The sequence below is a fragment of the Ornithinibacillus contaminans genome (genome assembly GCF_001038425.2).
Lineage (GTDB): Bacteria > Bacillota > Bacilli > Bacillales > Amphibacillaceae > Ornithinibacillus > Ornithinibacillus contaminans.
Genome location: NZ_LDPV02000050.1, coordinates 1 through 115,343 on the forward strand (window position 1 = coordinate 1; position 115,343 = coordinate 115,343).

Annotated in this window: 101 protein-coding genes, 2 pseudogenes and 1 riboswitch; of the genes and pseudogenes, 25 read left to right on the plus strand and 78 right to left on the minus strand. The window is 40.4% G+C overall.

Annotated features, from left to right (window positions below):
- The first annotated feature begins 372 nt into the window (after positions 1 to 372).
- Complete coding sequence (locus JF53_RS13240) at positions 373 to 1,731, plus strand: MATE family efflux transporter (protein WP_047982074.1); 1,359 nt, start codon at positions 373 to 375, stop codon at positions 1,729 to 1,731.
- A gap of 82 nt (positions 1,732 to 1,813) precedes the next feature.
- Positions 1,814 to 2,059 (plus strand): DUF1450 domain-containing protein, encoded by a 246-nt coding sequence (locus JF53_RS13245; RefSeq protein ID WP_047982075.1) that lies wholly within the window; start codon positions 1,814 to 1,816, stop codon positions 2,057 to 2,059.
- 79 nt (positions 2,060 to 2,138) lie between these two features.
- Here the strand turns inward: JF53_RS13245 and JF53_RS13250 are convergent, their stop codons facing one another.
- The 7 genes from JF53_RS13250 to JF53_RS13280 all read right to left on the minus strand — a co-directional run bounded on the left by JF53_RS13250 (position 2,139) and on the right by JF53_RS13280 (position 9,617).
- Positions 2,139 to 3,311 (minus strand): iron-containing alcohol dehydrogenase, encoded by a 1,173-nt coding sequence (locus JF53_RS13250; RefSeq protein ID WP_047982076.1) that lies wholly within the window; start codon positions 3,309 to 3,311, stop codon positions 2,139 to 2,141.
- A 14-nt stretch (positions 3,312 to 3,325) separates the two neighbouring features.
- On the minus strand, positions 3,326 to 3,706 hold the full coding sequence (locus JF53_RS13255; RefSeq protein ID WP_047982077.1) for a RidA family protein: 381 nt from the start codon (positions 3,704 to 3,706) through the stop codon (positions 3,326 to 3,328).
- A 71-nt stretch (positions 3,707 to 3,777) separates the two neighbouring features.
- Positions 3,778 to 4,386, minus strand: coding sequence for a lysozyme family protein (locus tag JF53_RS13260; protein ID WP_047982078.1), 609 nt, complete (start codon positions 4,384 to 4,386; stop codon positions 3,778 to 3,780).
- Between the two features lie 217 nt (positions 4,387 to 4,603).
- The gene (locus JF53_RS13265; RefSeq protein WP_047982079.1) at positions 4,604 to 5,938 is read right to left on the minus strand and encodes an MATE family efflux transporter; all 1,335 of its coding nucleotides are present in this window, start codon (positions 5,936 to 5,938) and stop codon (positions 4,604 to 4,606) included.
- A 93-nt stretch (positions 5,939 to 6,031) separates the two neighbouring features.
- Positions 6,032 to 8,041: a TRAP transporter permease gene (locus JF53_RS13270; protein WP_047982080.1), complete on the minus strand. Its 2,010-nt coding sequence runs from the start codon at positions 8,039 to 8,041 to the stop codon at positions 6,032 to 6,034.
- Positions 8,034 to 8,564, minus strand: coding sequence for a DUF1850 domain-containing protein (locus tag JF53_RS13275; protein WP_053071974.1), 531 nt, complete (start codon positions 8,562 to 8,564; stop codon positions 8,034 to 8,036). Before JF53_RS13275 ends, JF53_RS13270 begins: the two co-directional genes overlap by 8 nt.
- A 99-nt stretch (positions 8,565 to 8,663) precedes the next feature.
- Positions 8,664 to 9,617: a TAXI family TRAP transporter solute-binding subunit gene (locus tag JF53_RS13280; RefSeq protein WP_047982082.1), complete on the minus strand. Its 954-nt coding sequence runs from the start codon at positions 9,615 to 9,617 to the stop codon at positions 8,664 to 8,666.
- A gap of 583 nt (positions 9,618 to 10,200) precedes the next feature.
- Here JF53_RS13280 and JF53_RS13285 point away from each other — a divergent pair.
- Positions 10,201 to 11,493 (plus strand): hypothetical protein, encoded by a 1,293-nt coding sequence (locus tag JF53_RS13285; RefSeq protein WP_047982083.1) that lies wholly within the window; start codon positions 10,201 to 10,203, stop codon positions 11,491 to 11,493.
- A gap of 168 nt (positions 11,494 to 11,661) precedes the next feature.
- Here JF53_RS13285 and JF53_RS13290 read toward each other — a convergent pair whose 3' ends face one another.
- From JF53_RS13290 to JF53_RS13320, 7 genes are all read right to left on the minus strand, one after another.
- Positions 11,662 to 14,850: a DEAD/DEAH box helicase gene (locus JF53_RS13290; protein WP_047982084.1), complete on the minus strand. Its 3,189-nt coding sequence runs from the start codon at positions 14,848 to 14,850 to the stop codon at positions 11,662 to 11,664.
- A 250-nt stretch (positions 14,851 to 15,100) separates the two neighbouring features.
- Entirely contained in the window at positions 15,101 to 16,303 is a 1,203-nt protein-coding gene (locus JF53_RS13295) for an MFS transporter (protein ID WP_047982085.1), read from the minus strand.
- Positions 16,304 to 16,919: 616 nt separating this feature from the next.
- On the minus strand, positions 16,920 to 18,320 hold the full coding sequence (locus JF53_RS13300; protein ID WP_047982086.1) for a GntP family permease: 1,401 nt from the start codon (positions 18,318 to 18,320) through the stop codon (positions 16,920 to 16,922).
- A 116-nt stretch (positions 18,321 to 18,436) separates the two neighbouring features.
- Complete coding sequence (gene pdxA, locus JF53_RS13305; protein ID WP_047982087.1) at positions 18,437 to 19,453, minus strand: 4-hydroxythreonine-4-phosphate dehydrogenase PdxA; 1,017 nt, start codon at positions 19,451 to 19,453, stop codon at positions 18,437 to 18,439.
- Positions 19,450 to 20,748 carry a four-carbon acid sugar kinase family protein gene (locus tag JF53_RS13310; protein ID WP_047982088.1) on the minus strand — a complete coding sequence of 433 codons (1,299 nt, stop codon included), beginning with the start codon at positions 20,746 to 20,748 and terminating at the stop codon, positions 19,450 to 19,452. The genes pdxA and JF53_RS13310 overlap by 4 nt, the downstream gene beginning before the upstream one ends.
- A 17-nt stretch (positions 20,749 to 20,765) precedes the next feature.
- Entirely contained in the window at positions 20,766 to 21,515 is a 750-nt protein-coding gene (locus tag JF53_RS13315) for a DeoR/GlpR family DNA-binding transcription regulator (RefSeq protein WP_047982089.1), read from the minus strand.
- 259 nt (positions 21,516 to 21,774) lie between these two features.
- A complete protein-coding gene (locus JF53_RS13320; protein WP_047982090.1) occupies positions 21,775 to 22,383 on the minus strand; it encodes a superoxide dismutase family protein in 609 nt (202 codons plus the stop codon).
- A 103-nt stretch (positions 22,384 to 22,486) separates the two neighbouring features.
- On the opposite strand from JF53_RS13320, the gene JF53_RS13325 reads away from it, so the two are divergent.
- Entirely contained in the window at positions 22,487 to 22,861 is a 375-nt protein-coding gene (locus tag JF53_RS13325) for a PH domain-containing protein (protein WP_047982091.1), read from the plus strand.
- 61 nt (positions 22,862 to 22,922) lie between these two features.
- Here JF53_RS13325 and JF53_RS13330 read toward each other — a convergent pair whose 3' ends face one another.
- On the minus strand, positions 22,923 to 23,429 hold the full coding sequence (locus tag JF53_RS13330; RefSeq protein WP_047982092.1) for a DoxX family protein: 507 nt from the start codon (positions 23,427 to 23,429) through the stop codon (positions 22,923 to 22,925).
- Between the two features lie 400 nt (positions 23,430 to 23,829).
- Here JF53_RS13330 and JF53_RS13335 point away from each other — a divergent pair, with 400 nt between their 5' ends.
- Both JF53_RS13335 and JF53_RS13340 read left to right on the plus strand, forming a co-directional pair.
- Positions 23,830 to 24,762 carry an ABC transporter ATP-binding protein gene (locus JF53_RS13335; RefSeq protein WP_047982093.1) on the plus strand — a complete coding sequence of 311 codons (933 nt, stop codon included), beginning with the start codon at positions 23,830 to 23,832 and terminating at the stop codon, positions 24,760 to 24,762.
- Positions 24,755 to 25,981, plus strand: a complete 1,227-nt coding sequence (locus JF53_RS13340) for an ABC transporter permease (protein ID WP_047982094.1) — start codon at positions 24,755 to 24,757, stop codon at positions 25,979 to 25,981. The genes JF53_RS13335 and JF53_RS13340 overlap by 8 nt, the downstream gene beginning before the upstream one ends.
- 22 nt (positions 25,982 to 26,003) lie before the next feature.
- Here the strand turns inward: JF53_RS13340 and JF53_RS13345 are convergent, their stop codons facing one another.
- The gene (locus tag JF53_RS13345) at positions 26,004 to 26,561 is read right to left on the minus strand and encodes a DUF402 domain-containing protein (RefSeq protein ID WP_047982103.1); all 558 of its coding nucleotides are present in this window, start codon (positions 26,559 to 26,561) and stop codon (positions 26,004 to 26,006) included.
- 174 nt (positions 26,562 to 26,735) lie between these two features.
- Between JF53_RS13345 and JF53_RS13350 the strand changes: the two genes are divergently transcribed.
- Together JF53_RS13350 and JF53_RS13355 are read left to right on the plus strand one after the other, a co-directional pair.
- Entirely contained in the window at positions 26,736 to 27,575 is an 840-nt protein-coding gene (locus JF53_RS13350; protein ID WP_053071976.1) for an N-acetylmuramoyl-L-alanine amidase, read from the plus strand.
- Positions 27,576 to 28,131: 556 nt separating this feature from the next.
- A complete protein-coding gene (locus tag JF53_RS13355; RefSeq protein ID WP_236686954.1) occupies positions 28,132 to 29,007 on the plus strand; it encodes a TerC family protein in 876 nt (291 codons plus the stop codon).
- A gap of 56 nt (positions 29,008 to 29,063) precedes the next feature.
- Here JF53_RS13355 and JF53_RS13360 read toward each other — a convergent pair whose 3' ends face one another.
- The 3 genes from JF53_RS13360 to JF53_RS13370 are packed head-to-tail and all read right to left on the minus strand — an operon-like array spanning position 29,064 to position 32,747.
- Positions 29,064 to 30,107, minus strand: coding sequence for a ribonucleotide-diphosphate reductase subunit beta (locus JF53_RS13360; RefSeq protein ID WP_047982095.1), 1,044 nt, complete (start codon positions 30,105 to 30,107; stop codon positions 29,064 to 29,066).
- Positions 30,088 to 30,522 (minus strand): flavodoxin, encoded by a 435-nt coding sequence (locus JF53_RS13365; protein WP_236686955.1) that lies wholly within the window; start codon positions 30,520 to 30,522, stop codon positions 30,088 to 30,090. The genes JF53_RS13360 and JF53_RS13365 overlap by 20 nt, the downstream gene beginning before the upstream one ends.
- Positions 30,519 to 32,747: a ribonucleoside-diphosphate reductase subunit alpha gene (locus JF53_RS13370; RefSeq protein ID WP_047982097.1), complete on the minus strand. Its 2,229-nt coding sequence runs from the start codon at positions 32,745 to 32,747 to the stop codon at positions 30,519 to 30,521. The genes JF53_RS13365 and JF53_RS13370 overlap by 4 nt, the downstream gene beginning before the upstream one ends.
- A 131-nt stretch (positions 32,748 to 32,878) precedes the next feature.
- A riboswitch (cobalamin riboswitch) is annotated at positions 32,879 to 33,063 on the minus strand.
- 155 nt (positions 33,064 to 33,218) lie between these two features.
- On the opposite strand from JF53_RS13370, the gene JF53_RS13375 reads away from it, so the two are divergent.
- Positions 33,219 to 33,941 (plus strand): NAD-dependent deacylase, encoded by a 723-nt coding sequence (locus tag JF53_RS13375; protein WP_269083306.1) that lies wholly within the window; start codon positions 33,219 to 33,221, stop codon positions 33,939 to 33,941.
- A gap of 285 nt (positions 33,942 to 34,226) precedes the next feature.
- Here JF53_RS13375 and JF53_RS13385 read toward each other — a convergent pair whose 3' ends face one another.
- The 16 genes and pseudogenes from JF53_RS13385 to paaA all read right to left on the minus strand — a co-directional run bounded on the left by JF53_RS13385 (position 34,227) and on the right by paaA (position 48,670).
- Positions 34,227 to 35,021: an ABC transporter ATP-binding protein gene (locus JF53_RS13385; RefSeq protein ID WP_047982099.1), complete on the minus strand. Its 795-nt coding sequence runs from the start codon at positions 35,019 to 35,021 to the stop codon at positions 34,227 to 34,229.
- A gap of 1 nt (position 35,022) precedes the next feature.
- Positions 35,023 to 36,003, minus strand: coding sequence for an ABC transporter permease (locus tag JF53_RS13390; RefSeq protein WP_053071977.1), 981 nt, complete (start codon positions 36,001 to 36,003; stop codon positions 35,023 to 35,025).
- A gap of 172 nt (positions 36,004 to 36,175) precedes the next feature.
- A pseudogene (locus tag JF53_RS13395) lies at positions 36,176 to 37,128 on the minus strand (ABC transporter substrate-binding protein).
- 189 nt (positions 37,129 to 37,317) lie between these two features.
- Positions 37,318 to 38,337: an alpha-ketoacid dehydrogenase subunit beta gene (locus JF53_RS13400; protein WP_047982100.1), complete on the minus strand. Its 1,020-nt coding sequence runs from the start codon at positions 38,335 to 38,337 to the stop codon at positions 37,318 to 37,320.
- 1 nt (position 38,338) lies between these two features.
- Positions 38,339 to 39,394 carry a pyruvate dehydrogenase (acetyl-transferring) E1 component subunit alpha gene (gene pdhA / locus JF53_RS13405; RefSeq protein ID WP_047982101.1) on the minus strand — a complete coding sequence of 352 codons (1,056 nt, stop codon included), beginning with the start codon at positions 39,392 to 39,394 and terminating at the stop codon, positions 38,339 to 38,341.
- A 34-nt stretch (positions 39,395 to 39,428) separates the two neighbouring features.
- Positions 39,429 to 40,379, minus strand: a complete 951-nt coding sequence (locus tag JF53_RS13410; RefSeq protein ID WP_053351205.1) for an NAD(P)H-dependent flavin oxidoreductase — start codon at positions 40,377 to 40,379, stop codon at positions 39,429 to 39,431.
- Between the two features lie 42 nt (positions 40,380 to 40,421).
- Positions 40,422 to 41,630: an acetyl-CoA C-acyltransferase gene (locus JF53_RS13415; protein ID WP_047980419.1), complete on the minus strand. Its 1,209-nt coding sequence runs from the start codon at positions 41,628 to 41,630 to the stop codon at positions 40,422 to 40,424.
- A gap of 5 nt (positions 41,631 to 41,635) precedes the next feature.
- A complete protein-coding gene (locus tag JF53_RS13420) occupies positions 41,636 to 42,499 on the minus strand; it encodes a 3-hydroxyacyl-CoA dehydrogenase (RefSeq protein ID WP_047980383.1) in 864 nt (287 codons plus the stop codon).
- A gap of 27 nt (positions 42,500 to 42,526) precedes the next feature.
- A complete protein-coding gene (locus tag JF53_RS13425; protein WP_047980382.1) occupies positions 42,527 to 44,047 on the minus strand; it encodes an aldehyde dehydrogenase family protein in 1,521 nt (506 codons plus the stop codon).
- 11 nt (positions 44,048 to 44,058) lie between these two features.
- On the minus strand, positions 44,059 to 44,835 hold the full coding sequence (locus tag JF53_RS13430; RefSeq protein ID WP_047980381.1) for an enoyl-CoA hydratase/isomerase family protein: 777 nt from the start codon (positions 44,833 to 44,835) through the stop codon (positions 44,059 to 44,061).
- Positions 44,836 to 44,839: 4 nt separating this feature from the next.
- Positions 44,840 to 45,610 carry an enoyl-CoA hydratase/isomerase family protein gene (locus JF53_RS13435; RefSeq protein ID WP_047980380.1) on the minus strand — a complete coding sequence of 257 codons (771 nt, stop codon included), beginning with the start codon at positions 45,608 to 45,610 and terminating at the stop codon, positions 44,840 to 44,842.
- Positions 45,603 to 45,908: an EthD family reductase gene (locus JF53_RS13440; RefSeq protein ID WP_047980379.1), complete on the minus strand. Its 306-nt coding sequence runs from the start codon at positions 45,906 to 45,908 to the stop codon at positions 45,603 to 45,605. The genes JF53_RS13435 and JF53_RS13440 overlap by 8 nt, the downstream gene beginning before the upstream one ends.
- 15 nt (positions 45,909 to 45,923) lie before the next feature.
- Positions 45,924 to 46,430: a 1,2-phenylacetyl-CoA epoxidase subunit PaaD gene (paaD, locus tag JF53_RS13445; RefSeq protein WP_047980378.1), complete on the minus strand. Its 507-nt coding sequence runs from the start codon at positions 46,428 to 46,430 to the stop codon at positions 45,924 to 45,926.
- A 56-nt stretch (positions 46,431 to 46,486) separates the two neighbouring features.
- Positions 46,487 to 47,308 carry a 1,2-phenylacetyl-CoA epoxidase subunit PaaC gene (paaC, locus tag JF53_RS13450; RefSeq protein WP_047980418.1) on the minus strand — a complete coding sequence of 274 codons (822 nt, stop codon included), beginning with the start codon at positions 47,306 to 47,308 and terminating at the stop codon, positions 46,487 to 46,489.
- Complete coding sequence (gene paaB, locus JF53_RS13455) at positions 47,305 to 47,658, minus strand: 1,2-phenylacetyl-CoA epoxidase subunit PaaB (protein ID WP_047980377.1); 354 nt, start codon at positions 47,656 to 47,658, stop codon at positions 47,305 to 47,307. The genes paaC and paaB overlap by 4 nt, the downstream gene beginning before the upstream one ends.
- 22 nt (positions 47,659 to 47,680) lie before the next feature.
- Positions 47,681 to 48,670: a 1,2-phenylacetyl-CoA epoxidase subunit PaaA gene (gene paaA, locus JF53_RS13460; protein WP_047980376.1), complete on the minus strand. Its 990-nt coding sequence runs from the start codon at positions 48,668 to 48,670 to the stop codon at positions 47,681 to 47,683.
- Between the two features lie 538 nt (positions 48,671 to 49,208).
- Between paaA and paaX the strand changes: the two genes are divergently transcribed.
- On the plus strand, positions 49,209 to 50,060 hold the full coding sequence (paaX, locus tag JF53_RS13465; RefSeq protein WP_047980375.1) for a phenylacetic acid degradation operon negative regulatory protein PaaX: 852 nt from the start codon (positions 49,209 to 49,211) through the stop codon (positions 50,058 to 50,060).
- 7 nt (positions 50,061 to 50,067) lie between these two features.
- On the opposite strand, the gene JF53_RS13470 is transcribed toward paaX, so the two are convergent.
- The 5 genes from JF53_RS13470 to JF53_RS13490 all read right to left on the minus strand — a co-directional run bounded on the left by JF53_RS13470 (position 50,068) and on the right by JF53_RS13490 (position 54,659).
- Positions 50,068 to 50,487: a PaaI family thioesterase gene (locus JF53_RS13470; protein WP_047980374.1), complete on the minus strand. Its 420-nt coding sequence runs from the start codon at positions 50,485 to 50,487 to the stop codon at positions 50,068 to 50,070.
- A gap of 499 nt (positions 50,488 to 50,986) precedes the next feature.
- Positions 50,987 to 51,181 (minus strand): hypothetical protein, encoded by a 195-nt coding sequence (locus JF53_RS13475; RefSeq protein ID WP_047980373.1) that lies wholly within the window; start codon positions 51,179 to 51,181, stop codon positions 50,987 to 50,989.
- A gap of 12 nt (positions 51,182 to 51,193) precedes the next feature.
- Complete coding sequence (gene cuyB, locus JF53_RS13480; RefSeq protein WP_083443635.1) at positions 51,194 to 51,925, minus strand: cysteate racemase; 732 nt, start codon at positions 51,923 to 51,925, stop codon at positions 51,194 to 51,196.
- A gap of 45 nt (positions 51,926 to 51,970) precedes the next feature.
- Positions 51,971 to 53,464: a Mur ligase family protein gene (locus JF53_RS13485; RefSeq protein ID WP_047980372.1), complete on the minus strand. Its 1,494-nt coding sequence runs from the start codon at positions 53,462 to 53,464 to the stop codon at positions 51,971 to 51,973.
- Between the two features lie 4 nt (positions 53,465 to 53,468).
- Entirely contained in the window at positions 53,469 to 54,659 is a 1,191-nt protein-coding gene (locus tag JF53_RS13490; protein WP_047980371.1) for a carboxylate--amine ligase, read from the minus strand.
- 423 nt (positions 54,660 to 55,082) lie between these two features.
- Between JF53_RS13490 and JF53_RS13495 the strand changes: the two genes are divergently transcribed.
- The gene (locus JF53_RS13495) at positions 55,083 to 56,342 is read left to right on the plus strand and encodes a GGDEF domain-containing protein (RefSeq protein WP_047980370.1); all 1,260 of its coding nucleotides are present in this window, start codon (positions 55,083 to 55,085) and stop codon (positions 56,340 to 56,342) included.
- Positions 56,343 to 56,384: 42 nt separating this feature from the next.
- Here JF53_RS13495 and asnB read toward each other — a convergent pair whose 3' ends face one another.
- From asnB to gltB, 4 genes are all read right to left on the minus strand, one after another.
- Positions 56,385 to 58,238: an asparagine synthase (glutamine-hydrolyzing) gene (gene asnB / locus JF53_RS13500; RefSeq protein ID WP_047980369.1), complete on the minus strand. Its 1,854-nt coding sequence runs from the start codon at positions 58,236 to 58,238 to the stop codon at positions 56,385 to 56,387.
- 97 nt (positions 58,239 to 58,335) lie between these two features.
- A complete protein-coding gene (gene rlmN / locus JF53_RS13505; protein ID WP_047980368.1) occupies positions 58,336 to 59,403 on the minus strand; it encodes a 23S rRNA (adenine(2503)-C(2))-methyltransferase RlmN in 1,068 nt (355 codons plus the stop codon).
- Between the two features lie 428 nt (positions 59,404 to 59,831).
- Positions 59,832 to 61,316: a glutamate synthase subunit beta gene (locus tag JF53_RS13510; RefSeq protein ID WP_047980367.1), complete on the minus strand. Its 1,485-nt coding sequence runs from the start codon at positions 61,314 to 61,316 to the stop codon at positions 59,832 to 59,834.
- 24 nt (positions 61,317 to 61,340) lie between these two features.
- Entirely contained in the window at positions 61,341 to 65,981 is a 4,641-nt protein-coding gene (gltB, locus tag JF53_RS13515) for a glutamate synthase large subunit (protein ID WP_083443636.1), read from the minus strand.
- A gap of 322 nt (positions 65,982 to 66,303) precedes the next feature.
- Here gltB and JF53_RS13520 point away from each other — a divergent pair, with 322 nt between their 5' ends.
- On the plus strand, positions 66,304 to 67,320 hold the full coding sequence (locus tag JF53_RS13520; protein WP_047980366.1) for an LLM class flavin-dependent oxidoreductase: 1,017 nt from the start codon (positions 66,304 to 66,306) through the stop codon (positions 67,318 to 67,320).
- Between the two features lie 54 nt (positions 67,321 to 67,374).
- On the opposite strand, the gene JF53_RS13525 is transcribed toward JF53_RS13520, so the two are convergent.
- The 7 genes and pseudogenes from JF53_RS13525 to JF53_RS13555 all read right to left on the minus strand — a co-directional run bounded on the left by JF53_RS13525 (position 67,375) and on the right by JF53_RS13555 (position 73,971).
- Entirely contained in the window at positions 67,375 to 68,007 is a 633-nt protein-coding gene (locus tag JF53_RS13525) for a pentapeptide repeat-containing protein (RefSeq protein ID WP_053071857.1), read from the minus strand.
- Positions 68,008 to 68,250: 243 nt separating this feature from the next.
- Positions 68,251 to 69,036, minus strand: coding sequence for an ion transporter (locus JF53_RS13530; RefSeq protein ID WP_157052526.1), 786 nt, complete (start codon positions 69,034 to 69,036; stop codon positions 68,251 to 68,253).
- 222 nt (positions 69,037 to 69,258) lie between these two features.
- Positions 69,259 to 69,928: pseudogene (locus JF53_RS13535) on the minus strand (AraC family transcriptional regulator).
- Between the two features lie 313 nt (positions 69,929 to 70,241).
- Positions 70,242 to 70,847, minus strand: coding sequence for an NAD(P)H:quinone oxidoreductase (gene wrbA / locus JF53_RS13540; RefSeq protein ID WP_047980364.1), 606 nt, complete (start codon positions 70,845 to 70,847; stop codon positions 70,242 to 70,244).
- Between the two features lie 164 nt (positions 70,848 to 71,011).
- Positions 71,012 to 71,614 carry a response regulator transcription factor gene (locus JF53_RS13545; protein WP_047980363.1) on the minus strand — a complete coding sequence of 201 codons (603 nt, stop codon included), beginning with the start codon at positions 71,612 to 71,614 and terminating at the stop codon, positions 71,012 to 71,014.
- The gene (locus tag JF53_RS13550) at positions 71,611 to 72,744 is read right to left on the minus strand and encodes a sensor histidine kinase (RefSeq protein ID WP_047980362.1); all 1,134 of its coding nucleotides are present in this window, start codon (positions 72,742 to 72,744) and stop codon (positions 71,611 to 71,613) included. Before JF53_RS13550 ends, JF53_RS13545 begins: the two co-directional genes overlap by 4 nt.
- Before the next feature lie 177 nt (positions 72,745 to 72,921).
- Positions 72,922 to 73,971, minus strand: a complete 1,050-nt coding sequence (locus tag JF53_RS13555; protein ID WP_047980361.1) for a fatty acid desaturase — start codon at positions 73,969 to 73,971, stop codon at positions 72,922 to 72,924.
- Between the two features lie 190 nt (positions 73,972 to 74,161).
- Between JF53_RS13555 and JF53_RS13560 the strand changes: the two genes are divergently transcribed.
- Positions 74,162 to 74,779 carry an NUDIX hydrolase gene (locus tag JF53_RS13560; RefSeq protein WP_047980360.1) on the plus strand — a complete coding sequence of 206 codons (618 nt, stop codon included), beginning with the start codon at positions 74,162 to 74,164 and terminating at the stop codon, positions 74,777 to 74,779.
- A gap of 33 nt (positions 74,780 to 74,812) precedes the next feature.
- Here JF53_RS13560 and JF53_RS13565 read toward each other — a convergent pair whose 3' ends face one another.
- The 3 genes from JF53_RS13565 to JF53_RS13575 form a co-directional block, all read right to left on the minus strand.
- Entirely contained in the window at positions 74,813 to 76,030 is a 1,218-nt protein-coding gene (locus tag JF53_RS13565) for an MFS transporter (protein WP_047980359.1), read from the minus strand.
- A 227-nt stretch (positions 76,031 to 76,257) separates the two neighbouring features.
- Positions 76,258 to 76,713 carry an SRPBCC family protein gene (locus tag JF53_RS13570; RefSeq protein WP_047980358.1) on the minus strand — a complete coding sequence of 152 codons (456 nt, stop codon included), beginning with the start codon at positions 76,711 to 76,713 and terminating at the stop codon, positions 76,258 to 76,260.
- A 293-nt stretch (positions 76,714 to 77,006) separates the two neighbouring features.
- Positions 77,007 to 78,938 (minus strand): ATP-dependent DNA helicase, encoded by a 1,932-nt coding sequence (locus JF53_RS13575; protein ID WP_047980357.1) that lies wholly within the window; start codon positions 78,936 to 78,938, stop codon positions 77,007 to 77,009.
- Between the two features lie 167 nt (positions 78,939 to 79,105).
- On the opposite strand from JF53_RS13575, the gene JF53_RS13580 reads away from it, so the two are divergent.
- Positions 79,106 to 80,578, plus strand: a complete 1,473-nt coding sequence (locus JF53_RS13580) for a potassium/proton antiporter (protein WP_047980356.1) — start codon at positions 79,106 to 79,108, stop codon at positions 80,576 to 80,578.
- Between the two features lie 58 nt (positions 80,579 to 80,636).
- On the opposite strand, the gene JF53_RS13585 is transcribed toward JF53_RS13580, so the two are convergent.
- The 3 genes from JF53_RS13585 to JF53_RS13595 form a co-directional block, all read right to left on the minus strand.
- Positions 80,637 to 81,326, minus strand: a complete 690-nt coding sequence (locus JF53_RS13585; protein WP_047980355.1) for an LrgB family protein — start codon at positions 81,324 to 81,326, stop codon at positions 80,637 to 80,639.
- Positions 81,319 to 81,690: a CidA/LrgA family protein gene (locus JF53_RS13590; RefSeq protein WP_236686956.1), complete on the minus strand. Its 372-nt coding sequence runs from the start codon at positions 81,688 to 81,690 to the stop codon at positions 81,319 to 81,321. The genes JF53_RS13585 and JF53_RS13590 overlap by 8 nt, the downstream gene beginning before the upstream one ends.
- A 127-nt stretch (positions 81,691 to 81,817) precedes the next feature.
- Complete coding sequence (locus JF53_RS13595; RefSeq protein WP_047980354.1) at positions 81,818 to 82,117, minus strand: DUF3219 family protein; 300 nt, start codon at positions 82,115 to 82,117, stop codon at positions 81,818 to 81,820.
- Positions 82,118 to 82,271: 154 nt separating this feature from the next.
- Between JF53_RS13595 and htpX the strand changes: the two genes are divergently transcribed.
- Together htpX and JF53_RS13605 are read left to right on the plus strand one after the other, a co-directional pair.
- Positions 82,272 to 83,144 (plus strand): protease HtpX, encoded by an 873-nt coding sequence (gene htpX, locus JF53_RS13600; protein ID WP_047980353.1) that lies wholly within the window; start codon positions 82,272 to 82,274, stop codon positions 83,142 to 83,144.
- Positions 83,145 to 83,351: 207 nt separating this feature from the next.
- Positions 83,352 to 84,011, plus strand: a complete 660-nt coding sequence (locus JF53_RS13605; protein ID WP_047980352.1) for an SIMPL domain-containing protein — start codon at positions 83,352 to 83,354, stop codon at positions 84,009 to 84,011.
- A gap of 92 nt (positions 84,012 to 84,103) precedes the next feature.
- On the opposite strand, the gene JF53_RS13610 is transcribed toward JF53_RS13605, so the two are convergent.
- The gene (locus JF53_RS13610) at positions 84,104 to 84,880 is read right to left on the minus strand and encodes a hypothetical protein (protein ID WP_047980351.1); all 777 of its coding nucleotides are present in this window, start codon (positions 84,878 to 84,880) and stop codon (positions 84,104 to 84,106) included.
- Positions 84,881 to 85,113: 233 nt separating this feature from the next.
- Here JF53_RS13610 and JF53_RS13615 point away from each other — a divergent pair, with 233 nt between their 5' ends.
- Positions 85,114 to 86,175, plus strand: coding sequence for an NAD(P)/FAD-dependent oxidoreductase (locus tag JF53_RS13615; protein WP_047980350.1), 1,062 nt, complete (start codon positions 85,114 to 85,116; stop codon positions 86,173 to 86,175).
- Positions 86,176 to 86,213: 38 nt separating this feature from the next.
- Here the strand turns inward: JF53_RS13615 and JF53_RS13620 are convergent, their stop codons facing one another.
- The 7 genes from JF53_RS13620 to JF53_RS13650 all read right to left on the minus strand — a co-directional run bounded on the left by JF53_RS13620 (position 86,214) and on the right by JF53_RS13650 (position 95,347).
- The gene (locus JF53_RS13620) at positions 86,214 to 87,308 is read right to left on the minus strand and encodes a hypothetical protein (RefSeq protein ID WP_157052527.1); all 1,095 of its coding nucleotides are present in this window, start codon (positions 87,306 to 87,308) and stop codon (positions 86,214 to 86,216) included.
- A gap of 16 nt (positions 87,309 to 87,324) precedes the next feature.
- Positions 87,325 to 88,605 (minus strand): glycosyltransferase family 2 protein, encoded by a 1,281-nt coding sequence (locus JF53_RS13625; protein ID WP_047980348.1) that lies wholly within the window; start codon positions 88,603 to 88,605, stop codon positions 87,325 to 87,327.
- On the minus strand, positions 88,598 to 90,337 hold the full coding sequence (locus JF53_RS13630; protein WP_047980347.1) for a polysaccharide deacetylase family protein: 1,740 nt from the start codon (positions 90,335 to 90,337) through the stop codon (positions 88,598 to 88,600). Before JF53_RS13630 ends, JF53_RS13625 begins: the two co-directional genes overlap by 8 nt.
- A 52-nt stretch (positions 90,338 to 90,389) precedes the next feature.
- On the minus strand, positions 90,390 to 92,105 hold the full coding sequence (locus tag JF53_RS13635; protein WP_047980346.1) for a polysaccharide deacetylase family protein: 1,716 nt from the start codon (positions 92,103 to 92,105) through the stop codon (positions 90,390 to 90,392).
- A 170-nt stretch (positions 92,106 to 92,275) separates the two neighbouring features.
- Positions 92,276 to 93,025, minus strand: coding sequence for a hypothetical protein (locus tag JF53_RS13640; protein WP_047980345.1), 750 nt, complete (start codon positions 93,023 to 93,025; stop codon positions 92,276 to 92,278).
- Between the two features lie 256 nt (positions 93,026 to 93,281).
- Positions 93,282 to 93,662: a hypothetical protein gene (locus tag JF53_RS13645; protein ID WP_047980344.1), complete on the minus strand. Its 381-nt coding sequence runs from the start codon at positions 93,660 to 93,662 to the stop codon at positions 93,282 to 93,284.
- 29 nt (positions 93,663 to 93,691) lie between these two features.
- Positions 93,692 to 95,347: an FAD-binding dehydrogenase gene (locus JF53_RS13650; protein WP_047980343.1), complete on the minus strand. Its 1,656-nt coding sequence runs from the start codon at positions 95,345 to 95,347 to the stop codon at positions 93,692 to 93,694.
- 224 nt (positions 95,348 to 95,571) lie between these two features.
- Here JF53_RS13650 and JF53_RS13655 point away from each other — a divergent pair, with 224 nt between their 5' ends.
- Together JF53_RS13655 and JF53_RS13660 are read left to right on the plus strand one after the other, a co-directional pair.
- A complete protein-coding gene (locus JF53_RS13655; RefSeq protein ID WP_053071856.1) occupies positions 95,572 to 96,165 on the plus strand; it encodes a sigma-70 family RNA polymerase sigma factor in 594 nt (197 codons plus the stop codon).
- A complete protein-coding gene (locus JF53_RS13660; protein WP_047980342.1) occupies positions 96,158 to 96,868 on the plus strand; it encodes a hypothetical protein in 711 nt (236 codons plus the stop codon). Before JF53_RS13655 ends, JF53_RS13660 begins: the two co-directional genes overlap by 8 nt.
- A gap of 38 nt (positions 96,869 to 96,906) precedes the next feature.
- Here the strand turns inward: JF53_RS13660 and JF53_RS13665 are convergent, their stop codons facing one another.
- Both JF53_RS13665 and JF53_RS13670 read right to left on the minus strand, forming a co-directional pair.
- Positions 96,907 to 97,110, minus strand: a complete 204-nt coding sequence (locus JF53_RS13665) for a CDGSH iron-sulfur domain-containing protein (protein WP_047980341.1) — start codon at positions 97,108 to 97,110, stop codon at positions 96,907 to 96,909.
- Between the two features lie 110 nt (positions 97,111 to 97,220).
- On the minus strand, positions 97,221 to 98,147 hold the full coding sequence (locus JF53_RS13670) for a fumarylacetoacetate hydrolase family protein (protein ID WP_047980340.1): 927 nt from the start codon (positions 98,145 to 98,147) through the stop codon (positions 97,221 to 97,223).
- Positions 98,148 to 98,313: 166 nt separating this feature from the next.
- On the opposite strand from JF53_RS13670, the gene JF53_RS13675 reads away from it, so the two are divergent.
- Both JF53_RS13675 and JF53_RS13680 read left to right on the plus strand, forming a co-directional pair.
- Complete coding sequence (locus JF53_RS13675; RefSeq protein WP_047980339.1) at positions 98,314 to 99,156, plus strand: class I SAM-dependent methyltransferase; 843 nt, start codon at positions 98,314 to 98,316, stop codon at positions 99,154 to 99,156.
- A 117-nt stretch (positions 99,157 to 99,273) separates the two neighbouring features.
- Positions 99,274 to 99,744, plus strand: a complete 471-nt coding sequence (locus JF53_RS13680) for a hypothetical protein (RefSeq protein ID WP_047980338.1) — start codon at positions 99,274 to 99,276, stop codon at positions 99,742 to 99,744.
- A 148-nt stretch (positions 99,745 to 99,892) separates the two neighbouring features.
- On the opposite strand, the gene JF53_RS13685 is transcribed toward JF53_RS13680, so the two are convergent.
- Positions 99,893 to 100,495: a GNAT family N-acetyltransferase gene (locus JF53_RS13685; RefSeq protein WP_047980337.1), complete on the minus strand. Its 603-nt coding sequence runs from the start codon at positions 100,493 to 100,495 to the stop codon at positions 99,893 to 99,895.
- A gap of 113 nt (positions 100,496 to 100,608) precedes the next feature.
- On the minus strand, positions 100,609 to 101,175 hold the full coding sequence (locus JF53_RS13690; protein ID WP_047980336.1) for a DJ-1/PfpI family protein: 567 nt from the start codon (positions 101,173 to 101,175) through the stop codon (positions 100,609 to 100,611).
- Between the two features lie 443 nt (positions 101,176 to 101,618).
- On the opposite strand from JF53_RS13690, the gene JF53_RS13695 reads away from it, so the two are divergent.
- Positions 101,619 to 102,449 carry an N-acetylmuramoyl-L-alanine amidase gene (locus JF53_RS13695; RefSeq protein WP_047980335.1) on the plus strand — a complete coding sequence of 277 codons (831 nt, stop codon included), beginning with the start codon at positions 101,619 to 101,621 and terminating at the stop codon, positions 102,447 to 102,449.
- A 119-nt stretch (positions 102,450 to 102,568) separates the two neighbouring features.
- Here the strand turns inward: JF53_RS13695 and JF53_RS13700 are convergent, their stop codons facing one another.
- Positions 102,569 to 103,105, minus strand: coding sequence for a D-glycero-alpha-D-manno-heptose-1,7-bisphosphate 7-phosphatase (locus tag JF53_RS13700; RefSeq protein ID WP_047980334.1), 537 nt, complete (start codon positions 103,103 to 103,105; stop codon positions 102,569 to 102,571).
- Between the two features lie 143 nt (positions 103,106 to 103,248).
- Between JF53_RS13700 and JF53_RS13705 the strand changes: the two genes are divergently transcribed.
- Positions 103,249 to 103,902, plus strand: coding sequence for a YdeI/OmpD-associated family protein (locus tag JF53_RS13705; protein ID WP_047980333.1), 654 nt, complete (start codon positions 103,249 to 103,251; stop codon positions 103,900 to 103,902).
- Between the two features lie 58 nt (positions 103,903 to 103,960).
- Here JF53_RS13705 and JF53_RS13710 read toward each other — a convergent pair whose 3' ends face one another.
- On the minus strand, positions 103,961 to 104,533 hold the full coding sequence (locus tag JF53_RS13710; protein ID WP_157052528.1) for a hypothetical protein: 573 nt from the start codon (positions 104,531 to 104,533) through the stop codon (positions 103,961 to 103,963).
- A 191-nt stretch (positions 104,534 to 104,724) separates the two neighbouring features.
- On the opposite strand from JF53_RS13710, the gene JF53_RS13715 reads away from it, so the two are divergent.
- The gene (locus JF53_RS13715) at positions 104,725 to 104,961 is read left to right on the plus strand and encodes a heavy-metal-associated domain-containing protein (RefSeq protein ID WP_047980331.1); all 237 of its coding nucleotides are present in this window, start codon (positions 104,725 to 104,727) and stop codon (positions 104,959 to 104,961) included.
- 112 nt (positions 104,962 to 105,073) lie between these two features.
- Entirely contained in the window at positions 105,074 to 106,057 is a 984-nt protein-coding gene (gene guaC / locus JF53_RS13720; protein ID WP_047980330.1) for a GMP reductase, read from the plus strand.
- 200 nt (positions 106,058 to 106,257) lie between these two features.
- On the opposite strand, the gene spxA is transcribed toward guaC, so the two are convergent.
- The 7 genes from spxA to JF53_RS13755 form a co-directional block, all read right to left on the minus strand.
- Positions 106,258 to 106,653, minus strand: a complete 396-nt coding sequence (gene spxA / locus JF53_RS13725; protein ID WP_047980329.1) for a transcriptional regulator SpxA — start codon at positions 106,651 to 106,653, stop codon at positions 106,258 to 106,260.
- Positions 106,654 to 106,985: 332 nt separating this feature from the next.
- On the minus strand, positions 106,986 to 108,077 hold the full coding sequence (locus tag JF53_RS13730; protein ID WP_047980328.1) for a metallophosphoesterase: 1,092 nt from the start codon (positions 108,075 to 108,077) through the stop codon (positions 106,986 to 106,988).
- A 139-nt stretch (positions 108,078 to 108,216) separates the two neighbouring features.
- Positions 108,217 to 110,709: an EAL domain-containing protein gene (locus JF53_RS13735; protein WP_047980327.1), complete on the minus strand. Its 2,493-nt coding sequence runs from the start codon at positions 110,707 to 110,709 to the stop codon at positions 108,217 to 108,219.
- 143 nt (positions 110,710 to 110,852) lie between these two features.
- Positions 110,853 to 111,464, minus strand: coding sequence for a response regulator (locus JF53_RS13740; protein ID WP_047980326.1), 612 nt, complete (start codon positions 111,462 to 111,464; stop codon positions 110,853 to 110,855).
- A gap of 176 nt (positions 111,465 to 111,640) precedes the next feature.
- Positions 111,641 to 112,543 carry a nickel transporter permease gene (gene nikC / locus JF53_RS13745; protein WP_201777910.1) on the minus strand — a complete coding sequence of 301 codons (903 nt, stop codon included), beginning with the start codon at positions 112,541 to 112,543 and terminating at the stop codon, positions 111,641 to 111,643.
- Positions 112,544 to 112,595: 52 nt separating this feature from the next.
- Entirely contained in the window at positions 112,596 to 113,600 is a 1,005-nt protein-coding gene (locus JF53_RS13750; RefSeq protein ID WP_047980325.1) for an ABC transporter permease, read from the minus strand.
- A gap of 86 nt (positions 113,601 to 113,686) precedes the next feature.
- Positions 113,687 to 115,258 carry an ABC transporter substrate-binding protein gene (locus JF53_RS13755; RefSeq protein WP_047980411.1) on the minus strand — a complete coding sequence of 524 codons (1,572 nt, stop codon included), beginning with the start codon at positions 115,256 to 115,258 and terminating at the stop codon, positions 113,687 to 113,689.
- Positions 115,259 to 115,343 lie beyond the last annotated feature (85 nt).

Sequence of the window (115,343 nt, forward strand, 5' to 3'; positions counted from 1 at the left end):
CAGCACAGGGGTGACATCTGCTCGAAACTACCTCGCAGTGTCTACCTTGCCGCGGGGGCTGCTGAGCCTCCTCGCGCTGAAAAGCAGTGCGCCTGTGTCTGCTAGTATCGCTTCGGAGTATGCTTCCTCAGCGCAAGGGAACGAAGAAGGTTATTCAAGTAGCACCCTCACTGCGGGGTCTCACCTAAGCCCTTCCTCCCGCAGGAGTCTACGTATATTCCCTACGCTGAATCAGTGCATTGTTCGTCCTTGTATCTTCTCATTTTACTTATGTCCCAGCCTGTTTTTATGAACACGAAAAATTACTCTTTTTATTTCCAATGATTCATTGTAAACTATTGCTATTGTGGATAAAGAAGGAAGGTTACACCTTTGGGAAAAACGTCGACGAAGAATTTAACATTATTTGCGATTACATGGCCAATTTTCATTGAAATACTACTGCATATGCTGATGGGTAATGCAGATACATTAATGCTTAGTCAATACTCGGATAATGCCGTTGCCGCTGTTGGCGTCTCTAATCAAATTTTATCCGTTGTCATTGTAATGTTTGGTTTTGTTGCACAAGGTGCCGCGGTATTAATTGCACAGAATATCGGTGCCAATAAACCAAAAACGGCAGGAAAAATAGCAATCAACTCATTAAGCTTAAACTTGTTATTTTCTATTCTATTAAGCTTGGTCCTATTTTTGTGGGCAAAACCTATCTTAACGATGATGGATTTGCCGAATGAATTAATGGATGAAGGGCTTGCCTATATGCAAATCGTTGGTGGTCTTATTTTTGTTCAAGCGCTCATTATGACCACTGGCGCAATTTTAAGAAGTTATGGGCATACAAAAGATACGATGGTTGTTACGATTGGGATGAATATCCTGAATGTCGTCGGAAACTATTTTGCTATCTTTGGGCCTTTTGGATTCCCAGTACTTGGTGTAGAGGGAGTTGCTTACTCTACTGCTATAAGTAGGTTTATCGGATTTATCGCCCTTGTCATTCTATTAATCAAACGGACGGATGGCGAGCTAGACTTCAAAAACTTCTTCCGTTATGAGAAAATGCATGTTAAAAGCTTGTTGAAAATCGGGGTTCCATCTGCTGGCGAGCAGTTGTCCTATAATGCAAGCCAAATGGTAATCACGTACTTTGTCGCACAGCTCGGAACAATCGCGATTACGACTAAGGTTTATACGCAAAATATTATGATGTTTATTTTCTTATTTTCCGTGGCAATCGGTCAAGGAACACAAATATTAATCGGACACATGATCGGGGCAGGAAAAATAGAGGATGCTTATGAACGTGCTCTAAAAAGCTTACGAATCTCCATCTTTATCTCGCTTGCCACGGCAGGTATCGTCTATCTTGTTGCTGGATCATTCTTGGGGATATTCACAGATAATGCATCCATTATTGAAGCTGGAACAACATTATTACTTCTAACCATCATTCTAGAACCGGGCAGAGCCTTTAACTTAGTTATGATCAGTTCACTAAGAGCAGCTGGTGATGTGAAGTTCCCTGTTTATATTGGTATTGTGGTGATGTGGGGTATCAGTGTAACGTTTGCTTGGTTCTTCGGCATATTCCTTGGGCTTGGGCTAATTGGAATATGGATTGGGTTCATTGCAGATGAATGGTTGCGTGGTGTCTTAATGCTTAGAAGGTGGAAACAGCGTAATTGGGTTCATATGAGCTTCGTGGATAAAACGGAAGCGACTGAATAGGCATGAATATTGAAATACACATTCGGTAATGCTATCATTCAGGTGGTTCCACATTATTTCACCTGAAAGAACGTGATACAGTATGGGTATTGTCGTAGTTGAACTATGTGATGGTAATGCTATCACTAGATTAAATATAGAAGAAATTATTGAAAGTGAGTTTCCTGAGGTTGCTGTTCTAACCAGTGACTGTTTATCGTTTTGCGGGCTATGTCGCGTAAAACCGTATGCACTGGTGAATAACAGACGTATCTTTGGTCAAACGCCCGAAGAATGCTTGGAAAAAATTAGAGCTGCTATCAAAGAAGAACTAGCCATTTATCAATAAGGCTAGTTCTTTTTTGACTTTTTTTGTTTTAAATCGACAGAATTTATTTCCAGGGAAATAAATTGTCGGATGGTGCCATTTATAGGCTGGCTTTAAAGATTTCGATAGAATCCTGCTCCGTTAATGTCTTAAAGGTTCCATATTCAGGACGTGCTACCACTGTTTTTTCTGCCATTAGTTCAACAGATTCTGCATCAATTTGATAGTCTGCCAATCTAGACGGTGCACCTATGCTATTCCAAAAAGCACGTAACCCCTCAATTCCTTCTAAGGCAACTTCCCGATCGGTTTTCCCTTCTGTGCTTACTCGGAATACACGCTGTGCTAACTGTTTGAATCGACCAACATTTTCATCTTCCAGCACGTGCTTCATCCAATTCGGGAATAGAATCGCTAAACCACCACCATGTGGGATATCATGAACAGCACTAACGGCATGCTCTAAATTATGCGTCGCCCAGTCGCCACGGAATCCCATATTTAGCATGTTATTTAATGCTAATGTACCGGAGAGCATAATTGTTTCTCGTAACTCGTAATTTTCAAGGTCTTCTAACAGTTTAGGAGCTGTTTCCATCACGGTAAGTAAAATGGATTCACAGAAGCGATCCTGAACAGGTGTATTGGTTGCTTGGTGGAAATAATGTTCTAACACATGTGACATCATATCCACAATTCCGTAGATAGTTTGATCTTTTGGAACTGATGCTGTGTGTGTTGGGTCAAGAATAGAGAATTTCGGGTATGTATAAGGCGCTAGCCCCCAGCCATGCTTCTCATTCGTTTCCCAATTGGTAATAACCGACCCACTATTCATTTCAGAACCTGTTGCTGAAAGCGTGAGAACTGTACCAAATGGCAAGGCATCGTTCGCTTCTGCTTTCTTGGTCACAATATCCCACATATCGATATCCGTTTTGGCACCGACCGCAATCGCTTTTGTACAATCAATTGTACTTCCGCCACCAACCGCAAGTAGGAAATCAATACCTTCACGCTTACATATCTCCACACCTTTACGTACGGTAGAAATGCGTGGATTCGGTTCGACTCCAGCAAGTTCAAAAACTACTGCATCGATTTCTGCTAATTTTGCCATTACATTATCATAAATGCCATTGCGTTTAATGCTGCCACCACCATACACAACAAGCACGTTTTTACCATACTGCTTCACTTGATTTGGGAGCTCCGCTAATTGCCCTTTCCCAAAAATTAATTTCGTCGGATTATAATAAGTGAAATTATCCAATTTATACTTCCTCCTTACGCTTTTTTGTAAACAACTGCATCGATTTCAACCAAAACATCTTTCGGTAATCTACTTACTTCAACTGTCGCACGTGCAGGGTATGGCTTCTGTAAGTAGCTGCCATAAATTTCATTTACCTTTGCAAAGTCATTCATTGAGGCTAAATATATTGTAAATTTGGATACCTGTGAAAAGCTTACTCCAGCTTCTGTTAAAATGTGGTTTAGGTTTTGCATAACCTGTTTGGTTTGTGCTTCAATGCCAGAAGCAATTTCACCATCTTGTGGATTAATTCCGATTTGACCAGATACAAAAAGAAAATCTCCCGCCTCAATCGCCTGTGAATATGGGCCAATCGCAGCAGGTGCTTTGTCCGTATAAATTTCCTTTACCATCAATGAACCTCCTTCGTTACTGTTGTTTAAATAATAGCTTTTTTAACTGGATATATCCAGTGATGGGCTCTTTACTGTTCAGTTGCATCAGGAACATATTGCATCACTGCCTGAACATAGTAAATATCGCCATAACAAGCATTATACTGCTTTGCTTCTTTTCGCAAACACGAATAAATGGATTGATCAGGAGCGTTTTGATACATTTCTCTTGAAAATTCAATTGCTATATCCTGTGAATATTGTTCCTTTTGATTCTGCACATACTGAATAAATCCTTTTCCAAAGTTATAGGATTGAATCGCAAGTTCGATGTCATACCCAGCGGTCTCCAATGTTTCTGAAAAATAATATACACCTTGTTTAATGGATAGCTCCGGATCTTTTATACAACCAATTTTCCCGCAATAGCTTTCAGATGCTTGCATCGGGTCTGATCCTCTACCTCCTGATTCCTGCATCATAATCGCTAGTAATACATCCACATAGCTTGCCACATGATATTGCTGGGCATACTTTTCTATCAGCGGTTTATAGTTTTGAACCGCTTCACTAATAATGGGTTGCTCTGGCTGTTCTAGTTGTTCATTTGCAAAATATGAGATGCCAACCAATACTACTATTAGAGCAACTACTAAGGTAGTTGTTTGTTTTATTGCTTTTTTCGTTTTCTTGTTCATTCCCCATCAACTCATTTATCTCGTATTCGTTATCCACATACTAACATATTCGCATGTCAATATTTCGTATTGTTTCTTTTTTTATACTACAAAATATTGAGGTTATCCTCATTTTATCCACAGGTTGTGGATAAAAAAACAATCTCTAAACTATTGTCGGTGTATAGTACCCTTTGGAAATAGCGCAGTATTCATCTGTTTACTTATGAGCCAACTTTTACTTAAACAACACCCTATTCCGCCATTTACCGAATCTAAAGTATAAGAAGGCGATGACACTACTGATGATAAAGCTAGCACCCATTCCGATGGCGATACCAGTATCTCCAAAAACTTTAGCCGCTAAATAGGATAGCGGATACCGGAGCACCCAAAACGATATGATGTTGAGTGCTAACACTTGATACATAGCACCAGATGCGCGAACAACGCCATTTAAAATGAAGTTTATCCCTAAAAATGGGTAACAAAGTGCTATGATTCGCAAGTACTTTGCACCAAATTGGACAGCTTCTTCTTCCTGTATAAATAAACGTACCGCATACTCTGCAAAGATTACAGTTAACAACCCAATCCCAGCCATGATAACGAAATTATAGAGTACGCCGTATTTGGCAATTTTATTAACTCGGTCCCAGTTCTTCACCCCGATATTTTGACCAGCCATGCTGGCAACTGACGTACCTAATGCATGAGCAGGTAGCATAATGATACTATCTAATCTACCAGCTGCGCCAAATCCACCAACTACTGGTGCGCCAAAGGTCGTTACGACACTCATGATAGCAGCCGAGCCCGCGGAAATCACAGACATTTGTAAACCAGATGGTATACCTAAATTCAGGATTAGTTTAATATCCTGTAACTTCGGCAGCCTTGGGATCGAAAACGGTGCGAGCTTCTTCCGCAATACATGAATAATTCCATATAAAAAGGCAACCCCTTGCGAAATTATGGTCGCAAATGCAGCACCTTCCACTCCCATATCAAAATACGCAATAAACAATGGATCCATCAACACATTTAATAGAACAGCAACCGTGACAAAACGAAGAGGAGTTTTACTATCTCCTAAAGCCCTTAGCACGGTACTAATAAAGTTGTACCCAAATAAAAATAACATTCCAAGAAAATTAATTTGCAAATAAGCTGTTGCACTTTCCATAATGATCGCCGGTGTCCCAAGTAATGACAACAAGGACTCTGCAAATATAAAACCAATACTTCCTAACGCGAGTGCCATTACAGTTAACAGGACGACAAAGGCATTCAAGTATCGTTTCATGCCCTCTTGGTTTTTCTGTCCCTTTTGCTGAGATAGAATTGTTAATGCTGCATTATTCATTCCAATAATAAAAGAAAGCACGGTAAAAATAATGGTTCCAGAAATTGCTACGGCACCTAACACATCAGCACCCAATAAATTTCCTACCCATAGGCTATCCACTAATTGATACGACGTCTGCAGTAAATTAGCTAGCATAATTGGCCCTGAAAAGGCACGTAATTGTTTGAAAATATTACCTTGGGTAAAATCATGTTGCTTTTTCATAAAAAACTACCCTTCTTTTTTTCATTACCATCATTCTATCATGACATTACAAAAAGATGGATTCCTCACGATTTGAGAAACCCATCCATTTTCTTATTTAGATTCTGTTTGTAGCTGCTCCTGTGATCCGCTGTCACCTTTAAAAATAAATTGGTAAAGTAGCATCACAGCAAATAATACAAGACCAACGATATCCGAATAGCCTTCTGGGTACATCAGGAGTAGTCCTGTCACGATAGAGATAACTCGTTCCACCCAATTAAGGTTCTTATACCAATAACCAATTAACCCTGCACCGATGGCAATCATCCCGGTTAGAGCGGTAATCAATATCCAAATAACACCTAACCAAGTTGTATCAATCATCAGCATTTCTGGATTTAGGATAAACATATACGGAATAATAAACGCAGCAATCGCAAGCCTTGATGCATTAAATCCAGTTTTTATCGGATCGCCACCAGAAATTCCAGATGCCGCAAATGCAGCAAGCGCAACTGGCGGTGTAATATCTGCCACAATACCAAAGTAGAACACAAACATATGTGCCGCTAACACTGGAATTGCCACCTCAGGATGTTCATTCATCGCTAAGATTGCGGGAAGTGCAATCGTAGATGTGATGATATAGTTCGCCGTCGTTGGGGAACCCATTCCTAAAATAATCGATGTAACCATCGTAAAGAATAATGTTAACAACAGTTGCACGTCTACATTTGATGTAAGCATGCCAGCGATATCAACAAGACCATTTCCTAATTTCAACCCTAGACCAGTCTTCGTTACGACCCCAACAATCATCCCCGCACACGCCGTAGCTGCGGCAACGCCTAAGGCAGTACGCGCACCAGATGTTAAGGCATCAACAAATTTTCTCGGTGTAATTCTCGTTTCTTTCAAGAACAGGCTGACAATAATTGCGGAAAGAATTCCTAACAGCGCTGTTCGTTCAATACTGTATCCCATAAATAATAGGACAATGATAACAAATACTGGTAGTAATAGATGTATTTTTTTCAATACAGATTTTTTGGATGGAATTTCACTTTCGGGAAGACCTGTTAATCCTGTCTTTTTCGCTTCTAAATGCGTCATAATCCATATTCCCGCAAAATATAGTATGGCCGGAATGATGGCTGCTTTTGCAATCTCCCAATATGGTACCCCAGCAAACTCAATCATTAGAAACGCTGCTGCACCCATGATTGGTGGCATGATTTGTCCACCAGTAGAGGCAGCTGCTTCAACCGCACCAGCAAATTCCTTCCGGTAACCTAATCGCTTCATGAGTGGAATCGTGTACGAACCGGTTGTTACGGTATTGGCTACCGAACTACCAGAAATCGTTCCATTTAATGCACTAGAGAAGATGGCCACTTTAGCCGGCCCACCTGTTCTTCTCCCAGCAATCGCAATCGCTAAATCGTTAAAATATGTTCCAACACCTGTTTTCACTAAAAAGGCACCAAATAATAAAAACAAGAAAATAAATGTAGAGGATACCTTAAGTGGTGTCCCAAGAATACCATCGGTTGTAAAGAACATCGAATTGATTAATTGATTAAGACTTAAGCCCCGATGTGCTAGCATGCCTGGCATATACTGACCTAGTAGTGCATAAAGCAAGGCTAGACCAGCAATTATTGTAATTGGAAGACCAACCGCCCGCCTAGTCGCTTCTAGCACTAGAAGGATAGCGAGTCCACCAATGATCATTTGAACCCCAGTAATCCCACCAATTTCTTGTACAATCACATCATAAAAAACGGGCCAATACAAACAGACCACTATCGATATCAATGCCAGTATATAGTCATACCAAGCAACCTTTCGCTTATCTCCTTTTTTCCTAGCAGGGAATAATAGAAAAATTAAGGCAAGGGCAAAGCCTAGATGTATTGTCCGTTGTATATAAGCTGTATACGCACCGAAATAACCGGTATATAACTGAAACAACGAGAAAGCAAGCAACAAAACAAAAACTATAATGGCAGCTGTCCCCTTTAAACTACGGGTATTCGACTCTGTATCGTATTTTTGCATCAATGCTTCTTGCTCTTCTGGTGTTAATTCTATTTTTCCATTTATGTTATGTTCACTCATGGATTTTCACTCCTCTCAACAAATCCCATAATGATAATTGGTCAATCTTAATTGTATATATGGCACCTGGTTCAAAATAATCTCGAAACCATACCATATGTTCTTGTTGGGCTCCCCAAACCAGGCGATGCTTTGGAACCGTCTTTCCGTTTCGCAACACAATCGAAGGAAATATTCGATTCATATCTTTTATATGGTACTTGCCGTCCTCATAAACAAATGTTTCACCAGCCCCAGCATTTGCTGGCATACCAATTCCATAATGCTCATAGATTATTTCGGCCTGGCGAATCGAATGATCTGGTAAAACTTCGTACATTTCAACAACATCTGTTAGGTGAATGGAATGTGTAAATATAATTTGAAAGTTGTCCCCCTCTTCCACTGGAAGATAGGCAGCAATTTGATTGGTATTTTCTTTATAAAATACTAAGGCAGTTCGTAGAGGAACTAATAAAATGATTGATAGGACGACTAGTAGGAGAATACTAATGATGAATCGCTTGTTCGATAGGAAACGCATTATCTTCACACACCTGATAATTTGAAAGAAATGGACAGACCGGCTATAAAGCCTACAATAGGCTCAGCCGGCCTCACCTTTTCGCTCACATCTGTGAACTTATTCGGATAATAATCCTTCTTCTTCAAAATATTTTTTCGCACCTGGGTGAAGATCAATTCCAATACCATCAAGTGCCGTTTCTTTTGTAACCATTTTTCCTTTTTCGTGTGTAATCTTGCTAGCATTCTCATACAGTGCTTTCGTTAGGTCGTATACGTCCTCTTCAGAAAGGTCTGCAGATACAGCTAACATCGCAATTACTGCCACGGTTGTTACTTCTTCATCGATACCTGTGTATGTGCCAGCAGGAATGACGTCCGCTGCATAGTATGGATGTTCTGCAATTAATGCATCAATTTTGTCTTGTGCAATTGGTACAATTGCAATATCAGTTGTTGCACCTAATCCTTCTACACTACCTGTTGGTGCTCCAGCTGTAATGAAAGCCGCATCAATATTACCATCTTGAATTCCACCTGTAGACTCTTCAAAGTCAAGGTCTTGTGCCTCAATATCTGCATCTATATCTAGGCCATGCGCAGCTAAGATTTGGCTAGCATTTACATAGGTTCCAGATCCTGGTGCTCCGACAGAAACCTTTTTACCTGCTAGGTCTTCAACAGAGGTAATACCTGAATCTGCGGATGTTACGATTTGAATCGTTTCTGGATATAAGGATCCAATCGCCAATACATTATCAACTGGATTACCTTCAAATGAATTGGTTCCTTCCACTGCATTAGCCATAACGTCCGTCTGTGTGAATGCAATATCAGCATCACCTGAAGCAAGATCTGCAATATTATCCGCGGAAGCGTTTGAAGCTGCAGAAGTAACTTGCAAATCTGTTTCATCTGATATGATGTCAGCAATTTGTCCACCTAATGGATAGTATGTACCACCAGTACCACCAGTTAGTAAGGATAACTGCTTACTACCACCACACGCCGCAAGCGCTAAAGCTAACACTAAAAGCGTTGCAAACGAAAGGATATACTGTTTCCTTTTCATAATAAAATCTCCCCCTTATTTTTTTCCTAGGTACTATTTTACTTGCATTTGCCCATTATTGTCAAACTATTGCTAAAACTATAGCCTAAAAATTATGAAAAAACCTTACAATAAAGCGATTTCATTTGCGCAAATTAATAATTTTAATTTTATTACAAATTATCGAAATAATATGATATTATAGTAGCAACCATAATTTCACAAGGGAGCTGATGATTGGTGCTACAGCCTTCATTTGACGGTAGATATTCAAAGAAATCCTGTTATATCCACTTTCTCAGGTAAATAGCCTTTGCTTTTCATCAAAATGAAAACGCTATCAATTTTAATCATGCTAGCCATTAGACTGTCTAGGTTAATCACGTCTACATTAAACGATAGCATCTTGACAATAGTATGAAAATTCCATAGACTAAGATAAATCAAGCAATATGTCGTTAAATAGTTCGCTAAATAAGAATACGTAATTGCGCCATTAATTGACAGAATTTTCTTTATCTACTTTAAAATTCATGGAAACTTAGTCGTTAGCTTGTTTCATAAACAATTTTAGCCAGCATTCACTTTGGGGAGGGAAGATAAGTTGAACATAAAGGTTGCCGTTTTCGGGAGAAAAGAACTTGTTGATCGATTTTCAAATTACATAAAAAAGCATTCCGAGGTGGAAGCAATTCCATTTATATACAAGAAAGCGATGGAAGCACCACACTTAGTGGAAAAAGCTTTCATGTGTGATGTTTATTTATTCCTAGAGGCACTACCTTATTTATATGCCCAGCATAAAATCACAAAAAAGCGATTACCAACTATCCAGGTTGCTTTTGATGAATATATGATTTTGACATCGTTCTACCATTTAAAGAATGTCCATCAAGAAGCATTGAGACGATTATCCATTGATGTCGTTGATTCTAGACATGTATCGGAAGTTCTCTCGGAATTAAATTTAAGTGATGAAACTATTTATACCGTAACTTATCAACAAGAAACTACCATTGACATCGATCAAATTGTTACTTATCATCAGAAGCTTTGGGATGCGGGTAAGATAGATTATGTGCTCACATCATTACATGAGGTTAAAGAAAGTCTTCAAGCAAAGGGAATTCCAACATACCAGATGGTTGTCCCAAAAATCAATATCGAAAAAGCAATTGAAGAATGTAAATCCATTGCTACATTAAACACTAGTAAAAGTGCGCAAATTGTAGCCGGGTATGTACGCATTAAAAATCGGGAGACTATTGCAGAACAAAAAGGTGCGGAACAACTTCATGAGCTACAGCTTCGCCTGTATCAAATTTTACTAAAGTTTGGTCATAAAACTTATGCTTCTGTTCTCACCAATAATGATAACCAATATGTTATTTTTGGTACACGTGGTGTGTTAGATCATATCACTAATCATTATCGCGATTTCCCGTTACTGAAGGAAATGGAAAGCGTTCTTCATACACCGATTGAAATTGGCTTTGGCTTAGGTTTAACTGCCAGACAGGCGGAAGATCATGCGAAGCTAGCACTAGACGCCTGCTCACGAGATGATATTAGTAGCTGTTACATTGTTAATGACCGACAAGAAACAATTGGGCCGCTCGGTGTTCGAAAGCATTTTGATACATCACAGCTTTATCAAGCGCTCATTCATAAGGCCAAATTAAACAATGAGTTGTCGTATAACTTTATTGACTTTGTACAGCTGCGGAATAATGAACCATTTTCTTCGAACGATATTGCTAATTACTACCGTGTAACAAAACGAAGTGCTGAGCGTACGGTTAACAAATTACTTTCTGGAAATGTAATTAAAGTAGTTGGGAAAGAAAAACCCTATGTAAAAGGTCGTCCACGAAAATTATTTCAGATTAATGTTTGAATAATAAGAGCCTGGGACATAAGTACTTTTGACAAGATATAATCCGAACTTGTGCGTAATACCCGCTTCGGGAATTAGTGCATGGTTCGTCACTTTATCTTTTCATTTTACTTATGTCCCAGGCTCATCTTTATTAATAAACTATTAAAACCCAACACTAAAACATCTCTAAATACTCAACAAGGCCCGAACATCATCTTCACTTAGGCTCGATAGCATCGTTTCGCCTGGTTGAACGACTTTATCGATTAGTTCGCGTTTCTTTTGCTGTAATTCATATATTTTTTCTTCAATGGTCCCTTCCGTTATGAGGCGGATAACTTGCACAACATTTTTCTGACCGAATCGATGGGCACGCCCAGTTGCTTGATCTTCTACAGCCGGATTCCACCATAAGTCATATAAAATTACCGTGTCTGCTCCGGTTAAGTTCAGACCAGTTCCACCTGCTTTTAGGGATATTAAGAAGATATCCTTCTCCCCCTGATTGAATCGTTCACTCATGGTAACCCGCTCTTGTGATGGTGTTTGACCACTTAAATAGAAGAAGTCAATTCCTTTTTCCTGTAGCTTTTCCATGATGATCTCATGCATACTCGTAAACTGGGAGAAGATCAACATTCGCTTCCCGTTAGCAATCGCATTATCCACCGTTTCCATTAACAGATCCAGCTTGCCCGATTTCCCTTGATAGTTCTCAATAAACAAAGAAGGATGACAACAAATTTGTCTTAGTCGGGTTAAACCAGCGAGTATTTTCATGCGATTCTGTTGAAAGCCGCTTTCTTTAATAGATTGCGCTGCTTCTTGTTGAACCTGCCGTAAATAGCCAACATATAATTCCTTTTGCTGGTCGGTTAGTTCCGAGACACTTACAGACTCAATTTTATCTGGAAGCTCTTTTAATACATCCTTTTTTAAGCGACGTAAAATAAATGGCTTTGATATCGATGCAATTTTCTCATGAGATAACTGCTTAAAGGTCTTTTGATTGGGCATTAGACCCGGTAATACTACTTGGAATATAGCCCACAGTTCTTCAATGGAATTTTCGATTGGCGTACCACTAAGGGCAAATCGTCTACCAGCCTTTACCTCACGAATTGCTTTCGAAGTTTTCGTTGCGTAATTCTTAATATACTGAGCCTCATCTAAAATCATCGTTTGGAAGGTCAACTCCCGATAAAGCGCAATATCCTGTCGTAATGTCGCATACGATGTAATCCAAACATCTGCATCGGTTAAGGTAGTGATTCTCTCCTGTCTTTCTTGCGGAGTTCCCGTCATAATAGCTACCTGTAAATCCGGTGTGAATTTTTCGAATTCATTTTTCCAATTATAGACTACTGAAGACGGCGCAACAATTAAATGCGGATGTACCCCAGACTCAGAGGCGATATAGGCAATACTTTGCAGTGTCTTCCCAAGCCCCATATCATCCGCCAAAATTCCACCTAAGTGATAATGACTTAGTGCTTTAAACCATTGGTAACCTGTCAGCTGATACGATCGAAGTGATGCTTTTAAGATACCTGGTAGCTCATACTGCTGTTCTTCCGGTTCTTTTAACTGATGAAGTAGCTTACGAAAAGCTGGATCGTAATTTTTCTTCGTATCAATCAGCTCATCGATTTGCGTTCCCCGATAAACAGGCATTTGAATTTTCCCGTCCTGTACATCGCTCTTTTTAATGTCCATGTTTTGGAAAAAATCATGGATGGATGTGAATTCTTCTCCTTCTAGCGAGAGTATTTCCCCGCTTTGCAAACGATAATACCGCTTCTTCTCGATAACAGCATCTAATATCTTCGTGATTTCTTGATCATTTAAGCCCTCAATATCAAATCCAATTTCTAATAAATTCGTGGAGGACTCCATGCTAACCGTTGTTCTAGGAACAGGCTCATTTTCGATTATAAAGCTGCGTACTTCCGCTGTTAGGAACAATTCAACATATTCATCGAGAACTGGTAGCACATTATATAAAAAGTCATATAGCTCCTCTTCGTCAGCATCGATAAATAACTCCCGACCATTGTAATGAAAATTAGCATGCTCAATGAGCTGCATGATTTGCTTTTCTTTCTCCACGTCGCGAATAATGATAACGTCATGATCTTCTCTTCCACTAAAAGGATCAATCACATGATCCCCATAATGGTATTCCAGCTTCCCAATAACCCAGTCCATTTTTGACTCCAAATAGAGTTTAGCCCGAAGTGGGACTTGGATTATTTCCGATGATACCGTTTCTGAAATTTCTACTTCTCCTACCTTTTTCAACGAAGGTAGTACCTCCGATAAAAACGAATCTGCCTGTTTTTTCGATATGGGAAGCTGTTGATCGATACTTCCAAACTGTGATACAAGTTCTATGATTGGAAGCTGTTCCTTCTTCGGAAAGTAAAAGGTCCCCTCATAAAATAACAGTTCATAGTTTTTGAAATAGACGCTGTCCTCTACTTCGTGCATGGTTAACAGCAAATCATCCCGTTCATTTTTGTTTAGCGCAAAATGGTACGGCAGGATTCCTTTTTCGATAGAAGGATTCGTATAGATATTTGTATTGCGAAACTGTCTTGAATTCCCTTCCACCGTAACGTCACGTTCGATCAATTTATCCAAAAGGGCTTCGGTAACTAGTGGTGGAATCATGATAGATCGCTTGTCATTCACGTTGCCGCGATAATGATAAACATGGTAGCCATCGTAAATTTTTTCATTCCGAGCAATCGACCCTAAGATGTCAAATATCTCTTTATCCGCCGACTGCAATGCATGCTGACTCGGAGAATAGGTAAACATTTTCGTGAAAAAGTGATCATTGCCAGCAAGTACATCGAGAATAAATTGCTTAGCATCCTTTACAACATAGTCACGATTGACACCGGCTTTTAATTCGATTAATAGATTTTTATCATATGACCATTTCACGACATACGAAACATTTAGTTCTTCTTTTTGCGGGAGAATATCACTTAGCTCTGCTGTTTGTGCAACATTACTAAGCGCCCGGATAAAACGATTGGTAATTTCGTAATCGTAGTTAGAATATTGTTCATTGTTGGGTGCTTCCTCATTAACAATTCCGATTAACGTCGCTGCAATATGCTTGCAGGATTCATACGTTTCAAATGCTGGGCAATCACAATACGTATGAACAGATCCTCTCTCTAAGTCTTTCATATTAATCTCGACAAAATATTCTTCGGAGCCATGCACGGTTGCTGTCCACACATTATAATTTATGTCATATGTTAAGCCCATAACCTTCCCACGATTGTAATATTCTAACCCTCGTTTATAGATCAATGATGGGAAGAGCTTTTGGATATTGATATCACTCAGTTTCTTCAAATTCTATTAACCTGCCTTTTTTTCACACGCTTTTCTTCTATTGTATAGGAGTTTTCGCATTTTTTAAACCTTGGAATCTGTTACTAGGATGGGGAAAAATGTAGTAGATTATACTTTGGTTATAAAAAAGAAGCTGAGCAAGTATTTTTTCGAAGATAGTAGGCGAACGCGAGTATATATTCTCCACGATGAAGTCGTCATCGGTCGTCTTATTGTCTTCTCATTTACTTTGAACTCAGCTTCTTATGTACTACTGTTGACTTGCTTGTTGCTTGTTGGTACGAATGACGATGATAACGTAGATGATCATTGCTACAACAATAGATCCCGCACCAGTAAGATAAATAGCTCCATAGTTAAATAGAAAGGCTATTTGCCCAAATATTAATGCACCTAATCCGATCCCTAAATCAAAGAAGGAAAAGAAGGTCGCATTTGCCATCCCTTTTCGGTTTCCTGCCGCTTTTTCAACAGACCATGCCTGTAATGCTGGCTGTACACTCCCGAACCCTAATCCATAAAGACCTGCAGCAAGGAGCAATATAAACGTGTTTGGTAGCCAGGATAGAAGTATCATGGCGATAAAAATCATTACCGTTCCAGGTAGGAATACATATAAGTGCCCTTTTTTATCATAAATTTTACCCGCGAAGGTTCTCGAGATTAATAGAAAGGCAGCATAGACTAGAAAATAGGTTTCTATTCCGGTTACATGTTGTTCAATCGCATGTAATGGTAAAAAAGTAGCGATTCCACCAAATGTGAAGGTAATAAATAATACTAATATGGCTGGTTGAAGCGCTGATTTTTCAAACACATCAAATCTCGGCGTGACTGTTTTTTCCACTGATTGCTCCACCTTTTTATAGTGAACCTTTGCCGATAATAAAAATGCTACTAAACCAAAAATCGCACAAATCAAAAATAGCCACGTAAAGGAAATCTTTCCCGCAAGTGCTAATCCAAGCCCCGGACCAAACGCAAGTGCAATATTACCGGACAGCCCAAAATAGCCAAGTCCTTCCCCACGCCGACTTGCCGGTACAATATCTGTTGCGATTGTTCCAGTTGCTGTAGTGGATAGTCCCCACCCAATGCCTTGAACAACCCGCATTATTAGTAAAAAGGCAATGCTTGCAATAAATGCAAATGAACCGATTGACACGACAAATATAGCCAATCCTGTCATATAGACAAATTGTCTACCTCTACTTTCCAATGCATGACCAGCATATGGTCGCATTAATAAGGCAGAAAAGGTAAATATCCCAACAATTACACCAACTAATTGATCACTGCCACCTAGTTCCTTTACGAACAGTGGGAGTGTAGGTAAGGACATCTGAAAGCCGAAAAAGATAAAGAAATTGGCCAGACAGATGAAGATGAAGTCTCGCGTCCAAATCCTTTCTTTACTTTGCTCTGCTTGTTGTACGTCCAGTTGTGCCCCCATAGTTTTCTCCCTTCCTTCGATACTCGAAATATATTATACAGCAGGACTATGGGAAATGGAATGATTAAAACTCCATCATACCTCGTCATTTCTGATTATGATTCGGAAGTAGGATATAACGACATATCTGAAGAAAATTAGGTATTTCGGCATTGTTACATGTATATATTTTACAACTGCTATGGTATACTGAAAGAAGATAAAAAAATGAGCCCAGTAATACTGGACTCAAGGCGATAAGCGGTTCCCCCAGGGAAATCGGCCACAGTTATGAATAGACCTTTCCAATTGTCTTGTCAGGGCTAATGGGAAGGTCTATTTTATTCTTTGTGGATTATAGCTACAATTAAGGAAAGAAGCATCAATAAGAGTGTTCCAAAATCCCCTAGTAAAGTCATGACTTCATACATCCTCAAAGGCATCACCCCCGTTTTTGTAAAGGGTTAGCCGACCATCCTAAAAGAACATTATCTTGTCCTTGATTATAGCATAGCTTACCCAAAAACACGAACATATATTCGTGTTTTGTGGGTGTTGAAGCAAAAATTTTTGGGTTTAACCAAACCGTTACCAAAAAAAGAACCCTGAGCATCACTCAGAGTTCTTCTAGTTTCACTTAAAACATTCCGACAACAAAGTCAGCTAATACTAGCATTACTAATGATACGCCCCACGCGATTGTTGTTGGGACAGACCATACTAGAATTTGTTCCTTCACATCTTTAATTCCTAGCATTCTATTTACAACCCAGAATAAGCTATCGTTAAAGTAAGAGAAGATCATCGCACCTAGTGCAGCTGCTTGTGCTGCTAATACAAGGTTTACATCTAGTGTTGCTACGATTGGTGCAGAAATGGATGCAGCTGTGATCATCGCAACTGTTCCACTTCCTTGTACTAAACGTACGAAGGTAGCAATAAAGAATGGTACTAAGATAGCTGGGATTGACCATGTTGCAATTTGTTCTGCGATAAAGTCACCAGTTCCACTTACACGTAGAACGTTACCTAATGCTCCACCAGCACCTGTAACTAAAAGGATAATACCGGCAGTTTTGATTCCTTCTTCCATACGATCCAATGCTTCTGTTTGGCGTAGGTTACTAGCTAAGGTGTAAATAGCTACGATTAAACCAAGTGCTACTGCGATAACTGGGTTACCAAGGAATTGTACATACGATAACACGGTATCATTGATTGCAAAAATCCCTGCATCGTTTAATGCACCTAATGTTGTGTTTAAGAAAATAAGAATAATCGGTAATAGAATTGGCATAATTGCTTTCATAAATGAAGGAAGGTTTTTCTCTCTTTCATCTACTTCGTCTAAGAATTCTTTATATACTTCTGCTTCTGTTAAGCGGACAAATCCATCGCCATCTTCTTCTGGAACTTGATGAATTTTCTTACCAATCCATTTTGCGTATAATACCCCAACTATAATAATCGGAATAGAGAAGAGTAATCCAGCAATGATCATCATACCTACATCTGCACCGAAAATACCTGCAACACCAAGCGGTCCTGGAGTTGGTGGTACCGCATGGTGAGTTGCAGCTAATCCAACCGCTAACGCTACACCTAATGCAATAACTGATTTACCTGTTTTTCTAGAAAGAGCTTTTACTAAAGGCTGTAAAATAACAAATGCTGAGTCAACAAAGATTGGAATGGCTACGATATAACCTGCAACTGCCATTGCCCACTCTTCTTTGCGTTTTCCAAGCTTCTTAATTAATGTGTAGGCAAGCTTTTCAGCTGCTCCTGATACTTCTAAAATACGTCCCATCATTACCCCTAAACCGATAATAATACCGATGGAGGCAAGGGTACTTCCAAAGCCGCCAGTTATAGCGCTTACAACCTCGGTAGGATTCATCCCACCTACAATACCTGTAACAGATGCCGCAATTAGTAACGCAAGAAATGCATGAATCTTCGTTTTTAGTACAAAGAAAATTAATAAGGCAATACCTAAAATAAGTCCAATCATCATTTGTGTTCCTGAAACTTCCATGTTTTTGTCCCCCTTGATGTGTAATGGCTTACATTCATGTTATAAATAGACTGAGGATGATTAGGCATCCTCAGTCATACTAGAATTAGCCTATAATTATGTTTTATCTATTTATTTTATGCCATTGTTTCTGCAGTAAATCTAGGTGCGTATTGTGCAGCTAGTTTAATACATTCTTCCATGCTGACACTTGCAGCGATGTTTTTACCTGCGATATCGAATGCTGTACCATGGTCAACAGATGTACGTAAGAATGGTAGACCATTTGTAATCGAAATCGTACGGTGGAAGTCTGTCATCTTCGCAGCAATGTGTCCTTGGTCATGGTAAAGTGATAATACTGCGTCGAATTTTCCGTTTAATGCATGATGGAATACAGAATCAGCTGGAACTGGGCCGACTGCATCGATACCATCTTCAACAGCAGCTTCAATACCTGGACGAATTTCTTCTACTTCTTCCATTCCGAATAATCCACCTTCACCACTATGTGGGTTTAGACCAGCAACAGCAATCTTGCGGCTTTCCACACCAAGACGTTGAAGCGCTTTGTCACAACGACCTAGGTAGTCGCGCACGCGTTCTTTTGTCATTTGTGCAATTGCATCCTTTACAGACAAGTGACGAGTTAGGAAGAAGATACGCATGTTGCGAACTTCAAACATGGTTAATGGATCTTTAGTATTTGTTAAGGATTCAAGCATTTCTGTGTGACCGATGTAAGGTACACCTGCAGCTTTTAGTGATTCTTTGTTGATAGGTGTAGTAGCTAGTGCTTTTACTTTACCTGCTTTTGCTAGATTAACAGATGTTTCGATATATTCGAATGCAGCTTTACCACATTGTGCTTGCACAACACCATATTCTAACGTATTGATATCAATGTTATTTAAATCAAGTAAATCAACAGTACCATATTCGTAGCGTCCTTCTTCTGGTGAAGAAATAACGTTTACCTTCAAATCTTTTTCTACGATTTCAATTGCTTTGGTGAATACTTGTGCATCCCCAACAACTAGCGGCTTACACATGTCATAGATTTCTTTGTTTGCTAGTGCTTTTGCTGTAATTTCTGGACCTATTCCTGCTGGGTCACCCATTGGGATTGCGATTGTTTCTCTTACTTGTGTCATTTAACTGCACTCCTTTTTGTTTTTAAGTATTTTACACTTGCATAAATCGATTTTTTATCGCCGACCATACCGCCTTTTGTGACGATTGGCAGACCTGGAAAATGACCGCCGATTAAGGTGCCATAGGCTGCTAATGGTAGCACTTCATCCTCTAACTTGATCCCGTTAGCCATACTTAATGCACATAATGACGCGGTAACATCACCACCACTTGTGAAGCAGCCTTGAATTGGATAATCGGTTTGCTCCATCACAAGTCTTGTAATTTTCGCAAGACCATCGGTGATTCGTTTTGCTAGTGCATCTTGTGTAGTATTCTCACGAGCAGCAATGGATTTAAAGTCTACTAGACCATTGCCTTCTTGATGAGTCGTTATTATTAAGACATCATCTTCCTTGATTCGCTCCAATGCAATTCGAAGTGCTCGATTTACTTCCTCTTCCCAGCTCTCTTGCATCGTTGCTAATTTTTCAGCAGAAACATAGACTGGTGATGCATTAGTTTTATCTTTTAAATATCGTAGCTGATGACCAGATAGACTTGTGACACTTCCAACAGTTACAATTACTTTACTTTGTTCTGTGTGTTGGTGCGTGTAGGCTTTGGAATATGCAGCTGTTAGTGGACCTGGATCCACTGGGACAAGCTTCACCTCTTTGATAAGTGCCATTGCCTCTGCAATTTCTTCCACATCTTCATCCGTTACTGCATCCACCACTATAATGCGGTTACCTAATGCGATTTGTTCCTCAATCGCTAGTTTAATTGTTTCCATATCAGATAGAACTGTATCCAATCCAATACTTCCAACTGAAAATTTACTTTGTTCCTCAATGATGGCTGGAACATAAGATTTGGTAATTGGCATGACAGGATCCTTGGCTACATCGGTTTCCTGAACTGGAATTCCGTCAACTAGTAAGTAGCCTCCCGAGCATACTCGCCCTGAATCCGGGAATGACGCGACAACAATCGCAACACTGTTTTCTCCCACTTCGTCTAATACCGTATCAATTTCTAAGCCAATTTTCCCACGAACCGTACTATCAATACGCTTACAAATTACTTTAGCGCCCCACTCATGGAATTTTTGAGTTGCACTTTTAACGCGATTGACAACAATATGGTCTGACGCATAGCGTGAATCCGTATCAATACATACCGCATTCAATTCTTCCATTTCTGGAATAGTATCATTAAATACAACGGTTGCGGAAGTGAATCCCTGCTTGCTTAGTCGGACACCAGTTGCATTTGCGCCTGTTAAATCATCTGCAACAACCCCAACTTTCATGATGTCTCACCCCTCTTTTACAATATCTCTATTACGTCGGATAATTCATTTCTTGCTTTTTCGGATAAATTATCATCCGTTATAAAACCAGTTAAATCATCCAAATCACATACTTTGGAAAATGCTCGTTCATTGATCTTACTTGAATCGGCAATTAGCCACGTCGTTTCTGCTGCTTGAATCATTAACTGTTTAACTAACGATTTTTCGAATGCAGGAGATGTAACACCTGCTTCGATATCAATGGCATGTGCTCCCAAGAAAAACAAATCCACATGAATTTGTTTTAAAAAGTTATGGGTTTGCGGTCCGAATAATGCGCCAACATCATTCTGCAATTCTCCCCCGGTGACAATCACCTTCAACTTACTATCCACTAACTCCGCCGCGATCTTAATATCATTTGTAATAATAGTAAGATCCTGTTTGGATTTTAATCGTTTCGCAAGCTCTAATGTTGTTGTTCCTGAGTCTAATAGAATTGTTTGCCCTTCATGAATAAGGGAAACCGCTTTATCCGCAATCACTTTCTTTTGTTCTGCGTACCGACTTTCTTTTGCCAAGAAAGGGGTTTCAGTAATGAGCGGCTTTGTACCAACTGCACCACCATGGACACGAATCACTTGTCCTTCTTCCTCCAAGTAATCTAAATCTCGTCGAATCGTCATAGGCGAAACGTCTAACGCTTCAGATAATGAATCAATTTCAACTTTACCTTCTGCTTGGATTTTATCTAAAACCCATTTTCTTCGTTCTGATGGTTGCATAACATCAGTCCTTTTTACTTGATAATGTTTCATGTATTATCATTAATTACACTGTTATTATGTTACTTTATCACAAAAATGTCAAGAATAATTGTTAATTTTTTTCAAAGTTTGTTCAAAGTTAACATTATCGCTCGAAAAAAGGCTGGAACAAAAGTGTTTACAGGAAGCCAAAAGCTGACGATTGATGCATACTACACGCTTCGAAAAGTCGTTTTTCTTTCTTCCCTTGTCACTTATGTTCCAGCCATAAACGATACTAGTTAGCGATTACGCCACAGGCGATGCGGTCACCAGCATTCCCCGCTGGTTGTGATTTATAATCATCCGCTTTCGAATGAATCATTAATACTGTTCCATCTGATCCTAGTAAGGAGTTTTCTTTTCCCGTTTCTAATGTCACCATTTCCGCTAAAACTGATGTAGCTACGGTTCCATCTTCTTTCACTTCTATGTTTGGTAAGTCTCCAGCATGCGGGCCTTCAGGATGTTTGAATCCATGCTTGGCATTGGTTGGATTAAAATGGCTACCGGCTGATTCAAACGTAGGGGGTTCGCATAGTCCCTTTTCATGAATATGAAATCCATGTGTTCCAGGTGGCAAGTCCGTTGCTTCTATACTAATACGAACTCCATCTGATTCCTGTTTTAGTGTAGCTTCCCCTATTTTGTCACCGTCCGTGTTAACCAGTGTGACTAATAGGCTATTAATGGGTTCCTTCTGCACACCCGCTGTTTCTATGCTAGTATCTTCTTCCTTTTCCTTTTCATTAATATCATTCTTTTGGTTATCCTCATCCATCCACGTAGCAAATAGCCCTACTGTTAGAATTGCAATCCAAGTTATCCATCGAATCGTCACGTTCATCCCTCCAGTTGTTATTTTTCAAGATTATTGTGTACAAGAATATCTGGAATAAACGTAAAACATTCATTTATACTAAAAAGGAATGAAAAAAGGGGGAATTTTTATGGGTATTTTTGATGGGATGATGGGAAATGCTTCCGAGATTAACAGTCAGACTGCAGAAAAAGAGCTTGGTCAGTTGCTCTCGCCACAAGAGCAAGTTGAGCATGCTTATAAGCTAATCCGTGATTTAATTATTTTTACCAATCGTCGATTAATCCTTGTCGATAAGCAAGGCGTAACCGGAAAAAAAGTAGCGTATCATTCTATTCCTTATAAAAGCATTACACATTTTTCCGTTGAAACTGCAGGTACATTTGATCTGGAGGCCGAGCTAAAGATTTGGCTATCAGGATCAGACGCACCAATCGAAAAAACCTTCAATAAACAATTAAACATCTATAAGGTACAACAAGTACTTGCGGATTATGTTTGTTAATCGTACAAAAAAAGTTGGCCTTCGATTAGGAAGACCAACTTTTTTTGCTTTATTAATTTATTTATGCAACTGCTACTTTTTTGTTATGTTTGCCAAGTGGTGTGTGTTGTTTTACGAATGGGATAACCCATCTGTCTAAGCCATATCGACCTGCGTTGAATCCAGCAACGATTAGGAATACGGTTAGTAATACCATTTGAGCGTTTGTGCTAACTGTTCCACTGAATAGGAATGCGAAGTTCATTGTGATACCCATTAGTGCTGCAAAGTTAGTGAAGATACCTAGGATTAACGCGATACCTACTAATACTTCTCCCCACATTACCATAAAGCTGAATAATTCTGCGTTTGGAAGTGCTACATGTTCTAGGAATGTTGCCCACCAGCCTTGAACTGCTGGATGATCTCCACCTGCACTTGCGATTGCTCCTTGTAAGAATCCACTTGCATCAAATCCGCCACCTGTTAATTTTCCAATACCCGCTGTCACCCAAGCATAACCAATGTAGATACGAATAATTGCTAATACTCCTGCTGCTACTTTATTAGTACGAATGAAGTCCATCATCTTACATCCATCTCCTTATTATTTAGGTTTGTTTACTTGCTCAACATTTCACAATATATTGTAAAGGTGTTTCCTTATTACACTTTGATAATACCATGGCATTTTTTAAACGTAAATAGTTTTTGCTCATTATTTCACAAAAAGTTTTCGTTTGTGACAGAAGCGTGAACACAGGGCACCATTAGGCTGTTTTACTGTTTAAGTAAATACTTAAAAAAGCGCTTCACAACAACGTTTCATTGAAATATATGGTTGACCAACCTTTAAGGAAATGAAATACTTTAGTTATGAAGTAGCTAAAAAGCGGGAACTTTTCCAGTCATAAGACGTATTACATTTTGGAATACTATGCGTTCCTATCTACTACCCAAAAAATAAAGGAATTGGAGGAGTATACAGTATGGAAGTAATGCTGACGGTCGAAGGAATCGAGAAATCCTTCAAAGACAAGCAAGCGTTAAAGGGCATTTCGTTTGAAGTAAAGAAAGGCGAAATCATGGCAATTCTAGGCCCTAACGGAGCTGGTAAATCAACTACCATCCGAAATATCATGGGAATTATGTATCCTGATAAAGGATCGATTACCTTCCATAATCATAATGGAAAAGAAATTCCTCGTCATAAAATTGGATATTTACCAGAAGAACGAGGGCTTTATAAGAACGTTAAGGTAATGGATATTCTATTATACTTAGCAGAGTTAAAGGATTATCCGCTTGATAAAGCAAAAGAACGTATCTTAATGTACTTAAAGAAGTTTGATTTAGAAGGGAAAGAAAAAGTTGCCGTTGATGAATTGTCAAAAGGGATGGGGCAAAAAGTACAATTCATCGGTTCTATTCTCCACGAACCAGAACTACTTATTTTAGATGAACCTTTTTCTGGATTAGATCCCGTTAGTCAGGACATATTTAAAGAAGAAATTCGTAGTCTAGCTGACAAGGGTACTGCTATTTTATTATCCTCCCATCAAATGAACTTAGTAGAAGAAATGTGTGATCGTCTGTTCATGATCCAAAATGGTCAGAAGGTTATTTATGGTACGTTAGATGAAGTAAAAACAAAATATGCAAACTACAAATGTACAATTCGCGGGAAGAATAACCTTTCCGATTTACAAAACATCGCTAAGGTTCAGCGGGTAGAACAACGTGATGAATCGTCTATCCTCTACCTGGAGCACGATGTGGAACCGACTAGCTGGCTAAAAGGCTTACCAGACAATCTGCTCGTTCAAGAGTTAAAAATCAATCGAATATCCTTACATGAAATCTTTATTGATATTGCTACCAACAAGAATTTAATCCAGGAGGAGGGTGAGCTGAATGCGTAACTCCATGAAAGTCGCAAAATGGGAAATTAAGCGGAATTTAAAAAACAAATCCTTTATCATTGGGTTGTTTTTAACACCAATCTTAATTCTTGGATTTGGGTTTTTAGGTAGTCTATTCGGTGGATCAGATGATGATGCTGCGACAAATGTATTCATTAATGATGAATTAGGCATCTATGATTTAGTAGAAGAAATATCCGAGCAATTTGAATTAGATTGGACCATCAATCTAACTGATTTAACGGAAGATGAACTACAAGAAGAATTAGAAAACAGCGAAAATACGGCGTATATCTTTTTTAACGCTGATGCATTAGAAAATGGTGTCATACCAGTATATACTTCCGAAGATATTAGTTCCGATTTTAGTACAAATGTTCAGCTACTAACTGGTCCAATCCAGCAAATGCGCATCGCTCAACTGGATTTAACGGAGGAAGAACTGAACATTATTACAAATGGTATCGTATTTGAGGAAACATCTGCTGATGACTACCAAGTAAGTGGTGAAGAATCAGTTATTACCGAAAATCCAATGGAAAAACTTGTTCCTGGTATTTTTGCTGGTATCATCTTATTTGCTATTGTCGTTACTGGCATGATGATATTCCAAAGCGCTTCTCAAGAAAAGAAGGATAAAATTGCCGAAATCATTTTATCATCTGTAACACCTGGGGATTTAATGCAAGGAAAGATTATCGGTTATTTTGTACTTGGTATCATTCAAGTAGCTGTATTACTACTATTTGTGGTTCCTTTTGCTGCAACAAAAATTGATGAACCAATAATAGAGTATCTGCTCGTACCAGAGACATTATTATTAGTAGTGATTGCCATCCTTGGCTACCTGCTATTCTCATCCATCTTTGTGGGGATTGGTGCTACGATGGCTGACATGTCTACCAGTGGTAATTTCCAAGGGATGGTTATGATGCTGCCGTTCCTATCCTTCGTGTTAGCGGGACCTGTGCTAGGGGATCCAAGTGGGATAGTCGCGAAGGTCGCATCGTACATTCCTTTCACATCACCAGGGGTATTGATTATGCGATTAACCATTCTAGACGAATGGCCATGGATTGAAATTATTATTGCCCTTGTGATTCTAGTAATCAGCATCTTGTTGTTGATGAAGCTTGCTGGTAAGATCTTCAAGGTTGGAATTCTTATGTACGGTAAAAACGCAACACCAGGCGAAATCTGGAAATGGATTCGTTCTTAATAACCACAAGACCTCAGGGAGTCTATTCCTGAGGTCTTGTATTTTTATTTTTCTGTAATAACATCCGATGTTCATTAGCGAGCTCTAGAATCGTAAATTCTCGCGCTTCGATTTGTTTCATTACCTCTGTTACCTCGGCCCAGGCTAAGTCATATAATTCTCTATTTATATCGCCATTAAGTAACGCTTCTTCTAATTCATCTTCATCTAAAAGGTATGTTTCCCCTGTCGGCAAAACAACAATATCCAAATACAAATCATCTAGAAACGGGATATTATTCTCTACGCCGTGTTGAAAGCAAATATCGATATACCATTGTACAATGTTACCTAATTCATTAAATATGGTCGTAATTACATGGTTTTTTCCAGTAGGAAACTGCTGTAGCCAAGAATAATGATGGTTTAAAATACAGATTGTTTTATCTTGATAATCTATCTCAAGTTTTTCTGTAACATTCCCCACCTCGATTAATACGATATTTCCTTCAAATGTTTCTGTGTCTATGGCTAATTGCGTATAGCTTTTTTCAGTTGCTGGTTTTAGACCGCCACGCTTATTGGCGTATTTTCGTTTCATGAAGCTCCCCCGTTCCAATCTGCCTTTTTTTGTTTTTTCTACCTCCATTGTAATTTTATTTCGACACATATTTTCATTTTCCTGCAAAAAATGGTAACTATAAATTTCGTTTAAAATGAGCCATTTAAGGACAATCTTAACAATGGGATATATCATTTTTATAAGGAGTTTCATATGACTAGTTTTTATCGTTTGTTGATAGTAATTACTCTTCTACTTTGTTTTTCCGTAACAACTCATACCCATGCAAATGAAAAACCCTCTGAAATCTATGTCGTTAATACAGACCTTTTAACTATACGACAATCCCCTTCCAGTTCTGGTACGATCATCGGAACATTAACACAAGGAGAAAAGTTAACGATTTTCCAACATACGTCCGGTTGGGCGCAAACATACTTCAACGGAATGGAAGGCTGGGTTGCGGCTAAATATCTTTCTCCCGTAGATGAAACAGAAGTATTTTTTCCAAACGGATTATTATCAGGGTACACAATCGTGATTGATCCAGGTCATGGCGGAAAAGATCCTGGAGCAATTGGGCATAACGGGGTATTGGAAAAGGATCTTATATTAGTTACCGCGAAAAAAATCGCAGAAAAATTACGAGAAGCTGGTGCAAAAGTCATTTTGACTAGAACAGATGACTATTTCGTTTCGCTTAATGATCGAGTAAAGATAAGTAATAGTCATGATACAGATGTGTTTATCAGCATTCATTTCAATGCATTTTCTGTGGGCTATGTTGGTGGTATTAACACGTATTACTATCGAGATGGTCGAGGGCTTGCCCATAAAATCCAAGCAACTTTAGCAAATGAATTGCCATTAAAAAACAGAGGCGTTATCCAACATGATTATCGTGTGCTACGAGATAATCAGCCTCCTGCAATTTTGATTGAGCTCGGATTTATTACCAATACAAAAGAACTAAGCACACTGCAGTCTACCAATTTTCAGGATGAAGTCGCACGTTCTATTACGATTGGATTGATTGAATATTTTTGGGAGTAAATGGGTTGGTGACTTTGGGAGCTGCTGATGTTTTGATATATTTGCTGATGCTTTTGGATATCTGCTGATGTTTTGATATATTTGCTGATATTTCCGGATATCTGCTGATGCTTTGATATATTTGCTGATGTTTTTGGATATCTGCTGATGCTCTCAGATTTCTGCTGATGTTCCTAGATATCTGCTGATGCAACGGGTTCCTGCCACGACCCGCACTTCAATCCATAATTTACATTAAAAATTTTAACGTCTCAAAGGAATAAATCCCTTCATTAAAACGAAACTATATACAGGTAAGGGTACTCACCCCATGTAACGGAAATATTGACATAAATTAAATTTAATGATTAAATAAAAATAGAATTTCAAAGGGGAGTAGCTTTAACAGTATAGTCGTCAATTCAGAGTATCTTGAATGCTCTCGGCTATTCTGGCAACTTACGGTGTTGTTAGCAAGACCTTTGCCACTGTGGTAAAGGTCTATTATTTTTTAGAGGCCTTTACCATGGTATATGGTGAAAGCCTCTATTTTTTATTTCAGAAGGGAGAAAACAACTTGGATTCAATTTGGCTAGAATATGCATGGACATTACTCATACTAATAGGGTTAGAAGGGATCTTGTCTGCTGACAACGCACTTGTTTTAGCAGTTATCGCAAAACATTTGCCAGAGGATCAGAAAAAGCGAGCAATTAATTATGGAATATTTGGTGCATTCCTGTTCCGCTTCGCAGCTTTATTTGCAATTTCCTTTATTGCAAATGTATGGCAGGTGCAAGCAATCGGTGCCGCTTATTTAATTTATTTAGGGTTAAAACACGTTATTCAGGATCATTTCGGTTCATCTAAAGGGGATAAGGATGAATTGGAGGAAGAAGCAGCAGGGAAAGGCTTCTGGCCAACTGTTGCCAAAATCGGACTTGCTGACCTTGCCTTTGCAATCGACTCTATCTTGGCAGCCGTTGCGTTAGCTATCGTCTTACCAGAAACTAATTTAGGTCACTTCGGCGGCATGGACACTGGACAATTCTTGATTGTAGTCTTAGCTGGTATTGCTGGATTAATCTTAATTAAATTCGCAGCTACTTGGTTTGTTCAGTTATTAGATAAGCGACCTGCGCTTGAAACAGTCGCCTATCTAATCGTAGCATGGGTTGGGGTAAAGCTTGCTGTTATCACGTTAAGCCATGAAAAGGTTGGAATACTAGATACTCACTTCCCACATAGCACTGGTTGGACGATCACATTCTGGGGCGTATTACTCGCTATCGCAGTAATTGGTTGGTTTGCTTCAGGTAAGAACATTCAGAATGAGGAAGTAACCGAGGAAATAGCTAAAGAAGCTTCACAGGAAGTACCAGTAGAAGCATCTGAACAAGTCTCACAGGAAGTAACTGAAGACGCATCGGAGAAAGGCTCTTCTTCAAATTAATACCGTACAAAAATAGGAGGTAGCGTTTTGCTGCCTCCTGTTTTTGTATACTTTTATTACAAATCGTCAAATCCATTTAAATCACTGGTTTTCGTGTATTGTCTTGATTTTTGCTCGAAGAAGTCTGTTTTTGTCCCGTCAAAGTTATCCACATAGGCTCGAATCCATTTCATCGGATTTTCATCATGTCCAGGATATAGATCACTTAATCCAAGTAGCCTTAGCAGCTTGTTTGCGCGGTACTTAATATACCCTCGCATCTCCTCTAGGTCGATTCCTTCCACTTCTTTTAGTACGTAGCTAGACCATTCCATCTCCAAATCAACCGAAATGCGCATTTCCTGATACACCCACTCGATAAATTCTTCCGTATGTTGTTCTGGATTTTCGGCCAGGGTTGCCCGGAATAGCTCAGCAATAAACCGGCCATGCTCAAGCTCATCACGATTGATATAGCTAATCATAGTAGAGGTTCCCACCATTTTGTGATCACGTGCTAAATTATAGAAAAAAGCAAAGCCCGAATAGAAGAATAGCCCTTCTAATAAAGTGGAATAAACAAGTGTTTTTAAAATATTTTCGATTGTCGGCTTTTCTACAAATTGATTGTAGCCAGCTATGAGTCGTTCATTTCGCTTTAATAAAATCGGATCGATTCTCCCTAGTTGAAATGCTTCCTCTTGTTCCTTTGATGAAACAACAGATGAAAGCACATAGGAATAACTTTCATTATGAACGGCTTCCTGTTGAGAAATAACTGCCATTATCGATTGTACAGAAGGATCGGTCGCGTAAAGCGATACGAGTAGAGCCGTCCTTGTTTGTGGTGCATCAAGTGTCGATAATAAGCCAATGATTTTTAAATAGGCATCTTGCTCCGACGCTGTCAACATCGGAAATTGTTTCACATCCGAGGACATATTAATCTCATCCGCCTGCCAGTAATTGCCGACTAACCGCTTATACATTTTATACCAATGTGGATATTTAATATCGTTCCAATTTAAGATTCCACTCGACTCGCCACCAAACACCCTCGTTGATTTATTAGGAAAACGAGGTTCCATTGTTTTTGCTTTTTTAAGCAAAGATTGGTTCATGCTGCAAAACTCCTTTTAACCAGTTATCAATCTTGTTCTCTTGTGCGCCTCTTGGTGACTGTTCAATCTTTAGCGCCTCCCATTTGCTGGCGTAAAAGGTTACCAGCTTATCGGCCGCTAAACAAAATAAATCATCGCCACCAAATTGTGTGTCACCTGTTCCAAACACTGCTATATTATCCGGCTTGTAGCCAATCTCTCGCACAAAATCCTTTACTTCATCTGGTGTACTACCACGCTCCCACGTGAAGGTACCAATAAATAGTCGATCATATCGTGCAGGATTAAGTGGCCGATCAATGCCAATCCGGTGCATATCAACCATGGCACCAGTTGAACGGAGCTTCGTTTCGATTATCTCTGCTGTCTCTGCAGTGTTACCACTATAGGATAGGTATGCGATTGCTGTTTTCAACTGGAACACCACTCACATTCTTCGACATCATTAGAAGTAGAGCGTACATAATAGGTTGTTTTCAACCCTTCCTTCCATGCTTGTAAATGAAGATCAAGTAAAATCGATGCACGAATCGTATTTGGCACATATAGATTAAACGAAATGCTTTGATCGATGTGTTTTTGACGTGCAGCATTTTGCCGGACAGACCAACGTTGATCCACAATATAAGCGGAACGACGATAGACATCATAGGTGCGATGGTCTAGGTCTGGTGCTGTCGTTGGGATTTTAAAGTCCTTTTTCTCCTCATGATAAAATGGTTTGAAAATCGGATCAATACTAGCTGTTGAGCCTGCAATCATGGCGGTTGTGGAATTCGGTGCAACAGCCATTAGATAGCCATTACGAATACCATTTTGTTTGATGTCTTGTTTTAAATTCTCCCATGCATCCGTCGTGTAGCCTTTTTCTTCAAAATAGCTTCCTGTACTCCATTTGCTTCCTGCAAATTCTGGATAGCTACCTTTTTCCTTACTTAATTCCATACTGCTTTCAATCGTTAAATACGCTATTTTCTCATACAATTCATCAGCGAATTGGACAGCCTCTTCAGATTCCCACTGAATATTCTTCTTCGCTAGCAAATGATGCCAGCCAAAGGTACCTAGTCCAATAGCACGGTATTTTTGATTCGTTAATTGAGTTTGAATGATTGGCAATGTATTAATATCAATGACATTATCGAGCATTCTGACTTGAATCTTGATCAAGCGCTCTAATACTTCATCTGGTACTGCTTTTCCTAAGTTTATTGAACTAAGATTACAAACAACATAGTCTCCTGGCTTATATTTCTTCATGACAAAGCCATTTTCATCGGTAAACTCCTCCAAGAACTCTGTCGGCGTTTGGTTTTGGGTTATCTCGGTACATAAATTAGAACAATAAATAATACCCGTATGGTTATTGCTATTTTGCCGGTTGACCTCATCACGGTAGAACATAAATGGTGTACCCGATTCAAGCTGTGACTTCATGATTCGCTTGATAATATCAATTGCTGGTACTTTCTTTTTCGTTAACGCTTCTGTTCGCACACATTCCAGATACTTCTTACGCCAGGTTCCATTTCCTTTTTCCTCATCATAGTAATCCTCTAACGAATAGCCCATCACTTGGCGAACCTCATGTGGGTCAAATAAATACCAGTCCCCACGCGATTCGACCTGTTCCATAAATAAATCTGGCAAGCAGACGCCTGTAAAAATATCATGGGCACGCATGCGGTCGTCTCCGTTATTCAATTTTAAATCTAAAAACGCTTCAATGTCCTGATGCCAAACATCCAGATATACAGCGATTGCCCCTTTTCTCGTACCTAGCTGGTCAACACTTACAGCGGTATTGTTAAGCTGCTTAATCCAAGGCACAACCCCACTAGACATCCCTTTAAATCCTTTGATTGCACTTCCTCTCGAACGAACTTTCCCCATATAAACCCCAATGCCACCACCATTTTTGGAAAGCTTGGCAATATCGGTGTTGCTATCGTAAATCGATTGGAGGCTATCATCCACTGTATCAATGAAGCAACTGGAAAGCTGGCCATGTGTTTTCCCAGCATTAGCCAACGTTGGCGTTGCAACAGTCATATATAAGTTACTAAGTGCCCAGTATGCTTCTTGAACCAGATGTAGCCTGTGATCGGATTTTTCGTCCTGCATAAGATGCATGGCAATAATCATCCAGCGCTCCTGTGGCAATTCATATGTATTTTTTTGATGATCGGTCGCCAAATAGCGATTTGCGAGTGTATATAATCCCAGATACGTAAATAATAAATCGTTCTCGGCATCAATCATTTTAGCAAGCAGGTCAATTTCTGCCTTGCTGTATTTTTCAAGCAAACTAGTCGTATAAATTCCTTCATTGGTTAAATACGTTATCAATTCATAAAAATCCCCGTATGGTTGCGAGGCAGGAGAATTTCGATTCACCGCTGCTGTCATGTATAGCTTTTGAAGAAGCAGTCGACTTGCGACAAAGCTCCAGTCCGGATTTGCCTCATCTATATTTTCTAAGGCACGCATGGTTAGATTATCGATCATTTTTTCCATGGGTACATTGTTTTTCTCGACATTTTCTATATATTTTTGTAGTGCGTCGGAATTGATGTTTAACCCCTGACAAGCAAATTGAAATACGTGTTCAAGCTGAGTTGTGTTATCTGTTGTGATCATATAAATTCCTCCTAATTATCATTGCCTAAACGAAAAAACCGCTCACCAAAGGGATGAACGGTTTATGAAAACGATAGAAATTATCCAAATATGTATAACCCCATCGCTTCATATCTTTCAACCCGAAGAAAATGAAACAGGAAGTAATGGCAGGTCTCCTGGCTTGTACTTCTCTCTACTAAAGTCCTTCCCATATCATAAGCTGGATACAGTGGAATTCTCGTTCGTCAGCACTTACAGTTGCGGGGACAGCTCCAGCTTTTACTGGATTCCCTTTTTAAGACATTGGCATGTCACCATTACTAATGGTACTATATATAGTATTTATATTTAAATAAACGCACAATATATTGTATTTAATATACTATCATAGTCTACTAGACTTTGCAATGGAAAATGTTTTTCTATTTAAAAATTAGAATTTAAATACCCATTTATGTACAATAAAACTAATGATGCGGAGGTGTCAACTTGTTACAAGAAATAAGTACTTTATTGCAACAATCAACATATACAATGGTATTCACTGGTGCTGGAATGTCAACTGAAAGTGGGCTGCCAGATTTTCGCTCGAAGGATCGTGGTCTTTGGACAAAATTTAATCCCGATGAGTTAGCCAACGTGAATGCGCTTGAACATAATTTTGAGGAATTTACAAACTTTTATCAATATCGCTTGCGTGAAATTGATGCCTACCAGCCGCATGAAGGACATTTCATATTAGGAAACTGGGAGAAACAAGGCATTATTAAAGGAATCATCACCCAAAATGTGGACGGTTTTCACCATGATGCCGGCAACCAACAGGTGATGGAGCTTCATGGAACCTTTCGGAAGTTCTTTTGTCAGCAATGCAGACGGGAACACGGGCGCGAGGAATATTTAAATGGACTGCATCTATGCTCATATTGTGGTGGTCGAGTTCGTCCTGGCATTGTTCTATTTGGGGAAATGCTACCAGGGGATACGTTTAATGCGGCAGAAATTAAAACAATAAATGCTGATTTGTTCATCGTCCTTGGCTCATCCCTTACTGTGTCACCTGCAAATATGTTTCCACTAATCGCTAAGGAGCATGGTGCAAAGCTAGTAATTGTTAACCGTGAAGAAACACCAATGGATCGGTATGCCGATTATATTATTCGCAATTGGAGTATTAAGGAGTTTTTAATGCAGGTGAATGAGCGGTTGTAGGTAGGGAGGTGGGCGATGTTTTTGGCTTTCGAGCGATGTTTTGGTAGTTCGGGCGATGTTGCTGGTTGATGCTGATGTTTTAGGATATCTGCTGATGATTCCTATTTCCTGCTGATAATCCTCATTTTCCTGCTGATGATTCATAATATCTGCTGATACCCCATTTCCTACTGATACCAAGGGATAAGCACTTCCGTCGATGCCCTTGCACATCACGTTTCCCGCAACTTTTTCCACCCATCAAAAAAAGGCCAACATAAGTTGGCCTCCTCTAGTAGTCAATAACTACCCCAATACTGCACGATCGTTTTCAAACTGTTCTCCGCGGATTCGTTGGAATTCCTTCAGTAAATCTTCAATGGTTAAGTTTTGCTTTTTGTCCCCTTCGATATCCAAGATAATTTGTCCTTTATCCATCATGATTAGCCGTGTTCCAAGATCGAGTGCTTGTTGCATGTTATGGGTAACCATTAAGGTTGTTAGCCCGTGATCGGCAACGACTTTTTGGGTTAGTTCGGTGATGAGAGCTGCTCGTGATGGATCTAAGGCTGCCGTATGCTCATCCAGTAGTAAAATATTTGGATTGGTAAAGGTCGCCATTAATAATGATAAGGCTTGTCGCTCTCCACCCGATAATAGGCCTACCTTCGCATTTAAGCGATCCTCTAAACCTAAATTTAATGTAGCCAAATCTTCTTTAAAGCTGCTTCTTCGCTGTTTGGTTACCCCTAGTCTAAGGCTTCGTTTTTTCGTTCGCGAATACGCCATCGCCAGGTTTTCTTCTATTGTCATGGTTGGGGCGGTTCCTGCCATTGGGTCTTGGAAAACCCGTCCTATATAAGCCGATCGCCTAAATTCAGGCAACGTGGTAACATCCTTCTCAGCAATTAACACCTCGCCTACATCCGGCATCAGACTACCAGAAATCACATTCATGAGTGTGGATTTTCCTGCCCCATTGCTTCCAATAACTGTTACAAATTCACCTGGCTTCAGTTCTAAATTAATTCGTTGTATTGCTTGCTTTTCGTCAGGAGTACCTTCATTAAATGTTAACGAGATATCATTCAGTTTTAACATATTAGGCTTCCTCCCTTAATTGACGCAATGCTGCACGTTTCCCTGCTCGGCGTTTCTTTTCCTTGCGCGCTTGGAGTAGCTTTGGTGCTACAAGTGCAACGATAACGATACAGGCGGTAATAAGTCGCATATCTCCGGTCTCTAGGAAATCAACACGAAGCGCTAATGTGACAACAATTCGGTACACAATAGCACCACCGATGACAGCAATGGTAGCAATCGCAATCGTCCGTTTGCCAAAAATCGCTTCCCCAATAATGACCGATGCAAGGCCGATAACAATCATCCCGATTCCCATTTGCACATCTGCGAATCCATTAATCTGGGCAATTAATGCACCACTTAGGGCGACCAACGCGTTAGATAACCCTACACCTAACACAATAAAGCTATCCGTATTTGCAGACAAACTACGAATCATTTTTTTATTGTCACCAGTAGCACGTAAAGCTAAGCCCACTTCCGTTTTCAAGAAATAGTCGGTTAAGAACTTAATCACGAGTGTTACAACAAGCATGAAAAAGACGATGACCCATGTCGCAGGTGCTCGTTCTGATCCCATCGCCAAAAAAATGCCCGCAAAGAAATCATCAATCGCCGTTGGCCAAACTTCCCGTAACTGCGAAAAAACAGTATCATGATTGCGTACCGATACGGTCGGCTGGTTTAAGATTCTTAAATTGATAGAGTATAATGCAATCATCATTAAAATTCCTGATAATAATGCATTTATTTTTCCTTTTGTATGTAATAATCCTGTTAAACATCCCGCCAAAAACCCGGCCACTATCGCCAGTAATGTAGCCGTAATAGGGTTTATGCCATGGGTGATGGCTACTGCCGCGACGCCTGCTCCAGTCACGAAGCTCCCATCCACTGTTAAATCCGGAAAATCTAATATTCGGAAGGTCAAATAAACTCCTAAAGCCATAATGGCATAAATAACCCCTGATTCAACAGCACTAAATAATGATAATAGCACGAAACGTTACCTCCTTTTCCACAAGTTATATGTGGAATCAACCTTAGATAGAATAGAGGCTGGTACAATAGTGTTTTGCAAAGTAAATTTCCGAACGTTGGTGTACTTATTCGGATTTCACTTCCTCCTATTACTATTGCCCCAACCTCGTTTACCAACTTATTTCATTTAGTTATTCTTCAGCAGTCTCAACAAATTGTGCGGTGTCATCCCATTCTGTATTCCATTCAACACCTTGCTCTTCTGCCGCTTCTTTATTAATAAACAACTGGATTTCTGGTGGGTATTCAACCGGGATATCCTTGGTTGTTTTCTCACCAGTTAAAATTTCTACTGCCATTTCTCCTGTTCGGTAGCCGATGGTGTAGTAATCAATACCAAAAGTGACAAAACCGCCTTTCGCTAATGAATCTGGTTCCCCAACTACTAATGGAATGTCTTGGTCATTAGCAACCCCGACCACACTATCAAGTGCTGAAACGACTGTATTATCGGTCACAATATAGAATATGTCCACTTCACTTACTAATGTCGTGGCAGCTTGTTGTACTTCAGAAGAGTTAGCTACCGTACCTCTGCAAAGCTTAAGGTAGTACCTTCACCTGCTGCCTGCACTGCTTCAATTTGCGCTACTGAGTTGGTCTCACCAGCATTGTAAATTAATCCAACGGTTGCGTCTGGGAAATACGTGTCAATAAAGGTTACCGTTTCTTTTATCGCATCTGGATGTAAATCCATAACACCAGTAATATTCTCGCCTGGTTTATCCAGTGCCTCCACTAATTCAGATGCTACTGCGTCTGTAACCGAAGTAAATAGAATCGGTATATCGGTTGCATCCTTTGTTGCCTCTAGTGCTGATGCTGCAGCTGGTGTTGAATTCGCAAAAATCAAGTCTACATTATCTGCTACAAACCCATCGGAAATCGGCATTAGATTATTTTGATCCCCTTGAGCACTTTGGTAATCATATTCCACCTCAAGCCCTGCATCATCTAATGCAGCTTGAAACCCTTCATATGCCCGGTCTAATGATGGATGTTCAACGATTTGCGATGCGCCGATTTTATACGTAGCACTATCCCCACTTGATCCACATGCTGCTAAAACAATCAGACTAATCATGGCTACAATTACTAATGGAAGCCCTTTTTTCACAACGTATTCCCCCTTAATTTTCATAAAGATTTTAGAAATTATAACATATTGAAATATTGAGTCAAGCGTATTTTTAGATAATTCATACTTTTTGTAAGCGTTTACTCTTATGCACTATCACCGTATCGGTTGAAAAGTAGCTATTTTTTCCTAATACTAATAGTCCATTACTTTTTCAATCGCTTGTTCAATACGCTTCGGTGTTGGCAAATAATGCTGTTCCAAGCTATAAAAAGGCACTGGCACGTCAAATCCTGTTACACGTTCGATTGGTGCTTTCATATATAAAAAGGCTGTATCATTGATGATGGATATGATGTCATTGCCTAATCCGCCTGTTCGTGGCGCCTCGTGAACAATAACTGCCCTGCCTGTCTTACGAACCGATTCCGCGATTAAGTCCACATCAATGGGATATAGTGTTCTTAAATCAAGCACTTCACAGCTAATCCCGTTCGTTTCCATTTGTTTTGCTACTTTTTCGACTAACGGCACCATCGCGCCCCATGTAATTAAGGTAATGTCCTTTCCTTCTGTACGAATTCTTCCTTTCCCGATTGCTACTGAATACGCTTCTATTGGCACTTCTTCTCGAACTGAGCGGTACAATCCCATTGGTTCCATGTAAATTACCGGGTCTGGATCTTCTACAGCGGCGATGAGTAAGCCTTTAGCATCGTACGGACTGGCCGGGCAAACTACTTTGATACCTGGCATATGGGTGAAGATGGCTTCTGCACTGTCGGAGTGAATTTCTGGTGCCCGGACACCTGCTCCATATGGTGCCCGAATCACCATTGGAACGGCATAGTGTCCCATTGTTCGCATTCGAATTCGCGATACATGGGTCATTATTTGATCAAACGCCGGATAAATAAAGCCCATAAATTGAATTTCAGCTATCGGTTTTAACCCATTAACAGCAAGACCCACCGCAGTTCCGATAATTCCCGATTCAGATAGCGGGGTATCTATTACGCGATCTATTCCAAATTGTTCCTGCAGTCCATCGGTTGCCCGAAATACGCCACCATTTTTTCCCACATCTTCTCCTAAAATCAGGGTCGTTTCATCTTGCTCTAGCACGGTCTTCAACCCGTCATTAATTGCTTGTATCATGGTTAGATGTTGCGTCTGTTGCGTTTGCTCCACCGATTGTTTTACTTCGGTTGCCATCCTACTCGCCCCCTAACAATTGAAGATAGGCATTTTTTTGATTCAGTAACTGTTTTGGCGGATTGGCAAAAACGTAGTCAAACATGTCCGTTGCATTTGCTTTCGGATATGATTCCATCGCCAAAACAGCAGCCTCTATCTCTTCCGCTATCACTGTATGCTGGTTCTCCATCTGTTTTTCATCCCAAAATCCATGGTTTTTCATAAAAAGCTCCAGACGATGAATCGGATCAACAACATCTTGCCCCTGCTCTTCCGGTCGGTATTTCGACGGATCATCTGCGGTGGTATGGGCGCCCTTACGCCAGGTCACCGCTTCAATCAATGTCGGTCCACCACCCACGCGAGCTCGCTGGACAGCCGCTTCCACCTCCATATATACCGCGAAAAAGTCATTTCCATCTACCCGCACACTTGGCATATCATAGGCATTCCCTTTTTGGGCAACTGTTTTCGAATTCGTTTGCCGGGAAAACGGGACTGAAATGGCATAACCATTATTCTGGTTAAAAAAGATAGTCGGCGTTTGAAAGACACTCGCAAAGTTTAACCCTTCATGAAAATCTCCTTCTGATGTCGCTCCGTCTCCAAAATAAGCAATCGCTATATTGGTCGTTCCTTTCCGTTTTTCAGCCCACGATGCCCCTACTGCATGTGGGATTTGGGTCGCAATTGGAACGGCAGCGGGAAAAATGTGCTTGTTTGCAGGTGGAACACAGCCTTCCACGCGACCATTCCAATATAAAAATGTCCGCGTCATATCCGCTCCAAAGGTTAGCATTGCACCGTGATCCCGGTAGGTAGGAAATAGCCAATCGTCAGGACCTAATGCAAGAGCACTTCCCACTTGGGCTGCCTCTTGCCCTTCAAATGGTGGATACGTTCCAATTCTTCCTTGTCGCTGTAAGCTTTTTGCCTTTTTGTCAAAGGCACGAATCCGATACATATGATAGTATCCTTGCTGTACTAACTCCTGCTTAATCAATGGTTTCTTTTCCGCATCCACTAGGTTGCCCGCTTCATCCATCACCTGTTTGATTGGGTAGGATTCTTCCATCAATAGCCCTCCTTCTTTACTTCTCACTAATTGGTCATCCGAATAAATTCATTCCTTTAGCAAGTTGTTTCTTGGCTCCATTTACCATGTCATTCAACAACTCCTGTACACTTGGAACATCCTCCACTAAGCCAGCAATCTGTCCACTATTTAAAAAGCCTTGCTCCACTTCCCCTTCTAACGCAGCTACTACATGCCGTTCCTCAGACGTATAGTGGCGGTAATTTTCCATGCTCATTCCCTTTTTTTCCAGTTCCTGCAGTTTCTTCACATATGGGGTGGTGAGCACCCGCCGAATCGTTCCGACACTTCTTCCGATGATAATGGCGTCGGTACCGCTTGCTTGGAGGAGCTGTTGTTTATACGTATCATGAAAAGGGGCTTCCTGTGTGGCGATTAATCGGGTACCAATTTGCACACCTTCTGCACCTAACATAAATGCTGCCGCTAACCCTTTTCCATCACCAATTCCCCCAGCGGCAATGACTGGGATTTGTACCTTTTGAACAACTTGCGGGATTAAGGTGAATGTTGTCAGTTCGAGAATAGAATTGATACCTGCTGCTTCATATCCTTCAGCGACTAAAATATCAGCGCCAGCCGCTTCTGCTTTTTGGGCATGGCTAACAGAAGCAACGACCGCTAATACAATTTTGTGATGCTCATGGAGAAATGGAATATATGGGGATGGATTCCCTGCTGAAAGCGACACAACAGGAACTTGGTGTTTCACACTTAATGCTAGTAATTCATCGACATGTGGGGTTACGTTTATCGCAATGTTAAGTGAGAAAGGCTTCTCGGTTAACTGCTTCGTTTGCAAAATGATTTCTTCCACTTCATCAGGTGGCATCGTTCCACAACCAATTGTGCCTAACCCGCCTGCCTCCGATACAGCTGCAGCGAGCTTGGCGTTTGATATATTTCCCATGCCACCTTGAATGATTGGATGCTGGATATTGAGCAAATCCGTTACTCGGTTCATCATTACTCCCTCCTCATGGACGTCCCTCATTTAAAACATGTGTTAAGTAGACAAATTCCCTTCTACAATGACCGCTATTCCTTGACCAACCCCGATACACATCGTAGCCAGGCCATACTTGGTGTTGCGCTTGCTCATCTCATGGACAAGTGTCGTGAGAATCCGGGCACCACTTGCACCGAGCGGATGACCAAGTGCAATCGCACCCCCATTCACATTGACAATCTCTGTATCTAGCGAAAGCTCCCGTATACAGGCGATAGATTGTGAGGCAAATGCTTCATTTAATTCGATTAATCCGATATCTGCAATCGATACACCAGCACGTGTTAACGCTTTTCTTGTCGCCTCAATTGGTCCAATTCCCATTAATGCAGGCGCAACCCCTGCTGTTGCCCCAGCAACATACCTCGCCAACGGCTTCAGCTGTAGTGATTTTGCTTTTTCTGCACTCATTAGCAATAAGGTGGAGGCACCATCATTTATTCCGGATGCATTTCCAGCCGTGATTGTTCCATTTTCAAATAATGGATTTAGTTTCGCTAGCTTTTCCAATGTTGTTTGTGGGCGTGGGTGTTCATCTGTTTCGATTCGGATTTCATTTCCTTTTTTATCGCGATAGACCACTGGAATGAGTTCACTTGCAAAGCGCTTTTCCTCCATCGCCTTCTTCGTTCGCAGTTGGCTTGTTAGGGCAAACTGATCCTGGTCTGCTCGGCTAATGTGAAACTGCTTTGCTACATTCTCTGCTGTTTCGGGCATCGAGTCGGTTCCATACTCGTTTTCCAATGCCGGGTTAATGAATCGCCAGCCGATAGTTGTATCGAAGAGCTCCTGATTTCCTCTTGGAAAATCGCGATCTGGCTTAGCCATCACCAACGGGGCACGTGTCATACTTTCTGTTCCACCAGCTATGAAAATATCACCGTCCCCTTGAGCGATTGCACGGGCCGCATAGACAACCGCATCTAGTCCTGACCCACAAAGGCGATTAATCGTTGTTCCACCAACTGTTATTGGTAACCCAGCTAGTAAGGCAGCCATTCTCGCAACATTACGATTATCCTCCCCGGCTTGATTGGCATTTCCCAAGACAACCTCTTCTATATCCTCATACGGAACCTGTGGATTTCGTTCCAATAATCCCTTGATTACTAGTGCTGCTAAGTCATCTGGACGACTATCCCGTAAGACACCCTTATAACGTCCAATCGGCGTACGTACTGCATCAACAATGACAACCTCTCTCATTTCCATCACTCACCATCACTTGAATAATCATACACACCACGACCTGTTTTTCTCCCTAATCTTCCCGCCTTTACATATTGCTCCAACAGTGGGGCTGGACGGAATTTTTCCCCTAAGGTTTCGTGTAAGTATTTTAAATTATGGAGCCGGGTATCCAGTCCAACCAAGTCCCCTAATTCAAGGGGACCCATGGGGTAATTCAGACCAAGGCGAATCGCTTTATCAATGTCCTCAGCCGTGGCCACACCTTCTTGGAGCATGTAAAATGCTTCATTACCTACCATGGCACTAATTCGACTGGTCACAAAGCCAGGAAACTCTTTCACTTCTACGGTTTCCTTACCGATTTGGTGTGCCACTTCACGAATGACGTTCACCGTCTCCTCACTCGTCTCAAGCCCCTTCACAATCTCTACTAGCTTCATGCGATGAACCGGATTAAAGAAATGCATGGCCGCTACTTGCTGCGGACGTTTGGTATAAGAACCAAGCTCAGTCGGACTAATCGTAGACGTATTCGATGCGATGATGACCTCCGCCCGGGCGTGGGCATCCACTGTGGCAAGAACCTGCTGTTTTAAATCGCGCCTCTCCGGGACTGCCTCGATAACAAAATCCGTCTCCTTCGCCACTGCCTCAAGCTCTACTGATAGATGGATATTCTCTACTACGTTATCCTTTGCTTCTGAACTGATTTTGTTTCGCTGAACTGCATGTTCTGCTAGCTGAGTAATTTCATTTTTCGCTAATCGTAATTGCTCCAGAGAGACATCAACCATAGTCGTATGAAAGCCCGCTAGACTTAACACATAGGCGATGCCTCTCCCCATTACTCCAGCACCAACAACGGTAATTTTTTCAAGCCTCATGTAGCCGCACCTCTTTCTCGTAAACTACTAAACACCAAAAGGATTGATTGGTTTTGGACCATAGTAGGAAAGGACACTCTTATCCTCCATATATAAATCGAGTGTTTCGACCGTAAGTTCTCTTCCAAATCCAGACTGCTTATAGCCACCAAATGGTGTACCAGGGAATGCCGAAAATGGACTATTGATCATGACAATCCCGGCTTGAATTTGATGGGCAACACGAGTTGCGCGTGCTTGGTTTGTTGTCCAGACAGCAGAGCCAAGCCCATATTCCGTATCGTTTGCCCGTTTAATCACATCCCGTTCATCCGTGAATTTTTCCACGACAACAACTGGACCAAAAATCTCTTCCCGTACAACCTTCATGTCCGGGGTAACATCGGCAATAATGGTTGGGGCATACCAATAACCATTTTCAAACCCCTCAATCGTTAGTTCTTCTCCACCAGTTAGAACGGTTGCCCCATCTTCCCGTGCTGATTGGACATAGGCATCAATTTTTTCTAGCTGGCTACGGTTAATAATTGACCCGAGATGGGTGTTTTTATCAAACGGGTCGCCTACCTTTAGCTTTTCTGTTTTGGAGACGAATTGCGTGATAAAGTTATCGTAAATGGCTTCGTGAACGAACAGCCGGGACCTTGCTTCACAGGACTGACCGGTATTAAAGAAGATTCCAAACAAGGAACCCGCAACAGCCGCTTCTAGATCAGCATCATCAAAAATAATACTTGGTGATTTACCGCCTAATTCAAGGGTTAATCGCTTTAACGTGCTAGCAGCTTTTCCCATAATGTCCCTACCCGTTGGCGTTGATCCTGTAAATGCCACTTTATTAACGTCCTGATGCTGGACTAGGTAGTCACCAATAACTTCCCCTGAGCCTGGAATCGTATTGACAACCCCTTCTGGTACACCTGCTTCATGGCAAATTTCAGTTAAGATAATCGCGGTAATTGGTGTGAGACTAGCAGGCTTCACCACAACAGAGCAGCCCGCCGCAATCGCTGGGGCAATTTTCCACGCTGCCATCATCATGGGGTAATTCCATGGAATAATCTGCGCACATACCCCAACAGGCTCTTTATGGGTGTAATTGAAAAATCCGTTTGGCATATTGTTTACGGTTCCTCGGTGACCAACAATCGCACCCGCGTAAAATTCAAAATCCTCGATTGCCTGATTGACCTGCACTTGTGCTGCGCCAATGGATTTCCCACTATTTAAAACCTCTATCTCGACTAATTCATTAAAACGACTACGCATAATAGCAGCAATGTTATGTAAAACACGTGCCCGTTTTCCTACCGGGTATTTACGCCATTTCCCGTTATCAAATGAATTTCTTGCCGCTTGGACCGCTTTTTCTGCATCTTCAATTGTTGCTTTTGCTACCGTTGCAATTACTTCCCCCTTGGCAGGATCATAGGTTTCGAATACTTCTCCCGCTACACTTTCCACTCGTTCACCATTAATAATCATCGGGTAGTGCGTCCGTTTCAATTCGCCAACTGTCGTTATTTTTTCCGTTACCGTTTGTTCCATGGTTTTCCCTCCTAGTTTCCGTTAAAATTCGGGCTTCTTTTTTCTAAAAAGGCTTGTAATCCTTCCTGGTGGTCATCAGACATCCCAGCGATCCGTTGGGCAAATGCTTCTTGCGCTAATAGTTCCTCATAGTCCTGATTCATACCCGCTTGCATATAGCGCTTAATGAGTGAAAATGCCTTTGTTGGTAGCTTGGCTATTCTAGTTGCAAACTCTCCTACAGCTTGCTCCCACTCTACTGCCTCATACACCGCTGTGACTAGACCTAATTCTTTAGCAGCATCCGCGGTAATTGGCACACCAAGCACCGCAACTTCAAGTGCCTTTGCATAGCCAATCATTCGTGGTAACTCATATAAAAATCCCGTATCTGGGACAAGCCCTACATTCATAAAGGCACTAACGAATTTCGCTTCTTGTTTCATGATTCGAAAATCCGCTACCAGGGCCAGACTCATACCAGCTCCAGCCGCTATTCCATTGACTGCCGCGATTACCGGCTTAGGTGATTGTTTGATTGCTTGTAGCATGGGGTGATAGCGTTCGTGCAAGAAGGTCGCATGATTGGTCTGCTCATTCACTTCTGCTAGATCCTGGCCAGAACAAAACGCCTTGCCCTTCCCTGTCAAAACGACGCATCGCACTTCTTTATCCTTCGTCGCTTGTTTAATCGCATGGAGTAGTTCCTTGTTTAGTTGCTCTGTGAACGCATTATAAGCGGACGGACGATTTAAGGTGATGACGGCTACCTGCGCTTGTTTGTCATAATTAATTGTTTCATAACTCATGGGCTCATTTCCCCTTAAAATTAGGTGGACGCTTCTCTTTAAATGCTTGCATTCCTTCCGTTTGATCTTCAGTAGAAAATAACAAGTAGAAATTTTTCCGTTCCAGTTGTTTCCCTTCTTGCATGGACAAATCCTCTGCCGCATGCACTGCTTCTTTAATTAGCCGTAACGATACAGGTGGAAGTTTTGCTAGCTGCTTGGCTATCAGCATTGTCTCTTCTTCGACTAGCTCTGGTGCTACGATTCGGTTGATAACGCCAAATTTTTTCGCCTCTTTTGCTGTCATCATCTCCCCGAGCCAAATCCATTCCAGCGCTTTTCTTCTACCCATCGCCCGTGTTAAAAACTGGGTGCCACCAGCTCCAGGCATGACCCCGAGCTTTACTTCTGGAAATCCGAACTTAGCATCCTCAGCCGCAACAATTAGGTCACAATGTAGGGCTAATTCGAATCCACCACCTAAAGCCATTCCATTTACCGCTGCTATAATCGGTTTCTTTATCAAACTAATTCTGTCCCATGCGGCAAATGGATTTAGCATTTCTAATGTGAGGCTGGTATCCTCCAGCATTTCCTCAATATCTGCTCCAGCGGCAAAGGCTCTTTCATTGCCTTTCATGACAATCACACGGACCCTATCATCGCTGTCAAAAGACGCTAATTGCGCCACAATTTCATCGACCATTTCTCTACTCAAGGCATTTAATACCGCTGGACGATTCAATTGGATAATCCCAATTTCCTCCACCGAATAGACATGGATATGCTTAGTCATTTACTTCCTCACCAATCATGAGCGTGACAATATCACCAGCAAACTTCATCACGTCTTTTCCCGATGCCTTCCCTTCATCTGTTTTCATTGCTTCGTTTAAGGATTGGTGGTCATCATAGTACATTTCGCATAATAGGTAATACTCGCTTTTTCCCATTGGTGATCCCACGATTCTCGTAACCTCCATTTTCCTTAGTCCTGGAATTTGTTTGGTAATTGGTGCGTGCGTATTAAAATAATGCTCATTGAATTTTTCCTCATCTGCTGGTTGCTTGTATAACGCAATTAATTTCACCATCTAGTATTTCTCCTTTCATCCTTTTATTTCCGTAATTGGCACTACCGGCTTCATTGCTTCGAATGGATTTCTACATGCCATGCAATATAAAATACTACGGCAGGCCGTTGGTCCAAATACATTTTCCATAGAGGTATAGTCCGAATCACAATACGGACAGTGAACCGTCCATTCTTCCCCTGGCCGATAGTTTTCTGGGGGTGGTGCAATACCATGTTTCTTAAGTTCTTGCTTTCCTTTATCGGTTATGGCATTTGTAGACCATAGCTTTTCCATCGAAAACTTCACGGTACAATGGTTCACCCAGTCTAGAGCTTCGACTGCTTCTTTAACCTGTTGTTCTATGAAATCAAGGGCAGGGCAGCCTGCAAATGTCGGTATCATACGAAGGTGGACATCTGCTCCAATTATGCTTACTTCATAGAGCATTCCAAGGTCATAGACACTGACAGATGGAAGCTCCGGATCATCTACTGTTTTTAATACAGCATGGATTTCCTCTAGTTGATCGGTCTTGGTCATTATCTACCCTCCCTTGCTACATACATATTCGTTCTAATAAAAATAAGACTCGTAATCTACCAACTTGCTGACTTATCCTGGTTATATACTTCTGCCAAAGTCGCTAATGCCTGTTGTAAATCTCCACTATGCTCCCCATTTCGACCATTGCCGTATTTCTTTCCTAACGGTATTGTTGGAGTATCGAGTACGGTTGCCTTGATAGCCGCTAGCCATTCCTGCCTTAGTGCTGCTTCATCCATTGATATTAAGTTGTAGCGCACCATATCCTCCGCTAATTCTCCGAGCTCTAATACATCTGCAAATTCCTCCCAAGCCTCCAGTACTCGTTGTGCAATGCGATTTTTTGCCTCCTTAGAAGAATTCTGAATCTGCTGAACCCAAAGCTTCCAATGCGCTAAATGATAGGGGTGCTCCATCAGTGCCTTTGTTGCCACATTTGCAAGTGGCTGATAGGAGCTTGCTGTAATCGCTTTCAATTTTATTTGTTTAAATGTTTCATAGAAAAAGTTCCGCACAATAGCTAAAGCCCAGTCATAATAAGGCTCCTCAAAATAAACCCCTTCACCATTTCGCTTCTCTAAATACGTCCCATTCCTTCGTTCTTCTGCCATCCGGTCATGAGCGATAATATCAGCATTCCCTACGCCAAGTTCCTCTAATAATTGGTAAAACATGTACGCATGCCCCATTGTGTTCTGTGTGATTGAGGAATAGGCAACATCTGCTTCAATATGTGGTGCTAACCCTAACCACTCGGATCCGCGAAAAGCGATTATAAAATCATCGTCTGCTAACTGGAACAAAAGCTCCCGTAAAGCGTTGCAGTATGCTAGATCTTGTTTGGCCTGTTCTGGTGATTCCACGAGTTTATTCATTGCTTCTTCACCTCTTTCCAAGACATGATCTCCTTCTCATCCAGCATGCCTTGTTCCTTCTCTCGCCACTTTTTACGAAGATACCCGTAGCCCTTCGTCGTGCGGTAATCTTTATTATCTAACCGGTTCGTCCATGCGGTTCTTTCCTCACTAGTCATTTTGCGAACGTCCTGCTGCTTCACGACCCAGACATCAATAACATCCTCACGTCTCATAAAGTTCTCCTGTGCCATCATCATCGCCATTTCCTGATTCGGAGCGAGCAAACTAAATTGATGCTGCATCGGTGATTTTACCCCTCTTCTACTAAACACCTCATACACTTGATAGAAGTCCGATTCCTTTGTCATTCGAAACACTCCCCCCTCTTGCTTATACGCCAACTGTTTCCGTTGCTAATGCTTGCCTTACCCAGCGATTATTGTCATATGCAATTTGCCGCAAGCGCAGTCGTTCCTTTGATCGTGGCCCATTATTACGAATGATTTGTTTAAATTCATCCCAATCAGGCTGCTGGTAAACCCATTTTTCTTGCTCCTTGTCATAGTGAACTGTTTCATCTGGTACCGTTAATCCAAGTGAAAAAACACGAGGTAAATACTTCGTCAAAAAGGCTTGGCGTAGTTCTTCATTCGTGCTTTTCCGAATCCGGTAATGAATCATCAAGTCTTGCTTAGAGGAGCCAGTCGTTTCAGCTGAACTCGGACCAAAGAACATGAGTAGTGATGGCCACCAGCGATTTAACGATTCTTGTAAAATATCCCGTTGATAGTCATTTCCCTCTGCCAAGGCCATGATAATTGATTCCCCGTGCTGTGCATGAAATACTTCCTCCTGACAAATACGTTGCAGCGCTCGTTGGTATGGTCCATAAGAAGCATCTAGCATATTCGTCTGCGACATAATAGCAGCCCCATCCACCAACCATCCGACCATACCAGCATCTGCCCAAGTCTTCGTCGGCATATGAAACACATTATGAAATTTTAAATCGCCATTTAGTAAATCTTCCATGAGATTTTCTCTTGTTTTCCCATATGGTTTCATTAAATCCTCTGCTACTCGGAGTAATAGCTGTCCATGCCCCATCTCATCTTGTACCTTTGCCATAATTCCTAATTTCCGCTTAAGAGTTGGTGCTTTTGGTACCCATTCCTTTTCCGGAAGTGCCCCCATGATTTCACTAATTCCATGCATGGATATGAGTTTGATTAATGCCTGACGGTAGTCTTCGGGCATCCAGTCATCCGCTTCGATTTTTTCACCTGCTTCAATTCGGGCCATAAATGCTTGGTATTTATCTGAGTCTACTTCTACATATGCAGTGGTTTTCGAGTCACCGTCTTCCACGTAGTTGTACATATCATCACCCTTTTCATAACGTTTATTTAACGCTATCATAACAAAGTGTTATACGAATAACAATATGATTAGTTTAAATTTTCTAACTTTGTTTCGACAATATATGCTAGATGAAGTTATCGTTTGGTGCTTGTAACCCGCTCCGGGAATACACTTCGCTTTCACTTCCAGTACAGGGGTGACATCTGCTCGAAACTACCTCGCAGTGTCTACCTTGCCGCGGGGGGGCTGGCGAGCCTCCTCGCGCTTAAAAGCAGTGCGCCTGTGTCTGCTAGTATCGCTTCGGAGTATGCTTCCTCAGCGCAAGGGAACGAAGAAGGTTATTCAAGTAGCACCCTCACTGCGGGGTCTCGCCTAGGCCCTTCCTCCCGCAGGAGTCTACGTATATTCCCGACGCTAAATCAGTGCATGTTAGTTTTTTGCATATTAGATTTTCATTTATCCTAGCCCTTACTATTCATCTCACTTTATTTCTGATAAAATTTGAACTACTAGACTGGTGAGTTACTAGTTGGCAAACAAGAGAGAGGTAGTTTTGATGGAAAAGCAATTTAATACTAGATCGATGATTTTCACTCTTTTTGGTGATTATATAAGGCATTATGATAATGTGATTTGGATTGGTAGTCTGATCCGCTTGCTTCAGGAATTTGGGCATAATGAGCAAGCTGTGCGTGCGGCGATTTCGCGGATGAGTAAGCAAGGCTGGGTCCAGGCGAACAAAATTGGTAACAAAAGCTACTACTCCTTAACCGAGCGAGGACAAGCTCGGATGGAGGAAGCATCGAAGCGAATTTATAAGACGGAGCACCCTTCTTGGGATGGACAGTGGCGTATGTTGGTTTACACCATTCCGGAGAACAAACGCCATCTTCGCGATGAGCTCAGAAAAGAATTAGTATGGAGTGGTTTCGGCATGCTTGCGAATAGCTGTTGGATTACGCCGAATCCACTAGAGGTACAAGTAAATCGTTTAATTGAAAAATATGATATGGGGGAATATGTTACGTTTTTCAATGCGAGTTATGAGGGCATGGAAAAAGAAGCATTTCTCGTGGAAAAATGCTGGGATTTGGATGACGTAAACAAGCGCTATCAACGGTTTATTCAGGAATATAGCCAAAAGTATGTCATTGATAAAACAAAAATTGAGAAGGGTGAGCTGAGCGATGGGAGTTGCTTTGTAAAATCTGCGCTACTAGTTCACCAATATCGTAAGTTTTTATTCATTGACCCCAATCTTCCGCAGGAGCTATTACCGGAGCAATGGCTAGGGGATTCAGCAGGCTCTCTATTCACCGATTACTACAAGTTATTAGAAGAACCAGCCAAGAGATTTTTCAAAGAAGTATTTGCGTTAGGAAGCATACAAGAAGTTAGCGGGAAGTAGCTTATGGCTACTTCTCCGTTCTAATCAGTAACGACGAAACAGAGCTGGCAACCTTTTTCCCGTTCTGGAATAAATCTGCTACTACATAGGCTAGGGTTCTCCCTAGCTTTTCTACTTGTGCCGTGACGGTTATTTCTCCTTCTACTGCCGGGCGATGAAACGTTGTATGGATGTCAACCGAGGCAAAGCCCTGATTATCCGTTAGTTGTGATGTGATGGCATAAGCCATCATAATATCTGCTGCAGCGGTTAAAAAACCACCCATCACAACACCGTGCCCATTTATGTATTTCCGATCGACTTCCCACGTTCCCTTGGCTAAGCCATCTTCCGCATAGTTAACGGTTACTTGTAAAGTCTTGTCACAAGGTGGTGGGGCTAGGTTTCCTGTAGCAACTCGCTTCAAATCTGCTGTTGTATATTTCATGGATGTCCCTCCTTATTTTTCCATAACCAATCAATATAACGGTAATTTAAATTCCGTTTAATTAACGTTAGTTTGATTTTATCGATAGTGTATCTTAATGTCAATATAATCAGAATTACACTAACTAATTGTATTTTCGTTCAATGAATAATCATTTCATCTATATGGAATTTTCTTCTAATTTAATGCGTTTTCATAATTTGTTTTTCGGTAAAATGTAGGAGTAAGGCGTGAATTATTTATTTATTCTTATTTTACCGAAATAGATTTAGGTTAATTTTCGCATTATTATTACATATAAATGCCCGATATTTTATTATACGTTTAGGAATCGTTATATAGTTTTAAGCAGAAATAGAAAAGGATTAATTGGAGAAATTTTTCCAGAGTAAGTTTGGTAGTGTAAAGCACTCTGATGGAAATGCGAGGTAGTTGAAGGATAAATTAAGGCAATAAAAAACCCTACCAAATCAAGCTGGTAGGGGTTGTAACGGTTGGTCTAACGGGTATCGACTTCATACCACTTCTTTGCTGCTGTCGATTCTTCCGTTTGTAGTGTTTTAAATTTTGCTTTTGGTATTTTCACTTTTAAGTAATTAGCTTCTTCATCAGATAGTCTTAGTTCACGAACACTTCTACCATCCTTGAACGATTCGAGTAAGAATTCATCAAATGCTTCTCTATTAGAAATCACGCATCTCCCTCCTTACTCAAAATTTGGGATTACTTCTCGTTTCTTCAGTGTTTTTCCGGATCGTGTTATGGCTTCATTTACTAATACTTGCATGGCATCCACACAATATGGCTGGATGTGATCTCCAACCGGGATACAGGAGAGCTCTGTGCATCCTAGAATGACACAATCACAATTCTCCTCTTCCATCATAGTTGTGATGATGCGCTCAAATCCTAACACGTCAACAGGTTTGTCTGCTTTGAAATCATAAATCGTTCGCATGACTTGTTCCTGTACAAGCACATTTGGGATATGTGCCTTCATATTATATTTATGACATTCATTCTGATATATACCAGTATTAATGGTTCCATCTGTCGCCAAAATTCCAACCTTTGCAGATGGGCCATATTTATCACGGATATACTGCACCGTTTCTTCAATCATATTGATAATATGAATCGACGTCATCGCCTGCATATCATCATAAAAATAATGAGACGTATTACATGGGATGGCAATATTCGCAACACCAGCCGCTTCAAAAAGGTCAAAATCCTTTTGAACGGCAACTAAAAAATCAGTCTTATTATCTTCCAATATAGCGCTTGTCCGATCTGGGATTGTGGCATGGTTAAGAATAACCATGTCGATATGTTCTTGGTCTTTATTGGCTTTTGTATTTTCGATTACTTTTTCAAAAAAGAGTGCCGTGGCAGCAGGACCCATTCCGCCTAGTACCCCGAGCTTTTTGTGTTCCAATCCTTCCACCTGCTTTATCTAATGTATTGCTTACTGCATGACATCCTATTTAATTTCTACGTTTTCTTTGTTTAACGATTCTAGTGCAATCTCTGCACCGTAATCCATTCCTTGACACCCTGCTAATAAGACCAAGTCACCCTTCGTTGCGTTGGAAAGTGCATCATTAATAGCATCCGGTAATTCTGTATATAATCTCACGCCGATATTTGCTTTTTCCATCACCTCTAAAAAGGCTTTTGTCTCATCATCTGTCACTTCATCTTTTGGTGTTGTATGGGATACACTACGTGTTGCAATAACTTCTTTAATACCAAGATTTTCTGCCCAGTTCACAATTACCTCAGCATTTTCTCGGTTAATGGTTGCACCACGCTGCCCTCTTATTGCATAGACTACATGTAGCTTATCATAATCCATATAATCTAATGTTTGTAATGTCACATTAATATTACCTGGATTTGCAAAGTGATCATCGACAACTTTAATGTCTTCTTCATAGATAAATTCAAATCGTCTTGGGACACCAGTAAATTCTTTTAATGTCTTTTGGATTGTCTCAATCGAAACACCACTTAGAAGGCTAATAATAATCGCAACCATCGAGTTATAAACCGAGTGTAATCCTGGTACAGCTAGCTCTACATCAAATTCACTTGGCTCAAATTTTAAGCCATTTGCTTCGAATGGTTTTAAAATTTCTACCGTAAATTTCCCTCGTCCTGTTGTTAAATCAAGGTTTTTACAATGAACATACCCTTCTTTACTTTCCACACCGAAGGAAATAACAGTCGCCTTTGTTTTATCAACTAGCGAAGCTGAGTATTGATCATCTAAATTCAGTACAGCAAAGCTATTCGCTGATGCATTGCGAATTAAGCTAGATTTCACTTCAAAATAGCGTTCAAAGGTGCCGTGCATTTCCATATGCTCACGGCTCATATTATTTAGTGACACAATATCGTACTCAACGCTCTCAACGCGATGTAATTCAAGTGCTGCTGAGGATACCTCCATTGTTACATGGGACACATCGTTTTCCACCATATCACTTAAGTAACGCTGTAAATCTAAAGACTCTGGGGTTGTCAGTTCCGCTGGAATCGATTCATCGCCATTTTTAATGATGACTGTTCCAATTAACCCAGTTCGATGTCCTTCGTTTTCCAAAATGGCATTCGTCATGTAGGAAGTAGTAGTTTTCCCATTTGTCGCAGTTATGCCGATCATATTGAGCTTTTTAGAAGGATAGTTATAAAAATGTGCTCCCAATTTCGCCAGTGCGATTCTGCTATCTTTTACAACATACTGTGGTACATTTACATCGGCTTGGATTTCTTCTACAACAGCGGCTACTGCACCACGTTTTACAGCATCAGCAAGGTATTTATGTCCATCCGTTTTATAGCCTTTCACACAAACAAACAGATGCCCATCCCTTACCTTTTGCGAATGATAGGAGACCTGGTTAATCTCTACCGGTGCTATATCCTCATTATTCGTTATTTCAATTGCTCCTAGTAATTCACGTAATTGCATTCCACTACCTCCTCGCCTTTCTACGGCCACCGAATAATTTTCCTACTCTGGTTTTCATAAAGGAAAGTGCAGGTTTAGGATCCTGCAAGCTCCATATGGCATATGCTTTCGGTCTGAACAGCGATTTTACGACCGCTGATGGTTTAAGCTGTCCACTTTTAATATAATCTTTAACTGCTAGCATGTCCTCATAGCCATACCAAAATGCACGGTTTGTGGTTTCGGTTAAGGCTTTTGGTTCTAACGGATCACCAATCATCTCACGGTACGTAATGTAGGGGAAATTCAGTCCTACCTTATAGAGAAGATGGTTAAAGTTGGTGATACGAGCATTTATTTCAATTAAGTAAAATTCACCCGTTTGTTCGTCCTTCTTAAATTCAATCTCGGCAAAGCCTTTATAACCAATTCCCTCTAAAAACTTCGCACCTATTTCATATAAATCTGGTGTGTATTTTTGGATTGTGTAGACCGATGCACCAAAGTTAATTGGGTATTGGCGTAGCTTTTGGCATGTCGTCCAATGGGTAACCTTCGAATTCTGATCTAAATAGGCATCAAAGGTGTACATATGGTCATCAAACCCCGGAATAATTCGTTGCACAAACACTTCTAAGTTAGCAGCTTTTGCTTTTTCCAGTGCCTCGTCTAGTTCTTCCATCGTATGAACCATGAAGATTTTCTTTCGGAAGGTTGATACGAAAGCAGGTGAATCAACCGGCTTTACGATACACGGGAACTTAATTTCTTCTAACACGCGTTCTTTGAAGTTTGGCTCGTGAATGCGTACTGTTTCTGGTGCACGCACGCCATGCTCTTCTGCAAGGGCATATAAATGATCTTTATTCATGACTTTCGTCGCTAATCCTTGTTCTGTTTGTGGAATTAAGTAATATTCCTTGATTGTATTTAAATGGGCATCAAGAACCTCTAAATACGTATCATGACAAGGAATAAGTACTGGTTTTTCATCTTGTTTTTTGGCATAGTCAATTAATGCATGGATAAAGCCTTCAGTTTCTTCTTTGTAGTGAGGAACTAGGATGGATTCAGCGCAATACTTTGATGCCGCGCCATACCGATCCTCTTCCGAATAATCCACAGCTACTGTGTGCACGCCGTGGATACCGAGGCTTCTAATCGTACTTAATCCTATATAGTAATTATTGCCTAAAATAACAGCTTTATGTTTCATCTCTCTACTCCTATACGGCATTTAACCGTTTCGTAATAATTTCATCTATAAACTGGCGGGAGTCATCGTGCAAACCCGCTACAGGAATATACTTCGCTAGTCAGTAAATTTTTACTTGTAGCAATAGTTTTGTTTGGAACAACAACATACTTTCTACTTATATATTCTTCATTATACGCATGTATAAGCTATTCTTCAATAAGTCTAAATGAGGATGAAATAGATCCTTTTTTGGGACGTGCTGTTACGGTAAAAATGACGGTATTCACATGCTACTACACGGTTTGAAATTTTTATTATTTTTTCTAAAAATTTTAAAGAATCTCTATCAAAATATGGTATATTATAAGATGTAGGAATTTTTACCCAATATAGTTGATAGACTTACTAGATTATACGTCCAGGAAGGGGGGTATGCAATCCATGCGTCTCGATAAACTATTTATCATTTTTATTTTTATGGTATCTGTTGTTGTGGCAATAAGCTCCGGTGCTATTCAAGTGAAATGGGATACTTATTTATTAGTACTAGCTTTATTTTATCTCTTTTCTATTCTTTACTATCATTTAAAGGTTGCCGTCAAACAAGGGAACGCCAATATCGATTATGCCATTTCCTATAGTATTGCGATGGCCTTATTCGCTGGACCGCTTGGGGCTTTTATTTATGAAGCATTGTATATGTTCACCATCTTTTTTATTCGAAAAGCAACTAAAACGGCTGATGAAGAAGAGTTTTTACATACTTTTTATAACACTGGGTCTTTTGCCCTAAATGGCGCGATTGCCTATTACCTTTTCCACGGTTTAGAGCCTGTATTTGATCAGGTTCCATTTGGGTATTGGATACTTATAATTGCACTTGTGATTATTATGTCATTACTATCCCACCTGTACTTAACTGTGATTTTCTCGATTACTGGAGATATTAAAACCTTACACGATGCTATTACGTTTATTAAAAGCAGAAGTATTCTTGATATGGGAAAAATCGCATTTTCGAATGCATTTCTATTCATATTTTTACAAAACGAACAATGGGAAATGCTTATCAGTCTATTCCTGTTCAACTATTTAGTTAGTAGGTCCAATATCGCAATTAACCAAACCCTCCAACATAAGATGGAACGGGATAAATTTGAACAAATGGCCTATACGGATTTTCTAACAGAGGTGTATAACCGGACGTTTATGGATAAGAAAATGAGTGAGTTAAACGAATCTGGTGAACGCTTAGCCATTATTGTAACTGACATTGACTCCTTTAAACGGATTAATGACACGTATAATCACGCCGTCGGGGATCGTGCTATTCAGCATTTCGCTTCTGTGCTGCAAAACTATTTAACTGAGGATGATTTTCTCTTCCGGAGTGGTGGCGAGGAATTTACGATCTTCATTCGGAATAAAGACTATGACGAATGTGTTACTTTAGTAGAAAGAATTCGAAATGGCATCATTACGACACCTGCCGTTGCGGAATATAATAATGAAACCATTCCTATTTCACTTTCGGCTTCGTTTGGCTTGTACTATTATAAAGCAAATGAAACACTAGATATTAAAAAGGCTTATATTTATGCAGACCAACTCTTAATTAAATCGAAGGACCTTGGTAAAAATCGAATTTCTGCGAAGAATGGGATGAATGACATTCCACTGTCAGTACGGTATACCGATTAATTGTCTAGGCGCATGCCAAGGTATCCCCAATCAAGCCATGTGTTAACTTTGGTCTTCGATGAAATTCTTGTACCACAGCATAAACATAAGTACGGCCCATAGCTTTCGGGCGTGATCTCGTTCATAGAGTTTATGCTCGGTTAAAAGCTTTAGGCAGTATGCTTTATTGATAATATGATCTGTGTTACTACGCCTAATTATAGCTTGTGCCCATTCATACAGCTCATTCCGAAGCCAATGCCGAATTGGCACTGGAAATCCTAGCTTTTTACGATTTATCACATGGTCTGGTACAAATTCTTTCGCAGCTTTACGCAAAATCGCCTTAGTCGTGTGGTCAGTAATTTTATATTCCACAGGGATTTTTCGAGCGACTTCAAACACTTCTTTATCTAAAAATGGTGTCCTTAACTCAATGGAATGGATCATTGTCATGCGATCTGCTTTTAATAAAATATCACCTGGGAGCCATGTATGAATATCGATATATTGCATTTGATGTAGTGGATGATCATTTTCCACACGGTCAAAAAGCTCTCCTGTTACTTGTCGGTAATTGCATGATGCTTGATACGATGTTAGTAATGCTTGCTTCTCTTGTTCCTCAAATAACTTCGCATTCCCAATATAGCGCTCTTTAAGTGGCGTAGTACCCCGTTCAATAAAGCTTTTTCCAGCCACTCCTTCTGGTAAAATCCGTGACAAATACTTGAGCCATTTGAGTAGTATCGATGGTATATAGCGAAATAGCTTCAATGACTCAAATTCACGATAAATATTATAGCCCCCAAACAATTCATCCGCTCCTTCACCAGAGAGTACTACTTTCATATGATTCTTTGCAATTTTTGCTGCAACATACAGTGGAACACAGGCGGGATCTGCAAGCGGATCATCTAATTGCGATATAATTTCAGACAGACTTTGAACATATTCCTCTGGGCTAATGACATAGGATATATTGTCTACTCCTAACGCCGCCGCAGTCCTTTCCGCAATCGGTATTTCGGAATATCCTTCTTCTGCAAACCCCACTGATATGGTTTTGATCGATGGTTGCATGTGCTTGGCTATCGCTACAACTAAACTAGAGTCAATACCTCCTGATAAGAATGCCCCAACCGGCACATCGCTTTGCATATGAGCCTCAACAGAATCGACCATTACTTCTTGAATTCGATTAATGATCTGTTTTTCGTTGCCGTCAATTGGTTGGAAGGTTGCATGAAAATAACGGGACTTACTTATTTTTTCCTGTGGTTTTTTAATGAAGTAATGACCGGGTTCAAGTAGCTGAATGGGGTTCGTTAATGTCATCGGAGTCGGTACGTATTGGAAGGAGAAATAATGCTGGAGTGCTTGTTCATTAAGAGGAAGGGAGGTAGTAACGGTTGTTATTGCTTTTTTCTCGGAAGCGAAATAGAATACCCCGTCCTCTTCCATGTAAAAGAATGGCTTTATCCCGAACGGGTCTCTAGCTCCATAAAGAATCGCCTCTTCCTTATCCCAAATGGCCAGTCCGAACATTCCTCTTAGTTCCCGAAAAGCATTCACGCCAAATTCCAAAAACATAGTGGCAACAACTTCTGTGTCTGATTCGGTTTCAAAGGTATAGCCCTTCTTCTGGAGGCGAGAACGCAATAATTTATAATTATAAATCTCACCATTAAATACAAGTACATAACGATCTTCACCAAAGTAAAATGGCTGCTTCCCTTTATCCAAGTCGATTATACTCAACCGGACAAATTCCACTAGCATAAGGTCATCTTGAAACCGTCCATCCTCATCTGGTCCTCTATGCTTGATAAAGGTCTTTGCCTGATTCATCTGCTCTCTTATGTCTTCGGTTAATTGGTGGTCATCCTTCACTAGCACACCAACAAATCCACACATGTGACTAACTCCTTTTTCGTGATGATTATATTTCACCATTATATTCAACGACAAAAAGACTGACCCAGATTTTTTCTGCGTCAGTCTTTATCGTGCTTTATACGATATTTTGCTTTTTAATTTGCTTACTTCTTAGCTGTCCACAAGCTGCATCAATGTCTGCGCCGTTTTCCCAACGAACCCCACAATTGATACCATTGTTTTTTAATGTTTCATAAAACGCTTGGATAGACGTTGTATCACTGCGCTGGTATTGGTTATGCTCTTCAACGGAATTGTACGGAATTAAGTTCACATATGATAGATGGCGTTTTTTACGTAATAGCTTGGCAAGCTGTATTGCCTCTTCTTGATGATCATTGACATCTTTTAGCATAATATACTCGTATGTGATCCGTCGATTAGACTTCTCAAGATAATAATCTACCGCCTGCATTAGCTTCTCAATCGGAAATGCACGGTTGATTTTCATAATCTGCGTACGAAGTTCATTATTAGGGGCATGTAGCGAGATTGCTAAGTTAACCTGTAATTCGGTATCAGCAAACTCATAAATTTTATGCGCTAAGCCACTTGTTGATACGGTAATATGACGTTGGCCAATTTTAAGACCTTTTTCATCATTAACCACTCGAATAAAGTTAAGGAGATTCGTGAAGTTATCAAATGGTTCACCTATACCCATGACAACAATATGACTAACCCGTTCATCTTTTCCTTGTTCATCTAAATGCTTCTGTACTTTCATGATCTGTTCCACAATCTCACCACCGGATAAATCACGACTCTTACGCAATAATCCACTGGCACAGAATGTACAGCCTATATTACAGCCGACCTGTGTCGTGACACAGACTGATAAACCATAATTAAAACGCATCAATACGGTTTCAATTAAGTTTCCGTCAGATAAGCGGAACAGGAATTTAATCGTACCGTCTTTCGATACTTGTTTAATTTCCTCGTCTAATGTTTCGATAACAAAGTTCTCTTCTAACAAGGAGATTGTCTCCTTGTTCACATTTTTCATGTCTGCAAATTCTCTAACACGCTTCTTATATAACCAATCCCACACCTGTTCAGCACGGAATCGTTTTTGACCTTTTTCCAGTAGCCATTCTGTTAATTGATTCATCGTTAATCCGTAAATGGATTCTTTAGCCATTGTTAAACCTCGTTTCTAAAAATGCATGATACAGTTAAACTGGAAACCCAGTAATTATTTTAGCAAAAACACTATACTATCATACCTCGAAACAGTCCTCACACGCAAATTAATTTCGCATAGAAAAGCCTGGGACATAAGTGCTTTTGACAAGATAACATCCGAATTTGCGCGTAATACACGCTTCGGGAATATACTCCGCTTTCCACGGGCGGCTGATGAGCCAGGCTACTACTTGTGAATAAGCTTCTTCGCTGCCTTGCGCCGAGGAAGACCGCTACGTAGCGATTCTATAAGACGCAGGCGCATCACTGCGGGGTCTCACCTAGGCCTGTCTTCCCGTAGGAGTCTCCGTATATTCCCTACACTGAATTAGTGCACTGTTCGTAATATCATCTTTTCATTTAACTTATGTCCCAGGCTCTGCGTTATGGCAAATCGGATGCACCCATTAAGTAGCGATCACATTCTCTAGCCGCTTCTCTTCCTTCATGGATTGCCCATACAATTAAGCTTTGTCCTCTGCGCATATCTCCCGCAGCAAAGATTCCCTCAATATTTGTTGTATAGTCCCCGTATGATGCTTTCACAGTGGAATTTGAATTGGTTTCAATTTCCAGCTGCTTTAGTAGCTGCTGATCTGGACCTTGGAATCCAATCGCAATAAGTACCAAGTCTGCTGGCCATACCTTTTCCGTACCTGGAATTTCTTCTCGAAGCTTTTGCCCATTTTCATAGCGAGTTCGAACATTAATCGTATGCACTTCTTTAATATGGCCATTTTCATCACCGACTAATTTTTTGGTCATAACCGCAAATGCACGGGGGTCTTCCCCAAATTTACTGGTTGCCTCTTTATGACCATATTCCACGCGGTGAATAATTGGATATTGTGGCCACGGATTTGTACTTTCGTCTCGAGTAGGTGCTTTTTGTTCATAAATATCAAACTGGGTTAGGCTTCGGCAGTTGTGACGAACCGCAGTCGCTAAGCAGTCGGTACCAGTATCGCCACCACCAATAACGATGACATCCTTATCCGTTGCAGAGATAAACTGGCCATCCTCCAGGTCTGAATCGAGTAAACTCTTCGTGTTCGCATGCAGGAAGTCCATTGCAACGTGAACCCCTTTTAGATTACTTCCTGGCACTTCCATATTCCGATGGACTGTTGCACCACCTGTTAAGATGGTAGCGTCAAAGTCCATCTGTAGCTTGTCAACCGAATAATCCGTTCCAACTTCTGTATTGGTGACGAATCGAATGCCCTCTTCTTGCAACAGGTTTACACGTCGTTCTACAATTTCATATGGCAGCTTCATCTCCGGAATACCATAAGTCAATAACCCACCCACACGATCGTCGCGTTCAAATACGGTAACCTTATGCCCTGCCTTATTTAACTGAGCGGCAGCCGCTAATCCAGCAGGCCCAGAGCCAACGACCGCTACCTTTTTACTGGTACGCTTCTTCGGAGGATTCGGTGTTATCCACCCTTCTTCAAAGCCCTTCTCCACAATCGCTCGTTCAACAGATTTGATTGCTACTGGCGGCTCATTAATTCCAAGTACACATGCGCCTTCACAAGGCGCTGGGCAAGCAATACCCGTAAATTCTGGAAAGTTATTTTTATCCTGTGCACGCAAAAGTGCTTCGTGCCATTTCCCTTCATAGACTAAGTGATTCCATTCAGGAATGAGATGGTTTAATGGACATCCGGTTGTAACACCATTCAGTTCTAGTCCTACATGACAGGTCGGCACTCCACAGCTCATGCATCGCGCACCTTGAATACGGACCTCTTTGTCAGGCATTGGTTCGGTATAATCCTTCCAGTCCTTAATCCGAATAGCTGGGTTCCGTTCCCTTCTCGTTTTCCGATCATATTCCATGAATCCTGTCTGTTTACCCATTCGTACCCTCCTCTCATGTATGCATTAGCTGGATGTAATTTTTTCAATCGTTCGAGATGCTTTTGGTAGTAGTTCACTTTTAGTCATAAAGCTATCTTCCGATGGTGCAAGATGCATTTCCTCATAAGCTTGCATTTCCGCATCAAATTTTGATAGTCCCATTGCGAGTAATGATTTAATCCTCGCCTGCATTTTGGCATAGACTTTCGGAATAACGCGAATGAATTTATCAGCATTCTTATCCCAGTAGGATAAAATCCGCTCCGCATGAGTACTATTGGTGTAGCGCACATGCTTTTCAATCAAGCCATACACTTCATCTACTTCGGATAAATCCTGCAGTCCTTGGATATGAACCATTTCTGGATTTACCTTTTCTCGGAACGTTCCATCCTCATCAAATATATAGGCGACTCCACCAGACATTCCTGCGGCAAAATTTTTACCCGTTTCACCTAAGACTACGACTCTACCACCAGTCATATATTCACAGCCATGGTCACCAACACCCTCTACCACAACATTTGCACCACTATTCCGAACACAAAAGCGTTCACCAGCGATACCATGTATAAACGCTTCCCCTGATGTCGCTCCGTAGAAGGCAACATTACCGATAATGATATTCTTTTCTGGCTGGAAGGTGACGACTGGATCTGGATGTACGATGATTTTCCCGCCTGACAATCCTTTTCCAACAAAATCATTCGCATCACCAGTTAGCTTCAAGGTAATCCCTTTTGGAATGTAAGCACCAAAGCTCTGTCCCGCTGAGCCACTAAAGTTTAATGTGACCGTATCCTCTGGCAAACCGGCTTCCCCGTAATGCTTTGTAATTCTACTACCTAACAAGGTACCCGTTGCCCGGTGGATATTTCGAATGGCGGTAGTGAAATTCACACGTTTCCCTTCTTTAAATAACCACCTGCAATTTGGTATTAACTCCTGATAATCCAAGGTTTTGTCAATTCCGTGATCTTGTTCTATCCTTTTGTAATTAGCGGTATTTCGCGTATGCTCTGGCTGATACAATAAAGCCGTTAGATCAATTCCATTTGCCTTCCAATGATCAATTGCCTCATTCGCCTCCAGAATATCAGTACGCCCAACCATTTCCTCAATAGTTCTAAACCCTAATGCCGCCATAATCTCCCTTGTTTCCATCGCGATGAATTTCATGAAGTTCACAACATGTGCCGGATCTCCAGCAAAATTTTTCCGGAGTTCTGGATTTTGCGTCGCAATCCCAACAGGGCATGTATCTAAATGACAAACACGCATCATGACACATCCTAAGGCAACTAACGGAGCAGTTGAAAAACCAAATTCCTCGGCACCAAGTAACGTCGCGATTACGACGTCACGTCCAGTCATCATCTTCCCATCCGCTTCCACCGCAATTCGGTCACGCAATCCATTTAGAAGTAAGGTTTGGTGTGTCTCGGCTAATCCGATTTCCCATGGCAGCCCAGCATGCTTTAGACTTGTATTTGGCGCTGCACCTGTGCCACCATCATAGCCACTAATTAACACATGATCAGCACGTCCCTTGGCTACACCTGCGGCTATTGTTCCAACACCGACAGCAGATACTAGCTTCACACTAATCCGGGCTTCTGGATTCGTATTTTTCAAATTGAAAATTAACTCTGCTAAATCTTCAATCGAATAAATATCATGGTGTGGTGGGGGGGAAATTAATTCCACACCTGTTGTTGAGCCACGCACTTCGGCCACCCATGGGTATACCTTTTTACCTGGGAGATGACCCCCTTCTCCAGGCTTCGCACCTTGTGCCACTTTGATCTGGATCTCATCTGCATTCACTAGATAACTACTCGTCACACCGAATCTACCAGAGGCAACTTGTTTAATCGCACTCCTTCTTAAATCACCATTTTCATCTGGTGTATAGCGATCACTCGATTCGCCGCCTTCACCAGAATTACTTTTACCACCTATGCGATTCATTGCAATTGCAAGTGCTTCATGTGCTTCTTTACTAATCGCCCCAAAGGACATGGCACCTGTCTTAAACCGAGCACAAATCGCCTCAACTGACTCCACCTCGTCGATTGGAATTGGTTGTCGTTGCTTAAATTGGAGCAATCCTCGTAATGATTGTAGATTTTCTTTTTCATCTGTCAGCATATTGGAATAGGTCTTGAACAAATCGTAGTCACCAGATCGAACCGCATGCTGGAGGGTCATGATTGTTTTCGGATTGTATTGATGATCTTCTCCACCTGCTCGGTACTGGTAATCATCGCCTTCCTCAAGTGACTCATTACCGCCTCGGTTCTCCTTGAAGGCTTTCTCATGCCGAAGCATTACTTCCTTTTGAATAATACTTAACCCGATTCCACCCAATCTGGAGGCTGTTCCTGTGAAGTATTTGTCCACGACCTCGCTTGCAATACCGATTGCTTCAAAAATCTGTGCACCTCGGTAGCTTTGAATCGTAGATATTCCCATTTTGGATAAAATCTTTACAATCCCATCCGTAACAGAAGCAATATAGTTCGCTATTGCTTGTTCTGGTCCGTATGTGTCTATTTCCCCGTTTTCTACCAACGATTGGATCGTGTCAAATGCAATATACGGCGTGATTCCTTCTGCCCCATAGCCGATTAGGGCTGCAAAATGATGCACTTCTCTTGGTTCCCCAGACTCTATTAAAATACTTATCTTTGTCCGTACACCTTTTCGAATGAGATAGTGGTGTAATCCAGACACCGCCAACAATGACGGAATGGCTGCACGTTTTTTGTTCATGCCTCGATCCGATAAAATTAAAAATGTAGCCCCTCTGGAAACAGCTTTATCCGCCTCTTTTAGCAGTGCTTCTAATGCTTCCTCCATACTCTCGTTCCCGTTGAATAAAATGGATAATGTGACAGACCGGTAGCCATGAATACGTTGCTTTCTTAGCTTTTCTAATTGCTGGGCTGTCAGTATCGGCGTCTCCAACCGAATTCGTTTACAGCTTTCTGGTCCTGGATTTACTAGGTTTCCTTCTGGTCCAATGGTTGTTGTAGTCATCGTAATTAGCTTTTCACGAATGGCATCAATAGGCGGGTTGGTTACTTGAGCAAATAATTGCTTGAAATAACTAAATAATAATTGTGGTTTCTTGGAAAGTACGGCAAGTGGTGCATCATAGCCCATCGAGCCAATCGGATCCTTCCCTTCCGTTACTAGCGGCTTGATGATCTTGGTCAGTTCTTCTCGTGTATATCCAAAAGCAATTTGTTGTTCGACTAGTGTTTGCCCACGATAAACCGGCTTTTGTAATTTGGGATTGGGAATATCATGAATATCCTTTAGCTCCATTAACCATTCTTTGTACGGCTCTTGTGAGGCAACCTGTAATTTAATCGTTTCATCTGGGATAATAATTCCCTTTTCTAAATCAACCAGAAGCATTTTCCCTGGCTGTAAGCGACTTTTATATAAAATATCGTCGGCAAAAATATCTAATGCACCTACCTCTGAACCGAGTACAATCATGCCATTTTTCGTAACATAATAGCGGGCTGGTCTTAGCCCATTTCGGTCTAAACAGGCACCAATCTGATTGCCATTTGTAAACACGATTGCACTTGGTCCATCCCACGGCTCCATTAATGTACTATGAAACTCATAAAAGTCTCGTTTCTCTTCTTTAATGGTTTGGTCATTGGCCCATGGTTCTGGAATCATCATCATGGCTGTATGTGCTAAGGAGTAACCTGAGAGATGTAAAAATTCAAATGTATTATCAAACATAGAAGAGTCGCTTCCGTCCGCATCAATCACAGGTAAAATTTTTTGTAAATCATCCTCATCAAAATAACGTGAGTGACAAAGCTTCTCTCGTGCCTGCATCCAGTTCACATTTCCCCGTATCGTATTAAATTCACCATTATGGATTGTGTAGCGATATGGGTGTGACCGTTTCCAGCTCGGAAACGTATTCGTACTAAAGCGAGAGTGCACGATTGCAAGTGCGGATTTAAAATCGGGATGGTTCAAATCAATGTAGAAGGAATCTAATTGTTCTGGGATTAGCATTCCTTTGTAAACGATTGTTCTAGATGACAAACTACAAATATATGTTTCATGATAGGAGGTGTTTTGTTTTATTACTTGTTCGATTCGTTTGCGAATGACAAAGAGTTTTCGTTCAAAATCCTGCTGATCGCTGATGTCAGCTGATTTTTGAATAAAGGCTTGGCGGATGGTTGGTTTGCTTTTTGTTGCTACGGTTCCGATGAACGATTCATTCAATGGCACCGGTCTCCACCCGAGGAATACTTGACCCTCTGCTTCTGTGATGTCCTCAATAACTTGCTTACACGCAATTCGGGTATCAAGGTCATTTGGTAAAAATACCATTCCGATTGCATAATCACCTTCATTCGGAAGGGTAATGCCTTCTTTTCTACATTGCTTTTGGAAAAATCGGTCCGGTATTTGGGTTAGGATACCTGCCCCGTCACCTGTGCTCGTATCGGCAGATTGGCCCCCACGATGTTCCATATTACACAGCATGTTAATTGCATTTTGAACGATATTATGTGATTTCTTTCCATTTACATTAGCAATCATCCCAATTCCGCACGCTTCGTGCTCGAATTCCGGACGATATAATCCTTGAGCTTCTGGGTATCCAGTTTGCGTCATCACAACAGCTCCCTTCCATTGTTGTATAAAGAAGGCTTATGCCAAAAAGCAATAAGCCGTTATGTACGTATTATTAATTTTTCACTATTCGTCTTGCTAAAAAGCAGGTTGATAATAGTTTAACACAAATACTTTCAATACGCAATATTCAGAAATTTATATTTATACAAACTGTTGCTGTGTCTAGTTTTGAAAACGCTAACAAAATAATGGATACCATTAATTTTTATTCATAGTTCATGCATAAGCGTATAAGTGGACTCCTTTCAATAAAATACTTATCATTGCTTACTAAGGAACTATCTTAAAGGAGTGATTCAATATGATGTCAGAACAAGCAAAGACTTTTTCCAATATACCATTATCTGTTCTCGATTTAGCACCAATTAATGAGGGCAGTAATGCTAGCGATTCCTTTAAAAACAGTGTTGATTTAGCGCAACATGTTGAGAATTGGGGATTTAATCGATACTGGCTAGCCGAACACCATAATATGCCTGGCATTGCCAGTTCAGCTACTGCTGTCGTGATCGGACATATTGCAGGGGCTACGAAACATATGCGCATTGGTGCTGGAGGAGTTATGTTACCAAACCATGCAACATTAGTAATCGCTGAGCAATTCGGGACATTAGAATCCCTATATCCAGGGAGAATTGACCTTGGATTAGGTCGCGCACCTGGAAGTGATCAGGCTACAGCCTATGCATTGCGCCGAACATTAAATATGAGCGTAGAAGACTTTCCAATGCAGGTTAATGAACTACAGGATTACTTTTCTGAAAAACCAATTTCACGTGTGATAGCAGTTCCTGGTCAAGGGTTAAACATTCCGATTTGGTTGCTCGGTTCTAGTGGATTTAGTGCACAACTAGCAGCGCAAAAAGGACTTCCATTCTCCTTTGCAAGTCATTTCGCACCAGCTTATTTATCCGAAGCACTGCATTTATATCGCAGCAGATTCCAAGCCTCGGAAGTGTTAGAAAAACCATACGTTATGCTTGGCATTAATGTCATTGCAGCCGATACAAACGAAGAGGCGGAGCGAATTGCCTCATCACAAAAACAGCAATTCCTAAATCTTCGTAGAGGCATGCCAACAAAGCTGCTTCCACCTGTCGATAATCTGGAAGAAATCTATTCCCCTGCTGAACTAGCAGCTGTACAGCAGACACTTGATCCGAAGACAACGATTGTTGGAGATAAGGAAACGGTTAAGAAGGGATTAGAAAGCTTTATTCAAGAAACAGGAGCAGATGAATTAATTATCGGCTCTCAGATTTTCCACCAGAAGGATCGATTACGGTCTTATGAGATTGTTGCGGAATTGATGAAGTAATAGCTAGCTTAACGAAATCAGCGTTATCCTGGTAGACTGGATAACGCTGATTTTTTATTCCTTTATGGTAAGGCCTAGCATCCGCGCAAAACCCAAAGCCTGATCGGTGGACACGATACAGCCTTGCATACTCTCTAACGAAACCTGCATTCTCGTAAATGAACAGGTTGATAAGTCAACACCCGTTAGTCTCGTATTAGCGAAATTCGCCTCTTCTAGATCACAATTCTGATAGTCTACTTTTTGAAACTTACATTCGTATAAATCACTATTTTTCATTGCACATTCTATAAATCTTACTTGTTTAAGCTTGGAATAACCGAAAGAGCTCAAGTTCAGCTGACAGTTATCAAACAGCACATTTCCTAAGGTGGATTCGGTCATCATTACGCCGATAAGCTTTGAATGATTAAATTCAACACGGTGAATACTTCCACCAGTGAAATCTGCATTGGATAGGTCGCAATGGTCAAAAATACAATCGGTAAATTCGATGTTGGTGAAATCTGAGCCTTCAAACTGTACATGGTCGAACGTTACTTGATCAAAGGCGATGCGGGCCATGTCTTCTCTCGTAATCACGCAGTCTTTAAATGTGCAGTTGTCATAATAGCCCCCGTCGATTGCTTCGAAGGTTTTTGTTGGTAAGTCGTGTGGTAGTTTGGGTCGATCTAGTTTAAATGCCATGGTATCCTCCATTTATGTGTAGTAAAAATGCCACTAGATATGATTTGGGCGCACTTGACCCGCTCCGGAAATATACTTCGCTTTCCGCGAGGGGCTGGTGAGCCTCCTCGCGCTGACGCACTGCGGGGTCTCACCGGGGCCCTTCCTCCCGCAGGAGTCTTCGTATATTCCCTACGCTAGGGTAGTACCCATTGTTCATCTTTTTGCTGTATATCATCTTACTTTTATATAGCTTCTATCTAGTTACGATTTATTTTTCAAAAGCTCTTTTATTTCTGCTAATTCCTGCTGTAGTTCGGCTAGTTTTTTGTCGGTGGGGGTTGGGGTTTCTTCCCGTGATGCTTCTTCTACGTTGTTTACGATAACTCCAACAAAGAGATTAATAATGACAAATGATCCGATTAAAATAAAGGTTACGAAATACCACCATGAGGTTGGGTCTTCTGCGAGGATTGGTCGCATTACACCACTAGCCCAAGATTCTAGCGTTATTACTTGGAAAAGTGAAAGAAGCGAATCATGTAACGTTCCAAAGTATTCTGGCGCAATGGTACTAAATAACATCGTACCAATAACCCCATAAATATAAAAGAAAATACCAAGCAATAACACAATTGTTCCCATCGATGGAATGGTTAGAATTAATGCGTTAACCATTTTTCGTAAGGATGGGATCACCGATACGGCACGCATGACTCGCAGAACTCTTACTACACGAAGAACAGTTACATAATGGCTACCTGTCAACAGGTGACCAAGTGCAATAATCACCACGTCAAATAGATTCCATGGGTCCTTGAAAAAGTTTGAAAATGACTTCCTTCCAATTAATCGAATAATAATTTCAATCGTAAATACCCATAGTAAAAATCTATCTCCTATGTAAAGCAAATCACCGTATTTATTAGCGATACCTGTGTATGTTTCTAATCCTACTAGGATTGCATTTATCATAATCAGGAAAATAATCGTATTGGTAAAAATAGGATGTTCGGATAATTTGCTGCATGCTTTTTTAAAATTAGCCACGAAATCTCCTCCTCTGTCTTTCACCATTGTACTTTTCACACGACTTTCTGTCATTATATCTTTTAGTTGTGAGGAGAAAAAATATTTTATATTGGCTCTGTTAGTGATAAGTCCTTCTCAAATTCAAAAGACCAGTCAACATCTATTGACTGGTCTAATATGGCAAATGAATATTTATCGATAAGACACTTCTGTAAATACATTAATCATTCAAGTTTAACGCTAAATCTTTTTCTTTACTGGCAACCAAATCTCACTATATACATTTTCCGATGTACCATTGTGCTTTGTAAAAGAAATTCCAGGTATATCTGCAACTTCATAATCTGAAGAAGGCAACCATTTAGAATATATATTTGCAGTAGTTTCCTGAAGCGTAGAAGGGAATAGTCCTTGGTTAGGGAAAATTGCCCATAAACTTTCTTCAATAGAAATTTGCTCTAAATCATCGAATGGGTTGTCTTTTGTAGTTGCAAAACCAAGCATATGTGTTAAAAAGCCTTTTTCTTCCAAGAAACCCCATTGATATTCCTCCTCTTATATCGATATAGAATGTAAATTTGGGAAATGATTTTTGAATTTTGTTTTTAGTTACTTCTGAAGGTAAAAAACCACTCCATTCACGAAACGCTCTTGAAAATCCTTCTATAGATTGATAGCCATATTTATAGGCAATATCCGTCACTTTTGCTCCGTCTATTAATTCCACATTCGCAACTGATAATCTCCTATTTTTGATATACTCATTCAATGACATTCCAGCCATATACGAAAACATTCTTCTAAAATGATAATCGGATAATCCTACAATTTTGGCTATATCATTTCCAGAGATATCTTCCGTTAAATGCGTTTCGATATAATCCATCAACTTATTGAATTCTTGTAACATCCATTTCCCTCCTTTGTAACTACATGTTATCGTTAAATTTAATTATGCACTCGATTTTTTCTATACGGAGTTTATCGAAAGCCGTCTTCCCACTTAAACAATCATTCCATAACATTCTATATTAGTCATCTATGACGTAACATTGCTACTAGTAGTGTAAGGGGAGTTTATTGTGAGGAAATTTCATTTGCTACAATAGAACAAATTTGTCCTGTTCTTGAATGCTTAGAACAAGGAGCGCATTTTCCTTACATACAACAAAAAAGGCATAAGGAGTAGTTGCCTTATGCCTTACATAAGAAGTAAAAGTAGACTAGCTTCCTGCAACCTTTTGAGCAATTTCAATAGTGCGCTTCGTTTGGTGCTTAACAGCAGCCTGTACGTCTTCCACCATTTTTCCATCCTGTCCTTGTGATACACTTGTGCCATATGGATTACCACCAGCACCAAACAATACTTGATCAGTATACCCAGGCGGAACAATAATTGCACCCCAGTGCATCATGGACGTATAGAGAGCAAGGATCGTCGCCTCTTGACCGCCATGGGCATTTTGAGCAGATGTCATTGCACTGACTACCTTATTGACGGTTTTCCCTTGTGCCCAAATCCCGCCTTGAATGTCTATAAATTGCTTCATTTGGGAGGCAACATTACCAAATCGTGTTGGTACACTAAAGATTAAGGCATCTGCCCATTCAATATCTTCAGATGTTGCCTCTGGTACATCCTTCGTTTCCTCAACATGGGCTTTCCATGCTGGATTGGATTCAATTGCCGCTTGAGGAGCAAGCTCGGGAACCTTTACCACTTTAACCTCTGCACCCGCCTCCTTACCCGCTTCTTCTGCCCATTTAGACAGTTGATAATTTGTACCGGTTGAACTGTAATAAATGACTGCTAGTTTAACCATATGCATTTCTCCTTTTCAATCATTTCCTAGACTTAAGTACGGATTTACCCTTCTATTATCTGTCAAGCTGTCTTATTTATAACTAAAAAATCAGCACCAGAAAATTCTTTTCAAAGTTAAAACACACAAAAAGAGGAAACCCTAGTCTTTCATCCTGAGTTTCCTCTTTATTATTTGTGCCAGCCTTTTTCCTTAAAACGCGAAATTGCTTCGATCCGATTACTTACGTTTAGTTTATCTAAAATAATCGATACATAGTTTCTGACCGTCCCTGTTGTAAGGAAGAGCTGATTGGCAATTTCTTTTGTGTTTTTTCCATCGGCAATCAGTTTAATGACCTGCTCTTCTCGGTCTGTTAACGGATTATCCTCTTTGCTATAGGCAATATCAATTAATTCTGGGGCATATATTTTGCGACCATCCATTATAATACGAATGGAGTTTGCTAGTTCTTCACTTGGACTGTCTTTTAATAAATAGCCACTCACATTTGCATTGCGGGCACGTTCAAAATAGCCGGCTCTTGCAAAGGTTGTTAGAATAATAACCTTACAAGGATAATCCTTTAATTCCTCCGCTACGTCTAACCCGCTTTTTAGAGGCATCTCGATATCCATAATGCAAATATCAGGCTGAAGTTTGGTTACCAGTGTTAGTGCTTCTTGTCCATTCCTCGCCATGCCAACCACTTCCATATCTTCCTCAAGGTCCAGTAACGAACCGAGCGCTCCAAGCAGTAACCGCTGATCTTCCGCAATTACAATACGAATCATAATAATCTCTCCTCTGATAGTTGTTGAATCACATTTGGAGTCTTTATAGAAAGTTTCGTACCCTTAATATTTTCAATTTCTAGGCTTCCGTTGACAAAGTCTAACCGTTCTCTCATGCCGCGGAGACCATGTCCTTTTAACTGTTCAACATTCACGATACCAACCCCATCATCCTGAACGATTATACAAACCTCTCTTGGTGTTTGCTCAATGAAAATGGTACATGTATTTGCTTTACTATGTTTTACAATATTCGTAACCGCCTCTTTTAAACACATACTCAGTACATTTTCTACTAGTAATGGTATGTGCGCAAGCTCTGGATTACCCTTTAGATGGAAAGTCATCTCCGCTGCCTCAATTATCTGTTGAACATGGACAACCTCGTCCTTAAGTCTCGTTGAACGCATATCAGAAACCATTTCTCGAACTTCCTTCAGGGCAGTTCTTGCCGTCTGATTAATATCGTGTATTTCCTTTTGTGCTTTTTCAGGATGCTTATGAAGCAATTTTTCAGCCAGGTCACTTTTCAACCCGATTAAGGAAAGCTTTTGCCCTAATGTATCGTGTAAATCACGAGCAATACGCTGTCTTTCTTCTACAACCATCAATTGAGAAATTCGTTTATTCGCATCTGCTAATTGATGCTCCAGTTTTTCCCGTTTGATTCGATTATACATTGTAAAGGGCAATAAGATAACACCAATCACACTGATTATAATAAATGGCAACTGGGTAATAAGCATCTGGCTTTGTGTAAAAAAGGCAATACTTGTTGCTGAAATGGTTGTCACTAGATGTACAACGTAGAGTGTTATAAATCCTGCTTTGTTCTGAATATTACCGATAAAAAAAGCAAGGAACAAGGAAAAGTACACAAATCCAAAATACAGTGTCATTCCTATACTTATTACCATCTCTATCGCAAACGAGACATACACTGTCCATCCCTTTTTGATAAACGATAACCGGTATGAAGTAAAAAACAGTACAATCATGATGAAACCAATCAGGACTTCAATAGGTGATGAATACCGAATAATGAAGTAGAAAGGAAGGATACAAAAAATAATCCAAATATAAATACTAAGACCGGTATTCTTTGAAAAGATATGGTACCAATTTTGCATATGCTTCCTCCTACGCTAATCTTTGCTCTGAGTATAGCACAGATATTGAGCATGATGAGAGAACTAACGGAATCGCTCGTTCTTCAGCGATTCCGCTAGTTCTTCTCATGCCTTCGGGAAAAACTGTTCTGTTATACTTATCCTAGGCAAAATCCAATGAAGAGCTTTTGGTTATGTTTATTCTTCTTGAACACTAGCCCTAGTAGTAATTTTTAATTCTGGCTTTTTATCCTTCAAGTATTTTTTTATTTCCTTAAAAGATATAAACGATTTACTTGATTGATCATACAGCCGGAACCGTATTGACTTCAAGCTGGATGCTAGTGTGATGGTAGTTGCTTTTTGTAACGGTGGTGTAGACTCATGTGCCTTTTCCAAATTATAATTTGGTACCCTTGGACTTAAGTGATGGACATGATGAAAGCCTATGCTCCCGGTTAACCATTGGATAATCTTAGGAAGCTTATAGTACGAGCTACCATCAACCGCTGCTTTTACATAATCCCATTCTTCTTCATTCTCAAAATAAGAATCCTCGAATTGATGTTGTACATAAAACAGCCAAATACCTAGTGCACCAGAAACAAATAAGATTGGGAGCTGCACGATTAGAAATGCTTGCCATCCAATTGCCCATATTAATAACGCATAGATTAAAGCTATGGAGAAATTAATAAGGTACGTATTCATTCTTTCCTTTCGTCTTGCACCTTTGCGATTAAAGCGATTGGAAACGAAGAATAAATAAATTGGTCCTAGTCCAAACATCACAATTGGATTACGGTAAAGGCGATAAGCCAACCTTCCCCAAAATGACGCTGCTACATATTCATCTACTGTCATGACCCATACATCACCCGTTCCTCGTTTATCGAGGTTACTACTTGTAGCATGATGAATGGAATGGCTCCATTTCCATTTTTCAAAAGCAAAATGGGTAATGACTCCAGTGATTGTACCTAAAATCCGATTAGCTTTTTTGTTTTGGAAAAATGACATATGTGTACAGTCGTGAAAGATAATAAACGTTCGAACCACAAAACCTGCAGCAACGATGGATAAAGCAAGACTTAACCATATGGATACCGCTATGCTTTGATAGGCGAGAAACCAAAGAAGAAAATAAGGAACAATTGTATTGATTATTTGAAACACACTTGCCCTTGTATTTGACGTTGCAAACGGTGATACACTTTTTCTTAATTCTGCTTGTTTTTGTTTGCTCATTTCCTTTTCCTCCAATGTTCATTATTGTTATTATTTATAATAAGTGCTACAACGTTTATCGATAAGTCATATTTGTCAGGACTTAAATGTGATAAGTGTCATATGTTTTTATACCAAAAGGAATTTATTGGTTCTGCTTAGTAGTTAATTAGTATAATGAATTTATATAGAGCGAAGAGGAGGAGTAGAAATGGATAGTAGGAGCATCCTTACGAAATTAGCGTCAATGGAACCCGGTATCATGGGACTCGACAGTTTTAAACGATCAGCTGTGTTAATTCCACTTGTTGAAATAGATGGCGAGACACATATTCTCTTTGAAGTTCGTTCCATGCAACTGCGCAGACAGCCTGGTGATATTTGTTTTCCAGGTGGAAGAATTGAAGCTGATGATCCTACAACCCAAGCCTGTGCAGTACGAGAAACGGCAGAGGAACTTGGCATAAGCGAAGGAAGCATTCAAGATGTAATCCCCATTGATTATGTTGTTTCCGATATGGGAAGAATTATTTATCCCTTTGTTGGAAAAATTCCAGACTTGGATCAAATCACACCAAGCACAATGGAAGTGGAAGAGATTTTCACTGTACCATTATCCTACCTCCAGCAAACAACTCCAGAGGTTTACCGGGTGAATTTCAAGGTCTCTCCAGAAGAAAATTTCCCATTCCATTTAATTGTTGGTGGTGAAAATTACAACTGGCAAATGCGACATATTGAAGAACTATTTTACCTGTATGAGGACCGAGTTATTTGGGGATTAACCGCAAAGATATTACAGCATTTTTTACACTTGATTGAACGGTAAAAAACATCGGCGAGATTCCGATGTTTTTCATTTTTATGCGGCACTTTCTTCTGGTTGTTCTTCAAGAAATTTAAAATATGGTATGATTAGGCCAATTAATGATGTGAGACAAATAATACTTCCAATTAAAACGTATAAAGGACGGACACCCCAAACATCACTTAGGATTCCTCCCACTAATACTCCAAACGGCAATACCCCTCTAATGATAAGCATTCTGACGAAAAAGAGTTTCCCCATCAGATGATTCGGAACCATTTGTTGGAACATAGTCGTATTATGTGCGCTAAAAATCGCCATAGCTATACCTGCGATGGTCTCGGTTGTTATCGCAGAGACAATCGAATGGGTAAACGCAAGATTTAAGTAGGTGATACCGCCAACAACCAATGCCCCTAACATGACAAGTCGTTTACTTTTCAGTTTAATTTTACCGATAGCCATCGTTCCAATCACATAACCTAGTGGAAATCCTGCCATGAAATAACCATATACAGCATAGCTGCCATGTAATTCGGTCGTAACATATGGGATAGTCGTTACCATGGTAACACCAACACCAAATTGGACAAATGCTAGAAATATACTAAGCCACACAATACTCCGTTGCTTAAAAAAGTAGTGTAGCCCCTCGCGGAATTGCTCCAACCAAGTACCCCGGATAGTTTGGATGGTGCGCTTTTCTTCAACAAAAAAGACCAGCAAACCACTCGTCAGTAACGCAATACAAACAAGCGATAACGTCACATGTATGCCGATATATTCAATCACAAGACCAGCAACAATCGGTGCTAGAAACGTCATTAGGCGGACCGTACCATCCAGGTAACCATTAGCAATTGCTAGATGTTCTTTGCTAACCACTGTTGGTAAAATTGCTCTGTTGGCCGGGATATACAACGGTGTGATCAGACCGACAATTATTTGTACCATATAAATATGCCACGGCATCAGCATATCAAAGGAAACTGCAATAAGCGGAATCAGGAAAATAACCCCCCGACTCCATAAGGCAATGACCATAATCCACTTTCTACTCCAGCGATCAATATATGGGCCACTAAATAATTGCACGATGAGAGAAAGGGAGAAGTACAACAACCACATGCTACCAAGCGCCAATGTCGAACCCGTTAATTCATAAATTAACAGTCCATTACAAAAGGTTCCAAATGCACCTCCAAGCTCCGATATCGCATTACCAATCCACAATCGTTTAAACGATTTATTTTTCCACATTGTATGCACCATTTTTCCCGTTGAACTCCCGGTTAACTCTTTGCTGAATATAATTATTATATCGAAATTGAAGGGAGGATCATCAATGATTTAATCATGATAAAGCGTTATCTTAACAACCATTTTAAAACCACATCCCCGGTAGTTGATTGCTAACAATTGGAGTGCAGTTCATATCCAAGCGTATTTTTGTCTTCATAATTGTCTTGTTTAACTAAAGCGCCAGTTAGTTGAAGAAGCTATTTTGCATTTTCTGCAATCCTTTTTAGTTCTTTTGCACGAGAAATTATAAAGTCTGTCATATACTTTTCCAAAAATAGTTTGTCAGCAATCATACCCATAGGACCAAAAGGTGATTTATACTTAAATGTATCAATCATTAGAGTTCCACCCTTTTCTTCTATAAATTGATGTGTATGACTAAAAGAACTAAATACCCCTTTTACCATAATATCAACAAACACAGCAGGCTTTTCCATATGAGTTACTTTCGCCGTTAGCCTTTGTTTAATACCAAAATGAGTAGCTTCCCAAGTAACAGTATCTCCCTCTTCTAATAACCCCTGTGTAACCCCATCAACAGCTTTTTCCTTAGTTTTGACAGTAGTCTCAGTGTGTATATCTACGTTTCTTGCAAGGTCAAAGCATACAGCAACAGGTGCTTGTATAAATTGCTTGTGCTTAATAATAGGCATCTGCATTTCTCCTTTTTAAGAACGTATTTTCATGTACCTTATTCAACTCTCCTACCCCGTAAGTTTAAGCACATATTTTCACAATATTCCTATACTAGTTTAACACATCTTCTAATCATCCTAAATTTCACAAAAAATGTTGAGTTGTAATCCTACTTACTATCAGCGATCAACAATGAAAAAAGTAATATTTTTTATAAAAACGTTGGTAGACCAAAAAAGGCATCCCAATCAATATACGATTAGGTATGCCTCTAGCTAGTTATATAAAATTTTCTCTAAAGCGAACTATTCTAAACCCATTCCACATCTACCGGTAAAACATCACTAATCATCTGCTCATATTTTACTTTCTCTTCCTCACGCATCCAAATATGAACCGCTCCACGATCATCATTCGTTCGAATTAAGCGTCCAATGCCTTGGCGTAGTCGTAAGAGCATGTACGGTGCATCAACTTCCTTTTCCGGGTCGACGGCATGCTTTCGTTTCGCTTTAAATACTGGATCCTTTGGTGGAAACGGAAGTGAAGATATCAATACTTGCGTTAGTGCCTCTCCTGGTACATCAAGCCCCTCCCAAAGATGGTAGGAACATAGAACGGCACTTACGTCTTCCTGGAAGTTTTTAACCGTTTCACTTATCTCATTGTCACCTTCGTATAAAACGGTAAACGACCATGCTTTTTCCTTCGACCACTCACGAAAATCATTCATTTCTTCCGCAGTGGAAAAGAGTACTAATGTATTGCCATTATTTTGTTGCAGCTTCTCTTCTAGCTGTGTCCACTTCGCTTCTACTCCGCTATCCATATGGCCATATAATTTCATCTGTTCCTCGTAATCAAAGGGGGATTCCACCGAGAAGGAATCATACGAATCAATCCCTAGGCTTTTGGCTATATAGGTGAAGTCTCCACCCTGTGAAAGGGTCGCAGATGAGAATATGAACGGAATATTTTTCGAAAATACTTCCTTCTTCAACACATCTTCAACTAATCGCGGCATCATCACAAGTGTCATAGTATCGGCGCTTTCTTCCATCCATGAAATTCCTTCGTCCTGCTTTAAAAAGATGGAGAGTCCATAGTGATAGAATTCCAAATACTCTTCGATGATTTTCAAATGATAGCCATCGATCGTAAACATTTCCGAATCAAACACAAGTTGGTCGAGCAGCTTTTCCACTTTTTCAAACAGGGAGGATGCCAATGCAAGCAAATCGCTGGATAATGTGATTTCCCTCCGATCAGAACCATCGATCGTGACTGAGACGTTCTCCATCGCATCAAACCAATCCTCATGTAAGGTTAAAATATCCTCAATTAGGTATAGGGATTCCTCTCTGACATCTTGTCCCATATAACCTGTCAGTACTTGCTGTAACGTTTCCGAATGGAATCGGTACGTAAGCCCCTTTTGCGCAGCAAACTCAAGCAAATGTCCTTCATCAAAAATAACCGTGCTTGCTTCAGGTAGCAACGGAATCTGTCCTTCTCGTTTTCGAGATTCCTTTGTCCAGACATGCTCCATGTAAAAATCATGAGAGCAAATAATCAGGTCTTTACTATGTCGATAGTACTCCCGATTTAGCGTCTGTCCACTACGATGCCGTAATTGACAGGTAGAGCATTGCTGCAATGGATCCCAGGCAATCTTATCCCAGGTTTCATCAGATACCCACGGATATTCTTTGCGATCCCCGTATCGTTCAAAGGTTTTCTTGACCGGACTACTGTCATAGACAAATTCCGGAATTTGATCATGAACACGTAGAATGTCTTCATTATCTGTAAAACCTGATAGCTGGTCTAGTTTTCTCGCACAAACATAATTCTCTCTTGCTTTGGCTAGCCTAACATCTACGTTTAGCCCAAGTGCCTTTTCTAGCTTCTCGATATCGCCGCCCTTTTTCACAAGCTGTTCAATTAAGGTTTCATCTGCACAGGAAATGATTGCAGGCTGACCCTTATATCTTGCATAGCAAATGGCATACAGTAAATAGACAAAGGTTTTACCAGTCCCTACTCCCGCTTCCGCAAAAATCGTGCGCTTATTTTTAAAGGCTTGTTCCAGCTGAAACGCCATATAAATTTGTTCATCGCGAAGTTCATACCCTTGTTCAGGTAAGATATCGTAAAAAACATCCCCGACATAGTCACCTAATCGGTCAAAAAAGTTTTCTGTTTTGGAGATGGTAAATGGTAAGGCTTGAAATTCTGTCATGTTTATTCCCTCTTCACTTTTTTAAAAATCATACTTTTCATTGTACCATGTCGTGATTGTATACTTGTCACGGAAAGCTTTTTTACGTAGACTGTAAGACCTTCCGCTTTATTTTTTCCTCCATTAAGCTTATCATAAATACTATAGACAAATACTGGAGGGATGTTATGGACATAGGAATCGGAACCCTAATCTTTTTATTTTCGATCATGTTGATTCTAGGTGTTCTAGCCACTAAATTTTCTTCTCGCCTTGGTTTACCCGCTCTTATTTTATTCCTGTTAGCCGGCATGCTGCTAAATAACGTTATGTACTTTGATAATGTGGAACTCGCGCAGCTTATCGGTATCATGGCCCTTATTATTATCCTGTTCGATGGTGGTACTCAAACCAAATGGACGAGTATCCGACCCATTATTGGTCCTGCCGGTGTACTTGCAACAATCGGTGTTTTATTAACGACTGTCATAACTGGTCTAGCGGCAATTTACATTTTAGACTTCTCCTTACTAGAAGGAATGCTATTCGGAGCCATTGTTGGATCGACCGATGCCGCAGCTGTATTCTCCGTTCTAGGTAATAAGAACTTCAACAAACGACTAACCTCAACCTTAGAAGCTGAGTCAGGATCAAATGACCCGATGGCAGTATTCTTGACTGTTGCATTAATCGAATTAATTCAATTTCCCGAGTCATCGGTATGGATGGCAGTTGGAAGCTTCTTTCTACAAATGGGCCTAGGGCTTCTATTCGGCTTAATCTTAGGAAAAGCAACGGTTATGATCATTAACCATATTAAGCTAGATACATCTGGATTATATCCTGTGTTTGCTATGGGAGCAGCAGTTTTCACCTATGCAATCACAGACTCATTAGGCGGAAGTGGATTACTTGCTGTGTATGTGATGGCAGTATTTGTAGGAAACAGTGATTTAACCTACCGCTTCACCATTCTCCGCTTTAACGAAGGATTTGCGTGGATGATGCAAATCGTTATGTTTACCTTGCTTGGGCTATTAGTATTTCCAAATCAATTGCTCCATGTATTTTGGCAAGGGATTGCTTTAGCATTAATTCTCATGTTCGTCGCACGTCCGATTGCCATCTTTATTAGTATGATGTTCATGAAATACAATTTAAATGAAAAACTGTTTATTTCCTGGGCTGGGTTAAAAGGAGCTGTACCGATTGTTTTAGGTACTTACCCAATTATTGCTGGACTTGAAAATAGTCAATTGATTTTTAATGCTGTCTTTTTCGTTGTGTTATTCTCTGCGCTTGTTCAAGGTGGTACACTAACCTGGCTGGCGGAAAAATTAAATCTTGTGAATCATGACGACGACGACACCGCTCCTAGTATCGAATTAATTAATTTAGGTACGACTGAATCGGAAATCATGAAAATTACCATCGTAAAGGGAAGTCCTGCAAACGGTGTCTCCCTTAATCATTTAGATTTACCTAGAGATACATTAATTATTGGAATTACACGTAATAATAAGCTGCATACCCCAACAGGCGAGTCTGTCATTCAAAAAGGCGATACGGTTTACGTCTTAAGTGACAAAGAAAACAGACCGAAAGCAAAAGAAATCCTAATTGGGACAGAATTATCCGAAAACACGCAGCAAAGCGAATAAAAATCGGGCAGTGCCAGGCACTACCCGATTTTTTTATTGGTTAAATTTTAAATTATCGCTACATGAGTAAGGTTATCAATAATGGGGTAATAACCGATACGATTAACGCGCTTATCACCATGGCTACCGATCCGATAGAGCCGGCTAATTGGTTTTCCTCCATCGCTGAGGCAGTTCCAATCGCGTGAGAGGCACCACCTAATCCAATTCCTTTTGCCAAGCTGTTATTCACATGAAACAGCTTGAAAACGATGGTACTTACTGAAACCCCTCCAACCCCAGCAATCACAACAAATATTGCGGTGAGGGACGTTTCTCCACCTACAGCCTCTGCGATATCCATCGCCACCGGTGTCGTAACATTTTTCGGAAGCAGCGAATACGTAACAAAATCAGATACGCCTGCTAATTTTGATAAATAAATCCCACTTAGAACCCCAACAAATGAACCGAAAGCAGCACCAATTAGTATTGGGCTCGCCAACTGCTTTAACAGCTGACGATTGCGATATAGTGGATAAGCTAACGCCACAACAGCAGGTCCTAGTAATTCATTAATCCACTTCCCACCGATCATATATGTCTCATACGGTATATGAAACACGATTAGTATCGTGATAAGAATAATCGATGCAATAATCATTGGTGCAGTGAACGGATAATTATAAAGTTGATGAAACTTCACCGCCACCATATAGCTTCCAATTGTAACTAGCACAATCAGAAGTGCTAGTAATATATCAACCATGTTTAACTTCCTTCTTTCTGATCAACCACTGACCGACCAATCCAGAGCCACCCATAACAAATACCGTACCAATAATAATAATAAATATTAGGAAAATACCTTTTCCGGCAAATATTTGATAATAATTGATGATTCCTACTGTAACCGGAATAAAAAAGAGTGCTAGATTATCAACTATCAGCTTCGTACCTTTTTCCACCCACTTAAGTTTAATAACCTTTAGCGTTAGTAATATAAATAACAGTAGCATTCCAATAACACTACCTGGTAAAAATAGATGAAATGTAGCTTGAATCCAATTTCCTATTAAATAGATACCATATAATATGGCGATATGCATCACTATCTGCATTAGTTTTAACACGGTTTAAACACTCCAGTTTTTTTCTTGCTGTCTATCATTTCATCATTATATCAAATGAATACACTTTCAATTTACAGACATTTTTCCAAAACAAAAAAAGACTCTTGGTTGCATTTCCAAAAGTCTACTAATCATTCGCTGTTTCTAGTAAAACAAGTGTAAATTTCCCGACAGCACCCTTCTCATACAGGTTCGTAATCGATGTTAGATAGGTTTGAATCGTCCCCCGAAAGACTACTTGCTTATCCGGTATCTTTACTAGAAAGTCATTTTTATATAATTCCACGGTTACCTCATGATAGTGATCATGTGTGACATGAAAATCGATAGCTAGTTGATGAATGTGCTTCCCTTTTTTCTCCACGATAGTAAGTTCTAGCTCTTCTGCTTCAATCGATAATTCATTGATTACGACCGTTGTGGTCATCTATTCCCCTCATTTCTACTGATTGACATTACACCATTGAATAATTTTTCGCTTACTCCTATATCACAAGTGACACATACGTTATTAACCTTTATAATATACCTTATTAGTAGGTTATTTCAATTTAAAAAATTATAAAATAAAGGGTGACAGTATGGGAAAGCGAATTTTTTACTTTCTATTATCTAATATCTTAGTATTACTGACAATTAGTATTATTTTTTACGTATTCGGCATCGGAAACTATATCACAAGTGAAGGAATTGACCTAGTAGCATTACTCATTTTCAGTGCTGTTGTTGGTTTCACTGGTTCGTTCATTTCCTTAGCGATATCCCGCTGGATGGCGAAGCGAATGATGGGTGTACAAGTTATTGATCCAAATGGTTCCATGAACGACTACGAAAGAGCTGTAGTGGAAAAAGTGCACCGCCTGTCTCGAGCTGCTGGTTTAATGCATATGCCAGAAGTCGGCATTTATCATTCTAACGAAGTAAATGCCTTTGCAACAGGTCCATCTAAAAAGCGTTCGTTAGTTGCTGTTTCCACTGGCTTACTACAAGAAATGGATGATGATGCCGTAGAGGGTGTTATTGCCCATGAGGTAGCTCATATTGCTAATGGTGACATGGTAACGATGACCCTTTTACAAGGTATCGTAAATACATTTGTTGTCTTCTTATCGCGTATCGTGGCATTTGCGGTATCCAGATTTGTAAAGGAAGATATCGCACCACTTGTCCATTTCATTGCGGTCATCGTGTTCCAAATCGTGTTTTCCATTCTAGGAAGCATCGTTGTCTATGCGTATTCAAGACATCGTGAATTCCACGCTGATAGAGGCGGTGCGGATTTAGCTGGTAAGGATAAAATGCGCCACGCTCTTGAGAGCTTACAGGCATATACGAATCGCATTAAGGGAGATGAACAGACAGCAATAGCAACTTTAAAAATTAACAATAAACGCAAGTCATCGTTGTTTTCTACCCATCCTGATTTAAGTGAACGAATTAAGCGTTTAGCATAAGTACATTGTACAAAGAGGCTGGACATAAGTATTTATGGTTAGATAAAATCCGAACGTTGGTACACGATATTCCCTACGCTGAATTGGTGAATTGTTCGTTTTTTATCTTACTCATTTTACTTATGTTCCACCCTTTTTTATTTTTTTCACACTTATAGCCTAGGTATTACATATAGTTACTTTAAAGAACGAAAAAGGGGTGACAATATGTATTATCAGGTTAGTCCGTACCCAGTTCGGCAAAATGATATGAAGCTAACCGTCATCGGGGAGGGAACTGTTTCTGTACAACCCGATCAAGCGACTATTACATTAGGTGTTGTAACGGAGAATGCCAACCTCAGGCAGGCACAGGAAAGGAATGCACAGATTGCAACACGTATACGCAATTCCCTTTTAGAGCAAGGAATTCCACGCGAAAACATCCAAACCTCTGAATTCCGGGTCGATATGAACTATGATTATAAAGATGGTGTACAGCAATTCCGAGGCTACCGAGTAACGAATTTAATTACCGTAACGATTAGTGACCTAGCACGTATTGGGGAACTTGTGGATATCGCTGTGGATAACGGGGCAAACACTGTACGAAATATCAATCTAACCCTTGCAAATCAGGATACCTATTACAATGAAGCCTTAACGAGGGCAATCCAAAACGCCCAGCAAAAGGCAGTGGTCGTTGGCCAAACATTGGGGGTTGACCTTAACCAGACGCCTGTACAGATACAAGAATTGACGAGCCGTGCGCCAATTGAACCGCGCCCAATGGTACTTGGCATATCAACAGAACAGGCAACCACTACACCAATCGAAACAGGCCAATTAAAAATTACCGCTTCCGTGGAAGCAAAGTTCGTTTATTAGCAATCGTTCTTAGAAAAACTCGTTTTCGCACGCTACTTATCAATAAAAGCAGAAGCCCTGTGTTTTATTCACAGGGCTTCTGCTTCTCCATATTAATCATCTTTACCATGATGGCCGATATAAAATTTTCCCTTGTTCTCTTCAAAAGGAAAAATCTTTAACTGCTTTGCATCCTCGGCATAATCCTCAAAAATCTCATTTAAAATTTCATTCGGTTCTTTTCCTTCTGTTTCAATTCCTAGCTTATCAGCGGAGTCGTAAATTTTTGCCTCGTGAATTTCCATTACAATTTCGTGATATTGCTTTCCGTTTGTGTCGACACCGTATGTTTTGGCTTCTTGTTCAATTAAGGCTTGCTTCACTTCTTTTAGTAATGCTTCGGTATCTTTTCCTTCTGTCTTAATGCCTAGCTCCTCTGCTTTTTTCTGAAGCTTCGTATCGAGTACTTCTTTGGCTAAGGCTTCTGGTTCCTTCCCTTCTGCCTCAATTCCTAATTCCTTTGCTTCTTGTAGCACCTTTGTTTGATGAATCTCCTTTGCTATGGCTTTTAAATCCTTACCCTTTGTTTCAATCCCTAATTCTTCCGCTTTTACTAATAGCTTTTGTTCCCGGACCTCTTTCGCAAGTGTCTTTAGGTCTTTTCCCTTCGTATCAATTCCGAGTTCTTCTGCCTTGTATTTAATCCATGCCTCATGTTTATGTACACCTTTTTCATTTTCTTCATCTGTTTTAGGTGCATCCTTTTCGGTATCCTTTTTGAAAAAATCAAACCATGCTTCCTCTTCTCCAGCGTTGCCAAATACCGTTGAAATCTGCCATGTGCTTCCTAATACAAAAGCAGCAAGCAACAAAAATAATTGTCTGTTCATTATTCATCCTCCTGTTGGTATACTTTCCAAGATCTTCATTTGCTATTATTTCCAGTAATAGTAATTCCATGAATGTTTTTGCGGCTTTTTTCACTATTTTTTAACATTCTTTATTTCCCTACTAGTCTAACAATCATTTCTTTGATACTCTTAATAGAGATGGAAAGCGTTTCCGTTTGAAAGGACCCAATTACTAGCGTTCTAGATTTCTACCAGGGGATGGGGGTAAAAGCATGAGAAATTTAGTAATACTAGGTGGTGGCTATGGAGGGATCAAGGTTGCATTAGGCTTACTTGATAAAGATCTACCTGAGGATGTGAGCCTAACCATAGTTGATCGAAATCCATATCAATCACTTAAAACCGAATTTTACACGATTGCAGCAGGGACAGTTGCTGATCGTGATGTACGAAATGATTTTCCAAAGGATGCACGCGTAACCTATGTGTATGCGGAGGTTGAAGCGGTAGATACCGAGAAGCAACAAATTGTATTTGCAGATCGAAGTGATCCAGTTTCGTATGATTATTTGGTGGTGGCATTAGGCTGTGAGGATAATTACCACAATATCGAAGGGGCTAAAGCCTATACAGAGAGTGTTCAAACCTTTGCAAACGCACGAAAAGCAGGACTGGAAGTAGGGAACCTACGAGCATATGGAAAGGTAACCATTGTCGGTGCTGGTTTAAGTGGTATTGAGGTTGCCTCTGAGATTCGCGAAAGCAGGTCTGATCTTAATATTCGCTTGCTCGATCGCGGGGCATCTGTATTACGGGCATTTGATCCGAGAATTCAGGGCTATGTTGCCGACTGGTTCAATAAAAATGATGTAGAGGTTCTGCATCATGCAAATGTGGAATATGTGGAGAAGGATGGCGTCTGTAATAACGGGGTATGCTATGTGAATGACGTCACGATTTGGACTGCTGGAGTACGTCCAAACCGAATTGTACGCGAGCTTCCGTATCAAAAGGATCCACACGAGAAAATTATCGTGAATGAGTTTTTCCAAGTTCCAGAAAACCCAGCGGTATATGTAGTTGGTGACTGTGCATCGTCCATTCATTCACCAAGCGCTCAGCTTGCTGGCATTCAAGGTGAGCAGGTCGCTGGCATTTTGTATTCCGTTCTACATAACAAGGTGCCGAAAGCGCCAAAAGAGATTCGTTTACGAGGGACACTAGGCTCACTTGGAAAAAATGACGGCTTTGGAAACATGATGAAGCAGCCATTGACAGGTATTGTACCACGACTAGTGAAGTCTGGTGTGCTATGGTTGAATAAACGACATTAATGACGAGGGTGGTCCTGACATACGTGTCCTGACCGCCTTTATTGTTTGGCCTGCTGAAGCAATTTTACCTCTGCTAAGAGTGGTACAAGATTATCAAAAATATGTGTATTCCCGGTAGAATCTACGGTATACCCACCAGCATATCGACTAATGGGATTTTTATTTTTAAACCGAACCATCCGCTCATACAAATCCTTCGCCAACGAAGCATCACCTATTTCTAGACTGTACCAAATTAAAATGCCATAGACGGCTGGTGATTCATAGTTTACCGCTGGTTCTTTAGTCAACCGGTTATAGACTCCATAAACCCTTCCATGCCTATCCATTTCCTGTTTTATAAATTGATGGTACTCTTCTGATTGATTTCCGAGCAATGATTGATAAAACACCACTAACCCTTGATCAATCATATTGACTTGCTCCTCGAATTCATAATGTGCTAGTGTGATATGATAGGATTTCGGATAAAAGCCATTTTCCTGTGGGGCATTCTTCAATAGGTCAAGTGTATTTGTTACCGATTCTGTCTCCAGAACCTCCCTTGTACGAAGTGCCATAAGCGATTGTGGTTCTATATAGGATAGTGTGATCGTATCGCTGACATAGTTATGCTTTCTTTCATAAAAATCTGCGAATATGCTCCCGTTCTTACAGCAGTTATCCAGATATCGTCCAATTTGATCTCCTGCTTGCCTATATCCTTCTACACCCCATATTTCATAAGCGCGGTACAAACCAGAAACAATACGCAGATCATCCACTAACGCATTCGTATGTACGTGATAATCACCGGATTCTGTTAATTTCCACGGAATATGCCCATCTTCCTGTAGAAAATACTGCTGTAGCAACGTATAACTTTCGTCAAATAAGTCCCGATCCTTTTTTTCCAGCGCATACTCCATCCATAATCCGATTGTTTCCGCTAGTGCTTCTCTTCCCTTTACCAAATCATTATCCACTACGTCGCCGTCCACTATATAGGTAGCCAAGGTTCCATTATCATTTCGAAACCACTTTTTAATAAAGCGCTCCGTCGATGCTGCACTTTCTAGTCGTAGTCCTCCTACAATCAATACCAACACCATCACCACTCCTATTGTGACGAGTAACACAAGTGACCATCTCACACGAATTCTCCTTCTATTAGGCAGTCTTATCCTGTTTTAGTTGCTGGTCTGTTGCAAATCGTTTCGTTTTATACCATTTAACCTCTTGTCTAAATAGTACTCGCTTTGCTTCTAGAAATACGGCATGGATGACTAAGAATAACCACATCTGGGAGTAAGTAAAATACATGAACACAACGACTAGAAAGTTCCGTTTCGTTAATTGACCCTTTTCAAAGCTAAGTGCCAATAGCTCTTCTGTTACAAATAACAGAAAACCAGTAATTAATAGGAGGTATGACACAAAGCCAATGGTTAACTGCAAATCTACAAATAGATTCAGGATAAAAATCGCATGTGATAGTAAGACCCCACCAAAAAACAAGCCATACGTAAACAAGAAATAAACCAAATCAATCCCGATCTTTTTCCGTTTTAATTTGAAAAAACCTAGCAAAAATTTTGTAATGACATAGAGATTTCCTCTCGCCCATCTCGTACGCTGCCGCCACCATACCTTCAAGGACTCCGGCTCTTGTTCCCATGTAATAGCAGAAGGGAAAAATCGAATGTGATAGCCTAAATTATACAGGCGAAAGCTTAGCTCGGTATCCTCTGACAGTGCCTTCTCATCCCAGCCACCTAGTGATTCCAAGATGGATTTTCGGATAGCAAAATTAGTTCCAGGAACCGTTGCTAGTCGGAACCAAAACCATCGACCAGCCTGGGCTAACCACTGGAAGGTTAACGTTTCAATATTGATTAATCTGGTTAGTAAATTTTTGTTGGCATTCAGAACACGAAACTTACCAACTACAGCTCCTGCTTGTGGATCATTGACAATTCCTTGCACTAACCAATACACCGCATCTGGCTCAGGTCGATTATCCGCATCATAGACACAAATAACCTCTCCAGTAGCGTGTTTTAAGCCATTATTTAATGCTGCTGACTTTCCTTTGCCCCCGTTTGGTGGTTTCGTATGAATGACGTGAATATAAGGATACCGCCTGGAATACGCTTCAACAATGTCACCTGTTCGGTCCGATGAATTATCATTTATGACGATGATTTGTAGCATACTGACCGGATAGGTCAAATTCGTCATCGCATCAAGGGTATCAGCAATCACTAATTCTTCATTATGTGCCGGGATTAAAATAGTCACGCTCGGATAAAAAAGGATGTTTTTCACCCATTTTTCTTCATCCTTGTGGTAGTTCATGGCATATAGATAGCCACCTTGCATTAAAAAAACATGGTAAAAGAGCATAATCCAAATGATATATAACGCGACATACACCATTATGTCAGCCAACATATCGCCTCCTCTTACTTATCAATTTGGTTGATTTTCGAACTACATTCAGAATATAAATACCAAACATCAGCACTGCAAAAAATCCTGCCCCAACCATGATAAAGAGCCCGTTTCTCGTAATGGTTAGTAAACGATAGACTAATAAATCACTAGAATTAGTGTACAGCCCAATATAATTAATATCTGTACGAATCTCGCCATCTTTGGACACTATCGTGACATAGGGTGCTTGCACCTCGTTTTCTCTTGCTTTCAGATCGATCCACTCAATCCCAGGAATCTTTTCCATTTCGTCCAATAAAGCAATAAATTGTTCCACTCCCAAATAAGGATGATAGAATCCTGCAAGCATTCCGTCACGGACAAACGAGTAGTTTGTGATTGCCTCTCCTATTTTCTCAATAGCTAGTGGGTCGTTCGGTTGCACATACCCTAAAGTCTCAGGCAATAACGACATCCCATGAAGAAAGGTGGGCTCTGTCATATAGGGAGCTGTCGCCATGATTTCCCAATTCTCATCACTTGTTTGAATTTGTCCACTATAGGTAGAAAAATGCTCCGCTACTTTCTTATAGCCGTTTTGAGACATCGTGTAATGCGGTGCTTCAAAGGCTAATGGATAAATTCCATAATTGGCTAACTCTTGGATGCCCTTGGTAAGCTTTCGTTCAATATAGGCTGACTCAAAATCCAATTGCTGTTTTTGATAGGCTTCATATTCCTGAGCAGAATCAAAATCCGCCTCTGTCCTCCGCACGACCTCCTCATCTGCTTCATGATAAATCGGCATATTATTCTCGACATCCCAAAATTCAAACCCCTCACCCGTCTCACTTGCACGGAACTGATGCGTATAACCATGCATCACAACACTGCCGCCATTTTCTTGCATGTATTGGAGCACGTTTAGTAGTGCTGGTGAATCCGCTAATTTATATTCCTTTTTCGTTTCCGGATTGATGTAAACCGGGATTACCGCAATCATATACGGGATTTCCCGCCTTTTTAATTCTTGGGCAATAGCTAATAACTTATCCGGATCTACCTTGGGGTGAACATCTTCTAACCGAATATAAGCAGGGTGTAGGTTCTGGTGCTCTGTCTGAAATACTTCATGAAGCACTTCCCCTAAAACGATGGTTAATTGGCCCTGAATATCCTCTGAGGCGTAATAATAGTTTTCATTTTGTCTAACAACTAATGGATGCTTCACGTCATCGCCATATGTAGCACTTACCAGGACTTCTGCTGATGAATCCTTTTGGAAGGTATGTATAGTATGTGCTGTAACGCGAATCGATTTAGCTTCCTGCTGAGTAAATATTACTCTTGTAAAGAGTCCGTTCCCGTCAGGCTTAGGCTTTACAAAGGCATATCGTTTTCCTAACTGCTCGACATTATAGCCTAATGCCATCGTCACGCCATCATAATTTTCCAATAGTCGAGCAGTATTTTCCGGCAGTGTTTCCTTAACGTGACCAAAATAAAATAAGTGCGTCACTCCTTTTAGATGGGCTTCCTCTACTTCAGACACCGGTACAAACGTGCTATCCTCGGAAAAATGACCCAGCAGAAGATCTAGCTGACGCACATGCTCATCTAGTAGCTCTCCTTCTGCAGAGAAGATGACAAGTACCTTTGGTGCTTGCTCTGCCATTACGACAGGCATGTTAAGAATCATCATTATCAAGCAACCAGCCAGAAACAGTGTCAATACCCGCCTCATCATCTTGTATCCTCCTCTTTTTCGTCGGTTCTTAATAAAGAACAGCGAGACAGAACTAGTTATTCGTCCGAGAAATCATCCGGTAGGAGAGTACCAGGATAATAACCATCAGGATTCCACCAATAACAATCAATCGAATTGTCCCTGTTCCTACGGTAATAAAATCAGTAATTCGGTGGGCACTCGTCAACCGCTGCTTGTTATCCACTTGTTCCGGTGTGCTGATGGATACCTCTCCATCACTAGTTTCAATGGTTAGCCCGTTAACTGTGACGGTATTTGTTCTATCACTAAGGTTCATCCACTCTACTGCAGGGATTTTCTCCATTTCCTGGATTAGTTCCACCAGCCCCTCTTTTCCTAAAAACGGATGGTAAAAACCACTAATAATTCCGTCTCTAACCATAATCGATTCTTGAATACGGTCCTTAACTTCCATCATAGATGATGGTTCACCATAGCGAATATATCGAATCGTTTCCGGTATCAAGGTCATGCCATGTAAAAAGGGAGGTGTAGTAATTGTTGGTGCTTCTGACATCACACGCCAATCCTGATCACTTAGCTGAATTTGGCCGATATACGTAGAGAAATAAGTTGAAATAATCCGATAGCCATTTTGGCTCATTGCATAATGTGGTGCTTCAAAGGCAATTGGATATATCCCATACGCAACCAGTTCCTGTATTCCCCTTTCTAGGATATTTTGGATATATGTCGTCTCAAACGCTTGTTTTTCATTGATGTAGTTGGTGTACGCTTGTTCGGTTAGAAAATCTTCCCTTGTCTTCATTACCGCTTCTTCGCCAGGAGGAAAATAAACCGGCTGATTCTGCTCCTTGTTCCAGAACTCAAATCCTTCTCCGGTTTCTGTATCCCCATATTGATCGGTGTATCCATGAAAGACAATACTTCCCCCGTTCGCTTGCATGAACTTCAGTGTTTGTACTAAGCCGGGATTCTCTGACAAATGATATTCTTCTTCTGTAGCAGGATTCCGGTAAACCGGTGTAACCGAAACGAGATATGGTATTTGTTGCTGCTTTAAATAGTCCGCAATTTCCTGCAAGACCGTTGCATCAAGTTTTGGATTGACATCCTCTAATCGTAATAATGCCATTGTTTTTGCGTCATGATTGGCTGCAAAGAAATCATGCATGGCTTCTGCTATACTGGCGGACACTGGAGCGTATAATGTCGTTGTGGCCAGATAATAATTCCCGTTTTTCTCCAGTAACAAGGGATAGTCCTGCTCGGCATGATTGACTTGAAGCACCATATTTACACCGAATTCTTCCTGTATCGGCTCTAATAGCTGTAACTGTTCTACCGAAATGCGTTGATTCTCACTATTCGTCAGCGTGATTTCGTCGAGTGTACGCAAAGTAAGGTTCACTATGAATGGATATTTTTGCGTAAACTGCTCAGCATTGTACCCAATCGCAAAAATCGGATATGGAAAAGCATTGACCTCCTGTACCAACTCTAGCGGTAGCTGCTCTTTAACTTGACCAACGTACACAAGATGGGTGACACCCGCCAAATCGGAAGCACGGAAATCAGCTGTTTGTTTATAGGTTATCATTGTCGTAAAATGGGCAAGGATAAGCTCTAATAGCCGAAGCTGTTCATTCTGTTCACCCTCTTCTGATGAATAGACGACTAAAACGCTTGGAGTATCTTGTTCCACTGATGATGCAAAAACAAGATTAGGGGTGGCAAAAGCGATCATTACAAGTATTAACACAATCAACATTTTTTTCTTTTGCACCTTGTACACCCCACTCGTTTTGTTTGTTATAAAGAACATATATTAATTCTATCAAGAACGCAAGGGGTTTATGTAATTTTTAAACGTTTATTTCTTAAAAATATGAAAGACTACATGCAAAAAAAGCGATACCCCTTATCAAAGGAGAATCACTTTTTTGCTGGTGTCATTTACTTGTTACTGTCTTCTTTTTTCTGGTTCAGCATCATTAAGGTGACAGGTTTTTCCGTTCCCGTTAACAATTTATACATAATGGAGGATGTGAATTTATAGCCCTCTTCAATCTTATCAGCCACAAATCCAGTTCGCTCGTAAAGGATCGAGCGCAAATTGCTTAGCTGACGATAGGTTTTTTCCAAGGTTGCCTCTTGATTTTCAACTGTTGTGATAACATTATCCTGCTTTTCTCCTTGTCGTTCAAGCTCATCTGATATTGTTTTATATAAGGCCACTAATTCATTAATTTTTTCGGTTAACTCCGTATTGGAATGTTCATAAGCTGTTAATTGGTTCACTATTGCATCATTGGATTTACTGATTTGCTCGATTTCCGTCTTTAATCCTTCGTTCAAAATGGTGTCCTTTGCCAGCATTTCCTGAAGCTCATGGTTATTATTTTCTAGCATATTCAACCACTCCTTCGCTTGTAATTCAAACTTCTCCTGTTTCAGCGTTCGTGCGTTCAATTCTTGAAGGTGATTTGTCATATCACGCCATCTCGCATCCTCCGTAAATTGCCTTCGTTGCGATGACCGTTTAAACGCCTGCAGCGATTCACTTAAGGACGAATTAATCTTTTGCTGTTCTTTAAACAATTCATCCAGGAATTCTGATTTATAATAGCCTTGGTTTGGTTCTTTTATTTCCTGATTCGTTTTATATAAATTCGGATGGTTCTCGCGATTAATAAATATTCCCATCTTCCACAACTCCTAACATAGGCACTTCTTTCAGTACGTATTTCATTAGCGATACTTCATCATATGTAAAGACTCGTGAATAGGGGACAATGCAATCATAAAAAGAGCCTGTGACATAAGTACTTTTGACAAGATAAACTCCGAATTTGCGCGTAATACCCGCTTCGGGAATTGGTGCATGGTTCGAAATTTTATCTTTTCATTTTACTTATGTCCCTGGCTCTTTAAAAACTATGGTCCTACACAAGGAACGCTATTAATCTTTTCGGTTTAAATATTCATCTTGCTTTTCATCACCATGAACAGAGCTATTTTTAAATTGACTCTTCCGTCCATTTCGATGTTCGCCATGATTTCGGTTTTCCTTAAACATATTATTAAAATCCTTTTCTTTATTAACCATTGCGATAGCCTCCCATTCCGTATTCATTATAGTTTTCGGAGTTAGGGAAAAGTTATACATGAAAGGAATGCTGTTTCGGTTGATTGTTTCGGACTGCTGCTGATGTTTTGTGATATCTGCTGATGTTCTTGGATTCCTGCTGATATTTTGCGTTATCTGCTGATGTTGCTTGATTCCTGCTGATATTTTGAAATACCTGCTGATGTTGCTTGATTCCCGCTGATACTCACGCATAGCTGCTGATCCCCTTCTCCAATGGGACCTTAACGCAATTCTTCCGCCACACTCCGACCTGCTGTTCTACCGGAAAACAAGCATCCGCCTAAGAATGTTCCCTCTAAGGAACGATAGCCGTGGACACCGCCACCACCAAATCCAGATACTTCGCCAGCTGCATACAAGCCTGGGATTGGCTTCCCGTCCTTAGTTAGAACGCGGGCAGATAAGTCTGTTTGCAGACCACCTAACGTTTTTCTACTTAAAATATTTAATCGAACCGCAATTAATGGTCCGTTTTTCGGATCCAAAATTTTATGCGGTGAAGCTACGCGAATTAAATTATCGCCTCGATAGTTTCGCGCACCGCGTAATGCGGTTATTTGTAAATCCTTCGTGAATTTATTATCCATTTCTCTGTCTCTCGCAATAAGCTGTCTTTCGATTTCTGCTACATCCAATAATTCCGCTCCTGTTAGCTCGTTCATGCCTTTCACTAACTCATCCAAGGTTGAGGCAACAATAAAGTCCGCACCATTATCCATAAATGCCTTCACTGGAGCAGGTGGTCCTGGCAGCACTCGCGATAGGATTTTTCGAATGCTTTTTCCTGTTAAATCTGGATTCTGCTCTGAACCGGATAAGGCAAATTCTTTTTCAATTATTTTTTCCGTCAAAATAAACCAGGAATAGTCATAGCCTGTTTTCATAATTGCTTCTAATGTTCCTAACGTATCAAATCCGGGAAAATTTGGTGCCGGAAAACGCCGGCCAGTTGCATCTAACCAAATGGAAGATGGTCCTGGCAAAATCCGAATACCATGGGCTGGCCAAACGGGATTCCAGTTCTGAATCCCCTCCGTATAATGCCACATCCGATCGCGATTGACGATTCTTCCCCCGACCTTTTCGGCAATTTCCAACATCCGACCATCGACATGGGCCGGTACACCAGAAATCATCGATTGTGGCGGATTCCCGAGTCGGCTTGGCCAGTTTTTTCGAATCAGTTCAAAGTTCGCGCCAATTCCACCACTGGAGACAATCACTGCATCTGCCGTATAGTCAAAATCCCAGACGACCTCCCGGGAGCTTTCCTCACCACGCTGGACATCACTAGGCACCAGTACGACTCCACCAGCACCCACGACTCGTCCATTCTCCTCTAGTAAATAATCCACTCGGTGGCGCGGGCGATAGTCAACTAGCCCTATTTCCATATGGGCGCGCACTCGTTTTTCAAACGCTTCTACCAAGCTTGGTCCAGTACCCCAGACGATATGGAATCGTGGTACCGAATTCCCGTGACCTTCCGCTAAATAACCGCCACGCTCTGCCCAGCCAACGACTGGAAAGAAACGAATGCCATAGCTACGCAACCATTCCCGCTTCTCCCCAGCTGCAAAGTCCACGTACGCACGCGCCCATTGTTTCGCCCAGTAATCCTCATCATCCTCCCGATCAAAACCAGCCGTTCCTAACCAATCCTGCCAGGCTAAATCCTTAGAGTCTTTGATTCCCATTCGACGCTGTTCTGGAGAGTCGACTAAAAATAAACCACCAAATGACCACCATGCCTGTCCACCCAATGACGCCTCTGGCTCCTGATCTACTAACAAAACCTTTCTCCCTGCATCGGCAAGCTCAGCAGTAGCAACCAATCCTGCCAATCCCGCACCAACAACAATCGCATCATATTTCACTGTAAAATCCCCCCACCTATTATGGACTAGCCAAAACGGTAGCCCTGCTACTTACAGTATAGATTTTCCCCTACAACAGCACAATCAAATTTTAGAAAATTAAAAACAAAAGCACACTAGCAATATGGTACACTACAGATAAACCAAAAAATCAATTCTTGTATGAAACATCTATCACGATCACCACGTCTACTATACGAGATAGGAAGTTAGGAGGAACTTGAGTGGGCCACTCGAAAGCTTTCCATCCGACATGCGATAAAGAAGACCTGGAAATCCTACAGTTAAATCCAACCCAGGCGATTGAAACAATAATGGAAGCGTATGGCGATGAAATTAAGCGATTAGTATATACCTATGTAAAAAACACTGCCGATACCGATGACATCACACAAGAAGTGTTTGTGACCATCTACCAAAAATTAAATACATTTCAAGGGAAATCGTCTTTAAAAAGCTGGATCTATGCGATTGCCATTAATAAAAGTAAGGATTATTTACGAAGCTGGCAAGCGCGTAATAAACGCCTGCGCGAAAGACTTGCTCAATCCTCTCATGAAATCGTAAGGCAAGAAGCTACTCCTGAAGAGAAATCCGTACAAAAGGATCATGCTAGTGAGCTATTAGCAACCGTCATGGACTTACCAGTGAAATACCGGGAAGTGATTATTTTATTCTACTTTAAGGAATTATCGATAAAAGAAATTAGTAGTGTATTAAAGTTGAATGAAGCTACTGTTCGAACAAGACTAAATCGAGGTCGGGCAAAATTGAAGGAATGCTTATCTCCAGAAAGGGGTGGTGCAAGCCATGGATGAGCAGTTAAAAGAATTAAAGAAACCGTTTGAAAATAGTATTCCAACTTCCTTTTCAGAGACTGATAAGCAGGCGATTCGCAGCAAAATAAACAACCTAAAGCAAATACCAGCCCGCAGGCGATTTTCTTATTATCCAACAGTGATTACTGGAGCAGTGCTTGCATTTGCAATTCTTATTTTTGCCATTACGATGTACAATCAACCAAATCGCTTTGCTAATTTTAGTAATGATGAGGCGGCAGAAAGCGGTGAGGAGGCAAGCATCGAAATGCGGATGGAGTCATTTGATAGTGGTGCTGCAGAATCATCGGATACCGAAAATAGTGTGACCATAGCAGAGGATTCCGTGACCCGTACGATTTTCAATCCTAAGGACGCACAAAACAACGCGCTGGCTAAGGATGTTCAACAAAATGGTGATACGTCTATTATTACCTTTGACGGTTCACCGCTAACAGGAAGCTTTGTCACTACGGATACAGCCTTGCAATTTATCCCTAATCCTGAATCCTTACTACAAATACCAGTTGCAACTGGAGACGTTGAAAAGGCAATTCCAATTTATGTAGCGAACGAAGAATTCGTTCAGGCGAATTATGACGTGGAGAGCGCAAGCGAAATCACCTTAGATGTGACGGACGTAACATATCACTATTCCCCAGAAGGATCTAAAATATATTTGAAAATTAGAGAAGAACAATAAACCAAAAATCCGCAACCCACTTAGGGTTACGGATTTTTTCATTCTGCACGAGGTGCACTATCAAATCCTATTTTCCGATGTGTTCCATCACAAAACGGTTTTATAGCGGATTGCCCACACCGACATAGGGAAAAGCTTTTTTTCGTTTCAAATACATTACCTTCTGCATCGACTAACTCCACATCACCAGTAATGCGGTACGACCCATTATCATTAACTTTAATAACTACCTTTTCACTCATAACGTCTCACCCTTCTGTCCCTTTTAACGCAAAATAATCTGACATAATAGCTTATGTATAGGATAAGGAATGATGTGACATAATTCCTGCCGCGTTTTACCAGTTCTATCCTATTCCCCTACTCGATTCTCCATCTGACCAATCTTTTCTATCTCCAACGCAACCACATCACCAGCTTGTAAGAATTTAGGCTCATCCATTCCAAATGCAACACCATCTGGAGTACCCGTCATAATAATATCACCAGGATTTAATGTGATTAAATCAGAAATGAATTCCATTAAAAATGGTACATCAAAAATAAGTTTTTCTGTGTTGGAGGATTGACGTAATTCCCCGTTCACGTAGCTCTTTATAACCAGTCCACTCGGGTTTCCTACCTCATCCGCGGTCACAACCCACGGGCCGATTGGTGTGCTGTTATCCAATGTTTTTCCTTGCAACCATTGCTGGGTTCGCTTTTGGAGATCCCTTGCTGAAATATCATTCCCAATCGTATAGCCAGCTATATAATTCAAAGCATCTTCCCGTTTTACCTTCGTTGCTTTCTTACCAATGACAATGGTCAGCTCTACCTCATAATCAAGCTTAGCGGTTGCTGGCGATTTCTGAATGACATCCTCTGGACCGATTAACGCATTGGAGAACTTAGCAAACAACACCGGAAAATCAGGCACATCACTTTTCATCTCTGCGGCATGCTCGGCATAGTTTTTCCCGACGCAAATAATCTTCGAAGGCTCCGAAATTGGCGTGCTAAGGTATACATCATTGCGTGATAAGAAATTCCCATCTAACCGCTTTTCTTTATAATAGTTGTACGCTTCCTTAACCCGCTCAAACACTGGATAGCCACGCTTAAAAAATCTATTTGGATCAGAAGGAACCGATTGGTCAATATCCTTTTCCTGCCTCTCACCATGAGAGATGAGAAATCGTTGAAATACTTCTTGTACATCTACTATTCTTTCTTCTTCCATAATGCCAACCCGTAACGGTACATCCTTGTTTTTCAAGCGATAGCTTACTAATTTCATTTCGACACCTCGTTTTATATTCCGTTCAAGAATTAAGACCCTTCTCGCTCCTCTATTACACTTCCCTATTATAAGTTTATCTGATAATTTTGTAAATTGTATAGTTACCTGAAAATTGGTATTCTAAACTTACTGAAAGAAAAATAGAATAACGGAGCGTGAAGCCATGAATAATCAATTAGATGCAATCGTAAAAAGTATGGCAACTAGTGAATTAAATTATGATATACAAAAGATCCAAACGGAGCACCGGCTTAAGTTGGCTCAGTTTTGGGGAATTAAAAAGGGAGACAAGGTATTAGAGATTGGCTGTGGACAAGGGGATACGACTGCAGTACTTGCTGCTTTGGTCGGGGAAAATGGCGCTGTGCACGGGATTGATATTGCTTCCCCTGATTACGGTGCACCGTTAACATTAGGAGAATCCATGCAGCAACTACAAAACTCACAGCTTGGATCTAGAATTACCGTTGAATTCGAATGCGATATACTGTCGGGCGAAATAGATTTTCCAGACAATTCCTTCGATGTTGTTGTGTTGTCCCATAGTTCTTGGTACATGAGCTCTGCCGATCAGTTAGAGCAAATATTATCCAAGCTAAAAAAATGGGGTAAAAAATTATGCTTTGCGGAATGGGATACCAGAATCACAGATTCGGCACAATTACCTCATTTTCTTGCGGTGCTCATTCAGGCGCAATATGAGTGCTTTAAAACGGATAGCCTTTCCAATATTCGTACCTTATTTACACCGATGGATTGTATGGAAATAGCTGAAAAAGCCGGATGGCGTATTATTGAAGAAACTTCGATTCACTCTCCTGCGTTGCAAGACGGGGAGTGGGAAGTCTATCAAACCATAGATGACTATCAGGATTCACTGGCAAGCATTGTGGATATTCCTGCAAAATTTAAAACGCTAATTGAATCGCAGATCAAACTTTTGGAAGCATCAGCAAAAGCAAATACGCTTAAACCGATGGCTGCTTTTACTTTTACCGCGGAATAGGCTTGCTTTAACTGCAAACGAAACGTAAAAAGTACCCTAAGCGATTATATGCTATCGTAATAATATCGAGATGTTCTCTAGAGCATCTTTCATTTCTTTTTTTATTGAGGTGATTACGTGGATCATGATGAGTACAAAGCATTTTTGAAGCAGCAATATTCCCGTCAGATTCGACCGTTACAATCAGTTAATGACGTTATCTCCGCATTTCAAAAGAAATTAGATATTGTTGAAACAGAATTATCAGAATCCGAAGCCATTTTCTTAAAAATGACAATTCTTAACTATATTAATGTACACAAAAACGACCCTATAAAATCTAACTTGGATAACTTAAATTTCATTTCATATGAGGTAGTAAGAAACGAAAAAAGTAATCATTACTACAATCATGTGGGGATTACATCTGATAATGAAAGAATACTTGTCGTTATTGAATCCCAGTTAAATGCAATAACCTCCAATTGCGAAGAACTAAAAGTTGATATGATTATCGAACGTGGAATCGACACATCTCATGTTAATCATGAAACACCTGAGTTTTTTGCATATCTAATGCTTTTTGATTCTCATAATGAAAATCATTGACTACGACAGGGGATAAAAAGACAACATTTTATAGAAAAGTGAAAGTGTTACAGGAAAATTAATTCTCGATTTTAAGAGTCTATTCTATGGACTCTTTTTTATTTTGGATCTCCCTATCCTGAATTGATAGATTAAGTAGTTCATCGAGTCAATCAACACAATCACTCCTTACGAGTGGAGAAATCATTTGATATTCATATTCTTCCTTCAACAACGAATATACCACCGTATCATGAAATCTCACACCGTCATAATCGGTCTGTCTTAGCACGCCATCTTTATGAAATCCGAACTTTTCTAGTAGTTTCCTAGAACCCACGTTGCCGGCAAATATATCCCCAACGAGTCGATTCAGCTTTAAGGTCTCAAAGAAAAATGGCAAGATGACGCCTAGAACTTCCGTCATGACACCTTTCTTCTGATATTCCTTTCGTATCACGGCACCCATTTCTGCCTTTTGATGGAATACATGCAACTTATGAAGTCGGAATTGACCTACTAGCTGCCCAGATTCCTTATGGATGATAACCCATGGGATTTCCTTGTGCGCTAAGAAATTATCAAGCTGTCTAGAAATAGCTTCCTCCATCTCCTGCTCCGATTGAACCGGATAGGCAGTGATAAATTTCATTGTTTCCTTATCCTGCATAAAGGTAAATAGATCGTTGGTATCTTGTAGCGTTATACCTCGCAGTAGGTAGTTTTCTGTTTCCAATTGTGGTATGGTCGATAAAATTAGCTGATTCGTCATCCTTTACCTCCAAATGTTATTTCTTCATTACCATTATCTAAACGGAAAGGCAGTTTTTTTGCAACAAAAAGCGACGTAATCATTTCTACCCTAATGATTACGCCGCTGTAAAATTAAGCCTCAATACCAACGCCATTAACCTGTTTGACAAACTCTTTCATCAAGCCTGGCAGGTCTGGCCACGCATGACCGGATATTAGATTTCCATCTGTATGATTAGATTCACTTACATACGTAGAGCCTAATGCTTCTATTTCTGGCTTGCATGCAATATATGCTGTTAGCTCACGGTCCTTCATATGCTCTCGCACCGTCGTTAATACTTGCGCTGCGTGACATACAGCTGCAATTGGTTTATTTGTTTCAAAAAAATGACTCACAATCGAAGGGACATGTTCATTTAATCGCATATGCTCCGGGGCACGACCTCCTGGAATAATTAACCCGTCAAATTCCGTTGGATCAACTTCAGCAAAGCTTGTCGTAGCCTCTATTAAATAGCCCTCTTTTTCCGAGTATGTTTCCCAACCGACGAAGTCATGAACAACTGTATGCAATTTCTTCGTTGACGAGGCAGCGATTGTTGTCTCATAGCCTTCCTCTAGGCACCGAAAATAAGGATAATAGATTTCCAAAGCCTCGACTGCATCTCCAGCAAGAATTAATACCTTTTTGGTCATGATAACTCCTCCTTAAATAGTTTATACACACGCTATTACTATATTCTCTCCCCAACTTAAATAGTCCTCCTAGAAAATCGGACTTTAACGAAACTGTAATAGTTTTTTAATACGCATATCTATGAATATTGCACCATTTCCTTTTGAATAGTTTCCTTTATGAGGTCCATTACTTTTATCCTCATGTTCAGTTTTCTTGTAAGTATATCCGCTTATTTTCTTGAAATGCGGCAGGGATATCCGTTTTCTCGTCGAATTTCTTACTAACTCTAGAGGCTACTAATGGGAAGGAGGAGAAAAAATGAGACAAGCACTCTTAAACAATACCTTTTTCAATAGTTCATAGGGGAGATTGATGAAAACACGTTTCAGCTAAAACAACTATCTGCCTTAGAAGTTTCAAGAAGTCTTTCTTAAAAATCATTATTAGGAGGAGATTGAATATGAAGCTTTATTTAGATCCTGGTCATGGTGGTACAGATAACGGAGCTAGTGGAAACGGGTTATACGAGAAAAATGTCAATTTAGCTATCGCTTTACGTATTCGTGATACGCTCTTGAACAATTACGATAATGTTGAGGTTCGCATGAGTCGAACAACAGACACAACCAAGAGCTTACAGCAGCGCACAAATGAGGCGAATGCCTGGGGCGCTGACTACTTTTTATCCATTCATTGCAATGCCTTCAACGGATCGGCACAGGGATATGAAGACTATATTCACAGTAATTTAGCTGATTCATCCTTAACGGCACAATACCAAGATATTCTCCATACAGAAATCACCCGCGTGAACCAACTAACCAATCGCGGACAGAAGAAAGCAAATTTCCATGTCTTACGTGAATCAAATATGCCGGCACTATTAACCGAGAATGGCTTTATTGATAATAGCCACGATGCAAACTTGATGAAGCAAGCCTCTTGGCTCCAGGCGGTGGCTGAGGGTCATGTTAATGGGTTAGCTACTGCATTTAATTTACCGCCGAAACAGGCCGAAAGCGAAATCCTATACAAAGTAATTGCTGGCTCTTTCCGCGCGAGAGAAAATGCAGAAGAACGTGCTGCCTACCTGAGCAATAGAGGAATTGACTCCTTTATTGGAACTGTAACCGTTAATGGCGTCCTCTGGTATCGCGTTCAAGCAGGGGCATTTTCTACTCGAGACAATGCCGAAGAAAGATTAGTAGCCGTTCGTAATGCGGGAATTACCGATGCTTATATTATTGAGGAACAGACGATTACAAGAGCACCAGTCTCCTCACGTAATTAGCAAAAAATAGTAGGGTACTATTAAAAGTACCTCAAAAAAGAAAGCTCACGCAGTATCCATCTGTGTGAGTTTCTTGTTGCCCTCCAAATACGAGTAGGCATAATCCAAAACGATAGTATTTAAGCTGTGTTTTCATCTGTTAACCACCTCGCAAACGCAAGTAAATCCCCAAAATACATATCCGCTTCTGCTCTAATTCCCTCGCGCTTTCCAACCAATACCGTTTTCGCGCCAGCTTTCCGTCCAGCTTCGATATCTGGGTCTCGATCTCCCACCATATAGCTCTTTTTCAGATCAACATCATGTTTCGTTGCCAAGTCGATAAGCATCTGGGGCTCTGGCTTACGACAAGCACATCCTGCATGGGGCTTATGTGGACAATACGCAACATCATCGATTTCTGCACCAAATTCCGCTAAGTCTTCTTTCATTTTTTCATGGACGGCTTTTAAGGCAGACTCTTTCATATACCCGAGTCCAATTCCACCTTGATTGGTCACTACGAATAGTTTATACCCTGCATTGTTAAGCTGGCTTATTGCCTCGCCAACACCTGGCAGTAAATAAAAGTCACTCGGTCGATTAACGAACTTTACCCGCCGACTTAGCACCTCATTTATTACCCCATCACGATCAAGAAAAATGGCAGACTTCATCTATATCACCTTCCAGCTATTAACTAAATCTCCTGTGTAGTATTTCCTTAATTGTCCCTACCAAAACACCCCCTATATAGCGATTGACATATGTCAGAAACAAGGTTAAGTTCAATTTAACAAAACTAATTAGGAGCTATGATATGTCCATTATTAAAAAGCTAAATCTCAAAAAGTATACGAATATGGCTGTACTGAATCAACCTACTGATTATGATACGTTTGAAGAGGTTCAAGCATCCCTTTCAAACAATCACGATGCGATAGTTATATTTATAGAAACATTAGACGACATGGTTAACTATACCAATTTAATCATAGAAAACGAACATTATTTAATGGAAAAGGGCTATCTCTTCTTTGCCTACCCCAAAAAGGGCAACAAACGGTATGAAACCTATATTCATCGCGATGCCATTTTCCCTGCTTTACAGGTAAATGAAGCAGGATACATCGGTGATAGCGATATAAAGTTTGCTCGAATGGTAAGCATGGACGATGTTTTTACTGTCGTTGGGTTAAAACGTGAGAAAAGAAAAGTCAAAAAGACTTCCCCCTCAAGTCAATCTGTTTCAGATTACGAAGAAAACGTTCAGGATGTGGAAGCTTTATTAACGAATCATCCAAAGGAACTACAGTTCTATCAGCATCTAACTCCGGGATACAAAAAAGATTGGGCACGATACATCTTTTCAGCTAAGCAACAGCAAACCCGCGACAAGCGTGCTGAACAAATGGTTGATATCCTTTCAAAAGGCTATAAATCCATCGCTTTATACCGGATGAATAAACAATAGCGCCACCACTATCAAACACTAAATGAACTGCACCTCTATCTAGAAGTGCAGTTCGATTTTATTTTATAATCGTTAATACCTGTAACAGATTGAGCCATTTATTCACATTTGCAGGAAGCTGATGAAACCTTTCGTCCGTGATAATGTTTTCATTCGGTAATTCCGTTATATTAAGCGCTGTACATGTCTGTTCAACCAACGCTAATAATTCAATTTCTTCCTGATCAAATGCAGACAAAAAGTTCGCTTCACCTAACGCTTCTTGAAGTAATTTTTCTAGTTCCATTAGTGTGCGACTATTAATTTGATACAAGTCTTGAAAATCTATTTCTACGAGACTTCTTAAATGATCATCGCCAACATAGGACCATTTTTCTGTATAGATTTCGGGAATCATGAAAATAGCATCCTGACTACTATCACGATTAGTGCAATGAATTTCCATGCCACAATGATTACAGCTAATCGTTCCAACTTGGCCATAGTTAGCCCGCTGATAATGGAAAAATCCATCGACTTGATTTCGACAAGATGCACAATACGCTGGGGTTACTGTAACGTTCAACGAACTACCATCGACCTTAAACGTAATCTCGCAATCTATTTCTCTTGCAGGATTCTCGATTAACATGATCATAAAATCCCCCTCTTCTTCTCTTTTTAACTCTCTTTATAGTATTCGAGATAAAATGAAAAAACCCTTTTTATTACAAAAATCACTACGATATTCGTTTGATAAATTCGCTAACTTCTTAAAATGGACACATATTTCCGCTATGGTTCCCGTATGCTTTATCAATTAGATGGAAGGTGGTGAATGGTATGAATACAACCGTACAGTTCAATGTAAATGGGATGCATTGTCCAGACTGCCCAACAAAAATTGAAAAAACAATCGCCAAGCTGGATGGCGTCACTGCGATTAATGTCCAGTTAGCGTCAGCTCGTGGGCAAGTAACCTTTTCTCCTGATCAACTAGCATTCGTCGATATTACTGAGGAGATAAGAAAACTAGGGTTCGATGTAAGCAATAGCGCTCCTATTAAAAAGGCACGGTAGAGTTACACAAGTTAGAATCCTTTTGACATACCTACGAAAATATAGTACATTACCTAAGGACGAACAATTTCGTTCGGTTTCGAATAAATATTCGTTTTTAGGGGTGAAAGTTATGGAAAATGTATTTGATTACGAAGATATCCAATTAATTCCCGCAAAATGTGTTGTAAATAGTCGTTCAGAATGTGACACTTCCGTAATGTTTGGTGGACGTAAATTCAAATTGCCAGTTGTGCCTGCAAATATGCAGACGATTATAGATGAAACAATTGCACTACAGTTAGCTGAAGATGGCTACTTTTATATCATGCACCGCTTTGAGCCAGAAAAACGAGCTGCCTTTATTACCGATATGCAAGCACGTGGCTTAATTGCATCGATTAGTGTTGGGGTAAAAGAAGAAGAATATCGCTTTATTGAAGAACTAGCTGCTAATAATCTAGTTCCAGAATATATTACAATTGATATTGCGCATGGTCATTCCAATTCTGTGATCAAAATGATTCAGCATATTAAGAAGCTGTTACCAAAGAGTTTCGTAATTGCAGGGAATGTCGGAACACCAGAAGCCGTACGCGAATTAGAAAATGCTGGAGCTGATGCAACGAAGGTTGGGATCGGCCCCGGAAAAGTATGTATCACAAAAATTAAAACTGGATTTGGAACAGGTGGCTGGCAGTTAGCGGCACTTCGTTGGTGTGCAAAAGCCGCAAGTAAACCAATTATTGCTGATGGTGGTATTCGCACACACGGCGACATCGCTAAATCCGTACGGTTCGGTGCATCCATGGTGATGATTGGATCCTTATTTGCCGGACACGAGGAATCGCCAGGGGAAACGGTTGAAAAGGACGGAAAGCTGTATAAAGAATACTTTGGTTCCGCATCCGAATTCCAAAAAGGTGAAAAGAAAAACGTAGAGGGTAAGAAGATGTTAGTGGAGCATAAAGGTTCCCTAAAGGATACATTAATTGAAATGGAACAAGACCTACAATCCTCCATCTCCTACGCAGGCGGAAACAAACTAGAAGCCATCCGCAACGTAGACTATGTAGTCGTAAAAAACTCTATTTTTAATGGGGATAAAGTATATTAAGTTCCATGAGGCTGTGACAAAGTAAAATGCGATAGTAAATCACGAACAAAACATTAGCACTAAATCAGCGACGTATTTTTCCTGAGCGGATACATGTGCCAAATACTCATTTTGTTGTTCATATTTTCTTCCTATTTACTTTTGCCCCAGCCTTTTTTTCTGTAAACAAAAAAGCACGTGTCTCCACGTGCTTTTAAATGTTAATCAACCATTTTTTGAAGCTCCTGCAATTGGAAGGTCCGAACAGATCTAGGTAAAAATCGACGAATCTCATCCTCGTTATACCCTACTTGAAGACGCTTTTCATCAATAATAATTGGTCGTCTTAATAGACCAGGATTTTCTTGGATTAATTGATATAAATCCTTCATTGGAAGCTGATCAATATCCACATCAATTTCCTTAAACACCTTTGAACGCTCGGAAATTATCTCTTCCGTGCCATCTTCTGTTAATCGCAAAATGCTTTTAATCTCGTCAAACGATAACGGCTCCGAAAAAATATTTCGTTCTTTAAATGGTATATTATTGTCTTGGAACCATGCTTTAGCCTTTCTGCAGGATGTACAACTTGGCGTAACGTATAGTGTTACCATGTAATTACTTCCTTTCTCTAAAGTAGAGATTTACAAATTCAACCATAATGTATGTACTATGGTTCAATTCGCCTGAAGACTTAATTTATTGCCATATTGAACTGTATTAATCTATACATGTTAAATGTCTTTAATTCAATATAATACTAATACAATTGGCACTTTGTGTCAACCTTGCGAGCTTCTGTTTTCCTGTTATTCAAGCCCTTTTTCATGGAAAATACATAAGTCCTATTGCTTCAGTATGCCCGTTTGCCGATACAATTTATACAGGTTACCGGATGGATATTTTTTTGCAAAAATATTGAAGCAATTGCTGCCCTATTTACCTGTCATTCATACAAACACGCTACCGGAATCCAACCAACCTCACCTGTGAACTTTTTAACGAGGACATATCCCGCACAGCTATCATCCACCATTTTGACAATTTCGTTTTTATCAACGGATAAAAACGTTGTACTGAGATCATCTCTGCAGAAGAGGGTATTATCCTTCTCCACTAAGTATTCATTCTTAATCCACTGCTTTACGCTTACGTTACGATTTTCACATAAGGTGAAGTATTCTTCCTGTTCTAGCTTATGCATCTCATAGTTTGGATATGTTACGGTTCCTACCCTATTTGTTGTATCTTGGTGTGCTCGCTTCACCACTACTTGTTTATCCAGCGCATCCACAAACGTATGCGAAATTTTCCCATTTTCGATAATCAAGGCATTAAGCTGCCCATCCTTTTTAATTTGGTTTCCGCCATCAATAGAGATAATACGTTTTTTATGGTCGATTAAAGGATTGTGGCTACTTACCTGATCGGCACGATAATTGACAACTGGCCAATGCCCGACAATGACTGTTTTATCTGCTTGATGTCCTGATTCATGAAATGCTTTTATATACAAGGCATTTGTTTCTTCCGTCTTGCGCCAATCTATGCGATTCTCAATACCAGCATGAACAATTAAGTAGTCCTCTAGTTCGTAAGCAGTTGGCAAGGACTCCAGCCATGCTAGCTCTTGGGAAAAATACGTACGGTAATAGTCTGCTAGTTCTGCTAAACTCGAAAAATCCTCCATAGATTTTCCGTGCTTTGCCATCATTTCATGTAGTAAGGAGTTTTTCCGCCATCGCATATACGGTAAAATCTCTTCGTCTTCCTCAAGCACATAGCGAAATGCAACATCACAATTACCTTTTGTTAAAAAGATGGTTGGATGCTCCTGAATGAAGGTCCGAATATAATGAACCAACCCTAAACTATCTGGTCCCTTTTCACAAAGATCTCCGTTGATAATGAGGTAATCATCATCCTTGAAGTCTACTTTTTCTAATAGGTTTTTAAAAAGGGCTATATCTGCATGAATGTCTGAGGTGATAATGAGTCGCTTCGTTGCATCGAGTTTTAGCTTCTGTACTTCTATCATTGATCTGCTTCCCCCATCTGGTCGTTTCGTTACGTTCCATTTTCACTACCTGCTATCATTATTCTATCCCTGCTACCTCATACTTTTCAAGATTGAACAAAAGCGCAGAAATTTCTACGCTTTCTCATATTCTTGTATACTAACGATTCTCCAACCATTCTTCTAATTCGCTTGCAACCATTGGTTTTCCAAAATAGTAGCCTTGCACCTCGTCACAGTTTTCTTGCTTCAAGAAGTTTAGTTGTGATTCATTTTCAACACCTTCTGCAATCACTCGTAGATTCAAATGATGTGCCATCGTAATAATGGTTGACACCATCATTTCATTAACCTTGTCCACCTCAATTTCATTAACAAATGATTTATCAATCTTTAATTTATCAATTGGAAAACTCTTCAAATAATTTAAGGAGGAGTAGCCAGTTCCAAAATCATCGAGCGAAATTTTTACACCTAGCGTTTTCAGCTGTTTAAGCTTCTTGTTGGTATAGCTATGATCAATCATGGCCATACCCTCCGTAATCTCAAGCTCTAAATAATTCGGATCAATTCCGGTTTCTTGAATTACCCGCTTCATTACGTTAACTAGGTTTCCTTGCTGGAACTGTTTTGCCGATAGATTAACAGCGACTTGAATCGCTGGACAACCAACATCAGTCCACTCCTTCATTTGTCTAGCAGCAGTCATTACAATCCACTCTCCTAATGGATTAATTAACCCTGACTCTTCTGCTAGTGGGATGAATTCTGATGGCGCTATCGTCCCTAATTCCGGATGATTCCAACGAACCAATGCTTCTACACCCGTCATTTTCATGGTTTGAATATTTATCTGCGGTTGGTAATGAAGCACAAATTCCTGATTTTCTACCGCTTTATGCAAATCTTTTTCTAACTGCGCTTTCCTTATTAGGCTATCGTTAGTTTCTTGATTATAGAAACAGTACTGATTCTTACCATTTTCTTTTGCTCGGTACATCGCGACATCGGTATTTTTGAAAATTTCCTCTGGATTAATGGCGTCGTCCGGATAGATACTGATTCCAATACTCGCAGAAGTAACAATCTCATAGCCGTCGATAATGAACGGTTCAGAAAGTCTCTGAATAATTCGTTTAGCAATGTTTTCTGCATCGTTTCTCGTTCTATCCTGAGCAAAAATAACAAACTCATCGCCACCAGTTCGATATAGACATTGATCATTTTCAAGCAGCGGCTGCACCCGGTTTCCAACTTCTTTTAACAATTCATCGCCAATGGTATGGCCAAATGTGTCATTGATAAATTTGAATCGATCCAGATCGAAAAATAGCACTGCTGTGTTCTTGTCACTACCTTGACCAATAGACTTATTCAAGGTTTCTTGCAATAACCGTCGATTTGGCAAACCAGTTAAATCATCATGGTAGGCTTGAAACTCAATGGTTTCCTTATAATTCGCAAGGTATGTAGACATTTGGTTTACACCATCTGCCAATGCCCCTAATTCATCTTTTCGATTTGTCTTATGAAAAACACCAAAGTTTCCTTTCGAAATTTCTTTTACTTTTTCATTAATTTCTAATACTGGCTTTGCAACTCTGGCTGAAAATAGGTACATGAACACAAATACAAATAGAATTAGGATACTTGATGAGATTACATTCCGCACGATATATCCGTGAAGGACACTGTTGACGTTGTGATAATCCTCTACAATCCCCACTACATATTCCTCGTCCTCTTGCATCGGATAAAAATGCTTAATAATCTCTTCTCCATTGATTTCAGTAACATAGCTGACCAAATCACCCGTATCCATCGCAAGCTTTACAGCTGCTTCATCTTGCTTGTCATCGCGATACCAGTAATCCCCAAACAAAATGGGTTGCTTGTCCATCGGGATAAAGGATGTTCCATTAGGAGCGGTATACCAAATTGTTTCTTCACCAAAATAATCTGGGTTGTATCCCGTTATTTCTAAGATGCCGTCATTTTCTTCCATAATTTCATGGATGATTTTATCCGTCGCCAAATTATCCTGATAGCCGTAAAAAGAATCAATATTAATATACGGATTAAGGATGTAATTCGTCGTACCATCATAGTAGTAACCGTATTTAACGACTTTATCTGGATTGGATAAGGAAGTATTAATCGGCCCTGCCCAATAATTGTTCAGTGCTTGCCCTTCTGGAATGGTGACCTGATATTTCGTAAATAATTGATTAAATGCGGTATACCAATAACCCCATTCCTTGGTTCCTAACCCGATTTCTTTCGGATCGGATGATTTTTGGATGACAATATCATCACCTTCTTGTACTAAAAGTGAAATATCACTTACCCCCAGCCGCTTACTTAACCGTTTTAATTCTTCATTTGTAACGTTCTTACTATCACGATCCAATTTATTAAGTGCAGCAATCGAGGCAAATCGCAAGCTGCGTCCAATCATATTCTCTGCATTTCTTGAACCACTTTCTGAATTTGTGATCGTATTAAACACACTATCTATGACAATTCGCATGTTCTGTTTGCTGTTTTCTAGTAAATTATCTTTCGTAGAATAATAGCCACTTGCTGTATTTATAATTAAAAAAATCGTAATTACGAGTGATAATATTAGTGAAAGCTTCGTACGTATTGACACAGTTGCACACCCCTAAAGTCTAACCACGCTAGTTAAAAATACCTATATGTTATCCAGGCTACGTTTTAATTTTTTTCCTAATCTCAAAATAACAAAAACACCCAATTATTATATCATAATAACGGGTGTCGTTTGTTCACTTTTTAGATTAATCGGTATCTGTTCTTTGGTCTTCCTTTACTGCCATATTGGGCGATTACCTCAACCTCTCCCTTACTTTCTAAGTACGTTAAGTAGCGATGTATCGTTTGGTAAGCGATTGGCAATGCACTCTTTAATTCGTCTATCGTGACTGCTTTCTGTTGGGCAAACAAATAATTTTTAATTGTCATTAATGTGTCTTGCTTAATCCCTTTATTGACATAGGCAGTATGATGATCTGCTGTTAGCTTACTCAATTTCAAATTCAACCGCAGTCTAGCAATTAAATCCGGTGCTTTGATTGGCTTTATCGCAAAGTCCGTTGCTCCTGCTTCCATTGAAGAATCTGCTACCTCTTGCCTCGCATCAGCCGTTAGGATAATGATTGGAATGTGCTTATTCCGTTTTCGTATTGACTTCGTCGTGCTAACCCCGTCACCATTCGGCAGATGATAATCTAGCAAAATCAAGTCTGGCTTCATAATATCGAAAAACGTGATAGCCTCCATTCCATTTGCTGCTTCTACAACACGCCAGCCCGCAAATCGGCATATTTCTTTTAACGTATAGCGAATGCCTTCATTATCATCCACGACTAAAACGGTTGTGCTCATATCACATCACCTACTTTTTTCGAATTATGCTATACATGTGATGGCTTCTTCCGCTCTCGTTGTTTTGCTTTATCTCCTTCAATAACTATTGCCCGGGAAAACCGTCCTTCTTATCCAAAAAAGGATAAAGCGATAACTTTATCCTCTATCATACTATTAAATTTACAGAAATGGCACTATCGTTTTAATTTTGGGTCTAAAGCATCACGTAGACCGTCACCAAATAAGTTAAATCCTAAAACAAACAGGAAAATAGCTAGTCCTGGGAAAGCGACTACCCATGGTGCATTTTGCAAGGCAGCTCGCCCGTCACTTAACATGGCTCCCCATTCTGGCGATGGCGGCTGCGCACCTAGACCAAGAAAACTCAGTCCCGCAGCATCCAAGATTGCCGTACCAATCCCTAATGTTGCTTGGACAATAATTGGAGCTAAGCTATTGGGTAAAACATGTCCTAATAAAATCCGGCCGTGTTTGCCACCAATGGCACGTGCCGCTTCGATAAATTCCGTTTCCTTCACCGATAGAACAGCAGAACGTACAATTCTAGCAAATTGAGGCACACCTACTATTCCAACCGCAATCATAGCATTGCGCAAGCTCGGACCAAGCACTGCCACTAATGCAATTGCTAGAAGAATACTAGGAAATGCCATCATAATATCCATAATGCGCATAATAATCTGATCGACCCAACGACCAAAGTATCCAGCAATCGCTCCCAAGGTAACCCCAACTATCATGGATATACCTACCGCAATTACACCAATTTGAATGGAAATTCTCGTTCCATAGACGATCCGGCTAAAAATATCCCGGCCTAATTCATCGGTTCCTAGCCAATTTTCTCCTGTTGGCGGCTGATAACGATTGGGAATATCCTGTGCAATCGGATTATGGGTTGCGATTAATGGTGCAATTAGGGCGGTAATAATCAGAATTAAAATAATCACTAACCCGACAACTGACGTTTTGCTTTTTACTAGTCGATGGATTGCATCCACCCATAAATTTCTAGATTTACTCGGTAGTATTTCTTCCGTTGTCATATCTGAACTGGGAATTGGTTGAAGTGGCATGAGCTGCACATCCTTTCCTATGGTCTACCATGTAAGCTTCTGCTCGCGTTGGTTATTCGAATTTAATTCTTGGATCCAAATATTTATACAAAACATCCGTTACTAGATTGACTAATACAAAGATAATCGCAATCACCAAAATTGTACTTTGAACCACTGGGTAATCGCGTCCAAGAACCGCTAAATATACATATCTACCAACACCAGGCCACGAGAAGATTGATTCGGTTAAAACCGCTCCTCCGAGCAACATGCCAAATTGCAAGCCAATAACCGTCAGTACAGGTAACGAAGCATTTTTTAATGCGTGTTGAAATATTATAATGGGCTTCTTTAGCCCTTTGGCATTTGCTGTACGGATATAGTCCTGGTTCATCACTTCAAGCATACTGGACCTTGTCATACGGGCAATAATTGCCATGGGGATAGTAGCTAATGCCACACCAGGCATTAGTAAATGGGTTAATACATCCCAAAACGCCGTCCAATTTCCAGTAAGTATACTATCTAGCAGATAAAAATTCGTGATAGTTTGTAAATCAACCCCAGTTGATAACCGACCACTCGGTGGAAGAATATTAAAGGTAACCGAGAAAATCCAAATCATCATAAGTCCTAACCAGAAGATTGGTAGGGATACCCCAAAGAGTGCTCCGGTCATACTAAGATTATCGAACCAGGAATATTGTTTAACAGCTGCAATGACACCAGCTAATACACCAATAACAATTGCTAGAATCATAGCAAACACAGCCAATTCCATCGTTGCTGGAAGCTTTTGAAATAGTTCTAAACCAACACTTTCTTTTGATTGTATAGACTCCCCTAAATTCCCCTGCACTATATCCCCTAGGAACCTACCATATTGCATAAAGTATGGGTCATTTAATCCTAACTCTTCTCGCAACGCCTCTAATTGATCTGCGGTAGCTTTTTCTCCTAATATGCTTCTAGCCGGATCGCCTGGCACTAAATGGATGAGGGAAAAGGCAAGTATGGAGACACCGATCAATACGGGGATTAGCATAAGTAGTCGACGAATAATGTATTTTACCATTGCTTATTCCTCCATTGATAAGGAATATGTGCTGCCTCCTGTAATTAAAAGGCAGCACAACAAACCCTTCATCACGTCATGTTTTGTTACTCTTGAATATCGATTAGATTGAATGGTTCACTTCCAGTTGGGTGCGGTACATAGTTCACAATACTGCTTTTTGCAGCAAGCGCTGGTGTTGTATGAGCGATTGGTAGCCACGGTGCATCCTCATGAATAATTTCCTGTGCCTGCATGTATAGCTCAGTACGAACATCTTGTTCCATTTCTATTTGAGCTGCTTTTAGAATGTCATGAAGCTCATCATTTTGATAGAATGCAATATTACCCGCAGATCCTACCTTCGCATTATCCTTATCTAATAGAACGTATAAGAAGTTATCTGGGTCTCCGTTGTCACCAGTCCAGCCTAGAAATGCCATTTCATGATCCCCATTCTCTGTAGCTGCTAGGTGAGTATCCCAGTCACTTTCAATAATTTCTACATTAATATTTACTTCCGCTAACATTTCTTGAATTGCCTGTGCTGTTACTTTTGGTTGTGGCATATATGGTCTTGGATTAGAGAAGGTATTTAACGTAATATCAAACCCATCTGGATATCCAGCCTCTGCCAGTAAGGCTTTTGCTTGTTCTACATCATAACCATAATCTTCAATCTCATCATTATAGCCCCATAAGGATGGTGGAATTGGGTTTTTCGCTGCTTCTCCAATCCCTTCGTATAATGACACTAATTCTTCTTTATTAACCGCTAAGTTAATCGCTTGACGAACCAGTTTATCCGCCAATGGCCCTTCCTTTGCAGTATTCATCGCTAAATAAGCAACGTTCATAGAAGGTCTACGAATAACCTGTAAGCTATCATCACCCTCAGCTGTTCCAATATCCTGCGGGTTTAAATCCGCCATTAAATCAATTGTTCCTGCCTGCAATTCCATAAAACGAGCGCCATTATCTGGGATGACGCGGAAAACAACTTCATCAACTTTAGCTACTTCACCAAAGTAATCCTCATTTTTAGATAAGGTAATGCTGTCATCTGGTACCCATTCTTCAAATACAAATGGTCCTGTTCCAACCGGGTTTTTGAAATAATCGTCGCCAAATTCTTCTACAGCATCAGGACTTGCAATCCCAAACGGCGGCATTGCTAATGTTTGTAGGAATGGCGCATTTGGTTCAGATAACGTAATTTTCACCTCATAATCACTTGTTGCCTCAACGCTTTCAATAATGCCTCCCATATCATCCTCAGAAGCGCCAAACATATAGCCGTAGTACACGAAATCAGCGGATGTCGTCCAACGTTCAAAGTTGAATACAACATCTTCAGCGGTAAACTCTGTTCCATCGTGGAAGGTAACATCATCACGAAGCTGGAATGTCCAAACTAATCCATCATCTGAAACACCCCATTCGGTAGCTAGCGCTGGCTTAACCTCGGTATTTTCCTCCTCATAACGAACTAACGTGTCATAGATTTGGTTAGTTACATAGATTGATTCACCATCTGTAACAGTTGATGGGTCAAGCTGAATGGAGTCTGCTCCACGGCCAAACACGAGTGTCTTCTTGCCTCCACCATCACCGTCTGCGTCTCCTCCTGCATCATTACCACATGCACTTAAGATCATGGCAATTACAGCTAATAGCATTACTACATAACGTTTCTTCAACTTATTTCCCCCTCATGGATTACTAAAATTTATTAAAAACGCAAGAATTGTATGGTTTCCTGCC

Excerpts from the sequence above, each read along its gene's own strand:
- JF53_RS13245 (WP_047982075.1), top strand. The coding sequence starts at position 1,814 with ATGGGTATTGTCGTAGTTGAACTATGTGATGGTAATGCTATCACTAGA.
- JF53_RS13255 (WP_047982077.1), bottom strand. The coding sequence starts at position 3,706 with ATGGTAAAGGAAATTTATACGGACAAAGCACCTGCTGCGATTGGCCCA.
- JF53_RS13260 (WP_047982078.1), bottom strand. The coding sequence starts at position 4,386 with ATGAACAAGAAAACGAAAAAAGCAATAAAACAAACAACTACCTTAGTA.
- JF53_RS13265 (WP_047982079.1), bottom strand. The coding sequence starts at position 5,938 with ATGAAAAAGCAACATGATTTTACCCAAGGTAATATTTTCAAACAATTA.
- JF53_RS13270 (WP_047982080.1), bottom strand. The coding sequence starts at position 8,041 with ATGAGTGAACATAACATAAATGGAAAAATAGAATTAACACCAGAAGAG.
- JF53_RS13275 (WP_053071974.1), bottom strand. The coding sequence starts at position 8,564 with ATGCGTTTCCTATCGAACAAGCGATTCATCATTAGTATTCTCCTACTA.
- JF53_RS13280 (WP_047982082.1), bottom strand. The coding sequence starts at position 9,617 with ATGAAAAGGAAACAGTATATCCTTTCGTTTGCAACGCTTTTAGTGTTA.
- JF53_RS13295 (WP_047982085.1), bottom strand. The coding sequence starts at position 16,303 with ATGGGGGCACAACTGGACGTACAACAAGCAGAGCAAAGTAAAGAAAGG.
- JF53_RS13300 (WP_047982086.1), bottom strand. The coding sequence starts at position 18,320 with ATGGAAGTTTCAGGAACACAAATGATGATTGGACTTATTTTAGGTATT.
- pdxA (WP_047982087.1), bottom strand. The coding sequence starts at position 19,453 with ATGACACAAGTAAGAGAAACAATCGCAATCCCAATGGGTGACCCAGCA.
- JF53_RS13310 (WP_047982088.1), bottom strand. The coding sequence starts at position 20,748 with ATGAAAGTTGGGGTTGTTGCAGATGATTTAACAGGCGCAAATGCAACT.
- JF53_RS13315 (WP_047982089.1), bottom strand. The coding sequence starts at position 21,515 with ATGCAACCATCAGAACGAAGAAAATGGGTTTTAGATAAAATCCAAGCA.
- JF53_RS13320 (WP_047982090.1), bottom strand. The coding sequence starts at position 22,383 with ATGAACGTGACGATTCGATGGATAACTTGGATTGCAATTCTAACAGTA.
- JF53_RS13325 (WP_047982091.1), top strand. The coding sequence starts at position 22,487 with ATGGGTATTTTTGATGGGATGATGGGAAATGCTTCCGAGATTAACAGT.
- JF53_RS13330 (WP_047982092.1), bottom strand. The coding sequence starts at position 23,429 with ATGATGGACTTCATTCGTACTAATAAAGTAGCAGCAGGAGTATTAGCA.
- JF53_RS13335 (WP_047982093.1), top strand. The coding sequence starts at position 23,830 with ATGGAAGTAATGCTGACGGTCGAAGGAATCGAGAAATCCTTCAAAGAC.
- JF53_RS13340 (WP_047982094.1), top strand. The coding sequence starts at position 24,755 with ATGCGTAACTCCATGAAAGTCGCAAAATGGGAAATTAAGCGGAATTTA.
- JF53_RS13345 (WP_047982103.1), bottom strand. The coding sequence starts at position 26,561 with ATGAAACGAAAATACGCCAATAAGCGTGGCGGTCTAAAACCAGCAACT.
- JF53_RS13350 (WP_053071976.1), top strand. The coding sequence starts at position 26,736 with ATGACTAGTTTTTATCGTTTGTTGATAGTAATTACTCTTCTACTTTGT.
- JF53_RS13360 (WP_047982095.1), bottom strand. The coding sequence starts at position 30,107 with ATGAACCAATCTTTGCTTAAAAAAGCAAAAACAATGGAACCTCGTTTT.
- JF53_RS13370 (WP_047982097.1), bottom strand. The coding sequence starts at position 32,747 with ATGATCACAACAGATAACACAACTCAGCTTGAACACGTATTTCAATTT.
- JF53_RS13385 (WP_047982099.1), bottom strand. The coding sequence starts at position 35,021 with ATGTTAAAACTGAATGATATCTCGTTAACATTTAATGAAGGTACTCCT.
- JF53_RS13400 (WP_047982100.1), bottom strand. The coding sequence starts at position 38,337 with ATGGCAACCGAAGTAAAACAATCGGTGGAGCAAACGCAACAGACGCAA.
- pdhA (WP_047982101.1), bottom strand. The coding sequence starts at position 39,394 with ATGGAAGAATCCTACCCAATCAAACAGGTGATGGATGAAGCGGGCAAC.
- JF53_RS13410 (WP_053351205.1), bottom strand. The coding sequence starts at position 40,379 with ATGAACCGAGTAACGGATTTGCTCAATATCCAGCATCCAATCATTCAA.
- JF53_RS13415 (WP_047980419.1), bottom strand. The coding sequence starts at position 41,630 with ATGAGAGAGGTTGTCATTGTTGATGCAGTACGTACGCCGATTGGACGT.
- JF53_RS13420 (WP_047980383.1), bottom strand. The coding sequence starts at position 42,499 with ATGAGGCTTGAAAAAATTACCGTTGTTGGTGCTGGAGTAATGGGGAGA.
- JF53_RS13425 (WP_047980382.1), bottom strand. The coding sequence starts at position 44,047 with ATGGAACAAACGGTAACGGAAAAAATAACGACAGTTGGCGAATTGAAA.
- JF53_RS13430 (WP_047980381.1), bottom strand. The coding sequence starts at position 44,835 with ATGAGTTATGAAACAATTAATTATGACAAACAAGCGCAGGTAGCCGTC.
- JF53_RS13435 (WP_047980380.1), bottom strand. The coding sequence starts at position 45,610 with ATGACTAAGCATATCCATGTCTATTCGGTGGAGGAAATTGGGATTATC.
- JF53_RS13440 (WP_047980379.1), bottom strand. The coding sequence starts at position 45,908 with ATGGTGAAATTAATTGCGTTATACAAGCAACCAGCAGATGAGGAAAAA.
- paaD (WP_047980378.1), bottom strand. The coding sequence starts at position 46,430 with ATGACCAAGACCGATCAACTAGAGGAAATCCATGCTGTATTAAAAACA.
- paaC (WP_047980418.1), bottom strand. The coding sequence starts at position 47,308 with ATGAATAAACTCGTGGAATCACCAGAACAGGCCAAACAAGATCTAGCA.
- paaB (WP_047980377.1), bottom strand. The coding sequence starts at position 47,658 with ATGACAAAGGAATCGGACTTCTATCAAGTGTATGAGGTGTTTAGTAGA.
- paaA (WP_047980376.1), bottom strand. The coding sequence starts at position 48,670 with ATGTACAACTACGTGGAAGACGGTGACTCGAAAACCACTGCATATGTA.
- paaX (WP_047980375.1), top strand. The coding sequence starts at position 49,209 with ATGGAAAAGCAATTTAATACTAGATCGATGATTTTCACTCTTTTTGGT.
- JF53_RS13470 (WP_047980374.1), bottom strand. The coding sequence starts at position 50,487 with ATGAAATATACAACAGCAGATTTGAAGCGAGTTGCTACAGGAAACCTA.
- JF53_RS13485 (WP_047980372.1), bottom strand. The coding sequence starts at position 53,464 with ATGCAATTACGTGAATTACTAGGAGCAATTGAAATAACGAATAATGAG.
- JF53_RS13490 (WP_047980371.1), bottom strand. The coding sequence starts at position 54,659 with ATGAAACATAAAGCTGTTATTTTAGGCAATAATTACTATATAGGATTA.
- JF53_RS13495 (WP_047980370.1), top strand. The coding sequence starts at position 55,083 with ATGCGTCTCGATAAACTATTTATCATTTTTATTTTTATGGTATCTGTT.
- asnB (WP_047980369.1), bottom strand. The coding sequence starts at position 58,238 with ATGTGTGGATTTGTTGGTGTGCTAGTGAAGGATGACCACCAATTAACC.
- rlmN (WP_047980368.1), bottom strand. The coding sequence starts at position 59,403 with ATGGCTAAAGAATCCATTTACGGATTAACGATGAATCAATTAACAGAA.
- JF53_RS13510 (WP_047980367.1), bottom strand. The coding sequence starts at position 61,316 with ATGGGTAAACAGACAGGATTCATGGAATATGATCGGAAAACGAGAAGG.
- gltB (WP_083443636.1), bottom strand. The coding sequence starts at position 65,981 with ATGACGCAAACTGGATACCCAGAAGCTCAAGGATTATATCGTCCGGAA.
- JF53_RS13520 (WP_047980366.1), top strand. The coding sequence starts at position 66,304 with ATGATGTCAGAACAAGCAAAGACTTTTTCCAATATACCATTATCTGTT.
- JF53_RS13525 (WP_053071857.1), bottom strand. The coding sequence starts at position 68,007 with ATGGCATTTAAACTAGATCGACCCAAACTACCACACGACTTACCAACA.
- wrbA (WP_047980364.1), bottom strand. The coding sequence starts at position 70,847 with ATGCATATGGTTAAACTAGCAGTCATTTATTACAGTTCAACCGGTACA.
- JF53_RS13545 (WP_047980363.1), bottom strand. The coding sequence starts at position 71,614 with ATGATTCGTATTGTAATTGCGGAAGATCAGCGGTTACTGCTTGGAGCG.
- JF53_RS13550 (WP_047980362.1), bottom strand. The coding sequence starts at position 72,744 with ATGCAAAATTGGTACCATATCTTTTCAAAGAATACCGGTCTTAGTATT.
- JF53_RS13555 (WP_047980361.1), bottom strand. The coding sequence starts at position 73,971 with ATGAGCAAACAAAAACAAGCAGAATTAAGAAAAAGTGTATCACCGTTT.
- JF53_RS13560 (WP_047980360.1), top strand. The coding sequence starts at position 74,162 with ATGGATAGTAGGAGCATCCTTACGAAATTAGCGTCAATGGAACCCGGT.
- JF53_RS13565 (WP_047980359.1), bottom strand. The coding sequence starts at position 76,030 with ATGGTGCATACAATGTGGAAAAATAAATCGTTTAAACGATTGTGGATT.
- JF53_RS13570 (WP_047980358.1), bottom strand. The coding sequence starts at position 76,713 with ATGCCTATTATTAAGCACAAGCAATTTATACAAGCACCTGTTGCTGTA.
- JF53_RS13575 (WP_047980357.1), bottom strand. The coding sequence starts at position 78,938 with ATGACAGAATTTCAAGCCTTACCATTTACCATCTCCAAAACAGAAAAC.
- JF53_RS13580 (WP_047980356.1), top strand. The coding sequence starts at position 79,106 with ATGGACATAGGAATCGGAACCCTAATCTTTTTATTTTCGATCATGTTG.
- JF53_RS13585 (WP_047980355.1), bottom strand. The coding sequence starts at position 81,326 with ATGGTTGATATATTACTAGCACTTCTGATTGTGCTAGTTACAATTGGA.
- JF53_RS13595 (WP_047980354.1), bottom strand. The coding sequence starts at position 82,117 with ATGACCACAACGGTCGTAATCAATGAATTATCGATTGAAGCAGAAGAG.
- htpX (WP_047980353.1), top strand. The coding sequence starts at position 82,272 with ATGGGAAAGCGAATTTTTTACTTTCTATTATCTAATATCTTAGTATTA.
- JF53_RS13605 (WP_047980352.1), top strand. The coding sequence starts at position 83,352 with ATGTATTATCAGGTTAGTCCGTACCCAGTTCGGCAAAATGATATGAAG.
- JF53_RS13610 (WP_047980351.1), bottom strand. The coding sequence starts at position 84,880 with ATGAACAGACAATTATTTTTGTTGCTTGCTGCTTTTGTATTAGGAAGC.
- JF53_RS13615 (WP_047980350.1), top strand. The coding sequence starts at position 85,114 with ATGAGAAATTTAGTAATACTAGGTGGTGGCTATGGAGGGATCAAGGTT.
- JF53_RS13630 (WP_047980347.1), bottom strand. The coding sequence starts at position 90,337 with ATGATGAGGCGGGTATTGACACTGTTTCTGGCTGGTTGCTTGATAATG.
- JF53_RS13640 (WP_047980345.1), bottom strand. The coding sequence starts at position 93,025 with ATGGGAATATTTATTAATCGCGAGAACCATCCGAATTTATATAAAACG.
- JF53_RS13645 (WP_047980344.1), bottom strand. The coding sequence starts at position 93,662 with ATGCGTGAGTATCAGCGGGAATCAAGCAACATCAGCAGGTATTTCAAA.
- JF53_RS13660 (WP_047980342.1), top strand. The coding sequence starts at position 96,158 with ATGGATGAGCAGTTAAAAGAATTAAAGAAACCGTTTGAAAATAGTATT.
- JF53_RS13665 (WP_047980341.1), bottom strand. The coding sequence starts at position 97,110 with ATGAGTGAAAAGGTAGTTATTAAAGTTAATGATAATGGGTCGTACCGC.
- JF53_RS13670 (WP_047980340.1), bottom strand. The coding sequence starts at position 98,147 with ATGAAATTAGTAAGCTATCGCTTGAAAAACAAGGATGTACCGTTACGG.
- JF53_RS13675 (WP_047980339.1), top strand. The coding sequence starts at position 98,314 with ATGAATAATCAATTAGATGCAATCGTAAAAAGTATGGCAACTAGTGAA.
- JF53_RS13685 (WP_047980337.1), bottom strand. The coding sequence starts at position 100,495 with ATGACGAATCAGCTAATTTTATCGACCATACCACAATTGGAAACAGAA.
- JF53_RS13690 (WP_047980336.1), bottom strand. The coding sequence starts at position 101,175 with ATGACCAAAAAGGTATTAATTCTTGCTGGAGATGCAGTCGAGGCTTTG.
- JF53_RS13695 (WP_047980335.1), top strand. The coding sequence starts at position 101,619 with ATGAAGCTTTATTTAGATCCTGGTCATGGTGGTACAGATAACGGAGCT.
- JF53_RS13700 (WP_047980334.1), bottom strand. The coding sequence starts at position 103,105 with ATGAAGTCTGCCATTTTTCTTGATCGTGATGGGGTAATAAATGAGGTG.
- JF53_RS13705 (WP_047980333.1), top strand. The coding sequence starts at position 103,249 with ATGTCCATTATTAAAAAGCTAAATCTCAAAAAGTATACGAATATGGCT.
- JF53_RS13710 (WP_157052528.1), bottom strand. The coding sequence starts at position 104,533 with ATGTTAATCGAGAATCCTGCAAGAGAAATAGATTGCGAGATTACGTTT.
- JF53_RS13715 (WP_047980331.1), top strand. The coding sequence starts at position 104,725 with ATGAATACAACCGTACAGTTCAATGTAAATGGGATGCATTGTCCAGAC.
- guaC (WP_047980330.1), top strand. The coding sequence starts at position 105,074 with ATGGAAAATGTATTTGATTACGAAGATATCCAATTAATTCCCGCAAAA.
- spxA (WP_047980329.1), bottom strand. The coding sequence starts at position 106,653 with ATGGTAACACTATACGTTACGCCAAGTTGTACATCCTGCAGAAAGGCT.
- JF53_RS13730 (WP_047980328.1), bottom strand. The coding sequence starts at position 108,077 with ATGATAGAAGTACAGAAGCTAAAACTCGATGCAACGAAGCGACTCATT.
- JF53_RS13740 (WP_047980326.1), bottom strand. The coding sequence starts at position 111,464 with ATGAGCACAACCGTTTTAGTCGTGGATGATAATGAAGGCATTCGCTAT.
- nikC (WP_201777910.1), bottom strand. The coding sequence starts at position 112,543 with ATGCCACTTCAACCAATTCCCAGTTCAGATATGACAACGGAAGAAATA.
- JF53_RS13750 (WP_047980325.1), bottom strand. The coding sequence starts at position 113,600 with ATGGTAAAATACATTATTCGTCGACTACTTATGCTAATCCCCGTATTG.
- JF53_RS13755 (WP_047980411.1), bottom strand. The coding sequence starts at position 115,258 with ATGCTATTAGCTGTAATTGCCATGATCTTAAGTGCATGTGGTAATGAT.